The sequence below is a fragment of the Kitasatospora sp. A2-31 genome (assembly GCF_022288725.1).
Taxonomy (GTDB): Bacteria; Actinomycetota; Actinomycetes; order Streptomycetales; family Streptomycetaceae; genus Kitasatospora.
In genome coordinates this window covers 15,184-128,209 of the sequence record NZ_JAKNTA010000010.1, presented here as the reverse complement: position 1 = coordinate 128,209, position 113,026 = coordinate 15,184, and the positions used below count along the sequence as shown (strand labels likewise).

The following is a 113,026-nucleotide window of genomic DNA, read 5'->3' as shown; positions in this document are numbered from 1 at the left end:
CCAGGCCCTCACCGACCAGATCGCCAGGCTGCAGAAGCTGGTCGAGGTCGCCGAGCGGGCGATCGAAGTCCAGCGCACCGGCGTCGAACTGACTCCCGAGGAGCGGTTCGAGGTCTTCGGCGACGTGGTCTTCGACCTCAGCTACGCCACCGACGCCCACCTCAAGTGGGGCGAGCGGGAGGGCCACCAGCAGGCGCTCGCACGGGCCGCCGGCCACTCCAAGGAGGACTGGCGCCGGCTGATGGCCGAAGCCGCAATCTGGCGCCGGAGGCTGCTGGCGGCTTTCGCGGACGGTGCCGCCCCCGACAGCGAGCGGGTCCTCGACCTGGCGGAGGAGCACCGGCAGCACATCGCCCGCTGGTTCACCCCGTGTCCACCGGAGATGCACTGCCGGATCGCCGACGACTACGAGGCGGACGCCCGGGCCTTCGCCCTGGTCGTTCCGGTCGGCGACCAGCGCCCGGGACTGGCGGCCTACCTCCGTGCGGCCATCGGCGCCAACGCCCGCCGCAGCAGCGGTCCCGGCCGGCCGGGGCCCGACCGCACCGCCATCCACCCGGGGGCTCGCTCCACCCGTTCCGCATGTCCGGACGCCACCGCAGGAACCCCCGCCCACCCCGAGGACGACCAGTGAAGATCCTGATCGCGGCGGCCGGTTCGTACGGCGACGTCGCCCCCTACACCGGCCTCGGCGTCGGTCTGCGCGAGGCGGGCCACGACGTGGCCCTCGCTGCGCCGGAGGCCTTCGCCACACTCGTCGGCGACAGCGGCCTGGACTTCCGCCCGCTCCCCGCCGACCCGCGCGTCGACCCGCGCGCCGACCCGCGCGCCCACACGGAGGTCGACGCGCCCGGGGTGGCGGCTGGCGTCCGCGCTGCACCCACCCCGTCCGGCCCGGCGACCCGGCGCTCCTCCCTCCTCGCCAAAGCGGCGGCCTTCGTCGACCGCCTCGGCGACGGGCTCGCCGACGCGGCCGCCCCCGGTGCCGACCTGCTCCTCCTCTCCACCACCACCGCCCCGCTCGGTTGGCACCTCGCCGAGGCCATGAACGTCCCGAGCCTCGGTGTCTACCTGCAACCCACCCTGCCCACCGGGGAGTTCCCGCCGGTGGTCGGCAGCGCCAGGTCGCTCGGCCGCTGGGGGAACCGTGCGGCCGGCGCGCTCGGCCAGCGCGTCGTCGACCGACTGCACGCCGACGCGGCCCGCCGCCTGCGCGCCCGGCTCGGCCTGCCCGCCCTGACCCAGGGCGCCCAGCGCCGCCGCCGTGAGCGGGAGGACTGGCCGGTCCTGCACGGCTTCAGCACCGCCCTGCTGTCCCGACCGGCGGACTGGCGGCCTGGGCTGAGCGTGGTCGGCAACTGGTGGCCGCACGTGCCGTCCGCGGCGCGGCTCCCGGACGTCGTCGAGGACTTCCTCCGTGCCGGACCGCCGCCCGTGTTCATCGGCTTCGGCAGCATGGCAGCCGGCGCGGGGGAGCGGCTGGGTGAACTGGCCGTCCGCGCGCTGCACCGGGCCGGTGTGCGGGGCGTGCTCCAGTCCGGCTGGGCAAGGCTGTCGGCCGACGGCGACGACGTCCTGACGGTGGGCGAGCTACCGCACGCCCTGCTCCTGCCGCGCACCGCCGCCGCCGTCCACCACTGCGGTGCGGGCACGACCGCGGCCGCGCTGCGTGCGGGGGTTCCGGCGGTCCCGGTGCCCGTCATGGCGGACCAGCCGTTCTGGGCCTCCCGGCTCACCGCGCTCGGCGCCGCCACCGCACCGGTCCCCTTCGCCGAGCTGACCGCCGACCGGCTGGCGGCCGCCCTGCGCCGAGCAGTCCGGGACGATGCGCTCCGCACGCGGGCCCGTGCCACCGCTCGCGCGATGGCGGCCGAGGACGGCGCCGCACGCGTCGTGGAAGCGGTCGCCCGGATCGCCGACGGGCACCGGGCGATCCTTGATCAACTCGATTGACCCGGCGGACCACGGATGGGACGGTCGCCGCAGGCCACCCGGGCCGCCCGCGGGGGTCGCGAGCCCGGGCCGCCGTCACACGGGGCGGCGCATGAAGAGCCGTGGCCACCTGTCCAGGCCGTGGGCCGCTTCCCTGGCGCGGATGTCCAGTTGGCCCGGGCCGAGCAGGTCGTCGTCGAGCGGTCGGAACCCGCAGCGTACGTAGTAGGGGGCGTTCCACGGCACGTCCGTGAACGTGGTGAGGGTCAGCGCCGGGACGCCGTGGGCCGCCGCCCGTCCGGCGAGGTGGTCCAGCAGGGACCGTCCGATGCCGCGGCGTGCACTGTCAGGGTGCACCGAGACCTGCTCGACGTGCAGGTTGCCGTCGACGTGCTCGGCGACGAGATAGGCCACCGGAACGTCGGCCTCGTCGACGGCCACCCAGGCCAGCCCCGCCCGCTGGTACCGAGCGAGCTCGTCGAGCGGCAGCGGTTCGTCGTCCGCGATCTCGGGCATGCCGATGTCGCGGAAGCACCGCCCGGCCGCCCGCTCGACGTCCTGGAGCAGCGGCAGGTCCTCGGTGCGGACTTCTCGTATACGCATGACCCGATTGTCCAGGGCCGGTGCCCTGCGCGGGAGTCGATTTCGTCCCGGGGAGTCCCCCCTGACGGGTGACGCTTCCGGGTCCTCGGAAGCGTCACCCGAAAGGCGCCACCCTGAGATGGTGTCCCAGGCCCGCGGCCTGCCGGACGGAGTGTCACGGCCCGGTCCGCCTGCCACCGGGCGCCACCTGCCACCGGGCCCGGCCTGCCACCGGCCCACCTGCCGCCAGGGCCGACCTGCTACCAGGCCCCACCGGCCACCAGGCCGTCCAACTCGTCCCGGTCGACGTTGAGCGTCACCCCGCCGTATGTTTCGTCGGCGCCGCCCCGGTACTGATGGATGCGGCGGCCGGTCCACAGGTCGTCGGGCAGCCCGGCCTGCCCGGTGGTCGTGGGGTGGCCGTCCCAGCGGGCGTACCAGATCGCGTCGGGCAGGGGGGTACGGCCGGCCCGGGCGGCGGCGACCACGTCGGCGATGCCCGAGTTCAGGCTGGAGTAGAAGCCCGACCGGTATCCGGCCGCCTGGAGCGCCCGAGTCCAGCCGACGGTGAAGTCGACCACCGCCCGGCTGCACACCGCGTCGCCCGTCGGATAGGCCTCCATGTCGAGGTACACCGGGCTTCCCGGCCCCAGACCCAGCACCCGCAGCGCCGCCGCCGCCTCGGCGGCCTCCTCTGCGCCCTGCTCCTCGGCCCGGGCCGGGTCGATCCGCAGCGGCTTGTCATCCCGCTCGGCGCACGGTGCCTGCAGCCCGACGTGCGTGGGCACCAGCCGCCACCCCATCGCCCGGACCATGCCGACCCACTGCGGCGTCAACCGGGTCTGCGCGCAGGCGCGTTGGCTGCCACTGCTGTAGATGTTCACCGCACCGTACGGCGAGGCGACGCGCCAGGCGGACATGGCCTCCACCGGTGGGGCCGAGCAGGCGTCGAACCCGGCCCCGGTGAACCGGTACTCCGGTAGTCCGTCCACGGAATCGTCCGGCGGCGCGGCGAAGGGCGCGGCGAACGGCGCGGGACGGGCGACCGGAGGTACCGCCCGAACGGCCGTCGGATCCCACCCGCCGAGCTCGCTCCCGCGGGCGGTACCGGGGAGCATCACGAGCGCAACCGCGAGGAACGCGGTCCGAGAGAGAAGGTGCATCCCCCCGTCCTAGCCGCCCGCCCACGGGCCTCCCGTGCGATCGGGCCGACGCGCCGCGTCCGTTCACCCGGAATCACCACCCCTCCGGCTCCGGACTCTCGCCGCTCCACCGTGCTCCGGCCACCTCCCGTCACCCCGTCACCCCGTCACCCCGTCACCTCCCGTCACCCCCGCCACGTCGCTCCGGCAGCGGCACGGGCGAAGCGGACGGGGTGTGGCGGTCGCCGGTGGCCAGCCGGTGGAGCAGTCCGACAGTCTCCTCCTCGTGCGACGCGAAGACTCCGTGGTCGCTTCGCCAGGCGAGCGCCCGCGTTGCGCGAGCGGCGAACCGGCGTTGCAGGTCCGGGTGCACGGCGCGGTCCTCGGTGCAGACGACGTAGGTGCTGGGCCGCTGGTGCCAGGCGGCGCCGGTCGTCGGCTGGTGGCCGGGGGCCATCAGCTGGGGGACGAGCTCGGCGGCATGGCGGGCACGTTCCTCCTCGTCGAGTTGGGCATGGAACAGCCTTCCCGCCGCCTCCCGGTCGATCGTCGTGGTGCCGGCACGATCGCCGATCATGCTGGTTCCGAGCTCGGTGGGCGGCGCGCCGGCGAGAAGGCCCAGGGCGGTCTCGCCGCGGTCGGGCATCATCGCGGCGAGGTACACGAGGTGGTCGACCTTGTGCGGTGGCAGACCGGTGATGACGGCACCGCCGTAGGAATGACCGCACGCGACGGCGGGGCCACCCGCGTCGGTCAGCCGGTCCAGTGCGGTCTCGGCCGCGGCGACGTCGGCTGCCAGCGACCCGCGGTGCAGCTCGGCGACGGCCACGGCGACGCCACGTGCCCGCAACCCGGCCGCGACGCCGTCCCAGGCACGACCGGTGTGCCATGCGCCGTGGACCAGCAGCACCCCTCGGGGTGCACGTGAAGATGGGGAAGGGTTCACCAGGGCCTCTCGGTGTTCGGACGATCGCGGAACGGGGGCCTTCTCCGACACGCCCTCACAGCCCGCTCGACCATAAGAGCCACCGGCCGGGAAAAGGATTCGGCCTCCGCCGGGGCGGGTGCGGACCCTGCCCGGGGTGATCGACCGGAGTTGGGACCTGTGCCGGCCCGGGTCAGTATGGGAAGGAGGCCGTGCGCCCACTCGTCGGCCCGAACGAGGTTCGACACTGCGCTGTTCGGTCCGGTCGTCCCCCGGTGGACCGCGACGGGAAGGAGACGGTTTCCCTTGGTACGAACTCCGCTGCTGGCCGTACGCGGCATCTCCAAGCGGTTCGGCGCCGTCCAGGCGCTGAGCGACGTCGACCTCGCCATCGAGGAGGGGGAGGTGGTCGCGCTGGTCGGGGACAACGGCGCGGGCAAGTCCACCTTGGTCAAGGTCGTCTCCGGGGTGTCCGCGCCGGACAGCGGGGCGATCGAGTGGGAGGGGCGGAGCGTCGACTTCCGCAGGCCGCTCGACGCCCAGAACCTCGGCGTCGCCACCGTCCACCAGGACCTGTCACTCTGCGACAACCTCGACACGGTCGCCAACATCTTCCTCGGTCGTGAACTGCGCAGATTCGGCGTTCTCGACGAGATCGAGATGGAGAAGCGCTGCCGCAGACTGCTGAGCGCCCTGTCCCTCCGGATCCCCAGCCTGCGCGTCCCGGTCGGCTCGCTCTCCGGCGGCCAGCGTCAGAGCGTCGCCATCGCTCGCGCGATGATCGGCGAGCCCCGGATGGTCGTCCTGGACGAGCCCACCGCGGCCCTGGGGGTCGGTGCCACCGCAGTCGTCCTGGAACTGGTCGAGCGTCTGCGGGCGCAGAAGCTCGGCGTGCTGATCGTCAGCCACGACCTGGACAACGTGCGGGCGGTCGCCGACCGGGTGGCGGTGCTGCGCCTGGGCCGCAACGGGGGCTTCTTCGACACGAAGTACGCGACCCAGGAGCAGATCGTCTCGGCCATCACGGGCGACCACAGTACGGCCGTGACCCTGCAGCAGAGCCTGCTGCCGCACGGGCTGCCCGAGCAGGAAGCCCTCGACGTCGCCTACCGCTACCTGCCCGCGCAGTCGGGCGTCGGCGGGGACTGGTTCGACGTCATCCCTCTGTCGGGCACCCGCGTCGCACTGGTGGTGGGGGACATCGTCGGTCACGGTGTGCACGCGGCCGCCACCATGGGCCGGCTCAGGACGGCCGTGCACAACTTCTCCATGCTCGACCTGCCCCCCGACGATCTCCTGGCGCACCTCGACGAGCTGGTCAGCCGGATCGACAAGGACGACGTCACCACGCGTGACGACCCCGGGATCACCGGAGCCACCTGCCTGTACGCGATCTACGACCCGGTGTCGCAGTCCTGCGAGCTGGCTCGCGCCGGCCACCTCCCGCCCGTGCTCATCACGCCCGACGGCACCGCGGAGTACGTCGACCTGCCGGCCGGACCTCCCCTCGGCGTGGGCGGACTGCCCTTCGAGACCGCGCGGCTACGGGTGCCCGACGACGGCCGGCTGGTCCTGTACACCAACGGCCTCGTCGAGGACCGGCGCCGGGACATCGACAGCGGACTCGACGTCCTGCGCACGACCCTGGCCGGCGCCCGGCGCGCCCCGGAGGAGACCTGCGACGCGGTGCTCGAGGCGCTGCGGCCCGGGAGCTCCACGGATGACGCCGTCCTCCTCGTGGCGCGGACCCGTGCGCTGCCGGCCGACCGGATCGCCCGGTGGGACGTCCCGCCGGATCCGGCGGCAGTGGCCGGCATCCGGGCCGAGGCCGGTCGCCAACTGGAGGCGTGGGGGCTGGCGGAGCTGGAGTTCACCACCGAGCTGATCCTCAGCGAGCTGATCACCAACGCGATCCGCTACGGCACCGGGCCGGTCGGCGTCCGCCTCCTCCTGGGCCGCGCGCTGATCTGCGAGGTTTCGGACACCAGCAGTTCCGCCCCGCACCTGCGCTACGCCGCGGCCACGGACGAAGGCGGACGCGGACTCTTCCTCGTCGCCCAGTTGGCCGAGCGCTGGGGGACGCGCTACACGCCCGACTGCAAGATCATCTGGGCGGAACAGGTCGCCTCGGGTCGGTAGGCGGTGCGCAGCAGGGCGCTGCCCTCGGAGCTGGGGGTGGCGCCGGCCCGGACGTCGGCCCTGCCCGAAGGCTTCGGCCGGGGAGGCACCGCGCCCGGTGACCGGGGATTGCGCAGCGGCGTACGCCGTACGGGCGGCCTGTCGCCGACCCCGCACGTGCCGGATGCGCCGGTCCGCGGACGCGACGCATCCTGGGGGGCATGGACGTCGAACGGCGCTCGGCCGAGGCGAGGCCGTGGGGGCGCGTCCCGGCCCTGGTACTGGTACCGATCGGTCTCCTCGTGGTGCTCCTCGTGGTGATCGTCCGGTCGCCCGAAGCGGTTCGGCTCGGCCCGCTGCTCGTGGTCGCCCCCGCGCTGACCCCGTCGTTCGCCGGTCCGCGGGTGACGGCCGCCGTCGCGGTGCTCACGGTTGCCGTCGGCGTCCTCATCGCCGTCCTGCGCGGGGGCCTGACCACGGACAACCACCCGGCCCAGCTCGTCGCACTCGTCGCCCTGTCCCTGATGATCGTGGTCTTCGCAGTGGTCCGGGAGCGCCGCGAGCGGCAGCTCGCCCGTGCCCAGTCGGTGGCCGAGGCCGCCCAGCGCGCCCTGCTGCGCCCGATTCCCGAGCGGATCGGCCCGCTGCAGATCGCGACCGTGTACCTGGCCGCCGAGCAGGAGGCGCAGATCGGCGGTGACCTCTACACGGCGACCCGCACCGGCGACGGGGCTCGGATGATCGTCGGCGACGTCCGGGGCAAGGGCCTGGCCGCAGTCGGGGAGTCCGCCCTGCTGCTCAGCGCCTTCCGGCTGGTGGCCGCCGAGCACGCCACGCTGCCGGAGCTCGCCCGGACGCTGGACCACAACGTCAGCCGGTACCTGGTCGACTTCGCCCAGGCCGAACGCGAAGCCGCCGAGCACTTCGTCACCGCCCTGTTCCTCGACATCCCCGACGACGCCCCCGTGGCCCGGATGACCAACTGCGGACACCCGCCCCCGCTGCTCGTGCACCACGACCGCGTGATCGGCCTCGACGGCGCTGGTGCCGCGCCGCCGCTCGGCCTCGGTGCCCTGGGGGCTGCGGACTACCCGGACGAGACGTTCCCCTTCGAGATCGGGGACGTGCTCCTGCTCTACACCGACGGCGTGGTCGAGGCCCGGGACCGTTCCGGCGCGTTCTACCCGTTCGCGGAACGGGTCGCCCGCTGGGCCGGCAGCACGCCGGAGGCGCTGGTCAACCACATCCGCCGCGATCTGCTGGCGCACGCCGGGGGGCGGCTCGGCGACGACGCGGCCGTGGTCGCCGTCCGGCGTACGGACGGACGGTCCGGACACCGTCTGCACGCGGTGCTGTAGGCGGCCCACAGTCCCGCGCTCTCCCTCGCCCCCGCCCCTGTACTCGGGCTCGGGCGGCAGATCGGTCCACGGCCGGTGGCGCCGGGCACCGCTCGCGGGGTCCGGCCCCCGGGTCAGGCCGCCGCGGCCGGGGCCGTCGCGCCGGACCTGGCCGGCGTTGCTCCTCGTGACGACCGAGTGGTGGAGCGTGCCGCAGCCGAGTCCGTCTCCTGCCCGCGCAGGTACGCGACGAGCTCTCCGGCGGACGTCAGCACGGCGCCTCCGCGGTCGGTGAGCCGCTGCCGCTGGCTGCTGGCCGCCGGTCGCCGGTCGCCGGCCGAGCGGGCGAGCGCCTCGGGCCCGCCGGCGCCGCCGACCTGGTGCAGCACCGTGGCGATGTGGGCCGGGGCCCCGGCGCCCCGGCAGGTGGGCGAGCCGGGCGTCGCGGAGGTCGTCCGCGGTGGGAGGTGCGGGCGTGTGTTGTGCGGGTCGCGCGCCGGTCCGAGGAGCCCGGCGCGTTCCCACATCGGTCTCGGCCGCCGCGCGCAGGGACGGCGGCCTGCACTGCCTCCGGGCCAACCGGGCCGGCCCGGCGCCGGCTCAGCCGGCCGAAGGCCGGTAGACCGTCAGGGCGTTGGGCGCCTTGGCCAGTCGGAGGGCCCCTGCGGCCGGCACGCTCTCCCCGTCGACGGCGATCCGGTCGGCGTCGCCCAGGGAGTCGAGGTCGAGCGCGGTGAGCCGGGCCGCGTGGTAGACCCGTGAGCGCGCCATGGTGCCGGACAGGACGGCGGCCGCCAGCCGGGTACGGGCGAAGGGGCGGCTGCCGTCGACCACCCTGACGTCCAACAGCCCGTCGGCCAGGCCGGTCCGGCTGGTCGGGGCGAAGCCGGGCGGATCGTAGGCGCCGTTGCCCGCGAACAGCAGCCAGAGGCGCCGGTCGCGGCCGCCGGCCCGGACGGTGACCGGCTCGGCGGAGGCCAGCGACCGGCCGACCGCCACCGCCAGGGCCGGCCACTTGCCCAGGCGACCCTCCAACGACTCCCGCATCCGGACCAGTTCGGGGTAGACGCCGAGGCTGAAGGTGTTGAGGAAGACCCGGCGCGCGGTGCCGTCGGTGGCGAGTCCGAGATCCACCCCGCAGGCGGAGCCCGCCACCACGGCCGCCGCGGTGTCCGCGAGCGACTCGACGCCGAGGTCCAGCGCGAAGTGGTTGAGCGTGCCGCCCGGGAAGACCGCGAGCGGCAGCCCGCGCTCGGCGGCGAGGGAAGCGCCCAGGTTGACGCTGCCGTCGCCGCCGCAGACCCCGAGCGCCCCGCCGGCCCGGGCCGCCCGGTCGGCGGCCTCGGCCAGCATCGCGGGCAGGTCGTCCTCCGGGCCGCAGAGCAGCACGTCGGCGCGTGGCAGCAGGGCGCGCAGCTCGGCGACGGTCTCCTCCGGGCCGGCCGCGAGCAGCGCCCCGTTGCCGGAGCCGCTGTTCACCACCACCGAGAGGCCCGCGCCCTCCGGCAGCGCCGGAGCGGTGCGTGGCGGCGGTCCGGCCGGCGGCGGGGTGTCGTTCGCCCGGGGCCACCACCGCACGGTGACGGCGGCCGCCGCCGCGCCGAGCGTGAACCCGGCCAGCACGTCGCCGGGGAAGTGGGCGCCGGTGTAGACCCGGGAGGCGCCGACGGCCGCGGCCACCGGTGCCAGCGCGGCGCCGAGGAGCGGCGACTCGATGGCGACGCCGGTCACGAAGGCGGCCGCCGAGGCCGAGTGCCCCGAGGGGAAGGAGGTGGTCACCGGCTGGCGCAGCAGCCGCCGCACGGCGGGCACCAGATCGAGGCCGGGGCGCGGCCGCCGGCTCAGCTGCTTGGCGGCGATGTTGGCGGCTGCCGAGGCGAGCGCCAGTGATCCGAGGCCGCGCAGCGCCGCCCGCCGGCCGGTCCGGCCGCCGACGGCGCCGAGCACCGCGGCCGCTCCGAACCAGAGCTTCCCGTGGTCGGCGGCGTGGCTCAGGCCGCGCAGCCACGGTTGGGTGCCGCGCAGGCGTGAGAGCGCCACGCGGTCGAACAGGGCCCGGTCCACTGCGTCGAGTCGCCTCATCCCAGCGAGCCTAGGCGGCGGCGGGGGATCCCGCACGGAAACAGCGGAAGGTGCCGCGGGTGTGTCACACGCGGTGCCCGGCGGGGACGGCGGCCCGGGCACGGGCGTCTGCCATCCAGCGCCTGCGCCGCGTGCCCGGGATCCGGGTGGCCGGCTCGGCGAGGCCGGGATCATACCGACGTGCCGCGAACCTTCGAGGATCTGATCGTCCGGCACCTCGGACGGGAACGCTCCGGCGCGGGGGCCCTGCGCTCGAATCCGCTCGGCGAGGCGGCCGGGGCGTTGTCGACGATCCCCGCGGTGAGGCAGAAGGGCCCCGAGGACACGATGAAGACGTGCGCGGGAGCCGTCTCGGCGCTCGGGTGCGCCGCCCCGGGGCCCGTCCCGCACGCAGCGTGGTGCGGTCCGGTCCGAGGTTCCGAATCACCGGATCTTCCGGCGCCCGCCCCCGTCCTGTTCCGCCCGCCCCTGCCCAGCCGCCAAGCGGCGCCGGACCACCGTGAGGTCGAGCCAGGCGAGGCCGGCGAAACCCGCGCACAGCGCGCAGAAGAGGGCGTACGTTCCCCGGTTGGGCGCGGGGCCGGGACCGGCCAGGGCGGCGAGTACCGCGAAGGCCACCGCCCCGCAGACGAACAGCACCAGGAAGATCCGGGCCAGGAGCCTGCGCAGCTCCAGGTCCGACCGGGCGTTCACGGGCTCCGTACCCGGCCGCACCGACGGCTGCGCCCGCCACTCGGGCGTGGTCCTGCCCGGTCCCTGGGGTGTGTGCGGGAAGTCGTGCCGCTCACCCGCCCGACGACTCTCCCGCTGCGCACGCCTGTGCTGCTCTTCCATCACTGCCTCCCAAGGCTGCTCCGCCGCCCCGCGCCCCACGCGCCTACCCGCCACGAGCGGGGCAACCCCGCGCCGGCCCATGCTGTCTCGCCGGCGAAGGAGGAGAAGGCGGACTCGGAGGCGGAGGGGGCGAGCGGGTGCGGGAGTTCCGGTGCGCACGTCCGGAGTGTGGGGCCGGTCCGGGCGGGGCAGCCGCCTCGCCGGAAGACCCGAGGAAGGAGACGGTCATGCCCGATGCGCTCACCGTGGCCCGCGCCCAGGGACTGTTCAACCTGGTGGGCGGCCTGTGGCCGGTCCTGTCGCTGAGAACCTTCGAAGCGGTCTACGGTGCCAAGACGGACCGCTGGCTCCAGCGCACCAACGGCGCCTTGCTGGCTTCCACCGGCATCAGCCTGCTGCTCGCCGAACCCGGCAGCGCGGGAGTGCGGCACGCCCGCCGCGTCGGTCTCGGGAGCGCCCTCACTCTCCTGACCGCCGACGCGGTCTACGTGCCGCTGCGCCGGATTCCCGCCACCTACCTGCTCGACGCCGCCAAGGAGGCGGCGTGGGTGGCTGCCTGGTGGGCCGTCCGGAACCACGAGCCCGCTCACGAGTCCGCCACTCGACCTCGTCGACCGGTCCGGCGGGGTCGACGGCGGTGACCGACTGACGGCTCAGCGGGCGAGGGAGACGGCGAAGGGCTTGAACCCGTGCCGGCGCAGGAGATGGGGAACCACCAGGATCATGGCCTCGGTGGCGCGGGCTGTGGTGATGCCGCCGAGGTCCTCGATCCAGGCGGGGTGCCAGCCCAGGTCGCCGAGCAGGCCGGTGACGGTCTCCTTCGCGTTCCGGTCGTCGCCCGAGAGGTAGGCGGTCGGCGGGGTGGCCAGGGTCTCGGGAGCGGTCATGACCGTGAACAGCATGGTGTTGAGGGTCTTGACCACCCGGGTGTCGGGGAGGGCGGCCTGGAGTTGCTCCGCGAGGCTGCTGCCGGGGTAGTACAGGTCGCCGGGCAGGCCGTCACCGGCGTCTCGGGTGGCGTTGGAGACATCGACGAGGAGCTTTCCGGAGAGCTCGGTGCGCAGGCCGGCCAGGCGGTCCAGGGAGGTGTCGCCGGGCGTCGCGTTGATCACGACGTCCGCGGTGCGGGCGGCGGTGCGCTGGTCGGTGAAGGCGATCTGCGGGGCGATGCCGGCGGCACGCGCTGCGGTGTCCTCCGGGTCCCGGACACCGAGGGTGACACGGTGTCCGGCTGCGGAGAGCTTGGCGGCGAGGTTGGCGCCGACCCGGCCGGCGCCCAGGATGCCGATGCTGGTCATCAGGTGAATGCTCCTTGCGGTCTTCGGGATGGGTGGGAGCGGAGGTGCCCGGTCAGGCGATCGGCGACAGGACCTCGAGGGCGGCGGTGTGGATGCCGGGGGCGGCGGCCAGGAAATCGCGGCTGCCCGTGTGCCAGGGCTCGCCCGCCAGGTCGGTGACCGTACCTCCGGCCTCGGAGACCAGCAGCGCACCGGCCACCAGACCGGAGCGGACGTCGGAGAACTGCCAGAAGGCGTCCGTGCGTCCCGCGGCGACGTGGATGAGCTGCATGGTGGCGGGAACGGACACGCGCACGACGAGGCCGTTGACGAGCATGGCGGTGACGGAGTCGCCGATCCGCCGGAAGGTGCGCTCGTCCTCGCCGGGCCTGGCCTGGCCGGTGCCGACGAGCGCGGCGCCCAGATCGGTCTTGGCCGACACCGTCAGGGGCCGGTCGTTGAGGCGGGCACCGCCGCCGGCGACGGCGGTGTAGGTGTCGCCGGTCAGCGGCAGATGGACGACGGTGAGCACCGGCCGGTCGTCGCGGACCAGCGTCGCGGTCACGGCCCAGTCCGCCATGCCGTGAACGTGGTTGATGTTGCCCTCGGCGGGGTCGACGACCCACCACTCCCCGGGCGGGAGCGCACCGCCGGCGAGCTCGTCCTCGGCCCACTGGGATCCGGGCCGGGCCCGCAGCAGGGGCTCCCGGAGCACCGCCAGCACCGCGTCGTCGTTGGCGTGGATCTCCGCGACGACCTCGTCGAGGCTCACGCCCCGGGCGTGCGGGGTGTGGCGGTCGCGCAGCGTGAGACCGGCGGTCCTCACCGCGGCGGTCACCTCCGACAGGAGCGTCGTGTCGGCGGCGAAAGGCATGGCAGTGCTCATGGCGGGCTCCCTGGATTCGATGTGTGCCGGCGGCTCGTCTCGCGCCTGCACTTCGAAGGTAGGCGCCGCAATCGTTAACAACAAGTGCATGTCAGGCACTTGTAGAGTTACTGCCATGCAACTGGATCTCAACCTCCTCACCGCCCTGGACGCCCTGCTGGAGGAGGGCAGCGTCGCCGGCGCCGCGGCCCGCCTCCACGTCACCGCACCGGCGATGAGCCGCTCCCTGGGCCGCATCCGCAAAGCCACCGGCGACCAGATCCTGGTCCGCACCGGCCGCAGCATGGTCCCCACCACCCGCGCACTGGCCATGCGCGCCCAGGTCCACGCCCTCGTCCAGCAGGCCCACCACCTTCTCTCCGCGCAGCAGGAACTCGACCTGACGGCCCTCGACCGCGTGTTCACCGTGCGCTGGCACGACGCCCTGACCGCCGCCTGCGGCACCGCCCTGATCACCGCCGTCCACCGCCAGGCCCCCGGCGTCCGGCTGAGGCTGTCGGCCGAACCCGGAACGGACGACGCCGAGCTGCGCCGGGGTGAGGTCGACCTCGAATCGAGCTCCAGCGCCCCCACGCTCCCGGACATCCGACACCGCCTCGTCGGCAGGGACCGGCTGGTCGTCGCCGTCCGACCGGGCCACCCCCTCACCGAAGGCCCGCTGAGCACCGAGCGCTACGCAGCCGCCGAACACCTCACCGTGTCGCGACGCGCAAGCCTGCGGGACCCGATCGACGACGCCCTCACCACCCGCGGCCTCGAACGACGCGTCGTCGCCGCCGGTCCCACCGCCGCGTTCGCCCTGCAACTCGCCCGCGACACCGACCTGGTCGTCACCCTCCCCGACGCGGTCACCTGCGCAGCCCGGGAACACCTCGGTCTGGTCACACTGCCGCCGCCGCTCCCGCTGCCCGAGGTCCCCCTCTACCTGCTGTGGCACCAGCGCTACGACGACGACCGCGCCCACACCTGGCTGCGAGAGACGGCCACCGAAACCGTCCAGGCGCTGTTCGTCGCACCCCCGACCGCCCTTCACCGACCCGTCACCGGCCGGACCGGACAGTGACGGAGGCCGGCGGGAGGCCCTGCCGCGGCTGATCGTACGCAGTCGCGGGAGCAGGCTGGCCCGGACCGGTACGAGTGGCCGGGGGTGCGTGCAGGTCCGCGACGCAGGCGGGCGGCGCGCGGCTGCGCACGTGCCGCGGGGCGGGGCGGACGGTTCACAGGCTCGCACCTTCGCGCCGGTTCGTCCGGACCGGCCGGGGTAGCCGCTCGGTGTCCGGCCAGCAGGCAGCCATGGCCGACCGGGGAAACGCACCGACCGAACGATGACGGTCGAGTACCGCGGGCGTCCCAGAGGTTTCGCCGTCCGGCCACCGACGACCGCCGTGAAGTTCAGCAGACGCCCGAAGGAGTCACGGCATGACCACGGATCCGGCGCTCCCCGGCGCCACCGCGTCCCCACCGCCACCGCGGATCTTCCTGCGGCCGCTGGCCACCCCGCTGCCCCTCGGGTTCCTCGGCCTGGCCGTGGCCACCTTCGTCCTGTCCGGGCTGCAACTGGGCTGGGTACCGGTGGGCCAGGCGCATCAGGTGGCCCTCGTCATGGTGGCCTTCGCCTTCCCCGCCCAGCTGATCGCGGCCCTCTACGGATTCCTGTGCCGTGACGCCGCAGCCGCGACCGGGATGGGCGTGCTGGCGGGCACATGGCTGACCCTCGGCCTGATCACGCTCGGCAGCCCGCCGGGGGCGACGAGCGAGACCGCCGGGCTCCTGCTGCTCGCGGCGGGTCTGGTGCTGTTCGTCCCGGCGGTGGCCACCGTGCCCTCCAAGGGAGTCGCCGGCGTCGTCCTGTTCACCGCCGCGCTGCGCTTCCTGTTGACGGGTGCCTACCAGTACGGCGGCGGCAGCAGCTGGAAGACCGCCGCCGGTGTGACGGGCGCGGTCCTCGCGGCGTTCGCCCTGTATGCGGCGCTCGCCCTCGAACTGGAAGGCCAACGCCGACGTACCGTCCTGCCCACCCTCCGGCGGGGCGGGAGCACCGGGGCCGCCCCCGGCACGGCGGTGCAGGACGAGGCGCTCGGTCGCGAGCCGGGCGTCCGCGGAGAGCTGTAGCCACCGCCCGCCCGACCTGCATCGGGCCCTCCCGACGGCGGCATCGGGAGGACGGGGCCGGTGCTGCCCGGGCGAAGCGGGCCGCTCCAGGACGGGGCCCGGCCCCTCGGAGCCGCCCGCTCGGCACGGATCGGGGGTGGCGGTCGCGTGAGGTTCGTTCGGACGGAGTACCGCCCGCACCACCGTCGTCCCGGGTCGTTCCCCCCGGCGCCCCTCCGTTCGCGATCGTCCGGAGGCCCGTCTCGCAGCGGGGGGCAGCCGGGGCGGCCGGGCCGCGGACGCAGCGGGCGGTGCCCGTCACCGGGAGCCGGGCGACCGGCGGACCGAGTGGCGGGACCGACGGGGCTTGCGAAAGCTGGTCCGGGGGCAGCGGACCCGGATCCGCGACGATCGAAAGGACCGCCATGGGGAGCTTGCCGACCGACCACATGCATGCCGTCGTCACGGGAGGGGCGGGCTTCGTGGGCTCCCACCTGTGCACGGAACTCATCCGGCTCGGCCATACCGTCACCTGCGTCGACGACTTCTGCACCGGCTCGCCGGACAACGTGCGCCATCTCGTCGGCCGCCCCGGCTTCGAACTGCGCGAGGCGGACGTCACCGACCGGCTCGACGTCGACCGCCCCGTGGATCTCGTCCTCCACCTCGCCTCCCCGGCCTCGCCCGCCGACTACCTCCGGCTCCCCGTCCACACCCTCGACGCGGGCAGCCTGGGAACCCGCAACGCGCTGGCGCTGGCCCAGCGGCACGGCGCGAGGTTCCTGCTCACCTCGACCTCGGAGGTCTACGGCGATCCGCTGCAACACCCGCAGAGCGAGACCTACTGGGGCAACGTCAACCCGGTCGGTCCGCGGAGCGTCTACGACGAGGCGAAGCGGTTCGCCGAGGCGCTGACCACGGCCGAGGCCGCCGCCGAGGGGGTGAACACCGCGATCGTCCGCCTGTTCAACACCTACGGACCCCGCATGAGGTCCCACGACGGGCGGGCGGTGCCGACGTTCATCCGCCAGGCACTGGCCGGCGAGCCACTGACGGTGACCGGTGACGGCAGTCAGACGCGCTCCCTGACCTACATCAGCGACACCGTGAACGGCATCCTCGCCATGGCCTCCTCCGAGCTGGCCGGTCCGGTGAACCTCGGCAACGACACCGAGTTCACCATGCTGGAACTGGCCGGGCTCGTCATCGAGCTCACCGGATCCCCGTCGACGGTGGAGTTCGTCGCACGCCCCACCGACGACCCCGCGGTCAGGCGCCCGGACATCACCCTGGCCCGCGGAAAGCTCCGCTGGGAACCGACGGTGCCCGCCCGTGAGGGGCTCGCCCGCACCATCGAGTGGTTCCGCGAGCACCCCGAGGCCTGAGCAGCCCGTTCCGACCCGACCCACCCCGACGTGCGGGCCCGCCGCCGATCCGGAAGGCCGTCACCATGCGCATCCTCGGCATCAACGCCCTCTTCCACGACCCTGCCGCCGCCCTCGTCATCGACGGGCGGACGGTGGCCGCAGCGGAGGAGGAGCGTTTCAGCCGCCGTAAACACGGCAAGCGCCCGCTGCCGTTCTCCGCCTGGGAGCTGCCCGAACAGGCCGCTCGCTGGTGCCTGGACCACGCGGGCATCCGTCCCCAGGACCTCGACCTGGTGGGCTACTCGTTCGACCCGGCACTCGCCCGTCCCGCCGAGCAACTGGGACTCGACGACCCCTGGGACCACCTGCGCCTCACCTACGCCCGGGAGGCCCCGAACTTCCTCGCCGAGGTGCTGCCCGGGTTGGATCCCGCCAGGGTCCGGTTCGTCCCGCACCACGTCGCGCACGCCGCGTCCGCCGCCTTCGCGGCCGACGGGCAGAGCGACCCCTGCTCGGTGCTGGTGCTCGACGGCCGGGGCGAGGCGGCGTCACATCTGGCCGCCCGCCGGGTCGGTCCGCGGTTGGAGCAGCTCGCGGCCCAGGAACTCCCGCACTCCATGGGGCTGGTGTACGAGGAGCTGACCCAGCATCTCGGCTTCCTCCGGTCCTCGGACGAGTACAAGGTGATGGCGATGGCCTCGTACGGGTCGCCGACCTCGGTGGCGGAACTCCGCCGGTACGTCCACCCCACCGGCGACGGCGGGTTCCGCGCCGCCGGCGTGCCGTGGGCCGAGTTCGCACCGGCACTGGAGCCGGGCCGGGAGTGGACCCCGGCCCACGCTGACCTGGCGTGTTCGGCGCAGCGGGTGCTCGAGGAGGTACTGCTGGACCTGGTGCGCTGGCTGCACGGGCGCACCCACGACGGCCTGCTGACACTGGCCGGCGGAGTGGCGCTGAACTGCGTGGCCAACTCCCGCATCGCCGCCGAGGGCCCCTTCGACCGGGTCTGGGTGCAACCGGCCGCCGGAGATGCGGGCACCGCGCTGGGCGCCGCGCTGCACCTCGCGGCCTCCGCCGGCGAACAACCGGAACCGATGCCCGGCGCCGACCTCGGCCGAGGCTGGTCGGACGGGGAACTGGAGGCCTGGCTGCGCGGCGCGGCCGTCCCCTACGAACGGCCGGAGGACGTCGCCGCGGAGGTGGCCCGGGAGTTGGCCGCGGACGGCATCGTCGCGTGGTTCCAGGGCCGGTCCGAGTTCGGCCCGCGCGCGCTCGGCCACCGCTCCCTGCTCGCCCACCCGGGCCGGGCCCGGAACCTCGAACGGCTGAACGACGTCAAGGGACGGGAGCAGTTCCGCCCCGTGGCACCGATGGTCCTCGCCGACCGGGCACCGAAGATCTTCAGCGGCCGGCATCCGAGCCCCTACATGCTGTTCGTCCACGAGGTCGCACCCGAATGGCGCGACCGGATCCCCGCCGTGGTCCACGTGGACGGCACCGCCCGGATCCAGAGCGTCGATCCCGTGGACGACCCGCTGACCGCACGCATGCTGGAGCGGTTCGAACTGCTCACCGGCCTCCCCCTGGTCGTCAACACCAGCCTCAACACGGCGGGACGCCCGATGGTGGACGACGTCCGGGACGCCCTGGAGTGCTTCGGCTCGGCGCCGATCGACCTGCTCGCCCTCGGCCCGTTCGTCGTCCGCCGGGGCGACCTGTTCACCGGGGCGGGCCGCTCGGAGGCACGGGCATGACGAACGGTGCCGATCCCTCGTACGCGGTGGTCATCCCCACCCTCGGCCGCCCGAGTCTCTCCGTCACCCTCGCCGCACTCGCCGGCGCCCGGGGTCCGGCGCCGAAGCGGGTGGTCCTGGTGGACGACCGGCCGCCGACCGACCGCGGGCCGCTGGACGTCGAGATCCCGCCATCCCTCCGGGACCGGGTCTCGGTGGTGGAGAGCGGGGGGAGCGGCCCGGCGGCTGCCCGCAACACCGGCTGGCGGAGCGTCGGACAGGAGTGGATCGCCTTCCTGGACGACGACACGGTGCCCGGACCGTCCTGGCCGGCCGATCTGGCCGCCGACCTCGCGGCCTGCGGGCGGCAGACCGGTGGAAGCCAGGGCACCATCGTGGTGCCGCTGCCCACCGACCGGCGGCCGACCGACTGGGAACGGTCGACGGCCGGGCTGGAGCGATCGTTGTGGATCACCGCCGACATGGCGTACCGCCGCGTCGCCCTGGAGCAGGTCGGTGGCTTCGACGAGCGCTTCCGGCGGGCGTTCCGTGAGGACGCCGACCTCGCGCTGCGCGTCGTCGACGCCGGCTGGCACCTCAGCCAGGGCGCACGGACGACCCTGCACCCCGTCCGTCCGGCCGACCGCTGGGTCTCGCTGCGCCAGCAGGCCGGCAACGCGGACGACGTCCTGATGAACCGGCTGCACGGTCGTCGCTGGTGGCACCGGGCCGGGGCGGCGCGCGGTCGGCTGCCCCTGCACCTGGCCATCACCGGCTGCGCGGCCGGCGCAGCCGTCGCCGCACTGGCCCGTCGCCCCCGCGCCTGCCTGGTGCTGACGGGGCTCTGGCTGGCGGGCACCGGGGAGTTCGCGCTGGCGCGGATCGCGCCCGGGCCACGGATCGCGGAGGAAGTCACGACGATGCTGCTCACCAGCGCCGCGATCCCTCCCGCCGCCGGCTACCACTGGGCCGCGGGAATCCTGCGGCACCGCCGCGAGGCGCCCTGGCGGCCCGTGCCGGACGGCGCGCACCGGTCCGCGCACCCGACCGACGGCGGCCGAGCGGTTCCGGCCCACCACTGAGCCCCGCTGGGGCTTGCAGCCGAGGAGAGCACCCACCATGACGCTTCCCACCGACTCCACCGCACCGGCTGGGCCCGCGCCCGGCCGCCCGGCCGCGGACGGCCTGCTGCCGTGGATCCGCGCGACCGGGCCCGCGGGCCGGGCGGACCGCCCCGGAGCACCGCGGGCGGCCGTGCTCTTCGACCGCGACGGCACGCTCGTCCACGACGTGCCGTACAACGGCGATCCCGGGGCCGTGCGTCCGGTGGCCGGCGCGAGCGCCGCCGTCGCCGCCCTGCGGTCGGCCGGAGTCCGGGTGGGCGTCGTGACCAACCAGTCCGGGGTCGCGCGCGGACTGCTCACCCGCCGGCAGGTCGACGCGGTGAACCGGCGGATCGACGCACTCCTCGGGCCGCTCGACGTCTGGGCCGTCTGCCCGCACGGGCCGGAGGACGGCTGCCGCTGCCGCAAGCCCGCCCCCGGCCTGGTGCTGGCCGCCTGCCGGGCCCTCGGTGTGCCGCCCCGGCGGGCGGTCGTCATCGGGGACATCGGGTCCGACGGCGCCGCGGCCGAGGCTGCCGGGGCGTTCCCCGTCCTGGTGCCCAACCCGGTCACCCGGGCCGAGGAGACGGCGGCGGCGAGGACCGTCGCCAAGGACCTCGCCGAAGCCGTCCGGACGGCGCTGAGCCACCTCCTTCCCCCCGGGCGGGCGGCGTGACGAGGACCCTCGTGGTACGCCTCGACAGCACCGGCGACGTCCTGCTCGCCGGGCCCGCCGTGCGAGCCGTCGCAGCCTCCTCCGCGTACGTGGCCATGCTCTGCGGGCCCCAGGGCGCCGCGGCGGCCGAGATCCTGCCCGGTGTCGACCGGACCATCGTCTGGGAGGCTCCCTGGGTCGGCTTCGACCCGCCCCCGCTGGACCCCGACGACGTCCGGGCCGTCGTGGGGGACCTCGCCCGGCTGCGCTTCGACCGCGCCGTCGTCCTCACCTCGTTCCATCAGAGCCCGCTGCCCACGGCCCTGTTGCTCCGGCTGGCCGGCGTGGCCGCCATCGCCGCCGACTGCGAGGACTACCCGGGTTCGCTGGTCGATCTGCGCCACCGGCGCGCGCCCGGCCGGCACGAGGCCGAGGCCGCCCTCGACCTAACCCGAGCGGCGGGGTTCCCGCTCCCCCCGCACGACGACGGCCGACTGCGGGTGCTGCCACCGCCCGACCTGCGGCATCTGACCGGTCCGGACCCGTACGTGGTCGTCCATCCCGGCGCGGCCGTTCCCGCCCGCGCCACCGGTCCCGCGGTGCTCGCGGCCGCCGTGCGCGCCCTGGCCGGGTCCGGACGGCGGGTGGTGGTCACCGGCGGCCCGGCGGAGAAGGAGCTCACCGCCGAGGTCGCGGGGGCGCACGCCCTGGACCTCGGCGGCCGCACCGACCTCAGGGCCCTCTCGGCGGTCCTGGCCGCGGCCGACGCCGTGGTCGCGGGCAACACCGGTCCCGCCCATCTGGCCGCCGCCGTCGGCACCCCGGTCGTGAGTCTGTTCTCGCCGGTCGTGCCGGCCGAACGGTGGCGGCCGTTCGGCGTGCCGCACCTGCTGCTCGGCCGGCAGGACGCGCCGTGCGCCGCGAGCCGCGCCAGGGTCTGCCCGGTCGAGGGCCACCCCTGCCTGGACACCCTGACCGGTGCCCAGATCGCGGCGGCCGTGGACCGGTTGACGAGCGGAGTACCGGGCCCGGGCGGGCAGTTCCCGCCCGCCCGGCCGAGCACCAGGAAGGTGAGCTCATGAACATCCTGCTGTGGCACGTGCACGGCTCCTGGACGACCGCGTTCGTCCAGGGCTCCCACACCTACACGGTGCCCGTCCTGCCCGAGCGGGGCCCGGACGGACTCGGACGCGCCGTGACGTTCGACTGGCCGGCCGGAGTCGTCGAACGGACCCCGCAGGAGCTCCGGTCCGCCGAGATCGACCTGGTGGTGCTCCAGCGCCCGCACGAGGCCGAACTCGCCACCCGGTGGCTGGGCCGCCGGCCAGGACGGGACGTACCGGCGGTCTACCTGGAACACAACAGCCCGCACGGCGCCGTCCCCGACACCCGCCATCCGATGGCGGACCGCGACGACCTCGTCATCGTCCACGTCACCGACTTCAACCGACTGTTCTGGGACTGCGGGCACACCCGCACCCGGGTGATCGAGCACGGCATCGTCGACCCCGGCCACCAGTACACCGGAGCGCTGGCGAGATCGGCCGTGGTGGTCAACGAGCCGGTCCGCCGCGGACGCACGACCGGCACCGACCTGCTGCCGTTCTTCGCGCGGCAGGGCCCGCTGGACGTCTTCGGCATGGGGACGGCCGGGCTCGCCACCCACCTCGGCCTGACCGAGGACCGCTGCCGGGTCGCCGACCTTCCCCAGGCCCGGTTGCACGCCGAGATGGCTCGGCGCCGCCTCTACCTCCACCCCGTGCGCTGGACCTCGCTCGGTCTCTCCCTGCTGGAGGCCATGCACCTGGGCATGCCGGTGGTCGCCCTGGCCACCACCGAGGTGTCCCGGGCGGTGCCGCCCGGGACGGGCGTGGTCTCCACCAGCCCCACCGAGCTGGCCGACGCCGTCCGCCACTACCTCACCGACGCCGCGGCCGCCGCAGCCGACGGCATGCGCGCACGCCAGGCGGCACTCGGCCGCTACGGACTGAAACGGTTCCTCGACGACTGGGACCGCCTGATCGACGAGGTGACACGGTGACCGGACCCCTGGCCGTCTCCCTGGTCTCCGAACACGCCAGCCCGCTCGCGACGCTCGGCGGCGTGGACGCGGGAGGCCAGAACGTCCACGTCGCCGCCCTCGCCTGCGCCCTGGCCGACCTGGGCCACCAGGTGGTCGTCCACACCAGGCGCGACCACGCCGAATCGGCCGAGGAGGTCGTGATGCGCCCCGGCGTCACCGTCCACCACGTGCCGGCCGGACCGGCCCGACCCGTGCCCAAGGACCAACTCCTGCCGTTCATGGTCGAATTCGGCGAGCAGCTGGCTCGCTACTGGGACCGCCGCAGACCGGACGTGGTGCACTCGCACTTCTGGATGTCGGGGCTGGCCTCCCTGCGCGGAGCCCGGCACCTGGGCATACCGGTCGCCCACACGTATCACGCCCTCGGCACGGTCAAGCGCCGCCACCAAGGCTCCCAGGACACCAGCCCCGCGCAGCGGATCGCGCTGGAGACCCACCTCGGCCGCACCGCCGCACGCGTGATCGCCACCTGCAGCGACGAGGTGGGCGAACTCCTCGCGATGGGCGTCCCCGCGGACCGCATCCGGATCGTGCCGTGCGGTGTCGACCCGAAGCGGTTCAGCCCGCAGGGCGACGTGGCACCCCGGTCCGCGCGGCACCGGCTGCTCATGGTCGGGCGGCTCGTGGCGCGCAAGGGCGGTGCCACCGCGCTGGAGGCACTCGCCCGGCTGCCCGACACCGAACTGGTGATCGCCGGTGGCCCTCCGGCCGACCGGCTGGACACCGACCCGGAGTGCCGACGGTTGCGCGCACTGGCCGTCGACCACGGTGTGGCCGACCGGCTGGTCCTGCTGGGCGGCGTGCCCAGCACACGGATGCCGGCCCTCCTGCGCAGCGCCGACCTCGTCGTCTGCCCCGCGCACTACGAGCCGTTCGGCATCGTCCCGCTGGAGGCGATGGCGTGCGGGGTGCCGGTGGTCGCCACCGCGGTCGGCGGGCACCTCGACACGGTGGCCGACGGCCGGACGGGCCTGCTGGTGCCCGCCGGGTCCGGTGCGGCGCTGGCCGCCGCGGCCGCCAGGCTGCTCGGCGACCCGCGGCTGCGCCGTGGGTTCGGGGCGGCAGGGCGCCGTCGCGTCCTCGCCTTCTACGGCTGGGACCGGGTCGCGGCGAACACCGAGAGGATCTACCAGGAGACGGTGCGCCCCCTGCCCGCGGCCCTTCCGCCGCGGGCCCGTACCGGAGCACCGTCGGGAGGACTGTGATGAGCGCTCACTTCCACGAGTCGGCGCACGACGTCGCGGAGGCCGCGCGGCACTGCACGGCCCTGGAGGACGCGGTGCGGGCGCTGCGCGGCGGGCAACTGCCACTGCTCACCAGCTGGGGCCAGGCCCTGGCCGGCCTGCTGCCGGCCGGCGGGCGCCTGCTCGTCGCGGGCAACGGCGGAAGTGCCGCGCAGGCCCAGCACCTGACCGCCGAACTCGTCGGCCGCTACCGCGCCGAGCGGGCCCCCTTCTCCGCGCTCGCGCTGCACGCCGACACGTCCACGCTGACCGCGATCGGCAACGACTACGGCTTCGAGGAGGTCTACGCCCGCCAGGTGGCCGCGCACGGGCGGCCCGGCGACGTCCTGATCCTGATGTCGACCTCGGGACGGAGCGGCAACCTGCTCAGGGCCGCCGACGCCGGCCGGAGGGCGGGTCTCGGCGTATGGGCGATGACGGGCCGGGCCCCCAACCCGCTGGCGGGCCGGGCCGACGAGACCCTCGCCGTGGCCTCCGCGACGACCGCCACCGTCCAGGAGGTCCACCTGATGGCCCTTCACCTGATCTGCGAGGCGTTCGACGCGGCGCTGGCTCGCCGCACGGGAGGGCCCGCGCTGCCCGGGGACGTCCGGCCGGCGGGTGAGGTCGCGTGAACGGGCCGTTCGTGGTGGTCGGCGACAGCCTGCTCGACGTCGACGTCGACGGCGCGGCCACCCGGCTCGCGCCCGACGCGCCGGTCCCGGTCGTCGACGTCGAGTCGGAGCACAGCCGGCCGGGGGGCGCCGCGCTCGCCGCCGTCCTGGCGGCGCGCACCGGACGGGAGGTGGTCCTGCTCACGGCACTGGGCCGGGGCGAGGCCTCGGCCGAGCTGCGCCGCACCTTGGGGGGCCGCGTCGGGTTGGCCGAGATCCCGCTGGACGGTGACATCCCGGTCAAGACCCGGATCCGGGTGGACGAACGGCCGCTGATCCGGATCGACCGCGGCGGGGGGCGCCCCGGCAGCCCGGACGCCGCCGTCCGCCGGGTACTCGGTTCCGCCGGAGCCGTGCTGGTGGCCGACTACGGCCGGGGCGTGGCGGACGTGCTCGGGCCGCTGCTCACCGCGGCCACCCGACGCTGTCCGCTGGTGTGGGACCCGCACCCGCGCGGCGGTCCCCCCGTCCCGGGCGCACGGCTGGTGACGCCCAACGCGGCCGAGGCGCGGTCCATGGCAGCCGCCCTCGACGCAGGGTCAGGCTCGGGGGACCGCCTCGCCGACCACACCCGGCGGGCCGCGCTCCTGGCACGCCACTGGCAGGCCGCGGCGGTGGCGGTCACCCTCGGTGCGCGCGGCGCCCTGCTCAGCCGCGGCACCGACAGCCCGATCCTGCTTCCCGCGCCCTACCGGGCGAGCGGCGATCCGTGCGGCGCCGGCGACTGCTTCGCGGCGAACGCCGGCGTGGCCCTGGCCAGGGGAGCGATCACCGAGGAGGCGGTGCACAGCGGAGTGGTCGCCGCGGCCGAGTTCGTCGCCTCGGGCGGCGTCGGCGCGCTCCGCCCGCGGCAGCCGGCCGGCCGGTCCGCACAGCGGCTGCCGGCGAGTGCCACGGAACTGGCAGCCGCTGTCCGCGCCCGGGGCGGAACCGTGGTCGCCACCGGAGGCTGCTTCGACCTGTTGCACGCCGGGCACGTGGGCCTGCTGGAATCGGCGGCCCGGCTGGGCGACTGCCTCGTGGTCTGCCTGAACTCCGACGCCTCCGTCCGCCGCCTCAAAGGTGCCGGGCGGCCCCTCAACCCGGTCGAGGACCGGGCCAGCGTGCTGGCGGGGCTCGGGTGCGTCGACGCCGTAGCCGTCTTCGAGGAGGACACGCCGCACGCGGTCCTGCGCGCACTGCGCCCGCACGTCTGGGTGAAGGGGGGCGACTACACCGTGGACGGCCTGCCGGAGGCCGACGTCCTGGCCGAATGGGGCGGTCACGCCCTCGTCCTGCCCTATCTGAGCGGGAGGTCCACGACCGCCCTGGCGAACCGGGCCGCCGCCGCCGGCTCGGCCGGACCGAGATCCGCGGGGGCGAGCGCGTGAGCACCGCCGGGGCCCGGCCGCGGTTGCTCGTCCTGCGCGCGCTGGGCCTCGGCGACCTCCTCACCGGGATCCCGGCCCTGCGGGCCCTGCGCCGGCACCACCCCGGCCACGAGCTGGTCCTCGCGGCGCCCGGCCGGCTGGCCCCGGTGGTGGCGGCCACCGGCTGCGTCGACCGGTTGCTGGTCACCGATGCCACCGGGCGCCGGGTGCCGGGCGAACTGCACTGGACCGGGCCCGCGCCGGCGCTGGCCGTCGACCTGCACGGCTGCAGCGAGGAGAGCCTGCGGCCGCTCCGGGCCCTGGAGCCCCGGCGGCTCATCGGCTACGCGGCCCCGGAGGCCGGCGGCGCCAGGTGGCGCGCGAACGAACACGAACGGGACCGCTGGTGCCGTCTGCTGCGCTGCCACGGCATCCCCGCGGACCCGGCCGACCTGCTGATCCGACGCCCGGCGGTCCGTTCCCCCGCTCCCGGGGCCGTGGTGCTGCACCCGGGTGCGGACGCAGGGGCACGCCGCTGGCCGGCCGCCCGCTTCGCCACGGTGGCACGGGAACTGCGCCGCGCCGGCCGGCCGGTGGTCGTCACCGCCGGCGCGCGCGAGGCGGATCTCGCCCACGAGGTGGCCACCCTCGCCGGCCTGCCCCCCGGTTCGGTCATCGGCGGGGCCGCGGACGTACCGTTCGAGACCCTGGCGGCGCTGGTCGCCGAGGCGAGCGCCGTGGTCGCGGGGGACACCGGCCTCTCCCACCTCGCCACAGCCCTCGGCACCGCCTCGGTCACCCTCTTCGGCCCGGTCTCGCCCCGTCTCTGGGGACCGCCCGCCGACGGCCGCCACCGGATCCTGTGGCGGCCCGACCACCCCGGGGACGACCGGCCAGGCGACGCCCACGGCGAGGACCCCGACCCACGTCTGCTGCGGATCGGCCCGGACGACGTCCTGTCCGAACTCCGCGCCCTCCGCCTGCGCGAAGGGGGGAGGTGAGGGCGACCGATGGCGAGCCCGTCCGTGGCCTCCGCACCCCGGATCGGCGTCGTGGTGATCACGCGCAACCCGCCCCGGCTCGCGCTCCTGCCCGTCAGAGGAAGAGGATCTCGCGCGAGCCCAGCCGCGTGTCGCCCACCGAGGCCCCACCGTTTCGCCCGCCGGCCGGATCCGCGACCCGGCCGGCGCACAGGGCCCGGCGCTTGAGGCGCTCCGCCCCCGGGGACAGCGACACCCGCGAGGCGCGCTGCCAGGGCTCCCCGCACCCCTGGGAGGCCGCACAGTGGCCGGGCACCCAGTACTCCACCAGCGGCGGTCTCAAGCGCAGTGAACACGCCAGCAGGGCGGCCCACCGCGCCGCCCCGGCGGCGGTCCCCCGGTCCCCGCACCACGGCGCGGCACAGAGGTCGGCTCCGCTCACCAGCAACGAGAGATGGCGGACGGCCTCGTCACAGCCCGTCGCCTCCAACCACTCCAGCTCCGCCTGCGGAGCGCCCAGGAAGGCCAGCACCTCACGCGGCGGGGCCGCGTGCGGGGCCGGCCCGGCGTCGGGCACCACGACGCGCAGGCGGACCCCGGACGCCGCCAGCATCGCCATGCAACCGCCGAAGCCGACGACCGCGGCATCGAGGGGGGCGGCGACGACCACGGCGTCCCGCACTCCCTCGGGCACTCCGGCCACCGGCAGGCAGGCGGACAGTCCGTCCACTCGTCCAGCCTGTTCCATCGGCCGTCGTCCTTCCGGGAGAGGGGGAAGTCCGGGAGAGGGGAGAGGAGAACCGCGTCGGGAGCGCGCGGCGGCCTGGTCCGCCGAGGCCGGCCCGCGGTGGCCGGGTACGTCGACGCGGCCGGGGAGCACGCGGTGGCCGGGTACGTTGACGCGGACCGGGAGGCCGTCTGCTCCTACGACCAGCGTTCACGATTCCCTCGCGGACCGCACGCCGGGGCTGCCGCCCCGCCGGGGCGGGAGGGCCGACCGCGCCGGCCCGGTCGCGGAGCGTCACACCGCACCGGACGGAACTGCCGACCGGCACGGTGTGATGGACGCCACCGCGCGGACGAAGCCGCTGGTCAAGCCGGTGTGTCGACTCTCCCGCGCGGCGGTGTGACGCGATCGACGGTCCGGGATCCCGCCCCGAGCGGTCAGGATGGACGGCGCCGCTCCGTCGCTCCGGCGTCCGAGCCGCCCCGGCTCTCGTACGGCGACCACTCGCCCGGAGCCCTCCCCGTGCCCACACCGAATCCAGATGTGAGACGTGCTGCCCACCACCAAGGCGTCGCCGGCGACCCCGAACGTCCTGCTACCCGCCCAACGACGCGGCCCGGACCGTGCTGCTCCGAGTCGTGCCGTCCCCCCGACCGCCCCGGCCGGCTCCCGCGCCCCGTGGCGTTCCCTGCGCCACCGGAGCATGCGCTGGTGGTCGCTGGCGAACCTGGCCTCGAACGCCGGTGCCTGGATGCAGCTGACCGTGCAGAACCTCCTGGTCCTCCAGCTGACCGGCTCGGCCGCCGTCACCGGACTGTCGCTCGCCCTCCAGGTCGCCCCCGGCCTGCTGCTCGGACTCGTGGGCGGCGCCGCGGTCGACCGCTGGCCGCGCAAGCTCACGGCCACCGTCAGCCAGGCGGTGCTGGCCGGGATCGCCTTCGCCACCGCGGCCCTGGTGGCGCTCGGGGCACTCAGCGTCCCGGCCCTGATGGTGCTCGCCGTCCTCACCGGGCTCGTCGCCACGATCGAGGGGCCGGCCTGCGCTCTCCTGGGCAACGATCTCGTGCCGCCGGAGGACGTCCCGTCGGCGATCTCGGTCGGCTCGGTCGTGCACAGTGTCGGACGACTGGCGGGTACCGCATCGGCCGGCGTCGTCGTCGGCTTGTTCGGGATGGCGAGCGCGTACGTCGTCAACGGCATCTCCTTCGTCCTGGTGGCGGCGGTCATCCCGTTCCTGCGGCCGGCAGCGGGCGCGGTCGAGGCCGACGCACACCAGCCGCCGCCCGAGGGACGGGGTGTCCGGGACGGTGTCGCCTTCTTCTGCAGCCGGCGCCGCCTGGTGGCGCTGGCCTGCCTGACCGGCATGGGCTCGATGCTGGGCCGCAACTACGGCCTGACCCTCGCCGCGCTGGTCAGCGGTGCCCTGCACGGCGGAGCGCAGGAATACGGGGTGATCGCCACCGTCCTGGCCGGCGGCGGAATCACCGGGGCGGTGCTGGCCGGACGGCTGCGCAGCCCCTCCGTACGGCTGGTGGCCGCCCTGACGGCGGCCGGCGGCGTCCTCCAGTGCCTCGCCGCGCTCTCGCCCACGCTCCTGTTCCTCGCACTGCTGGTCGTCCCGATGGCCGTGCTGGAGTCGCTGAGCGACACCGCCGTCTCCACGATCCTGCAGACGGACCCACCGGCTCATCTGCGCGGACGGGTCCTGGGCGCCTGGCGCAGCGTCAGCACCGTCTGGGGCCTCGCCGGACCGCTCGTGCTCGGTGTGTCCATCCAGGCCCTGGGCGCACGGGGAGCACTGCTCTCCGGAGGGCTGCTGGTCGGTGGGGCGGTCGGTGGGGCCGCCGCGGTGCGGCGCCGGCCGGCCGGTCCCGCCGCGGCCGTGGAGCAGGTTGCCGTCGTGGTCTGAGGTCCGCGGTCTGAGGCCCGCCCGCCCGCTCACCGGTTCCCGGCGGCTCATCGCCGGACGAAGGCGAACCCCCGCTACGGACGCCCTGCGCCGGCCGACCGGCTGCCCAGGGCCTCCCGGTAGACGAGTTCGACGAGGGCGGCGGCCCGGCCGGGGGTGTGTCGGCCCGACGCCCGCGGCCCCCGCGGATCCGGCTGGTCCCCGTCTCGCGGGACCAGCCGGATCCGCTCCTCGGCGACGCCCATGGCCCGCAGGACGCCCAGCTCGTCGCGGCAGGTCGCGAGCACCCGGTCGGCCTGCCGCCCGACCGCGGTCTCGATGGCGATCCGGCCGGACGCGCTCACGCCTCGACCGTCGTCGTGGCCGCCCACCGCGCTGCCGCCGAGCGCGTGGAAGGTCTGCACCAACGGGATGCCCAGATAGTGGGCGCCGGGAAGACCGACGAGCCCCGAGGTCCAGAAATGCGCGTGCGCGATCGTCGGCGGGTGGTGGATCCAGTAGTCGGCGAGCCGCTCACCGAAGGCCGCCATGCGGCGCAGCACGTCCTCCTCGGAGGTGCCCCGGGCCGGGCCATCGCCCACGTGGTGCACCAGGACGCCCGGGCAGAGCGGAACGTGTTCGCCGGGGCGGGCGTCCGCCCGCCAGGTATGCACGGTGACCTGGTGGCCGCGGCGGGCGAGGGCCCGGGACAGGGCTGCGACGTGGGCGCCCCACGGGTCCGCGCCGCCGCCGGGCGGTGCGAGGGGGCTGACCCTTTCGGACACCAGTGCAATCCGCAGGGGTCCCATCAGTTCCTCACCTCCCGGATCAGTCTCGCCTCGCCTTGCGGAGCACGCGAGCCGGCCGGCCGTCCCTGATCCTCGAGGCCCGGGCCGGCGGGGCGGCGGCTCCGCCACCTGCGGGTGCGGTGATGGCCGCGGCGGTGATCCCAGGTGGGAACCCTCGGATCAGGCGCCCCGTCGAGCAGTACTTCTGTCGCCCTGTGACCCGTGTCACACCAGACTCCCGTCAGGAATCCGGGTGCTGTCCCGCTCAAGTCGCTGAAGCCAAGCGGCCAGAGTCGCCGAGGTCCCCGCGAAGCCTCTCCACCTGAGCGTCGAACGGTCCTGATGGTCGTACCGTCGGGCACCTCCGGTGTACGGGGCGCCGGAGGGCGACGCCGGGCCGCGACCTCGTCCCGTCACCCGATCGCGGCCCGCGGGTCCGCCCGGAGCGGGGTGCGGCCCCGGGCCCTGGCGGCGTGTGGCCCCCGGCCCCGGGCGACCCCGCGCGGCCCCGGCAGGCCCGCGCGCTTTCGGCCATCCGGATGCCGAGCGGCGCAAGACGCCGTCTTGCCGCGCTCGCCTGATCGCCGTTCCATGGCGCCATGGCCCGCAGCGAGCTCGTAGTGATGACCGACCACAGCTCCACCGAGGGCAGCCGGGACGTCCTCGCCACCGCCGTGCGGACGCTCACCGGCAGACCACCCGTGCTGGTCGACGCGCGGCACTTCATGACCGGCGGCACCGGCCGGATCACCCGAGCCGCCATCCCCGAGGTCGGCGCCCTGCGACTGGAGGTGCCCGCCGAGGGGATCGCCGTGACGGCGGAGGCCGTGCTCGTCTACGAAGTACCGCCGCACCGCCGCCGGGACTTCGAGGCGTTCCAGCGACTGCTGCGCGACCACGGTGCCCGCTCGCTCGGTACGGACGCGGAGGCCTGGCGGACGGCCACCGAGAAGGACCTCACCGTCGAGCGGTTCGTCCGCGACGGCATCCCGCACATGCCCACCCTCACGCTCTCCCGGCCGAGCCCCGAGGCCGCGGCCGAGGCCTTCGACCGCCTCGGCGGGGACGTCTGGGCCCGGCCGACCGTCGGAATGGGCGGCAGCGACGTCTTCCACATCACCACCGGCGCCCAACTGGCCGCCGCCGCCCGGCACTACGCCGAGGCGGGCACCGACTGGCTGATCGCCCGGGACGCCGCGAACTTCGCCCCCGACGGCCGGCGGCACCAGTACCGGGTGGTCGTCCTGGACGGGCGCGTCGTGCGCGCGGTCGAGCACGTGCAGGCGAACCCCGACGCCCCGTGCAACGAGTGCCGGGGCGCCGTCTCGACCCTGCTGGAGGAGGGGGAGCTGCCGGGCGGGCTGGCCGAGCTGGCCGTGGCGGCGACGAAGTCCCTGGGCCTCCCGCTGGCCGGCGTCGACCTCGCCGCGGAGAACGGCGGGGTGGTGTTCGAGGCCAACGTCCACCCGGTCTTCGGCTCGGTCGGCGGCCTGGAGACGGTGGCCGTCCCGTACGCCGCCGCGCACCTCGGTCCCTGGTAGGCCCGGTGGACGGAGGCGGTCGCTCCGGCCGCCCTCCGGTCGACGGATCCGCTGGTCACGGCCGCCACGGCAGGACCCCGGTCGGAACGACCCGTGCACGGGTACTAGACTCGGTGCGGTTGTGAAGGCACCTCGTTCGGTGAGGCGTCGCCACGGACACAGGCCACTGACCCCACGACGTCGAGAGACGCCCAGGTTCAGGACAGGTCTCCCCGGCCTAAGGGGTGACCCCAAGTGGCTGCACCCGTCGGGTGCTACGCCGTGGCGTGCCAAAGCTCTGACGAGATCAGGGGTGCCCGCCTGACTCCCGCGGACGTGCACGTCCGTGGCCGCTCGGTGCGGATCCTCCTGGTGCCCGGTTGCGGCGACCCGGTGTGCGGGCGCCCCGGCGGTGAGGAGGTGAGAGCTGTGGATTCCAGTAGTCCGGGCCGAAGTCGGCCCCGCCCCAGGACGTCCCCCTCATCTCCTGGCACCCGGCACCCCTCCTCTCGTACCGCTCCCACCCCCTGCCGCCGCACCGCCCGCCGCTGACCCCGGTGGGCGGGCGCCGTGCGGCCGGGCGCCGTGCGCGGTGGAGGCAGGCCGGGCGCCTCCCGCCCGCCCCGCCCCGGCGACCCCTGCCCGTCCCCGGGAGCGGCGGCCACCGAACCGTGGAGGTACCCCGCCATGTCCGACTGGCGTGTGCGCGCCGTGCGTGCGAGCAGGCTCCCGTTTTCCCGTCACGTCGCCACCACCCGGTCCGGCGAAACCGCGCCGGCGCCCGAGCACTCGATGGACCCGCGGCCCGACCAGCCCGTCGCCCCGGTCACGCTGGAGCGCTCGCTGGTGGACGCGGCCGTCTACCACGGAGGCCGCCGGGTCGAGACGCCGTCCAGCCTGTCGGACATCTACCGGGAGCTGCCCGGCAAGCCCGGCACGATGGCCTGGATCGGGCTGTTCCGGCCGGCCGAGGCCCAGCTCCTGGAGGCCGCCGAGCGGTTCAACCTGCACGAGCTGGCCGTCGAGGACGCCATCGTCGCGCACCAGCGGCCCAAGCTCGAGCGCTACGGCGACACCCTCTTCGTGGTCCTGCGAGCCGCCCGCTACCTGGACGACGTGGAGGAGGTCGACTTCGGCGAGATCCACCTCTTCGTCGGCCCGGACTTCGTCCTGACCGTGCGCCACTCGCAGGCGCCCGACCTCTCCGCCGTCCGCCGCCGCCTGGAGGCCGACCCGGAGCTGCTCGCCCTGGGCCCCGAGGCCGTGTTGTACGCGGTGCTGGACGCCGTGGTCGACGGCTACGCCCCGGTGATCGCGGGCCTGCAGCACGACATCGACGAGATCGAGACCGAGGTCTTCGGGGGTGACCCGCACGTCTCCCGGCGCATCTACGAACTCTCCCGCGAGGTCATCGAGTTCCAGCGGGCCACCCGGCCGCTGCTGGAGATCATGAAGAGCCTGGAGGCCGGCTTCGGCAAGTACGGCACCGATGACGAGCTCCAGCGCTACCTGCGCGACGTGGCGGACCACGCCACGTACGCCGCCGAGCGGGTCGACGGGTTCCGGCAGATGCTGCAGAACATCCTCACCGTCAACGCGACGCTGGTGTCACAGCGGCAGAACGAGGAGATGAAGCAGCTCGCGGAGGCCGGGCACGCGCAGAACGACGAGATCAAGAAGATCTCCTCCTGGGCGGCCATCCTCTTCGCGCCGACGCTGATCGGCACCGTGTACGGCATGAACTTCGACACCATGCCCGAGCTGCACTGGGCCTTCGGGTACCCGTTCGCGATCGGTCTGATGGCGCTCGTGTGCACCAGCCTCTACCTGATCTTCAAGCGGCGCGACTGGCTCTGAGGCCGCCGCGCCGCCCCGCGGCCCCTCCGCCCGTACATCACAACTCGGCTTCACCGGGCGTCCGTTGACTGGTGCACGCTTCGCCCGCCGGGGATGCTCGGTGGACCGGGGGACGCGAGGGGGCATCCGTGGGGCGGTATGACGTGTCGGGGGAACGGGCCGGAGGCAACCTGCGCCTTCTCCTGAGCCTGGTGGTGGCAGCGGCCGGATTCGGCGGAGTGCTCGGCCTGGGCGTCGCCATCTGGGCCGTCATCTTCACGGACTGGCTCGACACGGCGAAGGAGCTCTACCACCACTACTGCTTCGTGGTCTGGGGCGGTGGCTGCCGGAGACAGGCCCCCTGACCGGGGCACGTAGCCTTCCGGCGTCCCCCGTGGCGCGGTCGGTGTCCCCGGCAGGGAGTGCGCCATGAACACCGGGGCATTCCGGGGAGGCCCGGGAGTAGCCGGGCTTCGTCGTTCGCACAGGACGACCGAGTGGTCGTCGAGCCGTCACCGACCGGTCCCGACCAGGTCGCCCGACGCGGCTACGGCGCCCGGTGGCCGCCCCGGTCGGTGGTGAGCCGCCGGTGTTCGGCCTCCGGGTCGGCCTGCATCCGGTACGCGAAGTGCAGCCTGACCACGCCCCCGGCGTCCGCCAGTCCGGCGATCGGCCCCTGGCCCGCGGCCAGCGGCCTGGCGGCGGGCCACTGTTGGGCCACCACCGCGAGCGCGGTCCCGTCGGCGGTCTCGGCGATCCAGGTGGCCCGGCCACCCGCGATCGACGCGAGGTAGCCGGTGCCGCGGACCGCGTCGAGCACGTCCTGCACCGAGGCGTCGTCCGGCACCTCCCGCACGGCGGCATGCGGTGCCCACACGTCGTCGCCCATCGCGACGCTGTCCCTGGTCAGTTCGACTCGCATGACGGCAGCCTAGGACCGGACAGGGCCTGGACGGCCGACCGCCACCGCGTGCCGTACGACGGCGGGCAGGGCCCGCCCCGGCGTGCCGGGCCCGGCCGGATTGACAAAACGGCCTGTCACAGCAGCAGATAGGAGGCATGGCCAACGCCTCGCACGACGACCGCTCCCACCGGACCCACCGAGCCCGCCGCAAGGGCGCTGCCCCGGATCCCGCCGCTCCGGCCTCGGCCGAGGGGACGGAGCCCGGTGACACCGGAGCCCTCAGCGACGAGCTGGCCGGCGTACTGGAGGCCGTCGGCCCGCGGCTGCGTGCCCTGCGGCGGGAGCGCGGTGCCACCCTGGCCGGCGTGAGCGAGGCGACCGGGATCTCGCTCAGCACGCTCTCGCGCCTGGAGTCCGGTCTGCGCAGGCCCACCCTGGAGCTGCTGTTGCCGCTGGCCCGGGAGTACCGGGTGCCGCTGGACGAGTTGGTGGGCGCACCGGCCACCGGCGACCCGCGGGTCCACTCGCGTCCGTTCACCCGCGGCGGCCAGACCTTCGTGCCGCTCACCCGTCACTTCGGCGGGCTGCACGCCTACAAGCAGATCATGCCCCCGGGTTTCCGGGCCGGTCCCGAGCTGGAGCCGAAGGTCCACGAGGGGCACGAGTGGGTGTACGTCCTGGCGGGAAAGCTGCGGCTGCTGCTCGGCTCGCAGGACCTCGTCCTGACGGCCGGTGAGGCGGCCGAATTCGACACCCGGATCCCGCACGCGTTCGGCAACGCGGGCACGCAGGCCGTAGAGTTCCTCAGCCTGTTCGGGGCGCAGGGCGAGCGCATCCACGTCCGGGCGAAGCCGGGAACCTCCGTTCGTTAGCTGACAACGGGGGGTCCGCGTCGGGCCCCACCGGGCCGTTCGGAGGGGGCCGAGGAATGAGCGTCGACAACACCGGGGAGACCGGCGGAGCAGGGGAGGGCGGCCCGGCCGTGCCGGCGCCGGAGCAGGGCGGCCCGGCCGTCGCCGTCGCCGCGGCGGATCCGGGCACCGGCCGCCCGGAGTCACCCGCGGATCCGGGCACCGGCCGCCCGGAGTCACCCGCCGAGGCCTCGACCGACGGCGGCGACGGGGACGGCCGGCCCGCGCGGCGCAAGCGCCCGTTCTGGCAGGAGCTGCCGATCCTGGTGGTGGTCGCCCTGCTGCTCTCACTGGGCATCAAGACCTTCTTCGTCCAGGCCTTCTCGATCCCCTCGGGCTCGATGCAGCACACCCTGGAGAAGGGCGACCGGGTGCTGGTCGACAAGCTGACTCCGTGGTTCGGCGCCGGGCCTGAGCGCGGCGAGGTCGTCGTGTTCAAGGACCCGGGCGGCTGGCTGGAGGGTGCGCCCCACGCGACCGACGACTCCTTCCTCGGGAGCATCAGGAGGGCGCTGAGCGTGATCGGCCTGATGCCCTCCGACGATGAGAAGGACCTGATCAAGCGGGTGATCGCGGTCGGCGGCGACACCGTCGAGTGCAACAGCGGCAGCCCGGTGAAGGTGAACGGCGTGGCGCTCGACGAGCCGTACCTCTTCCCCGGGGCGACGCCGTGCGGGGATGCGCCGGTCGGCACGGTGAAGGTGCCCAAGGACCGGATCTGGGTGATGGGCGACCACCGCAACAACTCCCGCGACTCCCGGTACCACGTCAACGAGCCCGGCGGCGGCTTCGTCCCGGTGGACAACGTGATCGGCCGCGCCTTCGTCGTGGCCTGGCCGGTGACGCACTGGGACACGCTGCCGGTTCCGGACACCTTCGACCGGAAGGAGCTGGACCAGCGCGCGGGCGCCGGCGGAGCGGGGGCGCCGGGCGGGGCCGGTCCGCTGGAGGAGCTGCCCGCTCCGGAGGCCGCCGCGCTCGCGGTCGCCGTTCCGCTGGCCGTGTGGCAGCGCCGCCGCTCCCGGGCGGCGGGGCGGACGCGGCCGACCGAGTCGTCCTGACCCGGGTCCGACCGGGCCGACGCTGCTCCCCTGCCGGAGGACCGGTGGGGGAGCAGTCGTCTCCGCCCGCCGACCGTCCCGGAGCCCGGGAGCCCGGGAGCCCCCCGGAGCCCCGGAGCTCGGAGTGCGGTATCCCGGGCCCCGACCGGGCGTCACCGGTCATGTGCGGCAGGCCCCGGCGACAGGTGGGCGGGTTTCGCCGCGCCGTCCTCTACAGCGTTGTAGAGTCGGCGCGGTGTGCCGTACGTCCGGCTGCGCGGCCACCCGGACGGCGGAGCCGCGGCCGGATCCGGAACGGAGGCGGAACCGTGGTGGAGAGCGGACGCGGTGCCGGCGCCGCGGGCCCGGTGGGTGCGGTCACGGCGGACGTCGAGTGGGTGTACCAGCCGGTCGAGGTGCACTTCGCCGACGGCGACTGGGCGCTCGGGCGGATCAGCGCCTGGTGGCGGGACGCCACGGGCACGCGCTGGTGCCGTCTGCGGGTGGCCCGCAGCGGACGACCGGCCCGCTGGGAGCCGTTCGACGAGGCCCGGGTGGTGCTGCTCCCGGCCGGCGGCCTCTGACCCGGCCGCGGTCCCGCCCGCCGTCCGGCGCCCCGGCGCCCCGGCGCTCCGGTGCCCCGGCGGCGTGGACCCCGCGCCCCGGCTCCACCGGACCCGGCGTCCCTGGCTCCGGCGCGGCGCACCACGCCCGGCGCGGCCCCGAGGCCCCTGCCCGCGACCGCCCGCGCAGGCGCTCCCGGCGCCGCCGGGTGCGCGGTTGCGACAGGGTGCGCCGTGTACGAATATTCACGGCAGTGCGCACTGCGCGCGACGGCGCGGACACGGCGCCGTGCGCGGTCGCCGTCCCCGAGCTCGACGACGTGCGGGATCACCACGTCGCGCCCTCCGGCCGGCGGCCGGCGGAGCCGGCCCTCGTCAGGGCCGTCAGACCCGAAGCCACCGTCCCCAGGGAATCGCCATGCCGATGCTGTTGATCAAGGGCTCGTTCCACGTCTCCGCCGCCGCCAGGCCGGACGGCGACACCGTCGCGTTCATCCCGGACTACGTCGGCGAGTGGAAGCTCGTCGAGGGCGGCCGCCCGCTCCGCCCCAAGGCCGACGGCCACATCAACGTCCGGCTGGAGGCCATCGACACGCTGGAGACCCACTACCCCGGCGCCAACGACCACGACGAGCGCCAGCCCCCTGCCTTCGCCCGTGCCGCCGCCGACGAGTTGCTCTCCTGGCTCGGCTTCCGGGACATCGTGCGCCACGAGGACGAGACCGTCAGCGTCACGCCCGACCACGTGCCCGGCTACATCCTCACCCGGGGCGGCGACAGCAAGGGCCGCTGCGTGGCGCTGGTCGGCCGCGGCGCGCCGCCCGGCCCCAGCGGGTACGAGCTCAACGTCGACAAGGAGCTGCTGGCGGAGACCGCCAACCACCACCTCCTGCAGAAGGGGCTCGCCTACGCGACCTTCTACGCCGGTTTCCCGTCCGACCTGCGCCGTGCCCTGATCGACCTGGTCCACCAGGTGCAGGCCGCCGCCCCGCCCGCGAACGGCCTCTGGGCACTGGACGCGACCGTCAACGGCGCGAAGATCACCAGCATGGACTCGATCACCAAGGACGTGGTGATCCTCCCCAAGCTGTTCCGCAGGCTCAAGGACTACTTCGACCTGGGCAGCAACGCGTTGGACCACTTCCCCGCCTTCCTCGCCGGCGCCGACGACGTCTTCAAGATCGACGGAGCCGGCCCGGAGATCCGCGGCCTGCACCACATCCTGGAGATCACGGACGGTCAGACCCTGCGGCTCCTCCACCCGGCGGAGGATCTGGTGTTCATCGAGGAGTGACCGCGCGTCGCGTCCGTCGGGGACCAGAAAGCGGCTGGGAGGGGGGAGGCGGTCCGGTCCGTGGGGCGGCGCTTCAGTCCACCTGATCCTGATTGGCCCTGGTCGACGCTCCCGCGGCAGCCGAGGATGAACGGCATGGACGACTTCGACCGCGACCCCCCCGCCCCTGCCCCCGCCCCTGCCCCTGCCCCCGTCCCCACGCCAGGCCCCGTCCCCGCGCCGGCCACCGCCTCCGGCCCGGCCACCGCCTCCGGTCTTGACGCCCGTCCGGGCCCCGACGGCACGCTGCGCCGCGAGAGCCGGGCCGTCCACCCGCTCGTCGTCGAGGTGGCCGGAAGCCGCCCGCTCGGGGTGCCGTTGCACCAGGGCCACCTGTTCGCCTTCGAGGACTCCGCCTCCCTGGTGGACGCGTTCGGCGGCCCGGACGGGGCCTTCCTCTACAACCGGCACGGCAACCCGACCGTCCGCTCGCTGGAGAACGCCGTCGCCGGGCTGGAGGGCGGGGCGGGCGCCCTCGCGACCGCCTCCGGCATGGCCGCGATCAACACCGTCCTGCTCGCCCTGCTGCGCTCCGGCGATCACGTGATCGCCCAACAGAGCCTCTACGGCGGCACGTTCGCGATGCTCGCGGACCTGTCCGACCGCTGGGGCGTGCAGGTCACGCACGTCCGCGGCGACGACCCGGCCGAGGTCCGGGCCGCACTGCGCCCGAACACCCGGCTGCTGCACCTCGAGACCGTCTCCAACCCGACCACCCGGGTCACCGACCTGCCGGCCCTGCTTGCCGTGGCCCGGGAGGCCGGGGTGGTCGGCGTCGTGGACAACACCTTCGCCTCCCCGCTGCTCTGCCGGCCGATCGAGCACGGCGCCGACGTCGTCGTCCACTCCGCCACCAAGTACCTCGGCGGGCACGGTGACGTCCTGGCGGGCGTCGCCGTCTTCGCCGACTCCGAACTGCACCGGAGGGTCTGGCACCACGCCGTCGAGCTGGGCGCCTCGGCCGATCCGCACGCGGCCTGGCTGACCCTGCGCGGCCTGCAGACGCTGCCGCTGCGGATGCGCCGTCACTGCGACTCGGCGCTGGACCTGGCCCACCGGCTGGTCGCCCACCCCGCGGTCTCCGCCGTCCACTACCCGGGCCTGCCCGGGCACCCGGACCACGAACTGGCCCGCCGGCTTCTGCCCGAGGGCCAGGGCGGGGTGCTCTCCTTCGACCTGGCCGGCGGCCGACAGGCGGCCCGCACCTTCACCGAGTCGGTCCGGCTCGCGGCGCTCGCGCCCTCCCTCGGCAGCGTGCAGACCCTGGTCCTGCACCCGGCCAGCACCTCGCACCGCCAGCTCGACGACGCCGCGCTGGCCGCCGCAGGCATCAGCCCCGGCACCGTCCGCGTGGCGGTGGGCGTCGAACACCCGGAGGACCTCTGGTCGGACCTGGCGCAGGCGCTCGCCAGGGTCTGACTCACCGTCAACCCCCGGGCGGCCGGGCCGATGCGGCGGCCGGCGGAGCCGCCGGCCACGGGCCTGTGCGCCTCGCCCGGTGCGCGTCGCGCCCAGCGCCTCGCCCGGGCAGTTCGTACGGGGGCCTCCCCTGGCCGGTCCCGACCGGCCAGGGGCGGTACGCGGTGGCACCGGTCGGGACGGGGCCGGTCGGGACGGTACCGGACGGCGCTACGCCACGTCCGTGTCCACGTCCCCGGCCCGGCTCTCGGCCTCCCACTGCGGGTGCTCGCTCCGCGCCCAGGCGCGGCCCACCGTCCCCGTGCGCATGCCGCGCCGGGCCTCGGGATCGCGCACCGCCATCAGGACGTGTCCGGCGGTCACCACGAGGACGGCCGCCGCGAGCCAGTCGTGGACGAAGGTCGCGCCGGTCCGCCACGAGGGCGGACTCAGGTGAGTGAGCCACATCAGCAGGCCCGTGCCGATGGCCACCGGCATCGCCCCGAGGGTCCACTGCGCGTACAGCTTCTGCCCGGCGTTGAACTTCCCCGCCGGGCGGTCGGGCGTCCTCGTGCGGACCGCGCGCAGCCACGCGCGGTCCGCCGCGGTGAAGCGGCTCAGCCGGGACACGTCCGCCCGTACCGCCCGGAAGGCGAGGCCGAGCAGCAGCGGCACCGGCAGCGCGAGGCCGCACCACACGTGCACCGTGACGACCAGGCGCCGGCGCCCGACCAGTTCGGCCAACGGCGGCAGGTAGAGGCAGGCGGCGGTGGCCAGGCAGGTCAGCATCAGGGCGGCGGTGGCCCGGTGCACCCGGCGTTCGGCCCGGGTGAAGCGGAGCAGGCGGTCAGACGGTCGGGGCATCGTCACGTCCGTTCGACCGGCCCACCCAGGCGTCGACGTCATAGCCGTACTGCTCCCAGTAGCCCGGCTGCACCCCGTCGGTGACCGTGATCGAGGACAGCCACTTGGCCGACTTGTAGAAGTACATGGGGGCGACGTAGAGCCGTACCGGTCCGCCGTGGGAGTGGGAGATCGGCTGGTCCTGGAGCCTCAGCGCGACCAGGACGTCCTCGCGACGGGCCTGCTCCAGGGTGAGGCTCTCGGTGTACGCGCCGTCGAAGCAGCCGAAGCGCACCGCTCCGGCGCCGGGCCGCACGCCTGCGGCGTCCAGCAGGTGCGCCAGCGGCACGCCCTCGAACGGTGTGGCCGGCACCCGCCAGCCCGTCACGCACTGCACGTCCCGGACGAGTCGGCGCTGCGGCATCGCCCGGAGGTCGTCGAGGCGGTGGTTCGCCGGGCGCTCCACCAGTCCGTCGATGGTGAGGGTGTAGTCGTCGGGGCCCCTGTGCGGTACCGACGAGGCGACGGAGTAGTACCGGAACCCGCCGCCGGCCGGCAGCAAGCCGGTGAGGCCGGTCGGATCCTTGCCGGCCACGGCGTCCTGGGCCCGCTGGAGGTACGGGCCGGCCGCGACGCCCGCGACGCCGAGCCCGAGCATGCCGAGCACCACCCGGCGGCCGACCGGTGTGCCCTCGGGGTGTTTCGCAGTTCTGTCCACGGCTCGATTCGACCAGGACCGACCGGACCGCGGCCAGGGCCGGGGCGGTGCCGTCAGTCTTTCGTCATCTTCGGTCGCGCACCGCACCGTCCCGGGAGCGGTGTGTCATCTCCGGGCCGCCCGCCTCGGCTCTGGCCGGCGCGGCGCCGCTCGGCTCGTTCCGGCTCGGCTCGGCTCGGCGGCCGGACCGAGCCGAGCCGAGCCCGGCCGAGCCCGGCCGAGCCCGGCCGAGCCCGGCCGAGCCCGGCCGAGCCCGGCCGAGCCCGGCCGAGCCCGGCCGAGCCCGGCCGAGCCCGGCCGGGCCAGGCGGGCGTCGGCCGAGGAGAGCCGGTCAGACCGCGGCGAGATCGGCCGCTCCGAAGGTGACGGAGAACCGCTGGCACCAGATGACGGTGCTGTGGAAGGCGGTGACGTCGGTGCCGGCGGGGACGGCGTAGTTCTGGTTGCCGTGGTTGCCCTTGAGCTTGCCGAGTTCGAGAGGCTTGTCGCCGAGGTCGTCCCGGCGGGACCGGTCGGCGGGCAGCGTCGAGAGGTAGACCCGGACGTCGGGTCCCTCCGAGGTGTCGAGGCCTTCCAGCCGCAGCACGGCGGAGCCGTCTGCGAGGCGGACGAGACGCGCGGTGCCGGTGGTGGTGTGCTCGCCGGACCGGAAGCCGCCGCGCGCGAGGTCGACGGGCCCCGCCGGGGCGGGCGTGGCCGCGGCGGCGGTGGCGGAGCCCGGCGCGGCGCTGGCCGGGGGTGCCGGGGCGGTGGACATGGCGGCCGCGGGGGCGGGAAGCGCTTCATCCACGGTGGTGTTCGTGAAGGCCTTCCAGGGTTGGAAGACGTAGAGGCCGAGTCCGGCACCGAGCAGGACGAGTACGGCCGCGGCTGCGAGCGCGGGGCGGAGGATCCGGCCGGAGCGGCGAGGGGTGTCGGACATCATGGGCTCCCGTGGGCAGTGGTGGCGCGTGTGTGGAAGCCAGAACTATCGCGGCGCGGCGACCGCTGACCAGGGAGATCGGCCCCTGGTCACAGACCCGTAAGGGTTCGGCCCCGCCTGCACGCGGCTGCACGCGCCTGCACGCCCTGCCCTGCCCGTTCCCCAGCACCGGATCGCCGGGCCCGCTGTCGCCGACGGTGCAGCAGCGGGCCCGGTGCTCTCCGGTCGAGGAACTCGGCCGCTCAGCGGCTCAGTTGACGTACACCGCGGGGCTTCCGGGCTGCGAGGTGTCGGTGACGGGGCCGTAGGTGGCGGAGAAGTAGCCGTCACCGGGGCAGAGGGCGGAGCCGCCGCTCTTGGCGAAGTGCTCGTTGCGGAAGGTCAGGCTGTGGGCGGCGTTGTCCGCGTTGCCGGTGAACTGGCCGCTGAGCTGGTAGGTGCACGTGATGGTGCCGAACCAGCTGTTGAGCACGGCGGTCGCCTGGATCGGCCCGGCGGCCCCACCGGTGAGGGTGACCGGGAGGCCGGCCGCGTCGTCGACGGCGACACCGTAGGGGAGGTTGCCGACGGTCAGGCTCCGGACGGAGGTGACCCCGGTGACGTTGCTGGTGCACGTCCCGAAGGTCAGCCCGGTGAGCGACTCGGTGGCGACGCCGGGCGCCGCGGGGTTGCTCACCGCCTTGGCCGAGAGCTGCGAGACGGCGCAGGTGACGCCGGTCGTACTGGTCGCGGTCGAGTAGAAGGTGGCGCGGGTGCCGGTGGCCAGCGGCGCGGCGAGCGAGTCGCCTGCGGCGACCGCGGTTCCGCCCGCGCTTCCGGTGGTCAGTACCGGGCCGGCGGCGGCGGGGCCGGCCGTCGCGGACGCGGGAACCGCGCCCACGGCGAGCGCGGCGACCGCGGCGGTGAGGGCAAGGTGGCGGCGAAGGCGCATGGGGGAAGCCTCTTCCTCGGTGAGGGGGGAACGAGAAGACGACCGTTCGCTGCTCCCGGTGGTGGGGGATCGGGGAGCTGACTACGTTGTAGAGCCGTGTCCATGCACCGTCAAGATTGTGCGCGGAACTTCCACCCCGGGCCCGCGCCGCTCCGCTCCGCTCCCTGAATGACGCACCATGCGCGCAGAGGTGACTTGACGTCAGATCCGCACCCGGGCATCGGCGATCGCCGGTCTGTGCGACCTTGCCGCCGGGGATCCGCGGCGCGATCGCCTCGCCGCCCGGCTGCCGCACGAATCCGGCCGATTCCCGAGCGATAGCGGTGGGCTCACACGAAAGGAGCGCGCCGGGCAGGGAACAGCCCGGCGCGCCCACGGATTTCGGCCCCGGGCCGCCTCAGTTGCCGCTGAAGACGATCAAGGACAGTGTCGCCCCGCCGATGGGCTTGGTGCACCCGTACCGGTTGAAGGGGTACTGGCGTCCCAACGTGTCCTGCACGTATCCCACATAGCTGCCCGAGCACGCATTCACGGCACCCTGGATGTTCATGGCGCCCACGTAGCCGCTGGCCTTGTTGCCGTCCCAGACGTAGCAGTAGGCGCCGCTCTTTCCGTTGACGACGTAGTTGACCTTGACGACGCTCGACAGGCTGCAGCTGGAGTTCACGACAAGGGCGTCGGCCGGGGTCGCGGCGATGAAGCCGGTGGCGGCGAGGCCGGCGGCTATTGCTCCGGTTGTCAGCTTGCGGACGAGTTGCATACGGACTCCTCGGCTCCGCTACCCGCTCCCTGCGGGCAGGCCCTGAACAGCTAACCACTCTCCTGTGCATGACAACAGGGGACATGCCGGGAACACGTCAAGGCTTCGGAGATCCACCGGCCGCCCGGCCGGGCCGCATCGAACTGGTGCTGCCCCCCCGCGCGATCTGCTGCCCCTGCTGGTCGGTCCGTCGTCCCAGCTGCCAAACCCCCGCGGGCGGGTGGGGGCGGAAAACCCGGTGCGGACGGGGTCGGTCGGGCCGCACACTGGCCGGGCATCCCCCTGAACCGAAGGAGCCCCACTTGCAGGGTGCCGTCACCGTGTCGCCGTCCCAGGCACCGGAGTTGTTGCTGGGTCTGGCCACCGTCCGCCCGGTCTTCCTGTGGGGAGCGCCCGGCATCGGGAAGTCCTCGCTGGTACGGGAGTTCGCCGACTCCCTGGGCCTGGAGTGCGTCAGCCTGATCGGCACCCAGCTGGCGCCGGAGGACCTGGTCGGCGTTCCGCAGATCACCGCGGACGGCCGCTCCCGGTTCTGTCCGCCGGAGACGATCGCCCGTGACGAGCCGTACTGCCTGTTCCTGGACGAGCTCAACGCGGCGACACCGGACGTGCAGAAGGCCTTCTACTCGCTGATCCTGGACCGCCGGATCGGCTCGTACGAGTTGCCGCCCGGCTCGATCGTGATCGGTGCCGGCAACCGGGCGACCGACGGCGCGCTGGCCCGCCCGATGGCGTCCGCGCTGGTCAACCGGCTGGTCCACGTCCATCTGCGGGCCAGCGCCGCCGACTGGCTGGCCTGGGCGGCCGGCAGCGGCATCCATCCCTGGGTGCTGGACCACCTCACCGACCGGCCGGACCACCTGTGGTCGGCGCCGCCGAAGTCGGAGGAGCCGTTCTCCACCCCGCGTGCCTGGCACATGCTCTCCGACGCCTTGCACTCCTTCGGCCCGACGCTGGAAGAGGAGACCCTCAAGGTGCTGGCGCACGGGCTGCTCACCCCGCAGCACGCGGTGGCGTTCTGCGGTTACGCCAAGATCGTCCGCAACGCCTACGGGCTGGACGCGATCATCAAGGGCGACGCCCGCTGGCCGAACCGCCTGGAGGACCGCGACCTGCTCTACTACCTGGCGGACGCCTTCCGCGGCCGCCTGGTCAAGGAGCTGCCGGCCCGCAAGGAGCACGTCTCGCCGCAGCTGAAGCAGACCGCGTTCCGGGCGAAGTCGCTGCTGGTGCAACTCGCCGAGATCTCGGTCGAGGTGGCGCAGACGGTGATCGCGGACGGCCCGGACGGCAACCCGGTGCTGCCTGCCTGGTTTCTGATCGAGGCGGCGCGGGACATGCCCCGGCTGGTCGAGGCCCGCCGGTGAAACCTGCCCCGGCCCGCCCCGACCCGGCCCGCCCCGACCCGGCCGCCGAGGCGTACGCGGACGGCCTGGCGATGCTGCGCGGCAACCACGCCCTCGCCTCGATCGACGCCCGGTTCTGCCGCGACCCCGACTGCGCCCTGACGCCCGAGGACGGCTGGGCAGTGGTCGACTCGGCCGGCTACGTGCACGTCAACGTCCGCCGCCGGGCCGAACCCGCCGAGTGGGCCTGGGTGTTGGCGCACTGCCTGTTGCACCTGGGCTTCGGCCACGTGCCCGCCGCCGGTACCCCGCGCAAGGCCGGCGACGCGTACGAGCTGGCCGCCCGTTGCGCGGTGGTCAACCGCTTCCTGTCCTCCTTCTCGATCGGTCGGGCACCCTTCGCCCTGCCGCCGGCGGTGAGCGGCGACGAGGAGGAGCTGGCCGCCCGCTGGCGCCGGGACGGTCTGCCCCGGATCCCCGGTGCCGCCGGGCGCGGCGGCGACCAGGCGCTGGTCTCCCACCACCCGCACTGGGCGCCGGAGGACTGGACGGTCGGCTTCGCCGCCGCGCTCACCCGCACCATGTCCGCCGCGATGGACGTGGCCGGCGGGCGCCGCGAGGAGGTGACCGGTGACCGGCTCCCGGAACGGCCGTGGACCCGTGCGCTCAACTGGTTCATCTCCTCCTACCCGCTGCTCGGCGGCATCGCGGCCGGCATGACGCTGGTCGCCGACGCCGAACTCGCCCGTGCCCAGGGCATCTCGGTCGCCGCGGTCAACGCCGGGTCCGGAGAGATCTACCTCAACCCGCTGCGCCGTCACAGCGACGAGGAGTGGCGATTCATCCTCGGCCACGAGATGCTGCACGCCGCGCTCAAGCACTCCGAACGGTGCGGCGCCCGCGACCCGTACCTGTTCAACGTGGCCGCCGACTACGTGATCAACGGCTGGCTGGTCGAGATGGGCATCGGCGAGATGCCCGAAGGATTGCTGCACGACCCGCAGTTGAAGGGCCTGTCGGCGGAGGAGGTCTACGACCGGATCGTCCGCGACCGGCGCCGGCTGCGCCGGCTGGCCACTCTGGCCGGGAAGGGCCGGCCGGACGTCCTGGGGGAACCGCTCGGGGCGCCGCGCGACTACGTCGACCTGGACGACTTCTACCGGCGCGGACTGCAACAGGGCTTCGAGCTGCACCAGCGCGAACGAGGTCTGCTGCCGGCCGGGTTGGTGGAGGAGATCCGGGCGCTGGCCCATCCGCCACTGCCCTGGGACGCTCAACTGGCCCGCTGGTTCGACGAGTTCGTCCCCTCGCCGATGGCCGTGCGGAGCTATGCCCGGCCGTCCCGGCGGCAGGCCTCCACCCCGGACATCCCGCGCGCCGGACGGCACTTCCCGCCCGAGGAGGTGGCCCGCTGTACCTTCGGTGTCGTCCTCGACACCTCGGGCTCGATGAGCCGCACCCTGCTGGGCAAGGCGCTCGGCGCGATCGCCTCGTACGCCGCCGCCCGGGACGTCCCGGCGGCCCGGGTCGTGTACTGCGACGCCGCGCCGCACGACGCGGGGTTCCTGCCGGTGGACGACATCGCCGGACGGGTCCGGGTACGCGGGCGCGGCGGCACCGTGCTGCAGCCCGGCGTCGACCTGCTGGAGCGGGCCGAGGACTTCCCGCCCGGCGCTCCGGTCCTGGTGATCACGGACGGGGAGTGCGACGTGCTGCGGGTGCGGCGGGAGCACGCGTACCTCGTCCCGCACGGCGCCGGGCTGCCGTTCACGCCGCGCGGGCCGGTGTTCCGGATGCGCTGACCCGACCGGCCGGGGCGGGTTCGACCGGACGGCGCCGGCCGGGGGGTGCCGGCCGGCGGGTGCGGCGTGCGGGGGTCAGACGGCGGACGCCGCGGCGGCGGCGAGGTCGAGGTGAGCCTGGACATAGGGCACGGCCAGGCCCTCCAGCGCCCCGCTCGCGCCGAACGCCGGGTGGACGTTGATCTCGAAGACCCCCCCGCCGCTCTCGGCGGCCAGGTCGAGGCCGGCGTACGGGAGGCCGACGGCCTCCGCGGCTGCGGCGGCCAACGCGTGGAGGTGGCCGGGGAGGGCGTCGGGGGGCAGCGGGGTGGAGGTGGCGCCCTGGGCGACGTTGCACGGCGCGTCGGAGTCCGGCTGGACGTGCTCGGCCACCAAGATCACCCGTCCCTGCAGCACCACGACCCGGTACTGGTGGCGCAGGCCGTCGGGGTTGTAGTTGCGGGCGTCGCTGGTCAGCAGCCAGCGCTGCCCCGCGGCCGCGTAGCGTCGCGCCGCCTGCCGGAGCACGGCCTCGTCGGTGACGTGGAAGACGTCCTGGCCGCCCATCCCCGACACGGGGCGCGCCCACACGTCGCCGCCCAGTTCGGTGAAGGCGTCCAGCACCGCCGCCTCCCCGGCGTCGGGCGGGAGGCAGAGCGACGGCATCTGCGCGACGCCGGCCGCCGCGAACGCCTTCACCATCGCCTCCTTGTCGCTGGCGGTCCGCCAGGCGCCGGCGCCGGTGCCGAGGCACGGCACTCCGGAGCGGGCCAGCACGTCCTGGAGCGGCTCCAACGCGGGACGACCGGCCGGCGGTATCTCGTAGACGACGACGGCGGCCGGGTCCACCACCCGCACGCCGTCGGCTTCGAGGACCAGCCGGTCCGCCACGATCTCCGCCCGGCCGGGCCCGGACGCGGTGAAGTCCCGCGCGTCCAGGCATATCGGATCGGACCCGGTCAGGCGGAGCACGGCCTGGGCCAGCGCCGCCCGGCTCCCCTCGGTCTCGCCCTGATCGGTCATCAGTACTACTGCATCCGTGAACACGGGCACATCAAACCGGCTCGACCCGCGATTGATCAAAACGCCCGATCAGCACCCCCGATCCGCGCCTCCGATCGGCACCCCCGATCCGCGCTCCCGACCAACGCGCCCCCGACCAACGCGCCCCCGGTTCCCGCGGGGCCGGGCGGGGCCGGGTACCGGCCGTGACGGGACCGGGCGGATGGCGGGCGCCGGGCGGACCGGGGCTCCGAGGGCCGCGGGGCCGGTCCCGCGGCGGCGCAGGCCGATGGCGCAGACGGGCGGAGGGACGGACGGGCCGGGCAGGCGGGCCGGGCAGGCGGACCTCCGTCCGCCGGGGCGGTACCGGGCGCGGGGCCGAACAGGTGCTCGCGTACCCTGTCGCCTTGCCATCGGGCCTGGTGGCGCACGGGGAGCGACTCGGACAGGAGCACAGGGTGAGTTCGGCTGACACGGGGGCGATACCTTCGGCGCGCGGCGGGAGATTCCGCGCGTGGCTGCTCGAAGGCCTCTCCGACATGGCGAAGCAGCATCCGGGCCCGCACGCCCAGACGCCGGTCGAGCACAAGGGCGCCCGGTGGTGGCGGGTGATGTGCCTGACCGGTCTGGACTACTTCTCCACGCTCGGCTACCAGCCGGGCATCGCCGCCCTGGCGGCCGGTCTGCTCTCCCCGATCGCGACCATCGTGCTGGTGATCGTCACCCTGGCGGGCGCACTGCCGGTCTACCGGCGGGTGGCCAAGGAGAGCCCGCACGGCGAGGGCTCGATCGCCATGCTGGAGCGGCTGCTGTCGTTCTGGCAGGGCAAGCTCTTCGTCCTCGCGCTGCTGGGCTTCGCGGCGACCGACTTCATGATCACCATCACCCTCTCGGCCGCCGACGCCACCGCGCACCTGGTGGAGAACCCGCACCTGAGCAGCGCACTGTCGGGCAAGCAGGTGTTGATCACGCTGCTGCTGGTCGCCCTGCTCGGCGGCGTGTTCCTCAAGGGCTTCAGCGAGGCGATGGGTCTGGCGGTGGCGCTCGTCGGCGTCTATCTCGCGCTGAACGTCGTCGTGGTGGTGAACGGCCTCTGGCACGTCCTGCAGGCCCCGCACGTCGTGACCGACTGGTCGGACGCGCTGACCGCCGAGCACGGCAACGTCTTCGTGATGATCGGCGTCGCCCTGGTGGTGTTCCCCAAGCTGGCCCTGGGCCTCTCCGGCTTCGAGACCGGCGTCGCCGTGATGCCGCACGTGGAGGGCGACCCGGACGACACCGAGGAGAAGCCCACCGGCCGCATCCGCGGAACGCGGAAGCTGCTCACCACGGCCGCGCTGATCATGAGCGCGTTCCTGATCACCACCAGCTTCATCACCACCCTGCTGATCCCCAAGGAGGCGTTCGAGCCCGGTGGGGAGGCGAACGGGCGGGCGCTCGCGTACCTGGCCCACGAGAACCTGGGCAGCGCCTTCGGCAGCGTCTACGACCTCTCGACCATCCTGATCCTCTGGTTCGCCGGCGCCTCGGCGATGGCCGGCATGCTCAACCTGCTGCCCCGCTACCTGCCCCGCTACGGCATGGCGCCGCACTGGGCGCGGGCCGTGCGGCCGATGGTGATCGTGCTGACCCTGATCGGCTTCCTGGTCACCTGGATCTTCGACGCCGACGTGGACGCCCAGGGCGGCGCGTACGCCACCGGCGTGCTGGTCCTGATCAGCTCCGCCGCCATCGCGGTGACCATCGCCGCCCACAAGGCCCGCCAGCGCAACTGGACCGTCGGCTTCGCCCTGATCGCCGCGGTGTTCCTCTACACCACCGCGATCAACATCGCCGAACGCCCAGACGGCGTGAAGATCGGCGCCTGCTTCATCGCCGGCATCATCCTCGTCTCGCTGCTCTCCCGGCTGCGCCGGGCCTTCGAACTGCGGGTCACCGACGTCACCTTCGACGAGGCGGCCGAGCGCTTCATCCGCGACTACACGCACCGGCCGTTGCGCCTGATCGCCAACGAGCCGAGCAGCCGCGACCTCGCGGAGTACCAGGAGAAGAAGCGCCAGATCCGCGCTGACAACGACATCCCGGCCGAGGACGACCTGGTCTTCGTCGAGGTGACGGTCCGCGACCCGTCCGAGTTCGAGGCGGCGCTGACGGTTCGCGGCGAGGTGCTGCACGGCCGCTACCGCGTGCTGTCCCTGGAGCACTCCAGCGTGCCGAACGCCCTCGGCGCCCTGCTCCTGTCGATCCGTGACCGTACCGGGGAACAGCCGCACATCTACTTCGAGTGGACCGAGGGCAACCCGTTCGCCCAGTTCTTCCGGTTCTTCCTGCTCGGGCAGGGCGAGGTCGCCCCGGTCACCCGCGAGGTGCTGCGGGAGGCCGAGCCCGACCGCTCGCGCCGCCCCCGCGTCCACGTGGGGTAGGACGCCGCTCCCGGGGATCGGCCCGGGGCGGACCGGCGGTCGTCGCCGGTCCGCCCCGGGCGCCGGTGTGAGGCGCCTACCGCGTGCTGCCGACCCGGCACCGTGATCCCCCTTCGGCCCGACGCCGCCTTGCGGGTGATCTCTGCGCCCCGACCGGCCGGTCGAGGGGGTGACCCGCGCCCCGCCGGGTGCAGACTTCGCTCCGAATCCTGTCTGGTTCGTGCAAGATCTGAACTGGGGGGCGAGTCATACCAAGGTTCGTGAAGCACCTCTCCGTGCAGGCGTGGGGATGCCTGGCGATTCTCGCCGCACTTCTGTCCGTCTCCGCGCGCCCGGCCGCGGCGGCCGACGAGGACCGGTGCGAGGTCCAGCAGCTGGCAGCGGCCCGGGTCACGGCTTCCATCGCCCTGGACCACCGGGATCTCACCTACGTACGGGCCCGCTCGGTGATGACGATCGAGGTCCCCCAGGAGTGGAAGTACGCCGCCGACCTGAAGCTGAGCGTGGCATCGGACGAGTACCGCCGGGCCATGCGGTGCCTCGTCCGGCAGCAGGGGGAGTTCTCCACGACGCGCTACGACGAGTGGATTCCGCGGCACCCCAGGGTGACGGCAGCCGGAAACACCACCACCGTCCACTACGAAGCGTTCTCGTGGCTCGACCGAGGCGACTTCTACTACGTCGGCCCCTGGAGGATCGAGACGCAGGGGGCACACTGGGGAGTGACCCTCGAACGGCCCAGCGCCCTCCAGGCGGCGTGGTGGAAGCGCGTCGAGGTCGACCCCAACGGAATCGACGTGACGCGGCTGCGCGTCGCCCCGTCCGAGAGCGACTCCGAAACCCTCGCGTGGGTCACTCCGTCGGGGTCGCCGGCTCCCGCGGTGGAGGTGTACCTGCTTCCACCGTGGCAGCAGGCGCTGGCGGCGCGTGCGAACGACTCGCCGTGGCGGGAGCTCAGCAGCTTCGGTGGTCTCGCCTGGTGGTTGGGCGTTTCACTGCTCGCCGTCGTCCTGGCACGACGGGCGTTCCTCGCGTCCGGCGCGGTGGCGGGGAGATCCGCCAGCCTCACGCTCATGCACTGGGGCGGCGTCAGCGCGGCTACCGCCGTCCTGCTGGTCGGGGTGTCGGGGCTGACGCTGGGGGAGCCGGGTGACGGTAGGGACGATTCCCTCCTCTGTCTCGCAGTGGGGTGGCTGCTGGTACTCCTCGCCAGGCCCACCGCTGCGACACTGCTGGCCGTCTCGGTGGCCGGCGTCGAGGCGTTCCTGGTGGTCCGTGCACCGCAGCTCTTCGGGCTGCCGCCGGAGCTCTTCTCCGGATCCGCCGCGATCGACGGCCGCGCTCTCCTGACCATCACGCTCGTGGGGACGGTCGTACTCTGGATCTGGCTGGTGGGGATCGCGGCCTGGGCCTCACGGATGTTCCGCAGCGGGTCCGTGGACGGGGGGCCGTCCCGCCGTCGCGGTGGACCTTCGGACTCCTGCCCGTGTCCGTAGCCGTCATCGGCTGCTACGTGTGGGCGACCGAACGGGACTGGCAGCGCGCGTCCTGGCTGCACGAGAGACTGAGCCCGACCTACGGCCCCGACCACCTCGGGGCCCTGGGGCGGGATCTCGACTGGCTGCCCCGCGAGGTCCCGACGTGGGCGTACTTCCACTGGTCGTGGGTGCTGACGGGACTTGCCGTCGCAGCCGTCCTGAGGGCCTGTCCGAGTGCGTCCTCGACCTGGTTGGAGCCGGGGCGCCGCGACAAGCTCCTGATCGCGCTCTTCTTCGCGGCCGTGGTCGCCCTCGAGCTGGGGTGGTATGCGGCGAACAGCCTTCTCGAACCGCTGTGGCTCCTGTTCAACATCGCTGTCATCCTGCTCCTGCTCAAGGCGGGGAAGCGGTATTCGGTGCTTCGCCAGCGCCTACTGGGCGATCGGCCCGGTCCGATCCGGTGTTGCCTCGGTCCGGACGACCGGGACGGACTCGTGACCCGCGCCCGGTGCTATCGGGAACTGCATTCCCAGCTGCGCCATGCGGACCAGAGCAAGTCGGACGAATCCGGGAAGAGCAGGAGCGACCTCGAACGCGAGTTGCTGGATCTGCAGCGATGGCCTGCCGACCCGACCGACGACTCCGCCCGCACGTCGTTTCCTCCCCAGGTGACGCCCGTGGACGTCGCACTGAGTCTCGGCCCGCGCGACAACTGGTGGGACAACGGCCGCCGTGCAGCCATCCTGGCGAGCGTGGTGGGGATTCCCGCGAGCGGAATCATGGTGTGGGAGGACTACGTCAAGGGGAGCGCGTGGACGACGACCCTCTACACCTACCTCGGTCTGCCGAGTCTCGTGGTCTCGTTCCTCGCCTGGCAGGTGACCTGGGCCGGTGCGGGGTTCACCCTGGGCGTTCTCTGGCGCTCGCTGCCCGGACGCCGTGGACCGGCGAGGGCGCTCGGCCTGGGAACCGCGTTCGCGCTGCCCGTCGCGATCGACATCCTGGTCCGACACCTGCTCGACCAGCCGCCCGGGAACACCGCCGTGGCGGCGTCGCTGATGCTCCTCGTGCTGACGCTGACCAGCCTGCAGATGGACATCGACACGTTTCACAGCGAGCGGCAGTACTGGCCGACCCGGGTGGGCCTGCTGTTCTCCCTCTACCAGATGCGCGCCTTCTCGGTCCAGGTCGCCTACCTGGTGGCACAGATCGTCGCCATGCTGACGATCTGGCAGTTCTTCAGCAGCGGCGCCGGCCACCCTCCCAAGAGCTCGGACAACCCCTGACCCCGCGCCCGCCCCGGAGCGACGAAGCGTCTCGGCTGCGACCCTTTGCCCTTTCTTGGGTTGACGATCAGTCACACACCTACTTCACTCATTAACTATGGAAGTAGATAAACCAGAGCAGGAATCCTGCCCCATCGAGTTCCGTCTGGATCCGGCCTCCGGTGTTCCGACCTACCTGCAACTGGTGCAGCAGGTCGAACAGGCTCTCCGGCTCGCGTGGTTGAAGGAAGGGGACCAGCTGCCCCGGGTGCGCGAGGTGGTCGCGGGGCTGGCGATCAACCCCAACACCGTGCTCAAGGCGTACCGCGAGCTCGAACACCGAGGGATCGCCGTCGGCCGGCGTGGTCAGGGCACGTTCGTTCGCGGTCTGCCCGCGGGCGTCGTGCCACTGCGCGAACGGGCCGCGCTGCGAAGCGGATTGCTCGACTGGATGCGCACCGCGCGGGGGGCCGGGCTGGACGAGGAGGGGATGGCCGCGGTGTTCGAGGACGCACTGCGCGACCTGCGGAGCGGGGACGACGGGGTGGTGGCGTGAGGGCGCCGGACACGGTGATCGACTGTGGCGGGCTGGGCAAGCGCTACCGTCGCTCATGGGCGCTGCGGGACTGCCATCTGGCCGTCCCGTCCGGGCGCGTGGTGGCGCTGGTGGGCCCGAACGGCGCCGGCAAGTCGACGCTGCTCAACCTGGCCGCCGGGCTGACCGCCCCGTCCGAGGGGAGACTGAGGGTGCTGGGCGGTGAACTTCCCGGATCTCCTGGGGCGTTGGACCGGATCGGCTTCGTCGCGCAGAATGCTGCGCTCTACCCCGGCCTCACCGTAAGTGAGTTGCTGCGGATCGGCCGTGGCTTGAACCGCCGCTGGGACGAGGCCCGTGCCCGTACCCATCTGGACGGCCTCGGCATCCCGCTGGACAGCCGCTACGGCCGCCTCTCCGGCGGTCAGCAGGCCCAGGTCTCGCTCTCCCTGGCTCTCGCCAAGCGTCCGGAACTCCTGCTGCTGGACGAACCGTTGGCCGCTCTCGACCCGCTGGCCCGGCACGACTTCATGGCCGTGCTGCTGACCGCCGTCGCCGAGGACGGCCTGTCGGTGCTGTTCTCCTCGCACGCCGTCGCCGAGCTGGAGCAGACCTGCGACTACCTGGTGGTGCTGGTCGGCGGCCGGGTCCAGGTCAGCGGCGAGGTGGACGACCTGCTGGCCGGCCACCGGATGCTCACCGGCCCCACCGCCGAGGCCGACGCGGTCGCCGCCGCACTCCCGGTCGTCCGCGACCGGCGGGCCGGCGTCCAGTCGCACCTGTTGGTGCGCACCGGCGGCGCGGACGCCCCGGTCGGCGGCAGCTGGCGCCAGCAGCGTGTCGGTCTGGAGGAGCTGGTGCTCTCCTACCTGCGCGAACCCGCCGCATCCGCACTCCCCGGCCCCAGCGGGGCCGTCCGTCGATCCGAGAGGGTGCTGCAGTCGTGAGCGCTGTTGCCGCCGCTTCCTCCCCTTCCTCCGCCGCGTACCGGGCGGGCGTCCTTCAGGCGTCCTGGCTGCGCCACCGCTCCGCCCTACTGACCCTGCTGGGGGTGCTCACCGGTACGGCCGTGCTGCTGGTGGCCACCGGGTGGTACGTCCGCACGGGCTTCGAGGACTCCGGAGCCGCGAGCTGCGACCCGGGTGCCGAGGCCTGCGCCCGGGCCTGGAAGGCCTTCCTGCGCGAGTACGGTACGCCGATCCGGGTGGGTGCGGCGCTGCTGCCACTCCTTGGTGGCGCGCTCGGCGCCTTCACCGGCGGGCCCCTGCTGGCGCGCGACTTCGAGCACGGCACGTTCCGGTTCGCCTGGACCCAGGGGGCCGGCCGGGCCCGCTGGACGGCGGCCGGACTGGCTCTGGGCGGTGGGCTGCTGGGGATCGGGGCGGCGTTGCTCGGTCTGCTGCTGGCCTGGTGGAGCGAGCCTGCCGAGCGGCAGTGGGGCCGGTTCAGCCCGGCCGTCTTCGCGCAGAGCGCGCCCTCACTGGTCGGCCGGTCGCTGCTCGCGTTCGGGGTCGCGGCGCTGGCGGGCGCCGTGCTGCGACGGACGGTGGTCTCGGTCGGGGTCGGCCTGGTGGTCTCGCTGGTGGCCTCCTACGCCGGGGAGGCGCTGCGGTTCCACTACCTGCCTCCGGTGGAGGGGGTCGCGCACTCCTTGCTGGAGCCGGCCGCGGACCAGCGCTGGATCGGGAGCGCGTGGTTCGCCGACCCGTCCGGCCGCCGCCTCACGGATGACGAGTTCTACCGACTCGGCCACGGGTTCGATGAGCTGGAGCGGTTGGTTCGGGACGGCGGCTACTCGGTGCACCAGGTGTACCAGCCGGGCGAGCGCTACTGGCCGTTCCAGCTTGTCGAGTCGGGCTGGATGGCAGCGGTGGGGATCGCCTCCTGCGCCGGGGCGGTCTGGTGGATACGCCGCCGGGCGGCCTGAGGCCCATCCGGAGGCCCGCTGGTCGGCACCCCGTCGGAGCGGTGGCACCGACGTCGGCCCCGGGCGATCCGTCCCGGGGCCGGGCGGTCAGCGGAGGGCGCCTCGTAGGGGTGCGCCCTCCGGGCGGGGGCGTGGGCGGGCGGCGAGGACGGCGATGTCGTCCTCGGCGCCCGGCGCGGACGGGCCCGTCGGGGCGAGGGCGTGCAGGACGGCGTCGAGCAGATCGTCCAGCTCGCCCTCCGCGGGGAGCCGGAGCGCCGCGAGGCGTTCGAGGGAGACGTCGATGTCCTCGTCGCGCCGCTCCACCAGCCCGTCGGTGTACATCAGGAGCGTCTCACCGACGTGCAGGTCGACGGCCGTCTGCTCGTAGCCGCCGAGCCCGGTGCCGAGCGGCGGACCGGTGGGGATCCGCAGCAGTTCGGTGGGCCGTCCGGTGGCGATCAGGGCGGCCGGCAGGTGGCCGGCGCTGGAGAGCGGGCGCGGGCGCGGGCACGGGTACGAATGGGTGGGGCGGTCGTGGGCGGGTTCAGCCCCTGGCGGCCGGTCCCTCCTGGGGGCGAGGCTGCTTGAGCTTGGCCCAGACGGTCTCCAGGGCGGCGATGTCGGCCTCGTCGAGCCGGTCGTCGAACACCTCGGCGAGGGCGGCGCGCCGGGTGGCGTCGGCCTCGGCGAAAGCCCGGCGGCCGTCCGCGGTGAGGGCGATCCGCACCGAGCGGGCGTCGACGGGGGAGGGGGCGCGCTCGACCAGGCCGCGGGCCCGGAGAGCGTCGACCACCCGGGAGACCTGGCTGCGGCTGAGCAGCGTCTTGGCGCCGAGGTCGGAGGCGGCCACCGGTTCGTCCTGGCCGTTCAACCAGAGCATCACCTCGAACCAGGACAGCGGGAGGTCGTGCGCCCTGGTGAGGGCCTGGTCGACCAGGGCGCTGAGCGTGGTGCCCGCCCAGACCAGGCCGTAGAACGCGTGGTCGCGGGTGCTCAGCTCGCCCAGGGTGAGATCGGTGCGCGCCATGCCGAGCACTCTACCTGTTTGCGTGTGCGTGCACGCATTGCCTATGGTGTGTGTGCACGCACATGGTGTGTGTGCACACACGCAACCCCTCGCATCCCTCGGGAGCCCCCATGGCCACCACCCGTGTCGTCCTGATCACCGGCACCTCCTCCGGCATCGGCCTCGCGGCCGCCGTGGCCGCCGCCCGCGCCGGCCACCACGTCATCGCCACCATGCGCGACACCGGCCGAGCCGGCGCCCTGCGCGCGGCGGCCGCCGAGGCCGGCGTCGCCGAGCGGGTGGAGGTCGCCCGGCTGGACGTCACCGACGCCGCCTCCGTCGCCGAGTGCCTGGACGCGGTGGTGGCCCGCTACGGCCGGCTCGACGCCGTCGTCAACAACGCCGGCGCCGGCTACGTCGGCACCGTCGAGCAGGACGGCCTCGACCCGGTCCGCGCCACGATGGAGGTCAACTTCTTCGGCGTGGTCGACGTGACCCGGGCGGCGCTGCCCCACCTGCGGGCGAGCGGCGGCCGGCTGATCACCGTCACCAGCGTCGGCGGCGTCATCGGCCAGCCCTTCAACGAGGCCTACTGCGCGGCCAAGTTCGCCGTCGAGGGATTCATGGAGTCGCTCGCCCCGGTCGCCGCGAGCGTCGGCGTCCACGTCGCCGTCGTCGAACCGGGCGCGGTGTCCAGCGAGTTCATCGGCAACCAGGGCATCGACCTGCCTGCGCTGCTCGAAGCGGCCGGCCCGTACGCCCCCGCCCTCAAGGCCTACGTCGACCGCACCCTGGCCGCCTTCGGTCAGGCGCAGACCCCGCAGGAGGCCGCCGAGCCGATCGTCGAGGCCCTCACCACCGAGCGCCCGCCGTTCCGCGTCCAGACCTCCGACCGCGCCCGCGCCTTCGTCGGCACCAAGCTCGCCGACCTCGACGGCTCGGCCGTCCAGCACCTCACCGGCTCCTGGGTTGCCTGACGGCTGACGGCTGACGGCTGACGGCGGCGGGCCGGTCACCCCGGGCCATCGCACCCGCCTGCCAGGTTGACAAGCGGTCATACTGGGCGGTGCCCAGGGCGGGCGCCGACGGGGGCGCCCCGCACAGCGCCCGAGACCGGAGGACACCCGATGAGCCGCCACCTGCCGACCGCAGTTCCGCCGGGCGCGTCACCGGCGCAGCCGTGGAACCGGCAGCGGCTGCGCAGCAACAACGAGTGGTTGCTGCTCGAACTGCTGCGCACCGGCGGTCCGTCCTCGCGCGCCCAGCTCGCCCGGGACACCGGGCTCTCCAAGCCCACCGTCTCCGCCGCGCTGGCCGCACTGGAGCAGGCCGGGCTGGTCCGCGAGGCGGGCCGGTTCGTCCCCGAGCGCGGGCGCACGGCCGTGCTCTACGAGCCGGATCCGGCCGCCGGCCACGTGCTCGGGGTCGACATCGGCCGGGCCCGGCTGCGGGTGGCGGTCGCCGACCTCACCGGGCGGATCGTCGCCCGCCGGGACGTCCCCAACAAGGGCCGCTCGGCCAACGCCGTCGCCGACGCCGTGGTCGCCGCCGCCCGGGAGACCACCGCCGAAGCGGGCCTGGCCGCCCGTGAGATCGTCCACGCCGTAATCGGCACCCCCGGGGTCTGGGACGAGCAGCGGCGCGGCGTCCGCTACGCCACCAACCTGCCGGGCTGGGGCAGACGCGGGCTGTTCGACCGGATCGCGGCCGGTCTGGAGACGGAGATCACCGTCGGCAACGACGCCAACCTCGCCGCGCACGGCGAGTTCACCCTGGGCGCCGGCCGGGGCAGCCGGATGTTCGCCTACCTGCTGGTCGGCACCGGCCTCGGCGTCGGCGTGGTCAAGGACGGCGAACTGCTCTCCGGCGCCCACGGCGCGGCGGGCGAGGTCGGCCTCGTCCCGCTGCCCGCCCGGCCGGACGGCGAACCGGGCGGCACCCTCGAACAGACGGCCGCGGCCGACGCGGTGGTCCGCACCGCGCTGGAACTCGGGATGGGCGGCCCGCTGACGGCCAAGCAGGTCTTCGATGCCGCCCGCGGCGGCGACCCGCGCGCCGCCGGGGCCGTGCAGCGGGCCGCCGAACAGCTCGCCTACGCGGTCGCGGTCCTGTCGGCCGTCCTGGACCCGGACCTGGTCGTCCTCGGCGGCGGCATCGGCAACAGCGCGGACCTCCTGCTGGAGCCGCTGGAGCGGGCCCTGCACCGCCTCACCCCGCTGCGGCCCAGGCTGGCCCCGAGCGAGTTGGGCGAGGAGGTCGTCCTGCTCGGCGCCGTCGCGACCGCGCTGGACATCGCCCGCCCCGAGGTCTTCGAACGGCGCAGCGCCCTGGCGAACTGAGCCGTCCCCGGGAACCGGGCGGACCGGGCGGACCGGGCGGACCGGGCGGCCCCGGTGGACCGAGCGCGGCTGCCCCTCCCCGGGCCGGGGGAGGGGCAGCCGCGCTGTGCTGCGCCGGGGTGGTGCTCCGCCGCCGCTACGGGCAGCTGATGAGGGTGTCGCCGGCGGTGGAGGTGCAGCTGTCGAAGCCGGGGCCGCCGATCAGGGTGTCGGCGCCGCCGGTGCCGGCGAGGGTGTCCGCGTTGGCGGTGCGATGATCGTGCAACCGTGGGCGTTGTTCACGGTGGTGGTCGCCGTGGCGGTGTTGTCGGCCGGGACGGGGTCGGCCTGGGCGTCGCCGACGGTCGCGGTGTCCGAGACGGTGCAGCCCGCACCGGGTGCTGCCGGCGCGGGGGCGGCGCGTCGAGCCGCGGGTGGCGAAGTTGTCACCGCCTGACGACAGATCAGTCTTCTGTGCGAGTGCCGGAATTCAGCCCGGGGCGGCTGACATGGGGTGCGGCGGCGGATTCACCGGTAGCTGTCGCACCCGGGGTGGGGTCCGTTGACGCCCCGGGGGAGTGGAGGAGTCGTGCCGGATGGGAAGATTGGGAAACTTTCCTAACGAAAGTCATTGACCGTGCGGCCCGTGGCCCCGATTCTGTAGGCGTCCGGGGTGGCCGCCGCCGTCCACCGCGGTACCGTCCCGTCTCCCCTGATCCGCCGTCACCGCGTGGCGGATCGGCGAAAGTGAGTTGACATGCGCACGTCTGTCGTAGCCCGCCTCGCCACCCCGCTGCTGGCCGCAGTCCTCGGTCCGGCCGCCCTGCTGGCCGCACCGGTCCAGGCGGCGGCCCTCCCCGCCCCCGCCGCCGCGGCCGCCGTGCCCGGGATGGCCGCCGCGCCCTACGAGTACCTCGGCTGGGGCAACCCGCAGAAGCCCACCGACGTGATGAAGGCGACCGGGGTGAAGTGGTTCACCCTCGCGTTCATCCTCTCCGACGGCGGCTGCAACCCGAAGTGGGACGGCAGCCGGCCGCTGACCGGCGGCTCCGACGCGGCCGCCATCGCGTCGATCCGGGCCGCCGGCGGGGACGTCATGGTGTCCGTCGGCGGCTGGAGCGGCAACAAGCTCGGTGAGAAGTGCTCCAGCGCGAGCGCGCTGGCCGGCGCCTACCAGAAGGTGATCGACGCCTACAAGCTCAGGGCGCTGGACATCGACATCGAGAACACCGAGTTCGCCGACGCGACGGTCCGCCAGCGGGTGGTCGACGCCCTGAAGATCGTCAAGAGCAGGAACCCGGGCATCGTCACCTACGTCACCCTGGGCACCACCCCGACCGGCCCGGACGCCAACGGCAAGGACCTGATCAAGCGCGGCGCCGCGGCCGGTCTGGCGAACGACGGCTGGGTGGTCATGCCGTTCGACTTCGGCGGTCACAGCGGGAGCATGGGCCAGGCCACGGTCAGCGCCCTCAACGGCCTGAAGGCCGCGGTGAAGAGCGCCTACGGCTACAGCGACGACGCCGCCTACCGGCACATCGGCGTCTCCTCCATGAACGGCAGGACGGACGAGGCCGGCGAGACGGTCACCACGGCCGACTTCCGCACCATCCTCGGCTACGCGCAGCAGCACCACCTGGCCCGGTTCGCGTTCTGGGCGGTCAACCGCGACCGCGCCTGCGGCTCCGGCACGGACGCGGATGCCTGCAGCGGCGTCGCGCAGTCCCCGTACGAGTTCACCAAGATCGTGGCGCAGTACCAGGGCTGAGTGCGCGCGTCGGCGGGGCGGCCGGTGCGTCGGCGGGGCGGCCGGTGCGGCGCGGGGGGTGCGTCCGCGCCTACGCCGGCCGCCCCTCGACCGCCGGCTGTCCGTCGATCGCCGCCTCCCGGTCGATCTCGTCCTCCCGGACGAGCCAGAGCGCGAGCGCCGCGCCGACCAGGCTCACCAGGCCGCCGAGCAGCAGCACGACGTTGAGACCGTCCAGGAACCCGGCCCGGGCGGCGGCCTGCGCGGCGTCCCGGGCGGGTTCGGGCAGGGCGGCGAGCGCCTGCGGCAGGCTGCCCGAGGAGGTGGCCTCGATCAGCTCCCGCGGACGGGCGCCCTCGGCGAGCGGCGTACCCGCCGTCAGCTCGCGGACCCTGTCGGCGCCCCGGCCGACGAAGATCGCCCCCCAGACGGCGATGCCGACCGCGATCCCGACCTGCCGGAAGGTGTCGTTGATGCCGGCCGCCATGCCGCTGTTCTCCTTGGGCACCACGCTCACCGCGACGTCGGCGATCACCGGGTTGATCAGGCCGACGCCCGCGCCGGCGACCAGGAAGCCCGCCAGCAGGCCGGTCCACGAGTCGTCGGGTTGGATGTCGCCCATCAGCAGCATGCCCGCGCCGACGGCGACGAGACCTGCGCAGAGCATCAGCCGGGCCTGCACCCGGGAGAGCATGAGGCCGGCGACGGGCGCCACGACGAAGCTCAGCGCCGTGATCGGCAGGTACCGCACACCGGCCGCGAACGGCGAGAGCCCCAGGTAGTTCTGCAGGTAGAGCGTCAGATAGAGGAAGAGCGCGAAGAGCGAACTGGAGACGGCGAACGCGGCCAGCTGCACCCCGGTGAAAGCGTGCCGGCGGAACAGCCCGAGCGGCAGCATCGGCTCGGGGACGCGGCGTTCGACCACCACGAAGACGCCCAGCAGAACGACCGCGCCCACGAACAGCGAGACGATCAGGGCGCTGCCCCAGCCCTCGGCGTTGCCGCGCACCAGGGCCAGTACGAGCAGGAAGAGTGCGCAGCTGAAGGAGGCGACCCCGGCCCAGTCGATCCGGGTGGCGGCGGGATCGCGGCTCTCGTTCACCCTGAGGGCGGTGACGACCAGCGCCGCCGCGCCGATCGGCAGGTTGAGGTAGAAGATCCACTCCCAGCCGAGCGAGTCGGTGAGCGCCCCGCCGACCAGCGGGCCCACCGCCACGGCCACGCCGATCGTCGCCCCGTAGATGCCCATCGCGGTGCCGCGCTCGCGCCCGGGCGGGAACTCCTGCGCGACCAGGGCGAGGGAGACGGCGAACATCACCGCGCCGCCGACGCCCTGGATCGCGCGGGAGACGTTGAGGAACACCGGGTTCGGCGCCAGTGCGCAGAGCAGCGACGCGCCGGAGAAGATGACCAGGCCGGCGGCGAAGGACCGGCGCCGGCCGAGCCGGTCGGCCAGCGAACCGGCCGTCAGCACCAGGGCGGCGAGGGAGAGCGCGTAGGCGTCGAACACCCACTGGAGGTCGGTGAAGCTCGCGCCGAGGTCCTCCCGGATCGACGGCAGGGCGACGTTGACCACGGTGATGTCGAGCAGCAGCATGAAGGTCGCGACCGAGACGGCGATGAGTGTCCACCACTTGCGTTGCACGGCAGCGGGTCTCCTTCGGCGGTGGGGCGCCCGGCCCGGCGGCCGGAGGTCGGCCGCGACGTCACCGACCGTACGCAACGCCGGGTGCGGAGCGGGGCGGACCCGGCCGGACGCGCCGCGGGAGGCCCTGTCCGGCGGACGCCGCGCCGCCTCGGGCCGACCGACCCGTAGCCCCGCCGGACCGGGCGATCGGCTGGGACGCCGTCGCCCGGTCGACGAGGTCCACCCGCCGCTCAGGCGTCCACGGGTCGCCAGGCGGGCCCGTCCGCGTCCTGCTGTACGCGTCCGAACACCACGTCGGCGAAGTGGACGCCGAAGCCGATCGTGTCGGGCTCCGCCAGCTCGGCGACGAGGCGGCGGCGGTGGTCGGCGGTCCGGGCCCGGTCGTGGTCGAAGGCCGCGGACCACGCGGGGTGGTCGATCTGGAGGGGCGAGTGCACGGCGTCGCCGAAGGCGATCAGGCGGCGTCCACCCCCGGTGATGACGTACTCGGCGTGCCCTACGGTGTGGCCGGGGGTGATCCGCACGCGCACGCCGGGGAAGATCTCCTGCCCGTCGGCGATCGTACGAACGCGCGGGGCGAGGGCGGCGACCTGCTCGGTCATGCCCTGCTCCTCCAGGATGTCCCGCCGCTCCCACTCCGACTCGGAGATCAGGTACTCGGCGCGGGTGAACACGGGCCGGTCACCGCCGGGTGCGGGATGGCAGGCCCAGCCAAGGTGATCGACGTGGAGGTGGGTGAAGGCCACCGCCTCGATGTCCTCGGGGCTCCGGCCGAGCTCGGCCAGGCTGTGCGGGAGCGCACCGCCGTGGATCACACCGACCGGGCCTTCCGGCATCTCCAGCGTCTGCGGGCCGAAGCCCGCGTCGATCAGCAGCGCCCGGTCGCCGTGCTCCACCAGCAGGCTGCCGATGCTTCCCACGAGGTGGCCGGTGGCGTCCAGGTACTCCGGGTGCGCCGCCCAGACCTCCTCGCTGGTGTCCTGGAGCAGGTCGAGCGGCCGGAGCCGCACGTCGCCGTCCGGTACGTACGACACCTTGGTGTCGCCCAGCCGTATCGAGCGGATTCCCGCAGGTCGGCGCAGTCGCTCGTTCTGGTTCACCGTCACGTCGGTCATGAGTCCTCTCCCCTTGTGCGCCGCCGGCGGCACGGCGCCGCGCTCTTCACGGCCACGGCGGCCACCATAATCATCAAGCTTGAATCATTCAAGCTAGAAATATGCTGGCTTGATGGAGTTGCTAGACTGGCGGCATGCCGACGTCCCCGGAGTCACAGGCCATCGCCGAGCGACAGCTGTGCGGGCTGGTGAACGGGCTGGCCCAGCGGATCGCCGAGCACGTCCGGGAGCGTGCCGCCACCCTGGGCCTCACCTCGGCCCAGGCGACCGCACTGCGGGAGATGAGCGGGCCGATGACCATGCGGGAGCTCGCCGAGCGGATGTGCTGCGAGCCCTCCAACGCCACCTTCGTGGTCGACAGGCTGGAGAAGCAGCGCCTGGTCGAGCGCCGTCCGCACCCCACCGACCGGCGCGCCAAGCACCTCGTCCTCACGGCCGAGGGCGCCGCACTGCGGGAACGTCTTCTCGGACTCCTCGCCCTGGACTCCCCGCTGTCCACCCTCACCGCCGAGGACCAGCGCGTCCTGCACGGGCTCCTGGAGCAGGTCGTCACGGGTTCGTGAGGCTCCGGCGCCCGGGGTTCAGCGGCCGGGGCGGGCGGCCCGGCCGGTGACGGTCCGGGCGGCGGCCAGTGACTCCCAGAACAGCTGCTCGTACGCCTGCAGGAGGGTGCCGTACTCGCGGGCGGTGGCGAAGTCGTTGCCGCCCGGGGATTCCGGGGCGAGGGCGTCCGCGGCCTGCTCCTCCAGGGCGTCGGCCGGCCGGGCGAAGAAGTCGAAGAAGGCGCAGGCCTCGTCGGAGAAGCCGTAGTGGCGGCGGAGCCCGTCGGCGACGGCGGCGCAGTAGCCGCCCCAGGCGGTGAAGTTGGCGACCATCGCGACCACGACGGCGGCCGGTCGGCCGTTGAGCGCGAGCCAGGCCAGGTAGGCGGGGTAGGCCTGGCAGCCGGGCAGTGGTGGACGGGCGGCGGTCTCGTCCGGGCCCAGCCCGCAGGCGGCGGCGAGCGCCGGCAGGGTGCGCAGGGCCGCGCTCTCGCCGTCGGCGAGGCCGGCGAACCAGGCGCCGAGCGGCCGGTCGGCGCACCGGGTGGCGAGTAGCAGCAGGCTGCGGCGGTCGGAGACGATGATCCGCTGCTGCTGGGCGGCGAGTTCGGCGAGCGCGCCGAGCGGGGCCTCGCCCGAGGCGACGGCCCGGACCAGCGCCGGCTGGTCGCCGTTCGGAGCCAACTCGCTTCGGAGTGCGTGGAGTCGTGCGGCGATGTGCTGGTCCACCGTGCGCCTGTCCTTGCCGTTGCCGTGTTCCGCCCCCGGCTGTCATTCCTACCCCGGTTCGCCGACGGCGCGGCGCCGACCCGCCGTCCGGGCGGCGGCGGGTCGGCGGGGTCGGCAGCCCGGCGTACCGGCGGGGGCCTGCTCAGGGCCTCCGGCCCGGGATCGACGCCCGTGCCGAGTGCCGAGCCGGCCGGCCGACGCGCCACCCCGGCCGCGAACCGAAACCCGTTGGTGGGTGCGGATCGGCGGCCCGTAGACTCCGGTGCTCGTGACCGAGACGAACGCCGATTCGACCACCGTTCCCCCCGCGGAGACCGCGGAGACCGCGGCAGGCGCAGCGACGTGGCCGTCTCCGGCCAACGCGGCCGCCGCTGCGGCCGTGGCCGCCGTGGCCGCCGACGCCGAGCTGGTCGGCGCCGCCGTGACCGCCGCCGGCCGTGGACTGGTCGACCGCGAGACGGTGGCCGAGGTGGTCACGCTCTGCGCGGTCGCCGGGGAGCACCTGCTGGTCGTGGGCGCGCCCGGCACCGCCAAGTCCGAGGCCGTGCGCCGGATCGCCGGTCAGCTCGGCGGGCGGTACTTCGAGTACCTGCTCGGCCGCTTCACCGAGCCGAACGAGCTCTTCGGCCCCGTGGACCTGCGCGGTCTGCGCGAGGGCCGGGTCGAGTTCGAGACCGCCGGGATGCTGCCCGAGGCGGAGATCGCCTTCCTCGACGAGGTGTTCCTCGGCTCCACCGCAGTGCTCAACACCCTGCTCGGACTGCTGAACGAACGGGTCTTCCGCCGCGGCCGCACCGTCCTCGACAGCCCGCTGCGGGTCTGCGTGGGAGCCGCCAACCGGTTGCCGGAGGACCCGGCCCTGGCCGCCTTCGCCGACCGCTTCCTGGCCCGGGTCTTCGTCGAGCCGGTGGCCGACGCCCGGCTGGAGGAACTGCTGGAGGCCGGCCGCCGTCCGGCGGCCGCCCCGGCCGCTCCGGGCGGCCTGCTCGGTGCGGTCGACCGGCTCGCCACCGCCGCCCGCACCTGCGACCTCGACGACGTCACCCCGCTGCTCGGCACCGCGTTGCGCCGCCTGCGCAGCGCCGGCGTGCCGCTCAGCGACCGGCGGGCGGTGCGCTCCCAGCGCCTGGTCGCGGCCGCCGCCGTGCTGGACGGCCGGACCGCCGCCTCCGCGCGCGACCTGTGGGTGCTGCCGCTGATCGCGCCCACCGCCGACACCCAGGCGCTGGCCCGCGACACCCTGGCCGACCTGGTGGAGAAGGCCGCCAACCGCAGTCTGGCGCACGCCGCCGAGGAGCTTTCCCGCAGCACGGCCGCGCGTGCCGAGCGGCTGGCCCGGGCCGGCAGTGCGCTGCTCGCCGAGCACCGCGGCCTCCCCGCCGGGCGTGACTCCCGGCTGCGGCTGGAGGCGGCGCTGCGGGAGATCGACGCCGGCTTCGACCCGGCGGACCTCCCCGCCGCCCTGGCGGGGATACGCGCCGACCTGGTCGCGGCGGTCACGCCCTCGTGACCACCGCTCAGCCGCCGCGCCCGGCCGGCCCGTACGACTCCGGGCCCGGCCCCGGCACCCGGCCGCCGGCGTTCGCGCTCCGCTGGGAACGCCGGGAGCCCCCGCTGCCCGCGGCCGCCGTCCTCGCGCTCGGTGACGCCGTGCCCGCCCTGGCCGCCGCCGCCCGGGAGCGGCTGCGCGCCGGCGCCCGGCTCGGCGTGCTCGTCGACGACGACCCGAGCCTGCCCGCCGCCGACCGTGCCCTGCTGGTCCTCGGCCCGGAGGCCGACCTCCCGTGGGCCGACGGTGCCCGCTACCTCGGCCGCGACGCCGGACTGCTGGTCCCCACCACCGCCCGTCCCGGGCCGGCCGCCGTGCTCTGGCGCCGGGCCCTGGGGGCGGCGGAGGGGCGGCTCTGCGCCCTCGTCCCCGGCCGGGCCCTCGTCGCCGACCCGCCCCCGCCGCTCACCTCGCCGGACGCGCTCGACGCCCTGGCCGGCCCCGCCGCGTCCGCGGCCGGGAGCGCGTCCGGCCCGGCGGCGACTGCGGCTCGGGCCGCCGCACCGCGGAGCGTCCGCCGATGACGAGCAGCCGCCTGCCCGCCGCCCTCGCGCCGTGGGCCGCCGCCCTGTCCGCGGTCAGCCCCGAACTGGCCGTGGCCCTCGGCCCGTTGCTGCTGCGCCTGGACCGCCTCGTCGGCGACCACGAGTCGGTCGTCGACACGATCGGCGAGCCGGACGGCGTCGGCGGCCTGGCCCGCACCGGCCGGCCGGACCAGCTCCTGCCCTCCGAGTGGCTGCTCGCCGACGAGTTCCCGGACGAGTTCCTCCGCCGCCTCGCCGACGGCGAACTGCTCCACCTGGCAACCGAGTTCCGAAGCCCGGCAGGCCGCGGCCGGATCGCCGCCCTGGTCGACGCCGGCCCCACCCAGGCCGGCGCCGGGCGCCTGGTCCAGCTCGCCGCGCTCCTCGTCCTGCACCGCCGCGCCGCCGCGCGCGGCACCGAACTGGTCGTCGGCGTCCTCGGCGACCCCTCCGGCCGCTGGCTGACCGGCGGGCTCGCCGAGCTGCTGCCGACCTGGCTCGCCGCCCGCCGGTCGGCCGACCCGACCCCCGAGGACGTGCAACGGGCCCGGGCCGCGCTGGACGACGCCGACCAGGCCTGGCTGCTCACCTCGCCGCGGCTCGCCGACCGGCTCCCCGCCCACCCCCGGACACTGACCGCCGAACCCGCCCGGTGGACCGCTGACGGCGCCGACCGCGTCCTCGTTCGGCTCGCCGGCGGTACGGCCGAACTCCCCCTGCCCGCGGGGGACATCGCCGTCCGCGCACTGCGCGGCGCGGAGTTCCGGCGACCCGGGCCCGCCGCCGGGCGGCGCGGCCGCCCTCGGGCGGCGGCTGACCGAGCACTGCCCGCCTTCCCCAACGGCGCCCGCACCCTGATCGCCCGCGGCGCGGAGCCCAGCACCCTGCTCGCCGTCAACCTGCCGCACGCGGACGGCCGCCGGACGGTCGGCGTCCGCGCGCGCCGCCACGACCTGGCCGGGCCGGTGCTCGCCGCCGGGCGCATCGCCCGGCGCCTGGTCGCCCTCCAGGTCCGGGGCGACCGGCTGGTCCCGCACGTCGTCGGCCGACCCTTCGGCGAGCCCGGCGGCTACACCGTCGACCTCGCCGACCTCGACACCGACCCCGACGCGGTGGCGGAGCACTTCGCCCGTCCGGTCCTGCCGCTGCTGCGCGAGGGCGACGACCTGCTGCTGCCGCTGTCCGGCCGCTGGTGGCGGATCGCACCGGACGGCACCGCCACCCCCGACGGCGAGGCCGGCCGGGGCACCCATGACCGGGAGCAGTTCAACCCGTTCCGCGAACCGCGGCTGTTCACCATGCTCATGCCGCTTCCCCAGGCCGTCGGCTCGCGCCACTTCCTGCACGGCAATGGCGCGCAGGCCTGGTCGGACGACGGGCGGTCGTGGCACGTGATGGACCAGCTGGGGGAGGAGTCCAGGATCTCCTTCCAGGAGCAGGCCGACGTGATCGGCCTGGTGAGCGGGCGTCAGCCCGCCCTCATCACCTGCAGCCGGGACGGGCGGACGGTGCGCAGCGTCCGCGCCGACGGCGTCCGGACGCTGAGCCGCTTCTCCGGCGGCCTGGGACCGGTCGCCGTGCACCCCAGCGAGCCGCTGATCGCCGTGGAGAAGGAGGCCGGCCTGATCCTGATCGGCGACGCCAACACCGGCCGGATCGACTTCCAGTTCTGGAGCGCGGAATGAGCGCCACCCCGGGCGCGGAGTTCCGCGCCACCGTCACCGCCGCCGGCTTCGTCCTCGACACGCCGGTGATCGGCACGGCCGAGGCCGCCGAGCGCGTCCTCGCCGACTGGCAGGAGGGTGCCGCGCTGCACGCGCTGCCGGACGGCCGCTGGCTGCTCACCCTCGTCGACCCGGTCGAGGCCCGCGCCGACCGGGCACCCGGCCTGCCCGTGGTGCGGACGGACGGCGGTGCCCTGGCCGCCGTGGGCGCCGACCCGGCGGCCGCCGCCGCGGGCCGACTCGCCGTCTCCGCAGGTGGGGTGACGGTCGTGCACCGGCTGTCCGCCCTGGCCGAGCTGGACCCCTCCGGTTGGCTCGATCCCGCGGGCCTCACCCTCCACCGCCCCCGGCCGGTCGGCCCTGCCGAACCGGAGGCCGTGCCCGTCCGGGAGGACCTGCCGCAGCGACCCCGGCCGGACCTGCGGGCGGCGGCCGGCATCGGGCCGCGGAGCGAACGCGCCCGGTGGCTCACCGAGGGCGAGGGGAACGACGGCCGCCGGCCGGGCGGACTCCGCCGGCGGTTCGCCGTGCGGCTCGGGCAGCCGTCGTGGGCCGGACGGCGGCTCCACCGGCCCTCCCCGGGCGGGCGAGCCCGCCGGACGCGGCCCGCCGGACCGATCCGTCTCGTCGCCAGGGTGCTGCTCGGTGCTGTGGTGGTCCCCGGACTGCTCATCGTCCTCTACCGCCGGCTGACCGGGGAGGACAGCCCGTACCCGGGACTCGGGTTGGTCGTGCTCGCGATGGTCCTGGCCGGCGCCTCCGGCGGCCGCCGCACCGCCGGTGCGGGGACCGCGGCCGGCGACGCTTCGGCGACCGGGCCCGCGGCGGCTGCCGGTTCGGCGGCTACCGGGTCCGCCTCGGCGGCCACCGGGTCCACGGCGGCCGGGGCCGCCCGGCGCCGCCGTCCCCGGGGCCCGCTGCTCCGCGGGCTGCTGGCCCGCCTGGCGCTGCGCAGCCCGGCCGGCGCGCTGATCCGCGACCGCCACGCCCGCTACCTGCGCGAGCTGACCCGGGCGTTCGAGCAGCGCCGGTGGGAGGCGGCCCTGCGGGACGCGGTCCGGCTGGCCGGAGACGGGCAGGCCGAGCACCGGCCGTGGCTCGCGCTCGGCCTGCCCCGCCGCCACACCGGCGCCCTCCGCCCCACTCCGCGGGTCGGCACCGCCGGCGGTGCCTCACCGCTCTCCGGGCCCACCGTCCACCAGCACCTCGCCGCTCTCTACCGGCGCGCCGCCGAGGAGTTGGAGCACGCCGGCCGGATCGACGAGGCGGCGTACGTCCTCGCCGACCTGCTGAACGCCCCGGCCGAGGCGGTCGCCCTGCTGGACCGGCACGGCCGCAGCGGCCAGGCCGCCGAGCTGGCCGAGGGCCGCGACCTCGCCGCCGACCTCGTGATCCGGCTCTGGTGGCGGGCCGGCGAGCGCGAGCGGGCCCTGCGCATCGCCCACCGCCGGGCCGCCTTCGCCGCGGCCGTCGGGCGCCTCGCCGCCGACGACCCGGCCGCCGCCCGCGAGCTGCGCCGGGCCTGGGCCGCCCACTGCCGGGAGGCCGGCGACCACCTGGGCGCCGTCGAGGCCCTCTGGCCGGAGGAGGCCCTGCGCCCCGCGGCCGCCGCCGACCTGCGCGATGCGGTCGCCCTCGGTGGGCCGACCCGCGGCCGCGCCCTGCCGTACCTGCTCGCGCTGGGCGCGGGGGAGGCCACCCGGGCCCTCGCCGTCGCCGTCCTCGACGGCAACGGGGACGGCGTCGCCACCGGCCGCTCGGCGCTGGCGGCCGCACTGGCGCAGCTGCCGGCCGCCGATCCGGCCGCGGACCGCGAACTCGCCACCGCCGCGGCCCGCGCGGTCGTCCGCGACGGCGGTTTCGGCGGCACCCTCGGCGAGCCCGACGTGCAGGCCCGGTACCAGCGGCTGCTGAAGCGGGCCGATCCGCTGGTCGCCGCCGACCTGGCGAAGCCGCGTCCGGCCGCCCGCCCGGCGACCGGCCCCACCGTCCACGCCCATGTCGCGGCGGACCGGCCCGGGACGCTGCCGGTGCTGGACGCCGTCCTGCTCGGCTCCGGCGCCGTCCTGGTCGCCTGCGGGCAGGCCGGTGTCCGGCTGCTCGCCCCCGACGGCCGCACCAAGGCCCGCTGGGACGTGCCCGCCGACCAGCTGGTGCCGGCCGACCACGGCGGCGCCGTGCTCCTGGTGGCCGGCTACGGCCAGGTCCGGGAGATCTCCCGGCTCAACCTCGCCACCCGGTCCGTCCGCCCCTGGACGACGCTGCGCGCGCGGCAGATCGTGCGTTCCTTCGACGGCCGCCACCTGATCACGGTGGACCAGGACGGCATCGCGGTGCTGGACACGCTCGCACCCCGGCCGACCGTGGTCTGGCGCGAACTCGGCGACGGTGAGCGGCAGGTGGGCGGGCTCGCCCGCACCGCCACCGGGTGCGCGGGCGTGGTGCTCTCGCCGGTGCGCGACGGCTCCGCGCTCGTCGAGCTCTGGCGCTGGGACCTGCCGGGCTGGGAGCTGCGCTCGCGGCTGCGACTGGACGGAATTCCCGGCCGGTCGGCGGCGCTGGCGTGCGGCGGCCTGCTCACCGTGCACCCGGTCGCGGGCGAGGGGCCGCCGGCCGGTGCGGGGCCGTCCCCGGGCGCCGGGGCGTCACCGGACGGTCGGCCGCAGGGCCGCACCGAGCTGCGCTGGACCGCCGAGCACCCGGTCACCCGGCCCGTCCCGGTCGTCGACGGCTTCGCGCCAGACGGCCCGACCTCCGACGGCGACCATTGGGCGCTCGCCGTGCCGGGCCCCGACGGCAGCGGCGTGCTGGTCCACACCGGCAGCGGGCCGGGTACCGAGCCCACCGCCACCGTGTTCGTCCCGAACGCCCACCCGCCGGCGCTCGGCCTCCGCCGCCACGGCGACGCCGTCACCCACTGGCACCGCTCCGGTCGCGTCCTCGCCACCACCCCGGACGGTGCGACCCTCCTGGCCAACCTGCGCGTCACGGCCGACTGACGGCGGCCGGTCGACGGCGGCGGCGACGTCCCCGCCCAGCCGGGGCGGAGCCGGGACGGGCGCGCCGTGGTCGCGTGCCGCCGCGGGCCGGGAGAGCCGGCCCCGGCGGCGCTACGACGAGGTCAGCACCAGGCGGCGCCGTCGTGACTGGCGGTGAGTTCGAGGGTGTGCTCGCCCTCCGGCACGGGCTGCAGGGCGCCGCCGGCGGCGTGCGCGTCGGCGAAGGACAGCGAGAGGTGGACGGTCAGGCCGTCCCGGGTGCGGGTGAAGCACAGCGACCTGCTCGCCGGGGATTCGGGCTCCTCCGGCAGCCAGCCGCTCCCGGCCGCGGTGGACCGGACGGAGGCGATGACGTCCTCCCGGGAGCCCGGGTGGTCGAAGTCCCGGCCCGCGTAGGCGAAACCGTCGTCTTCGTCGCACCCGGAGTAGAGGTCGCCGGTCCGGGTGGTCCCGGGCCGCGCCTCGTTCAGGATCGGGTCCGCGGCCAGGTCGTCGGCGAGGCGGGCATCCCGCAGCGTGCACCCGGTGAACGCGCCGGTCGTCACCCACGCCCCGCCGAACACCGCGGCCGCCACGACCAGCCACACCAGCGCCGCGGTAGGGCGGCTGTGTTTCGTCATGGCCGCGGAGTCTAGGAGCCGCCCGGGAAATGATCAACGTCGTGCGTCCTGGTGCAGGTGGTGCGGTCCTGGTGCCGGTGGTCGGGGAGTGGAGGTCCCGGGCGGCCGGCGGTCCGCCCACGGTCCGTCGTGGCGGTTGCCGGTGGAGACGGCGGTCGCGGACGGCCGGTGCCGGTCAGCCGATGAGGCCCAGGCGATCGCCGCCCCGGTCGTGCAGCCGTCGGAGGAAGCCCAGCACGCCGGCGGAGCCGCCGGCCCAGGTGGCGCTCGGCCGGGTCAGACCGGTGTCGGGGAACACCGGGCGGGAGGCGGTGCCGCCGCTGCGGCTCAGGATGATCGCGGCGACGGTCTCGGCGGCGTCCCAGAACTCCTCGGAACCGGACGCCCCGGCCACGTCCACCATCAGCTCGCCGACGCCGGACAGGCCGCAGCACTGGGTGACCAGCGGCATCCGCGGCGCCAGCGCGGCGCAGGTGCGGGCCGCCTCCCGGGCGAGGGCGAGGTACTCCGGTTCGCCGAGGCGGTCGGCTGCCCGGACGAGCACCGCCCCGATCCCGGCCAGGCCCCGGCACCACGAGCCGTAGCGGCGGGTCGCTCCCGGGCGGGTCGCGGCCGCGACGATGCCCGGGGTGAGGGCGGCGAGGCCGGCGCAGGCGCGTTCGGCCCTGGTGACGGCGGCGGGGTCGCCGGTCGTGGCCGCGTACTCCACCAGGAAGTACGCGACACCCGCGTCGCCGTGGGCGAGGCCTTCGCTCAGCGCGGCGTTGCCGGTCCTGTCGGCGGCGGGCGTCAGGCGGGCGGCGCCGGACGCCAGCATCCGGTCGCACGCGGCGGCGACGGCGAGGTGCCGGTCGGCGCGCGGGCCGTCGCCGTGGGCGGCGGCGCGCCGGGCGAGCAGCAGGCGGCCGATGCCGATACCGGCGACGCCCTCGATCAGGTCTGCTTCCGGTGGCCCGCCGCCGGGCCCGCGGGTGGGCAGCGCCGGGTGATCTCCCGGGGCCGCGTCGGCGGGCCCCGGTGCCGCGCCGGCCTCGGCGAGGAAGAGCTCGACGCCGGTGCGGCCGGAGTAGAAGCCCGGCGAGAGGGTCCTGGACTGGCCCGCGGTCCACCGCGCCAGGGCGTCCACGGCTTCGCGCACCCCGCTCCGGTGGAGGTGGTGGAGGAGTTCCAGGCCGAGCCCGGAGCTTCCGCCGTAGACGTCGACCGGCGTCGGGACGGCCGCGCGGGCGGTGAGCCCGCGGTCGGCGATCCGGCGGGCCTCGTCGACGCAGAACGCGGCCGTGTGCTCGATGACCTCGTCGAGCAGGCCGCCGTCGAACCGGACCCGGTCGGGCCCCCGCGACGCCAGGGATGCGCGGGTCGTTCCGGCCGTCCCGGCTTCAACAGCCGCTCCGGCCGCTCCGGCCGTCCCGGCTTCAGCGGCCGCTCCGGTGCGGAGCCGGTCGGCGCCCGCGGTCCGCACGGCCGGATCGAGGCTCGTCAACTCGCCGATGACGGCCCGGATCCACCGGTGTTCGTCGCCGGGCAGGGCCCAGGACAGACCGGCGAGGGTGCGGTCCCGGTTGACGGCGGTGTCGGTGTCGACGATCACCGGATCCATGCCGGTGGCGGCGAAGCAGAGGGTCATGCCGAGGGCGTAGTAGTCGTCGGCGGGCTCGGCCGGTCCGGTGCGGCGGCGGACCGGGTCGCTGTAGCCGGGGGTGGAGCCGTCCGGGCCGCTGCCGTCCAGCGCGCTGATCCCGTAGTCGATCACGTGGCACCGGTCGGCGGCGTCGAGCACGACGTTGTCGGGCTTGAGGTCACGGAAGACCACGCCCCGGCGGTGGATGCCGTCCAGGACGCGGAGCAGCTGCGCGGCCAGATCGGTGAGCGTGCGCGTCCGCCGGGCGCCGCCGCCCTGGTAGGGGCCGTTCTCCTGGACCTCCCGCCGCAGGTCCCGGTCGCCGCAGCTGGTGATCACCAGGTACTCGTCCGAGCGGTGCCGGAAGTAGTCGAGTGCACGGGGCACACCGGGGACGGTGTCGAGCGCGGCGAGGACCTTCCGCTCGTTGCGCAGCCGGTCCCGGGTGTCGGCGCCGGACTCGTCCTCCGCCACGAAGGCCCGCGCCTGCTTGACGACCACCGCCAGCCCGGTGGTCCGGTCGACCGCGCGGTAGACGTTGCCCTGCGGCTTGCGGGCGATGCCGCCGGTGACCCGGTAGCGGCCGCCGCCGAGTCCGGCGGGACCCTGCGGAGGACGGGCGGCGTTCCCCGGCCGGTTCCGGAAGGGGTCCTCGGCCCAGGGCGGGCACCGGTACGAACCGCCGGCCAGGCCGTCGAAGGCCCGGCCGTCCGGGCCCACCATGACCGACTCCAGCCGCCCGCTGCGGCCGGTCCGGTAGTCGCCGGTGAAGGGCCCGTAGCGGTAGTAGACGGGGGCGTGCGGGTCGACCCGGCGGTCGCTGACGATCGGCGGACCCTCCCGGTCGCGCAGCACGGCGACGAGTTCGTCGGCCAGGGCGACGACGGTACCGGGTGCCGGGTACAGCGTGACGGCCTTTCCGACGACAGCCGCACTCGACGCACCGGAGTTGATCTCGCGCAGGGTCTCCGGACTCCGGGCCCACTTCGCGTGGCACACGTGGCGCGACAGCACCGGCAGGACGAGGGCGATCACGGCGTCGAGTTCGCCGGGCCGGGCCGAGACGTGGAGCTTCCAGCCGTGGTCCATCGCCGGCATCCGCGGATCGTTCAGGTACGACCAGGTCTCGTCGGACCATCCGCTGCGGCCGGCGATGGACTCGGTCACCGTCAGGAGTTGAAGTCGCAGGCGTAGTGGGTGGTCGCGGTCACCCACGGGTCCGCCAGACAGGCCGTCGCGTCGTGGTCGCCGCGGTCGTCGTCCTCGAACACGATGGCCTCGTCGTCGATCGCGAGCGGGCCAGCGTCGCGGACCTCTTCGAGCAGGGCTGCGGGCATGTGACGCCTCCAGGTCTTGTCGTGCGTCCGGCGACGGCGCGGGTTGCGGCCGTCGCGGAACCACCGGGCCCGACGGGGCCGGAGTCCTGACCATGACGGTAGGTAGGAATGATTGGTCTGACAAGAGGTCAGTACTCATAAACTTCACCCCGTTTGCACATCTGTGGAGAAATGATGTGCACAGCTGGGGAGTGCACCCCCGGCCTGCGGCGGTGACGACCGGCAGCGGCGCCGAGGTGCGCCTCGCGGCGGCCGGCCGCCGGCGTAGGCCTGCGCCCGGTCCGGCGCCGGGTGGTCCGGGGGCGCCCGGCACCGGCGCGGCAGGGCCCGCCCCCTGACCGGACCGTGAACCCGACCTTGCTTCCAGGTGAATGAAGGCCGGTTGGACCATCCGTGGCCGCTGCGCCGGACCGCCGTCGGCGTGGTCCCGGTCCGGTCCGCGGCATGTCGCAGGGCGGTAGCGCCGTGCCGCGGCCGATATTGGCCGGGTCACCCGCTGATCGTCGTCCAGGAGACCCCGATGCCTGCCCAGGCTGCCTCGCCCCGCCACCGGACCCCGGTCCGTGCCGCCACCGTGGCTGTCCTCGTGCTGGCGGGGTCGGGCTGCGGGTCCGGCGCCGAGACCGCGACCGAACCGGCCCCCCTCCAGCGGACCCGCCGCCATCGCCTGCGACGGGTCCGGGCAGCTGCTGGGCGCGGGCTCGACCGCACAGGCCAATGCCATGGACATCTGGAAGAACGCCTTCAGCGCCGCCTGTCCGGCGATCACCGTCAACTACGGCGGTGGCGGTTCCGGCGCCGGTGTGCAGCAGTTCATCCAGGGCAAGGTGGCGTTCGCCGGATCCGACTCGGCGCTGAAGCCGGAGGAGGTCGACGCCACCAAGGCGGTCTGCACCGGCGGCCAGGGCATCGACCTGCCGATGGTGGCGGGCCTGGTCTCGATCGTCTTCAACGTGGAGGGCGTCGACAGGCTCGTCCTCGACGGTCCCACCATCGCCAAGATCTTCGACTCGCAGATCACGAAGTGGAACGACCCGGCGATCGCCGCCCTGAACCCGGGTGCCAAGCTGCCGGACGCCGAGATCCAGGCACTGCACCGCTCGGACGACTCCGGCACCACCGCCAACCTCACCGCCTACCTCGCCGCCACGTCAGGCGGCGCCTGGCCGTACCCGCCGAGCAAGACCTGGGCCGGCAAGGGCGGCCAGTCGGCCAACGGCAGCGCCGGCGTGGCCGCCCAGGTCAAGCAGGTCGACAACTCCATCGGCTACGTCGAGCTCTCGTTCGCGCAGACCAACAACCTCAAGAGCGCCGCCGTCGCCACCGGCGCCTCCCAGCCGGTCGACGCCACCGCCGCCAACGCCGCCAACACCTTCGCGAAGGCCCAGGTCGTCGGCACCGGAAGCGACCTCACCCTGAACCTCGACTACGCGACCAAGGAGGAGGGCGCCTACCCGATCGTCCTGGTCACCTACGAGATCGTCTGCGACAAGGGCAACAAGCCCGCCAGTCTGCCCGCGCTCAAGTCCTTCCTGACCTACACCATCAGCGACGAGGCCCAGCAGGCCATCGGCCAGAAGGGCTACGTCCCCCTGCCCGCCGAGATCACCGGCAAGGTCAAGACCGTGATCCCGCAGCTCTCCTGACGCATCCGCCGGCCCCGTTCCCGCCGCGGGGCGGGAGCAGGCCCCGACCGCGGCGGGCCGCTGCGCCGGTCACGGCCGCCCGGCGCCCGGGACGCCCACCTCGACGGCGAGGACGCGACCGCTCCCGGGGCGAACGGGTTCCGCTCCGGGGCCGAGCCACTCGGCGGCCGCGACGAACAGGGTGCGGCCGTCCGGGCCGCCGAGCGTGCAGGAGAACCCGCCCCGGTCCAGCTCCACGGTCTCCAGCACCTCGCCGCCCCGCCGGACGCGCACGCAGCGCCTGCCCGGCACCGTGGCGTACCAGACCGCGCCCTCGGCGTCGATGCAGATCCCGTCGGGCGCGTCGGCGCCGAGCTCCGCCCACGGCCGGCCCTCGGACAGGCTCCCGTCCGGCCCGATGTCGAACGCGACGAGACGCCCGGCGTACGAGTCGGCGACGACGAGGGTCGAGTCGTCGGGCGTGACGGCCATGCCGTTGGGGAAGAGGAGGCCACCGGCGACGTCACGGGCCGTCCCGTCCGGCGTGACGAGGGTGACGTGGCCGGGCACGGGCTGCTCGCCGGCGAGCATGTCGAACCCGATGCGGTTGACGTAGGTGTTGCCGCGGCCGTCGATGACGACGTCGTTCCACCAGTGACCGAGCGCGCCGAGTTCCGCCCGGACGGTGAGCGTCCCGTCCGGCTCGCGGCGCAGCAGCCGTGACCGGGCGGAGTCCACGATGGTCATCCGGCCGTCGGGGGACCAGGCCGTGCACAGGGGGAGCGACGCCACCGACGCGACGACCTCCACCGTGCCGTCGAGGCCCACCGCACACACCTCACCGGCGGTCCAGTCGGACACGTAGAGGCGGCCCTGGTGCCATCGAGGCGACTCGACCAGTCCCATGCCCGTGGCGAGGGTCCTGATGCGTGACACGGGATTCCCCTTCCGTTGACCCCCCACGCCTCCCGGCGAAGGGGGGCGACCGGCCCGGGCCGCCGACCCGGGCTCCCGACGCGCCGGGCTCAGCCCTCGACCGGAGTGAGAACGACGAAGTCCGCGTTCGACCGGTCGAGACAGACGGCCAGCCGGCCGACGCCCTCCACGTCCGCCGGCCCCATCTGCACGCTGCCGCCGTTCTCGCTCACCCTCGCGACCGCGGCGTCGCAGTCGGCGACGGCGAAGACCGGGTGCCAGTACGGCCGTCCGCCGGTGAGGGCGAGGTGTTCCTCGGGGAGTTCCATGAGCCCGCCCTGCATGCGCTCCTCGGGCAGCCCGGCGGGGGTGATGAGGGTGTACGAGCCCCCGCCGCCCGGCAGCTCCATGTCGCTGAAGCGCCAGTCGAAGACACCGCCGTAGAAGGCCTTGGCGGCCGCCGCGTCGCTCGTGTACAGCTCGGTCCAGGACAGCGATCCGGGCTCGTCCACCAGGTCGACGCCCTTGCTCGTGCCCGGCTGCCAGACGGCGAACTGGCCGCCCAGCGGGTCGCTGTACTGCGCCATCCGGCCCCAGCCGTCGAGGTCCGTCGGCGCCACCCGCACCGTGCCGCCGGCGCTCTCCACGGCCCGCGTCGTGGCGTCCGCGTCGGCGACGCTGTAGTAGATCATCCAGGCCGAGCGCGCGCCTTCCTCGGTGAGCTTGCCGAGGCCGGCGACGATCTTGCCGTCCTTGCGGAACATGCCCCCCTCCATCTCCTCCCCCTCGCCCATGGATTCGTACTCCCAGCCGAGCACGGCGCTGTAGAAGGCCGCGGCGGCGGAGACGTCGGGGGCGCCGAGGTCGAGCCAGCAGGGGGAACCGGGGACGAACTCCGTGGTGATCACGGCGGTGACTTCCTTCCGTAGAGACTGCGTGAACCCAGCGTGACACCGGGGGTGCGGGATCGCTCGCCGGCGGGTACTGCTCGGCCTGCACGGCCAGGTCGCCCTCGCTGACCGTGACGCCCCCGGGTCCCCACGGATCGAATTGCGGCCGTCTCGAAGTCCCCGGCGAATCAGGCGGGGTGCGGTGAAGCCTTGGCGGTACGGTGCGCGGCGCGTTTGCCGAGCAGGCCGGCGAGCAGCATGACGAGGACGCCGAGTCCGGCGCCGCACAGCGTCCACAGCACCCGGTAGCCCTCGGCGGCGTAGTCGGAGGGTTGTGGGAGGTCCAGCAGGATGAGGACGGCCGCGGCGATGGCTGCGCAGTAGTAGGCGTAGTTCCAGAAGCGGATGGCCGCGCCGTGCATGAACAGGATGAGCGCGACCACTTCGAGTCCCCGGGTGACCGCGAACAGTCTGAGTCCGTGTTCACTGGTGGGGATCAGCAGAACCAGCGCGGCCGTGACGGCGCCGATCAGGGCGCCGGCGAGGCGCTGGGCGGCGACGACGGTGCTCTGTTCCAGGCTGGGCTTCATGGCGACCATGGCCGCGATCGGCATCCACAGGCCGTGGTCCAGGTTGAGTCCGAACGCGAGGGCGACGGTGGCGAACATGACCAGGGCGCGGATCACCGCGAACATGATCATCGGCGCGGTCAGTTTCCGCCGCGTGGTGTCGCCGGGGAGCTCCGCGACCGGCTGGGGCCGGTCCCGGCGCCCGTGGATCAGCCATCCGATGAACGTGATCAGGATCCACAGCGCCGACCCTCCGGCCCACGCGACCGCCTGGGCCCAGATGTAGCTGGTGATGTGGGCGGAGTGGTGGAAGCTGTAGCCGAGGGCGAGGGCGATGATGAACCAGATGTTGAGGAGCAGGGCGTTCACGAATCTTCGGACGCCGAACGCGGCCATCAGGCCGGCCGCCAGGGTGACCACGAAGGCCGTCAGCGCCATCCAGCCCCAGGCCTGTCCGCCGATGCCGAATCCCAGCGCGGTCACGCCCGCGCCGATCAGGCCGAAGAGGGCCAGGTGCCAGGCACGCCTCCCGTGGCCGCCGCCCGGGTCCTCCAGTGCCGCGAACAGGAGCCCGAAGAGTGCGCTGAGCAGGTACTGCTCGTACCCGATCGCCCAGAAGACGACGAGCGGCACCAGTGCGACGTCCAGGAACATCACGGCCCGCGGCCAGTTGATCCCCGCGGGGTCGAGCGCGAAGACCTTCGCCGGCCAGCTGGTGGTCCTCCCCCCGTGAACAGGGTGTGATGGTTGTCCGCTGGTACTGGTCACGGTCGCCCTCGCTCGCCCGGAGTCGTCGAGTGTGCTGCTCTACAGGTCCATGAGCCGGCGGACCTCGTCGTCCGTCAGGTGGTCGGAAGGAGGCGAGGTTTCGTGCGGCACTGCCGTCCACCAGCAGCTCGTTGCGCTCTTTCGGGCCCTGGAACGGACAGTACGGACCCTGGGGGGTGTTCGGCACGCGGACTTGCTCCATCCCGGGAACGACCACGACCCCGACGTGTCCCGGCCGGGTGACCCGTTGGTCGTCACCCTTCCCGGCTCCCGTCCTGGGAAAGCCCTCGGCCCGGCGTGCCCGGCCGGCGCGTCCACCGGTGCGCGGGCCAACGGCCCGCCCCGGGGTGCGGGACCCCGGGGCGGGCCGACGCCCACGACAGCCGACGGCCCCTACAGCGCCTGACGGGCCGCCAGTGCCCTGGCGAGCACCTTCGCGCGGAACGGGTTGCGCTCCTCCAGGGCCTGTGCCACGGCGACCGCCTCGTCCAGCAGTGATGCCCGGGCCTGGGGCAGGTCGCGCAGCGCGGGCGAGCCGGCCGCCTCCACCAGCACGTACGCCAGCTTGGAGCCGTACACCTCCGGCGCGACGGAGGTCATCAGCCGGTACACGCCCAGTGCGTCCGGGCCGCGGAGGACCCGCCGGTCGGTAGTCGTCAGCAGCATCCGGGCCCGCAGCACCGCATCCTGGTCCACCATCTGTTCCCCCTCGCTCGGCCACTCGTCCTCCCGGCCGCCGGGGCAGCACGACGTGCGTCCCGGCACCCGGGACGGGCGCCGGCACGGGGCCGGGGGAGTGGATGCCGACGAGTCTGCGGGGTCGACGCGGTGCCGGACAAGGCCGGTCGGGCGTGTGCTGAGTCCTACCGGAGACACTCCTGACCTGGCATGATGTGGTCTGACACGCTGCCGCGGCCCTCCCCGGCGGCGCCGGGATCCCGCCGAAGGCGTCGGCCCCCGCCACCGCTGACGCCGCGCCGGGGGCGACCGGCTAGCCTGACGGCATGTTCGTACTGGAGCTGACGTACACCGCGCCCCTGGAGCGCATCGACGCCGTGTTGCCGGAGCACGTGACCTGGCTGAAGGGGCATTACGAGGCCGGGACGTTCCTCGCCTCGGGGCGCAAGGTGCCGCGGGACGGCGGGATGATCCTGGCCGTCGCCGAGGACCGCGCGACGATCGAGGCGATCACCGGCAGCGACCCCTTCACCCTGGCCGGGCTGGCCGAGTACCGGGTGACGGAGTTCGTCGCGACCACCACCGCCCCGGCTCTGGACGCCTACCGCGAGCAGCTGCCCGCCTGACCGTCGCGGCCGGGGGAAGCGGATCCTGCCCGACCGGCTCCTGCCCCTGCCCACCCCCGCTCCGTTCCGTCACCGCCCGGTTCCGTGCCCGGTACGGGGCGGGGGCATGTTCTGGTTACGATCGGTGAGCACGGGGCAGGACGCGCCGGGCCGCGCGACCGCGGCCGGCGCACGGACAGGGAACAGGTGGGAGACACCCATGGCACACGCACGGGCCGGCCAGCCGGCACAGCCGGACGACCTGGTCGACGTGGCGCGGCTGGTGACGGCGTACTACGCGCTGCACCCGGACCCGGAGGAGCCGGGCCAGCGGGTGGCGTTCGGCACTTCGGGGCACCGCGGCTCCTCGCTGGACGCGGCGTTCAACGAGGACCACATCGCCGCGACCACCCAGGCGATCTGCGAGTACCGGGCCGAACAGGGCATCACCGGCCCGCTGTTCCTCGGCGCGGACACCCACGCGCTCTCCGAGCCCGCCCAGGTGACCGCGGTGGAGGTGCTGGCCGCCAACGGCGTCGACGTCCTCCTGGACAGCTCCGACGGCTACACGCCGACCCCGGCCGTCTCGCACGCGATCCTCGCGCACAACCGCCGCCGCCCGCAGGCCCTCGCCGACGGCATCGTGGTGACGCCCTCGCACAACCCGCCGCGCGACGGCGGTTTCAAGTACAACCCGCCGAGCGGCGGGCCGGCCGGCTCCGAGGCCACCGGCTGGATCCAGGACCGCGCCAACGCGCTGATCCGCGACGGCCTGCGGGGCGTCAAGCGGGTGCCGTACGCGCGGGCACTGGCCGCCGCCACCACCGGCCGCCACGACTTCCTCACCACCTACACCGACGACCTGGTCTCGGTGCTGGACCTGGACGCGGTCCGCGCGGCCGGCCTGCGGATCGGTGCGGACCCGCTGGGCGGCGCCTCCGTCGCCTACTGGGCGCGGATCGCCGAGACGCACCGCCTCGACCTGACCGTGGTCAACCCGGTCACCGACCCGACCTGGCGGTTCATGACGCTGGACTGGGACGGCAAGATCCGGATGGACTGCTCCTCGCCCGCCGCGATGGCCTCGCTGATCGGCCGCCGGAACGAGTACGCGATCGCCACCGGCAACGACGCCGACGCCGACCGGCACGGCATCGTGACCCCGGACGGCGGGCTCATGAACCCCAACCACTACCTGGCCGTCGCCGTCGACTACCTCTACCGCCACCGCGCCGACTGGCCGGCCGACGCGGCGGTGGGCAAGACCCTGGTGTCCTCCTCGATGCTGGACCGCGTCGCGGCCGACCTCGAGCGCGAGCTGGTCGAGGTCCCGGTCGGCTTCAAGTGGTTCGTGGACGGGCTCCTGGAGGGCTCGATCGCCTTCGGCGGCGAGGAGTCGGCCGGGGCGTCCTTCCTGCGCCGTGACGGCGGCGTCTGGACCACCGACAAGGACGGCATCCTGCTCGCCCTGCTGGCCTCGGAGATCACCGCCGTGACCGGCCGCACGCCGAGCGAGTACTACCGCGACCTCACCGAGAAGTTCGGCGCCCCCTCCTACGCGCGGGTGGACGCCCCGGCCGACCGGGAGCAGAAGGCGCTGCTGGCGCGGCTCTCCCCGCAGCAGGTGAAGGCCGGCGAGCTGGCCGGGGAGCCGATCACCGCCGTCCTCACCGAGGCGCCCGGCAACGGAGCGGCCATCGGCGGCATCAAGGTGTGCACCGAGAGCGCCTGGTTCGCCGCCCGCCCGTCCGGCACCGAGGACGTGTACAAGATCTACGCGGAGTCCTTCCAGGGCGACGAGCACCTCGTCCGGGTCCAGGCAGAGGCCCGCGAGCTGGTGAGCGAGGTCCTGGCCGGCCCGGCGAGCTGACCCCGCACCGCGCGGGCTCCCTGCACCCGCGCGACCCTGCTGCGCCCGGGCCCGTGCACCCCTGGGCGCCCGCGCCTCGTGCCGCGTCCCCGTCCGGTATCTCCGGGCGGGGACGCTTCGTTCCGGCCACCGACCGTTCCGACGCGGCGTCAGGACGGGAGGGCCGGTGAGCTGCGCCGATGCGTCCCAGCCGGTCGGCGGGGGCCGAACGGCGGGTCTGTTTCAAGCCGGGTGACTCATTGTCATGGGCAGATTAGACATCAAGTTACTTTCCGGTAATCTCGGGTCGTCCCACGGGTGAACCATGATCCACCCGCAGCGGTGAACCATGATCCACCGCAGCTCCCCCGCAGCTTCCTGAAGGAACCACACACGTGTCCCTGTCCTGGTCCCGCCGGTCCGGCCGCCTCGTGCGGGCGGCCCTGGCCGCCGCCGCAGCCACCACCCTGCTCGCCGTCGTCCCGCCCCTGCCGGCTCACGCCGACACCGCGTCCGGCACCGCGGGGGACGCCGCCGACACCGCCCATCTCGACGCGGTCGAGCGCGCTCTGCGCGAGGTGGCGCCGGGCCTGGAAGGCACGGTCTGGCAGCGGACCGCGGGCAACAGCCTGCACGCCGACGCCGGGAACCCGGCCGGCTGGCTGCTGCAGACCCCGGGCTGCTGGGGCGACGCCGCCTGCACCGACCGCCCCGGCACCCGCGCCCTGCTGGACCGGATGCGGGCCGACGTCTCCGCCGCCACGCGAACGGTCGACGTCTCCACCCTGGCGCCGTTCCCCAACGGCGGCTTCCAGGACGCCCTCGTCGACGGGCTCAAGGCCTCCGTCGCCGCGGGCAACCGGCTCCAGGTCCGCATCCTGGTCGGTGCCGCGCCGGTCTACAACGTCAACGTCCTGCCGTCCCGCTACCGCGACGAGCTGGTCGCCAAGCTCGGCCCCGCCGCCGGCTCGGTCACCCTCACCGTGGCCTCCATGACCACCTCGCGCACCGCGCTCTCCTGGAACCACTCCAAGCTGCTGGTGGTCGACGGCCGCAGCGTGGTCGCCGGCGGCATCAACGGCTGGAAGGACGACTACCTCGACACCGCCCACCCGGTCTCGGACGTCGACCTCGCCCTGACCGGCCCCGCCGCCACGTCCGCCGCCCGTTACCTGGACACCCTGTGGGAGTGGACCTGCGGCCGCACCGGCGTGTTCGACAACGCCTGGTTCGCCTCCAGCAACGGCGGCTCCTGCCGCCCGTCGCTGGAGCGGGACCTCAACCCCGCGGCGCCCGCCACCGGCACCGTGCCCGTGATCGCGGTGGGCGGCCTCGGCGTCGGCATCAAGACCGACGACCCGTCCTCGGCGTACCGTCAGGGACCGGTCCCCGGCGTCTCCGACACCAAGTGCGGGCCGCTCGCCCTGCACGACAACACCAACGCCGACCGCGACTACGAGACGGTGAACCCGGAGGAGAACGCCCTGCGCGCGCTCGTCTCCAGCGCCACCAGCCACGTCGAGATCTCGCAGCAGGACATGAACGGCACCTGCCCGCCGCTGCCCCGCTACGACGCCCGGCTCTACGAGCTGCTGGCCGCCAAGCTCGCGGCCGGCGTCAAGGTGCGGATCGTGGTGAGCGACCCGGCCAACCGCGGCGCGGTCGGCAGCGGCGGCTACTCGCAGATCAAGTCCCTGTCCGAGATCAGCGACGTCCTCAAGTCCCGGCTGACCGCCCTCACCGGCGACCCGGCCAAGGCCGGCGCCGCGCTCTGCGGCAACCTGCAGCTCGCCTCCTTCCGCGTCGCCGACGCCCCCACCTGGGCGGACGGCCACCCGTACCAGCTGCACCACAAGCTGGTCGCGGTGGACGGCTCGACGTTCTACATCGGTTCCAAGAACCTCTACCCGGCCTGGCTGCAGGACTTCGGCTACGTCGTCGAGGACAAGCCGGCCGCGGCCCAGCTCGACCGCGACCTGCTCGCCCCGCAGTGGCGCTACTCCCGCGCCGCCGCGACCGTCGACTGGACGACGGGCCTCTGCAGGGCCTGACGCCCCGGCGTGACCCGTCGCGCGCCCCGGACCACCGCGTGGTCCGGGGCGCGCGGCCGTCCTACCGGTGGGTGCGTCGCAGGTCAGGATCGGTCGTCGAGCAGACCCGCGTCGCGGGTCCGTTCCCGGGAGCGGCACGGGAGGTGACGGCTCAGCGCGTCACCGCAGTTGGCGGCGGCGAGTCGGCGGAGCACCTCGGCGATCCGGGTGGTGAGGGGCCGGGCCCAGGAGCGCAGGGCGGCCTCGGCGCGGGCGTCGGCACGGACGACGGCGGCGGCGAGGCCGCGGCCGGCGCGGAGCAGCGCGGCGGCCACGCGGACGGCGCTCCGGCAGGCGATCTGCAGGGGACGGGCGAAGCGGTTCACGCGCATGCAACGTGTCGGTGACCAGGGTGGTTGTGGTCGGAGCCGGACCCGCGGACGCACGGGCCGCAGCGCGCGCCCCTCGCCCGCGCCGTGCACCTCGGTGCACCCCGAGCCCCCGCACACCGCGCGCCCGGCCCCGCACGACGCTCCACCGACCACTGGATGAGTACGCGCAGTGGTCCCCCTCCGGCCAGCCGCTGCCGCAACCGGGAGCAGGCCGCGCGAGGGGCAACCGCGCGTGTACGGGTCCCATGACGCCATGGGCTCCGTCACATTCTCGGCGGTCGCCATCCCGCTCACCTCGATACTTTCCTGTAGGTGGTTACCTCACCAGCAAGTGGCTACTTACCGATAGAGAGTGACCAGGTCAATCTGGGTTCGTCACGCCGCGAGGCGCTCACCCCTCGTTCCATGACCGTGTACGACCCTGCCATCACCCGGAAAGTTGCCGACCATGTCCTCCCGCACAGTTCCCCCGCACACCGCGTCCACCCGCGCCGCGTCCGCCCGTACAACCGTCCGCGTCATCGGGCGGCGCGCGCTCGTCGCCCTTACCGCCACCTCCGCGGCCCTGACCGCGTTCACGCTTCCCGCGACCGCCGCCACCCCCGGTGGCCCCGCCCACGCCTCCCAGGGCGGGAACGGCGACCAGGCGATCACCCTCGACGGCAGCCGCGCGTTCCCCGAAAGCGTGGCGGCCGACCGCCACTTCGTCTACGCCAGCAGCATCGGCGACGGCACCGTCTACCGGGGACGCACCGGGGCGACCACGCTCGAACCCTTCCTGCCGGCCGGCCAGGACGGCCGCACCCAGGCCACCGGCATCAAGATCACCGGCAACCGCCTGCTGGTCGCCGGCGCGTTCACCGGGCGCTTCTTCGTCTACAGCACTTCCGGGAGGCTCGTCGCGGCCTACACCGTCCCTGATACCGGCGAGCAGACCCTCGTCAACGACGCGGCCGTGGCCCCCAACGGGGACGTCTACATCACCGACTCGCTGCGCGCCGTGGTCTACCGGATTCCGGCCGCCGAGGTGGACGGCCCCGCCACCGGCGCCCACCGGACCCTGCAGGTGGCCTACCACCTGCCGGACTACGTGGCCGGCCAGTCCAACGGCAACGGCATCACCACCGCCCCCGACGGCACGTCGCTGATCATCGGCTACTGGTACAGCGGCGCCCTCTACCGGCTCGACCTCACCACCGGCGATGTCCGCAGGATCGACGCACCGCCGCTGCCCAGCGCCGACGGCATCGTCCGGCGGGGAAACACCCTGTACGTCGCGCGTTCGGTGAACAACGTGGTCACCGAACTGCGACTGTCCGCCGGGAGCACCCGGGCAGTCGTCGTCTCCGAACGCACCTTCCCAGGCGCCGACACCACCACCGGCGTCGCCGTGAGCGGGGGCCGGCTGCTGGTGACCAACTCCCAGATGGACACCTACCTCTACGGCGGACCGCTGACCAGCCCGGCCTTCACCATCGAGAGCCTGCCGCTGCGCTGAGGCCCGGTCGGGGACGCCCGACGCGCGGCGCGGGCCCTGACGCGGACAGGTGCCGGGGTCCGCGCCGAAGGCCAGGGGGCCATACGAAGGTCATGCTGATCTGCTCACGGCAGTACGTTCCAGAGCTGCGACTGAACGTCACTGATGCCCATGATCACCCGAACTTGCTCGGACAGTGAGCGTTTTCAGGGCGGGCACCGATCGGGTGACGGCGGGGTGCTCCGGCGTGAGGGCAGAACGAACGAGGCTCCCGGGCGGTTGAGCGAGATGTCTCACGTCTCAAGCAACCGGCCAGGGAGCCTCGTTGGTCACCTACCCTGCCGCACTGGACCTGCCCCGCACCCGGCTCAGCTTCCGGGGAGGATGCGGCGCGTTTCGTAGGCCCACATCGCGATCTCGACCCGGTTGCGGGCGCCGAGTTTGGCCATCAGGCTGGCCAGATGCGTCTTCACCGTGCTGAGGCTGATGTGCAGTGCATCGGCGATCTCGGTGTTGGTCAGCCCGCGAGCGACGGCGAGGAGCACCTGCTCCTCGCGGGCGGTGACGGGGGAGACCGGCTGGGCCGGGGGCCGGCCGGCGGGCAGGTCCGCGAATGCCCGGAGCAGACGGACGGTGACGCTGGGCGCGATGAGCGCCTCACCGCCGGACGCCGACCGTACGGCCTGGGCCAGGAGGTCCGGTCCCGTGTCCTTGAGGAGGAATCCGCGGGCGCCAGCACGCAGCGCGCCGTAGACGTACTCGTCGAGGTCGAACGTGGTGATGACGACCACGGCCAGCGGGTCGGCGACGCCCGGGCCGGCGATCAGCCGGGTGGCCTCCAGCCCGTCGAGTACGGGCATCCGGATGTCGAACAGGCAGACCTCGGGGCGTAGTTCGCGGGCCAGACGGACCGCCTCCCGCCCGTCGGCGGCCTCGCCGACCACCTCGATGCCGGGCTGGGCATTCAGCATGATCCGCAACCCGGTGCGGATGATCGTCTGGTCGTCAGCGACGAGGACGCGAATGGACACCGCTCTCGTTCCTCGCTCTCGGCAGTTCGGCGTCGACATACCACCCCCGGTCGTTACCCGGGCCGGCTCGAAGTGTGCCGCCGAGCAGCGTCGCGCGCTCGCGCAATCCGGTGAGTCCGTATCCGTCGCGACCCCGGCCGGTGCGCCGGCCGTTGTCGCGCACGCTCACCCGTACCGTGTGCCGTTGCTCGGAGACCCGGACGACGACCTCGGTCGCGTCGACCGCGTGGCGCAGCGCGTTGGTCACCGACTCCTGCACGATCCGGTAGACGGCAGCGTCCACGGCCGGGGGCAGCGCGGCCAGCTCGCCGTCGAGCCCCAGGTCGACCTTGAGGCGACCACCCGGGGTGCGCACCAGGCGCTCCAGGTCCGCGACGCCGGCAGGCGGCGCCAGTTCGGCGCCGACCCCGCGGTCGCGCAGCGCGGCGACCATGGCGCGCATCTCCTCCAGCGTGCGCGCCCCTTCCTCCTCGACCCCCTCCAGCGCCTCGACGGCGGCGGACGGGTCGGTGCCCGCGAGCACCCGGCCCGCCTGGGCGATGATCACCATGGCGGACACGTGGTGGGCCACCGTGTCGTGCAGTTCCCGGGCGAGCTGCTCGCGCTCGCGGGAGCGCACCTGCTCCAACTGCCGCTCGCGAGCGGTCCCCCGGAACCGCACGGCAGCCCCGAGCACGCCGGGCAGCAGCAGGAAGACGTAGCCCCCGACCTTGTCGACGACCGGGGTGTCGTCCGTGACGACACACAGCGCGCCGACCACGAGGATCAGCGCGCCGCCCAGCACGATCTCCCGTCCCGATCCCCACCGGGGCAGCGCGTACACCAGCACGAGCACGACCGCGCCGGTGTACAGGCCGACGGGCTCGTGCCGTGCGGCGACGAGCGAGGCCACCGGAAGCAGGACCACCGAGCCGAACGCCAGCGTCACCGTCGCCAGCGGGCGGGTCCGGCGCCACAGGGGCAGCAGGCACAGCCAGACGGCGTACACCACCGCCACCGGCCGCCACACGACGTCCTCCCGCAGGGTGGCCTCCAGCGCCACAGCGGCGAGGCACGCGGCGAGCAGCGCCCAGTCCCGCCGCACCCGGGCGGGCGCGCCGGGCGGCCGGGGTTCGGTCCACAGGGTTCGCAGGTCGTCTCGGAGCACGGTTCTCAGCCTACGGACCGCTGCTTGCCGCGCATCGGCCGAAAGGACGGGTCGTCAGTCCGCCCCGGGGCCGACGGATCCGCGGCCCGCGGGCCGATGCCGCGGAGCGCCGTGGCGACGAGCCTCGACATCGGCGGCCGTACAAGGACGGCCGGCGAGGTGGTTGGAGGACCCGATGCTCTCGAAAGCCCTGTTGCGCCTGGGCGCAAGCGCCGCCCGCCATCCCTGGCGGGTGATCGCGGCATGGCTGGTCGCCGCCACGCTCGTCGTCCTCGCCGCCGTCGCCTTCGGCGGGCGGAATGCGGATTCGATGACCGCTCCGGGACTGGACTCCCAGCGGGCCGCGGAACTGATCGAGCGGGCCGGCACCGGCCAGGAGGGGATGACCGCCCACGTGGTCGTCACCCCCCTCGACGGCGCCGCGACGTTCTTCGACCACGACAGCGCGCGCACCGCTCTCGCACGGCTGCAGACCGAGGTGCAGCGGCTGCCGCACGTGCTCGGCACGAGCGACCCGGCGGGGGCACTCGACGCGGCCCGGGACACCACCGTGCGCGGCGGCCTCGTCTCGGCCGACGGGCGGATCGCGCTCGTCCGCGTGCAGTACCCCGACCAGAGCCGGCTGTCGGCCGAAGACCTCCATGCCCTCGTCGATCTCGGCGACCGGCTGCGCGCCGAACTGCCCCTGCGCATCGAGATGGGCGGGACCCTCTTCTACGCCTTCGCCGACCCCGACGGCGGCGTGAGCGAGCTGATCGGCCTTCTCGCCGCGGCCGCGATCCTGTTCCTGGCGTTCGGTTCGCTCGTCGCCGCCGCGCTGCCGATCGGCATGGCGGTCTTCGGGCTGACCGTCGGGGTCGCCACGATGACGGTACTGGCGGGAGTGACGGACGTCCCCACCTTCGCACCGGTCCTGGGCAGCATGGTCGGGCTCGGAGTGGGCATCGACTACGCGCTGTTCGTGCTCGCCAGGCACCGGGAGTACCTCGCCCGCGGGCTCGATCCGCACGAGGCGGCCGGACGGGCGGTGGTCACGGCGGGGCGGCCCGTGGTCTTCGCCGGCGGCACCGTCGTCGTGTCGATCCTCGGCATGGCGGTCGCGAACGTGCCGTTCATGACGGTGGGCGGCCTTGCCGTCTCGATCGTCGTCCTGACCATGGTGCTGGCGTCGGGGACGCTGTTGCCGGCCTTCCTCGGCGTGGCCGGCCCGCGTCTGGGCCGGGCCAGTCGGATCGGCGGGGCACTTCGGGCGTGGCGGCCGGGCCGATCCGGCCGGCGGCAGGACACGGAGGCGGGCGCCGCCCCCGCCGCCGGGTGGCGGCGCTGGATCGGGCACGTCAGCCGGCACCCGGTGCCGTACGCGCTCGGCGCGGCGGGGCTGCTGCTGACGGCGACGCTGCCCGTGCTCGGCCTGCGCGTCGGCCTGCCCGACGACGGGTCGCTGCCGCGGAGCCGTACCGAGCGCCGCGCGTACGACCTCGTCGCCGAGGGGTTCGGCCCGGGTACCAACGGTCCCCTCGTCATCGCCGCGGACCCCGCCGGTGATCCGGAAGTGCTGGACCGTCTCGTCGGGGCGGTCGTGGCGGATTCGGGCATCGCCTCCGTCGCGCCGACGCACATCGACCGGGCCACCGGCATCGCGACCCTGGTGGTGTTCCCGACCAGCGGTCCGCAGGAGAAGAGCACGGCCGACACCGTCGCCCGGCTGCGCACCGAGGTGCTGCCCACGGCGATCGGGCACGGCCCGGCGAGGGCCCACGTCGGCGGCGCCGCCGCGAGCCTGTCCGATGTCGGCCGACGCACCAGCCAACGCCTGCCGGTGTTCGTCGCCGCCGTGCTGGCGATGTCGTTCCTGCTGCTGATGCTGGTCTTCCGTTCGGTCCTCGTACCGCTCAAGGCGGTATTGCTGAACCTGCTGAGCATCGGCGCGGCCTACGGCGTCATGGTCGCGGTCTTCCAGTGGGGCTGGGGAGGCGCACTCATCGGGCTGGAAGCGACGGTTCCGATCGTGTCGTTCATCCCGATGTTCCTCTTCGCCATCCTGTTCGGCCTGTCGATGGACTACGAGGTGTTCCTCCTCTCCCGCGTCCGCGAGGAGTACCTGCGCACCGGCGACAACGGCACGGCGATCGTCGAGGGTGTCTCGGGCACCGCCCGGATCATCACCTCGGCCGCCCTCATCATGGTGGCGGTCTTCCTGTCCTTCGCCGTCGCCGAGGACCCGTCCGCCAAGATGTTCGGGCTCGGCCTGGCCACCGCGATCTTCGTCGACGCCACGGTCGTACGCATGGTGCTGGTGCCGGCGACCATGACACTCCTCGGCCGGGCCAACTGGTGGCTGCCGAGGTGGCTGGACCGGATACTTCCCCGAGGCCCGGTCGGCATCGACGCCGCCGACGACACTGACGTGGAATCCACGGGCGAGGCCCCTCGTCCACGGCTGGTTGACCGTTGACTCGACCCCTTGGCCGCCCTCGGGGTCCGGCACCTCAGCGCGCCACCTACGGCGCATGTCGAGTCGTGATCACCGGGTGGCTGGTAGACCCGCGCCCGATGACGGCGATCCGTACCTCCTCAACTTCGGCCACGGGTACGGCTTCGGCTTCGTCAGGCCCGATCACCGCGGAGGCCGCTTCTTCTGGGAGTGCTGACGAGCGCCCACCGGCGGCCAGGGCGGCCAGGGCGGTCAGGGCGGTCAGGGCGGTCAGGGCGGCACGGTCCGGCACGGTCCGGCACGCCGGGTGTGTCGCGGTGCTCAGCCGGTGGCGAGGGTGGTCGCCTCCTCCCGGATCAGGTCGCGCAGGGCGGCCAGGCGGGGTCGGTGGTCGTCCAGTCGCCACTGCATCTCCAGCGGCAGGGCGGCCGGTCCGGCGAGCGGGACGGTGACCACGTCCTCGGTGAGGTGGCCGGCCAGTGAGGCGGGGACGAGGGAGAAGGCGCGGCTCTGCGAGAGCAGGTAGAGCCGGGAGCCGACGATCCTGGGCGGGCTGACCAGGACCGGCGGCTCCACGCCGTGGTCGGTGCAGAGGCCGAGGACGTGGTCGTAGTAGCGCGGGTGCTGCTCGCGCGGCCACAGCAGCAGCGGGAGGTCGCCGAGGTCGGGCAGGCGGACGGCGGCGCGCCCGGCGAGGGCGTGGCCGCGGCTCAGCGCCACCCGGACGGGTTCGTCGAGGAGCTTCTCGCGCCGGTAGCCGGGCGTCTCGTCGAGGAACCGGCCGAGGCCGATGTCGGCGTGTTCGGCAGCCAGGGTGGCGGAGACCTGGCCGGTGTCGACGGCGAGCTCGACGGTCTCCAGTGCCGGCAGCTCCCGTTCGGCGCGGCTGACCACGGCCGGCAGCAGACGGTTCATCACGCTGGGGGAGGCGACGATCCGGGCGAGACCGAGCCGCGACTGCTCGTGCAGCCGGACCCGGGCGAGCAGCGTTCCGGCCCGGTCGAGCAGCCCGGCGGCCTCGGCGGCCATCACCTCGCCCGCCGACGTCAGCGCCACCGCCCGTCGGCTCCGGTCGAAGAGTTCGACCCCGACGGTCCGCTCCAGCCGGGCCACCTCCTGGCTGACCGTCGGCTGTGAGATGTGCAGCCGCTCGGCGGCCCGGCCGAAGTGCAGGGTGTCGGCGACGGCGAGGAAGACTTCGAGCTGACGCAAGGTGAATCCCATAGGCGGAAGGCTATGGGAAGGACCAGGACTCATTCTGGATACCGATGCGAACGATCCCTAGGCTGAGCCGCGGTTGCCACACCGTGGTGGCATCGCAGAGAGAGTTCGTGCCATGACCGGACTGCCCATCCGTATCTCCGACGAAGTCACCCAGGCCGTTGCCGACGGGCGCCCCGTCGTCGCCCTGGAGTCGACCATCTTCACCCACGGCCTGCCGCGCCCCCGCAACCTGACGGTCGCGCTGGAGGCGGAGGAGCGGCTGCGGGCCGCGGGCGTGGTGCCGGCGACCATCGGCGTGTACGCGGGTGTGCCGACGGTCGGCCTCGCCACCGAGCAGATCAAGGAACTGTCGGAGTCGGACGACCTCGACAAGGCGAGCCTGCGCGACCTGCCGGTGGTCGCCGCGCTGGGCCGGCACGGCGGGACGACGGTGGCGGCCACCGCGTTCCTCGCCCACCGGGCCGGGATCCGGGTCTTCTCCACCGGCGGGCTCGGCGGCGTGCACTTCGGCGCGTCCGAGACCTTCGACGAGTCGGCCGACCTGACGACGCTCGCCGCCACGCCGGTCACCGTGGTCAGCGCGGGAGTGAAGTCGATCCTCGACATCCGGGCCACCCTGGAGCGGTTCGAGACGCTGAACATCCCGGTCGTGGGCTACCGGACCCGCAAGTACCCCGGCTTCTACGTCACCGACTCCGGCCACGAGATCAACTTCAAGGTGGACACGCCCGAGGAGGCCGCCCGGGTGATCGCCGCCCGGGACGGCCTGGAGCTGCCGCAGGCGGTGCTGATCGCCAACCCGGTCGACCCGGCCAAGCAGCTGCCGCCGGAGGAGCTTGACGAACTGCTCGGTCGGGCCTGGGCCGAGGCCGAGCGCCGGGGCATCACCGGCAACGCCTCGACGCCGTTCCTGCTCGACTTCATCCAGCGCGACACCCGTGGCCGCAGCCTGGACGTGAACGTCGAGGTCTACCGCGGCAACGTGCGGCTCGGCGGCGAGATCGCCACCGCGCTGGCGGCCCTGCGCGACGAGGCCTGAACCCGTGCTCGGGGTACTCGGCGACCTGGTCGAGGACGTCGTCGTCTGGGTCGACGGCCCGCTGCGGCACGGCACCGACTCCAGCGCCCGGGTGTTCCGGCGCCGCGGCGGCAGCGCGGCCAACGTCGCCGCCTCTTTCGCGGCCGCCGGCCAGGGGCCCGTGCGCTTCATCGGCTGCGTCGGGAACGACCCGGCCGGGGACGGCGTCGTCGCCGAACTGGCCGGCCACGGCGTGGACGTCCGGGCGGCCCGCCGGGGCGAGACCGGCAGCATCGTGGTGCTCATCGACGAGGCCGGCGAGCGGACCATGCTCCCGGACCGGGGCGCCGCCCTGCTGCTCGACGACGTCCCGGACGCCTGGCTGGCCGGGCTGACCCACCTGCACGTCCCCGCCTACTCCTTCGACGGGGAGCCGATCGGCTCCGCCGCGCTGGACGCCGTCCGGCGGGTGCGCCGGGCGGGCGGCACCGTCTCGCTGGACGCCTCCTCGACCGGCATGCTGGCCGCGTTCGGCCGCGAGCGCTTCCTCGCCCTCACCGCCGAGCTGGCGCCCGACCTGCTGTTCGCCAATCGGGAGGAGTCCGCGTTCCTCGGGCTGCTCGTCGACGGCCGTCCCGGCCCGGAGCGCGCCCGGCTGGCCGCCACCACGGTGGTCACCAAGTCCGGCGCGGAGGCGACCACCGTCGACGCCCCCGGCCGGGACGCGTTCGCGGTGCCCGTCCCGCCGGTCGGCGAGGTGCGCGACCTGACCGGCGCCGGCGACGCCTTCGCCGCCGGCTTCCTGGCCGGCTACCTGGCCGACCGGGACCTGCGGGCCGCCGCCGAGCGCGGCCACGCCTGCGCGGCGAAGGTCCTGGCGTCGCCGGGTGCCTCCTTCACCGGCGACTGAGCGGACCGGGGGACGCGCCACGGCGCCACCACGGCACCCCGCCGGCCCGAGGGACCGGCGGGAGTGTCCGCCGGACCGCCGTCAGCCCCGTGCCCGGGCCGGCGCACGGGGGCTGACGCGTGGCGGCCTGACCTGCGGGGCGGGACGCACGGGCGCCTGCCGCGCGGGGCGCTCGTCGCGGCGGGGCGCTCGTCGTGGCGGGGGCGCTGACACGCCCTCGGACGGCGCAGCGTCCGCGAACGGGCGGGCTGCTTCGGATAGGAATCGCTCGTCCGATCCCGATCCCGAACCCGATCCGGAGGTCCCCGAGATGAACCCCGTCCTGTCGAACGCGAGGAAGTGCGCCGCTCGTGCGGCCTGTTCCGTGCTGCTGCTGGCGGCGCCCGTGGTGCTGCTCGCCCAGCCGGCCGCCGCCGAGGGGCCGAAGACTCCCCAGGAGGCGGCCGTCTGCCGGGGTGTGCTGACCACCCTGCTCGGCGGGGCGCCGTTCGGCGCGGGCGGCGTCAACGCGCTCTGCGCCGTCCAGCCGGGACCGGCCGACGGCTCCTGACCGTTCCCGAACGTTCCTTACGCTTCCGGGTCGTTCGCGCCGGGAGCGCCGCGCGGGCGGACCGGCGGACCGGCGGACCAGCCGGCCCCGCCCGCCCGGACGAGTGCTCGGAGGACCGCTCGGAGGACATCTCGGACGGCAGCTCCGCTGTGGCGGGGAGGATGTGCGGCGTCAGGCCGTGGGGAGGTCCGGAGACGACGTCTGACTGCCTCCCGGGCCGTCCGGTGCTGCCCGGTCGCGGCTACGGCTGCGGACCGCCGGGCGGTCGTGGCCGGAGCTCGTCCTCCGCGGCGAGCTCGGGCTCCAGTCCCTCCGGGAGCCCCGCCGTCCGGAGTCCGCTCTCCCGCCGCCAGGCCTCGAACGCCCAGGCAGTCGAGGCGACCAGCGCGAGCCCGAGCAGCCAGCCGCCGAGGACGTCGCTGGCCCAGTGCACGCCGAGCGCGATCCGGGTCAGGCCTGTCCCGAGCACCGTCACGGCGGCGAGCGTCCAGGCCGCTGGGCGGGCCCGTCGGGGCACGACCGGGAGCAGCACGAGCAGCAGGATCGCGCAGGAGGCCATCGCGGTCATGGCGTGCCCCGACGGGAACGAGAAGCCGGGCGCGTGTGCGACCGGCTCCGGGAGCCGGGGCCGGACGCGGGCCACCGAGACCTTGACCAGCAGGCCGGTCAGGCCGGCGGCTGTCTCGGTGAGCCCCGCCCACAGGGCCAGCCGCCAGGCCCGGCGCACCAGCAGCCAGCCGACGGTGGCCGCCACCAGCAGGCGCATCGTGACCGGGTCCCAGATCCGGTTGCTCAGGACCCGGGTGGTCTCCAGCAGGAGCGGGTGGTGCCGGACGGCCTCGTTCAGCCGCGCCGCGGCGTCGGCGTCCAGCTCCCGCAGCGGCCCCCAGCCGGCCTCGATCAGGACCAGCAGGACGGCGGTCGGCACCGCCGCCACGGCGAACGCCAGGACGGCCGCGACCAAGCGCTCGCCGAAACGCCGGTCGGCCCGGCGCCGGGTGAACCGCCGTCGGATGAACCGGCGCCGGGAGAGCCGGCGCAGCGCGGGGAGCGGGGTGCGGGCGGGGCTCGGGTGCGGCCTCCGGTCAGCTGTCATCGCCCCTCGCCCGCCCATGACCTGCGGCATCATCCTCGGGATCCGGCAGCACGGGTTCGTCGATGCCGGCCCGGTCGGCCTCCAGCTGCGCGGCGAAGGCGATCCCGAGGAACAGCGCGATCGCCGTCAGGTAGGCCCACATCAGGAGCGAGATGATCACGCTGAGCGGTCCGTAGACCGCGTCGATCGAGTTGCTCAGCCGCAGGTACAGGCCGAACAGAGCGGTCAGCCCCACCCACAGCACCAGGTACACGGCGGCGCCGAAGGCCAGCCAGGTGTAACCGGGCTGTTCGCGGCGCGGTGCCCGGTGGAAGATGACGCTCGCGGACAGCAGGGCGAGCACGATGCCGACCGGCCATCGCAGGACCGCCCAGACGAGGGCCTCCCGGTGGGCCCCCGGTCCGCCCGCCTCGACGACCGCGGCCGCGATCTCCCGGCCCGCCACCAGCAGGATGAAGCCGAGGCCGAGCGGCAGGCCGGCCAGCACGGCCATCAGCAGTCCGCGGCCGTACTTGCGGTGGAAGGGCCGGTCGCGTTCGATGCCGTAGATCCGGTTCGCTCCGCGCTCGATCTGGCACATCGCGGTGGCGACGTTGACGAGGGAGAACAGGGCGCCGCCCCACAGGGCGACGCTCCCGCCGTCCCCCGCGCGTTCGCGGCTGCGCCGCAGGACCTGGTCGACCAGGTCCGAGCTCGGGCCCGCGGTGAGCCGGGTGATGGTCAGCTCGGTGACCCGGCCGAGCCACTGGGTGTGCAGGACGGAGGAGAGGCCGACCACGGCGATGGCGAACGGCACCAGGGCGAGCACCGTCTGGAAGGCGAGGGCCCGGGCGTGGCTGAAGCCGTCGGCGAAGCGGAACCGGATGAAGGCATCCCTGAGCAGCTGCCACCGGCCGTACTCGCGCAGGGCCGTGACGGCTTCGTCGGCGGAGAGCTCCTCGGGCTCGCGGCCGCGGCGGTTGATGCGGGTTGCGGTACCCATCAGGCGCTCCGTTCGGCCGGGACGGGCTTCGTCCCGGCCCGCCGGGGGTCGTCGCCCTCGGGTGCGGCGACCGGGGGCCCGTCCAGCGGGGGCTCGTCCAGCGGGGATTCGCCGCACGGGGATTCGCCCTCCGGGGACCGGTCGACCGGGGACCCGTCACCCGACGGTGTGTGGACCAGTAGGGCGGCGGGCCGGACGGCCAGGCGCAGGGTGCGGCCCGGTGGCAGCGACTCCCCGTCGAGCTCGCGGGGCTGGTCGCCGTCGGCGGTGAGGTGGATCCGCCGGGCCTGGAAGTGTTCGAACGGCGCGGCCCCGCCCCCCGGGGCGACCCTCCCTGTGAGCAGCCGCGCCGCCGCTGCGGACCAGCCGGCGAGGCCACGCGGGTGGAGGAGCACGAGGTCGAGCAGGCCGTCGTCCGGCCGGGCGCCGGGCAGCAGTCGGATCCCGCCCTGGAGTGCGCCGACGTTGCCGATTAGGGCCATCGCGGCCCGCCGGTGGATGGGGCGGCCGTCGTCCAGGGTGATGGTGAGCCGCATCCGGCGGTCGCCGAGGTGGCGGACCAGCGGGGGCAGGTAGGCGGGCCAGCCGAGGCGGTCCTTCGCGCTGCGGCTGGTGTCGGCCATCGTCGCGGCGTCGAGGCCGATGCCGGCCATGGCGCTGACCACCGTCGCGGGGATGCCGTCCCCGTCGGCCAGGGCCAGGTCGATCCGGCGGGGGCCGCCGTCGAGGGCGTCCGCCAGCGCCCGCGCCGGGTCCGAGGGCAGGCCCAGGTTGCGCGCGAGCAGGTTGCCGGTGCCGCAGGGGGCGATCGCCAGGGCGACGCCCGTCCCGGCGAGGGCGTGCGAGCAGGCCGTCACCGTGCCGTCTCCACCGCAGGCCACCACCAGGTCGGCCCCGGCGGTCACGGCGTCCGCCGCGGCGCCCCGGCCGGGGTCGTCCACGCTGGTGGCGGTTCTGGTCGGTGCCGCCCAGCCGCGCTCGGCGAGGACGCGGTCGATCCGCCCGAGGGTGTCGTCGTCCACCAGTACGGGGTTGTAGACCACGACCGCCCGGCCGACGGACGCGCGGTCGGACCCGACGGGCGCGCGGTCGGCCCCGGCACTCGGCGTGCTCCGCCCGCGGTCGGCGAGGAAGGCCCGCCACATGATCCAGAGCGTGGTACCACCGTTCGCCAGCCCGGCCAGGACGTCGGTCGGGTGGTGCATGCCGCGGTACAGCCGGCTGAACGCGACCAGGACCGGCAACAGCGCCGCCAGGACGCAGAGCAGCGGCCGCAGCCGTCCCCGCACGCGCAACGCCGCGAGGACGGCCAGCCCGCCGTACAGCGCGACCGCCGCGCCGACGTGGCCGGACGGGAAGCTGGAAGTCGGCGGCGCGGTGTCGAGGGGCGGCGCAGTCGGGCGGGGCCGGTCGACGCACAGGGTGACCAGCAGGAAGACGGCGGACTGGGCGGCGACCGCGCCACCGAGGAAGGCCGCCTCCCGCCACCGCCGGCGGGACCCGACCAGCAGCGCCAGCACCGCGACGCCCGCCACGGCCACCACGACCCCGGTGCTGGCGAGGATCGAGAGCCACGCGGTGACGTTGTCGAGGGCGGGCTCGCGGCCCGCCGCGAGCCGGTCGGTGAGGCCGTTCTCCCCCGGCCGCCAGAGGTGCAGCGGCGGATGGGTGAGCGTGAGGCCGACCAGGACCATGAGCACCGTCTGGGTCACCAGTGCCGGCGCGATCGTTCGGAGCGGATGCCATACCCCTGTAGTCACGAGCCCCGTCTGCCCGGACACCGCCGTTTCATGGCAGGGCCGCCGATTTCGTCATGAGCAGTGGAAGATCGCACAACGCGGCCGGAGACGGTCGCAGCGGATTCGGCCCTTCCGCATCTGACCCGGCGACAAGGTCCGCACACCCGGCAGCGTGTGGCGTTCCGGGCCTGATCCGGGACGTCAGGGGCAGGCCTCGCAGCCGTGGGCCCTGGTGCCAGGCCGTCGTCGGACGGCCCGGCGCCAGGGCAGAGCGGTACCCTCGCGGGCTGGCATCCCGCTCCACGACCCCGCGTGACGCGGACGGTCTGCCTTCTCCAGGGGGTGATCAGGACGCCGTCGTCGGCGCCGAGGTGTTCGGCGACGCAGGCCTGCAGGTCGTGGCGGATCTCGTCGGCGTCCCATCTCCCGTAGATCGTGATCACGGATGGGAAGGTCAGGCCCGGGACGCTCCGAGGAACCGCAGCACGGCCAGGACGCGGCGGTGGTCCGCGTCGACCACGGGCAGGTCGAGCTTGGCGAAGATGTTGTTGATGTGCTTCGCCACGGCGCTCTCGCTGACCACCAGCGCCTGCGCGATGCCGGCATTGGAGCGGCCCTCGGCCATCAGGCCGAGCACCTCCCGTTCGCGGGGGGTCAGCCGCGCGAGCGGATCGCTGTCGCGCCGCAGCAGCAACTGGGCGACGACCTGCGGATCCAGGGCCGTGCCCCCGTCCGCCACCCGCCGGACCGCCGCCACGAAGTCGGCGACATCGGCGACCCGCTGCTTGAGCAGGTAGCCCACACCGCTGGTGTTCGCAGACAGCAGGTCAGCCGCGTACCGCTCCTCCACGTACTGCGAGAGCAGCACCACCGGCGTCCCCGGCCAGCGCCGACGGATCTCCATCGCCGCCCGCACCCCCTCGTCGGTGAAGCCGGGCGGCATCCGGACGTCGATCAAGGCAAGGTCGGGCCGGTGCTCCGCCACCGCCGCCAACAGCCCCTCCGCATCACCGGCTTCCGCGGCGACATGGAACCCGCCCATCTCCAGCACCTTGATCAGGCCGACCCGCAACAACACCGAATCCTCGGCGATCACCGCGCGCACGGCAGCTCCGCGGTGACGGTGGTGGGCCCGCCGACGGGACTGCTGACGTGGAAGGCCCCGTCGAGGGAGCCGACCCGCTTGGCCAGTCCGGCCAGCCCCGTGCCGGCGTCGGCGTCGGCACCGCCCAGCCCGTCGTCGGTAACACGCACTCGCAGCACCTCGCCTACCTGGCGGACCGTCACCTCTGCACGCATCGCGTGGGCGTGCTTCGTCGCATTGGTCAGAGCCTCCGAGATCACGAAATACGCGACCGACTCCACGCTGGGCGCCAGTCGCTCCTCCAGATCGACCCGCAGCCGCACCGGCAGGGGGGCGCGGGCAGCCAGCCCGGACAACGCCGCGTCCAGACCCCGGTCTTCGAGCACGGCAGGGTGCAGCCCCCGCACCAGGTCGTTGAGTTCGGCTATCGCCTCCTTCGCCTCCAGGTGCGCTCTCGCGATCACCTCGCGGGCGTCAGGCAGGTCCGGGCGGGTGGCAACGGCCAGACCCAGGTTGACCGCGAGAGACACCAACCGCTGCTGGGTGCCGTCGTGCAGGTCGCGCTCGATCCGGCGGCGCTCCGCGTCGACGGCCTCGATCAAGTCGGTCCGGCTCACGGCCAGCTGATCGACCCGCTCCTGGAGCCGCTGCGCCCGGCTGGGCCCGAGCAGGCCCAACGCCAGCCGCGCCTCGGCCCGGGCCACGGCCCGCGCGGTCCAGGGCAGGGCGCACAGCAGGAGGAGTCCAGCCGCCGTGTATGCCGGCAGCTGGGTCAGGTAGCCGAACCAGTCCTGGCGGATTCCGGTGGGCAGCGCCCATGACCAGGCGTAGGCGATGACGCCCGCCAGGCACGCCGCTGCCACCGCGAGCACCAACAGCTCAAGCAGCGCGAGCAGCGGGCCCAGCACGAGGTGGTAACCGATCTTGCGCCAAGGCCGCGTCGCCGCGAGCCACCGGGCGGTCGAGGCCCACGTCCGTTGCTCCGGCGCGGTGGGGGTGAGCCGGGGGACGTCCACGCCGATGAGCACCCGGTAGCGGGCCCGCTGAACGGCCGTCAGCACCGGACTGCCGAGCAGGACCAGGAAGGCCGACACGGAAACCGTGAGGAGCCAGTTCCCCGTCCTGGCGGTAGTCGCCGCCGCCCAGGCCCACACGGGCACCAGCGCCAGGTGCGGCAGCACACCGGCGGCCAGAAAGCCGGTGTCCCGCCGTGCCCGAAGGGCCGACCGTCTCAGCCCCGCTGGAATCGTCATGGCACCACGCTAGGGCACCGCAAGACGACGGTGCCATGAAACCTGTACCCGATCTCATGGTGAACCTAGTACCAGCTGTAGGCCTTGATCCTGCCCTGGCTTTGTTCATGAGTTTCGACAACAGATGTTCACGACTTCGGGAGGCAGCTCGAGGGTTCCCTGTTCGATGTTCACGAGAAGCGACAGCGCGTCCTGGGGCAGACGGTCAGGACGCGAAGAACTTCACCAGGGCCGGGGCCAGGACGTCGGCTGCGACCTCATGAGTCTGGTCCGGGAGGCTCCGGTACTCGGCGCTGGGAACTGCGGCGGCCACCGCGCGGGCCGGGGCGCGCAGCAGTTCGGGGCTCGCGCCGCCGTCGAGGACGAGGACGGGCACGGTGATCTTGGCCAGCGCGCCGGCCGGGACGCTCGCGCCGACTCCGGCGTCGAGGACCGCGGCGTCATAGGCCAGAGTGGGCGCCACCTCCTCGAACGCGGGCCACACCGGCGAGCTGCGCAGCTGCTCGACCGTCGGCCCCGGCGCGCCGACGAAGGCCATGAACCGGCTGACCGCTTCGCCGCGGCGCTCCTCGGCGAGGTCCGCGGCCAGGCCGGTCGCGTAGTCGGTGAAGCGTGCGCGTTGCGCGTCCTCGGTGCTGAACGGCGGCTCGTACACGCCGACGTGGGTGATCCCGATGTCCCGGGTGGCGGCGTGTAGAGCCAGTGCAGCGCCGGAGGAGATGCCGACGACCGCCGCCCGCCCGCCAGCGGCGGCGATCACGGCGGCCAGGTCCTCGACCTCCCGTTCTACGGCGTAGGGCGCGGTGTCGCCGCTGGCGCCGCGGCCGCGGCGGTCGTAGGTGTAGACGGTGTGGTGCGCGGCAAGCTGCTCGGCGACCGCCTGGGAGGGCCCGAAGGCCCGGTGGCACAGGGCGCCGTCCACGAAGACGACGGCCGGCCCGCTTCCGGTGACGGTGTGGGCGATGGGTGGTGCCGTCGGCGGAGACGATGCTGGTCATGGGGAGGAGTCCTTCTCGGGTGGGTCAGCGGGTGGTGTTCTCGGCGAGGGCATAAACAACCCGGGCGTTGGCGTGGCCGTGGCCCAGGCCGTGCACGGTCTTCAGCCAGGCGACGAGCTCCATGTGCCCGGTCAGCGGTGAAGAGCGGATCAGGTCCTGCCAGTGGCTGATCGGTCGGCCGTACTTCTGCTCGATGGAGGGGAAGTAGGTGGCGGGGCCCTTGGCGGGGCTGGTCATCCGGAGCTCCTGGTCGTTGAGAGGGGGTCGGGTCAGTTGTCGGCCGGGCCGTAGACGGTGTGCAGCACACCGGTGGTGAAGGCGGTGCTGTCCAGGAGCTTGAGCCGGACCGGGTCGGCGGTCTCGTCGAACAGGCGCAGGCCCTTGCCGATCGCGATCGGGTGGACGAACAGGTGCAGTTCGTCGATCAGTGCGGCGGCCAGCAGGGCGCGCACCACCGAGATCGAGCCCGAGATCCCGATCGGGCCGCCGTTCTCCTGCTTCAGCTCGGTGACGGTCTCGACCAGGTCGCCCTTGAGCTGCTCTGAGTTGCGCCAGGTGAACTTCAGCTCCGAGCGGGAGACGACGATCTTGCGGGCGTCGCCGAGCGCCTTGGCCATCGGTGCGTCCTCGCCGCCCGCGGTCTCCCTCTCCGGCCAGGCGCCGGCGAAGGTCTCGTAGGTGACGCGGCCGAACAGCACGGTGTCGGCCGCGCCGAGCTGCGCGGTCACGGCCGCGCCCATCTCGTCGTTGAAGTAGGGGAAGTGCCACTCGTGCGGGCTCTCCACGACGCCGTCGGCGGCGATGAACAGTCCGGCGGTGATCTTCCTCATGGGGCGCTCCCTGTGCTGCTCGGGTGTCGGTCGCTCTCACCCGGTCAGACGGGGCACTGCCCGCGGACTCATCGGTCGCGGCGAAAATCTTTGAAGATCTTCTTCCGGCGGCCGTGGCTGCCGATGAGTCGCGCACCGTCAGGCAGCCCCAGTAGGTGTGAAGACGCTGCTGTTCCCCGTGCCTCCGGTCCTTCCGGGCGAAGGCCCGGCCCTGCCCGAGCACCTGCCCGAGCACCTGCCCGAGCACGTGGCCGGGCTGCTCGCCGAGCAGTCCGATATCCGGCTCGTGGTCTGCGAGGTCGCATCCCTGACGGCACCCGGTCGCGCCGACCTCGACCGGCTGGCCCGCCTGAGCCTGGTCGCCCGGCGGGCCGTCGCCGATCTCCTCCTACGCGGGGCCGGTCAGCGCCTGCGGCTGCTGCTGGTGCTGACCGGCCCGGCCGAGGCGCTGCGGTGCGAGGACCCCTCAGACACCAGCGGAGGCGCCGGTGGCCGGCAGCCGCATCGGTAGGCCCCACAGCGGGAACAACCGCTCGGTGTCCATGTGGTTGGTCATGGCGGCGATCCGCCCGTCGGTGATCTCCAGCACCGTGATGCCCCACGGCGTCCAGCCGTTCTTGTCCTCGGCCGGCCGGTATTGCGCGAAGGCAGGTGAGCCGTTCGCCTCGACCGCCAGCAGCCGCGACCCGCGGCAGCCGCAGCCTGCGCCGAGCCACCACTCGCCCAGCTCGACCGCGCCGCGCACCCACATCTGGTAGGGCGGCATGTTGAGCACGGCGTCCTCGTGCAGGAGCTTCTTCAATCCCTCGATGTCTAATGCCTCGAACGCCTGGACGTACCGAGCCAGCAGGGCCTGCTGCGTCTCGTCCAGCGGCTGGTACGTGTCGCTCACCGGGATCCCGCCGCCCTCGGCCAGCGTGGCGCGCGCCCGCTGCAGCGCGCTGTTCACCGAGGCGACCGTCGTGTCGAGCAGCTCGGCGGTCTCCGCCGCCGACCACGCCAGCACCTCCCGCAGCACCAGGACCGCCCGCTGTCGCGCCGGAAGCTTCTGCAGCGCCGTGACGAACGCCAGCCGAATGGTCTCCCGGCCCACGGCCAGTTCGGCCGGATCGCCGCCCAACACCCGCCGGTCGGGGACCGGTCCCACCCAGATGTTCTCCTCCAGCTGCGTCAGGTCCGGCGCGGACGCCGCGACCGGCGATGTCAGATCCATCGGCCGGGCCCGCCGCTGCGCCGCCGGCGCCATGTCCAGGCACACGTTCGTCGCGATCCGGTACAGCCACGTCCGCAATGCCGAACGCCCTTCGAACCCCGAGTACTTCGACCACGCGCGGACCAGCGTCTCCTGCACACCGCATCCTCCGCTTCGAACGCGGAACCGAGCATCCGGTAGCAGTACGCCATCAGCTCCCTCCGGAACGGTTCGAGCTGCTCGACGACGTCATCACGATCCTTGGTCACAGACACGGGCCCCACCCTAGCCGCCAGACCCCAACCAAGATCATCACTCGTGCCCCAGGAGCCGCTCACCGGCCTGTCAGGTGCTGTCCAAACCCGCGAGGATTTCGAGTCGGCGCGGACGGCGAGCGACTCCCGAACTCATGGATGAGTGCTGTCCGTCTTCATGCACAGAGTCACTGTCCTGTGGGCGGCCACCATCTCCGGTCGGTAGACAGGCTTCTGCTGAGGACTCGGCTCATCGGCAGCGAGAGCTCAACGGTCCGGCCGGCGCCTCGCCCGTACCTTCAAGGAGGGGCGGTCCTGACCGTCGAAGGTCTGCTGGCCCCTCGGGAACAGCCGAGCGGGGGAACGCGGGCCACCCGAGCCGACCACCGTCTTGTCCGCGGACCACATACGTCCCTTCCCTGGTACGCCGGAGCCCGGCGCCGACACCGCTCCGGGCCGCCACAAGATCGCGAATCCGGACTGAGAGGTGTCAGGAGCGGTCGAACAGAGTGACCACGCTCTGCGGTGCTTCCTGGCCGAAGAAGACCTCCAGGTTCTGCGCCGAGCGGCTGGCGGCGTCGCCACTACGCAGGAACAGCCGCTCTTCGTAGGCGGTGAGCGCGACCTCGAGGTCGGGGTGCTCAACCAGCTTGCTCGCCAGGTCCGCGCCGTCGTACATGGCGAGGTTCGCACCCTCGCCGGCGAAGGGCGACATCAGATGTGCGGCGTCGCCCACGAGCGTCACGCCGGGCACCCTGTCCCATGTGAGCCCGACGGGCAGGGCGTGGATGGGTCGGAGCCTCGGCTCCACGTCGCTCTGTGTCACCAATGCGGTGAGCAGCGGCGACCAGCCATGGAACTCGTCGGCAAGTCGGCGGAGGCTGGCGGACGGGTCGCCGAAGTCGATCGACCTCATCCTCTCCTCGGGCTTGTTCAGCGCCGCGTATCCGCGAACGCGCCCGTCGGCGTAGCGATGCGCGATGATGCCTCGGCCCGGCGCGACCGCCATCAGCGTGCCGCTGCCGATCGCGGCCACGCTCGCCCCGCAGTCCCGGCCGCCCGAGGCGAGGGCGATCTCGATGAAGAGGGTTCCGCTGTAGACGGGCTCGGCGGGGGTGAGCAGCGGACGCACCTTCGACCAGGCCCCGTCCGCGCCGACGACGATGTCGGCGCGCGCGGCGGAACCCTCCGCGAAGGTGAGGTCGTAGCCGCCCTCCACACGGTGCCGGATCGAGGCGAGCTTGTGACCCCACCTGATCGTCCCGGGCGCCAGCGAGCGGATGAGCAGGTGCCGCAGTTCGCCACGATCCACCTCCGGACGGGCCGAACCGGGGTCCGCCGGCATGTCGAACAGGACGGTGCCGTGGCGGTCCATCACGCGCTTGGCATCCTCGCCCGGGCGGACCAGAGTGAGGAACTCGTCGTACAGACCGGCTGCACGAAGCGCCACCTGTCCGGTTGCCACCTGGATGTCGAGCAGGCCGCCTTGCTCACGGGCCTTCGCTGAAGCCTCACCCTCGTAGATCGTCGCGGCGACGCCGTGAGCCTGAAGCACCCGCGCGAGCGTCAGCCCGCCCAGTCCTGCTCCGATAATGGCGATGGTCTTCTGCATGCTGCGCTCCCTGGTTGCGCCGACACGCGCCGGCGATGGTCAGCGCCAAAAGCGGACAGGGTGCCCGATCTCGGCAAGGAGACGCTCACCGATCAGAACCATCTGCATCGATGTACGAGCGATGTCCGGCGGGTGGACCGCGGAACACCGTTTTTCGCGACCTCGTGACTATAGCTCGGCATCCGCCTCGCGGTGACCGAAGAGGACCGCTCACACGGCGACGCACCGCGTCGGCCAACGCTCCTCCTCGACAACCTCCGCTCCGCACCGAATCAGTGAGAGCCCGCCTCGTGCGGAGTGCTTCCGTGTGACCCTGGTCGCGCGTGGTCGAGGCGATCAGTACAGGGCATCCCCCATGGGGGAGCCCTCGCCCGTGACGTAGGCGCGGATCGTGGCCAGGTACTGGGCACGGCCGACGCGCCCGTCACGGTCGTCGTCCAGGGCGTCGAAGGCCGCGTCGGCGTTGTCGGCCCGGTTGCCCAGTGCCTGGCGCAGCAGCGTGAACTGCGTCCGGTCCAGGGCCCCGTCCCGGTCGGCGTCGGCGAGGTCGAACAGTGCGCCCAGGGCGTACTGGCAGACGGTGTCGAACTTCTCGGCGTCCACCCAGGCGGCGTACTCGTCGTAGGTCATCACGCCGTCGCCGTTGGAGTCCATCGCGGCCCAGGCCGTTCGCCCGTGGCCCGGGCGGCGATGACCAGGGGGTCGTCGTCGCCGCGACCGGTTGCCCGCTGGACCCGGTCGATCCGGACGAAGTAGTCGTGGCGGGAGGCCACGCCGTCTCCGTCCGTGTCCAGCATCGCGTAAACGCGGGACTTCGGGGATCCGTGGCGGGTCGAGGCCGTCCGCGGCTCAGTCCGGGGCAGGGGCATGTCGGGTCTTCCTTCGCGTGAGGGGTGGCTACCGGCGGCTGGGAGGTTCAGTGAGTGAGGCGGAGCACGACGGTCGAGTCGACGGCGCTCTCGCCGACCGGGGTGCCGCATCCGGTGCCGGTACTGGTGCCCACCGCGTTGATGGTGTCGTCGGCGAAGCGCGCGCTGTCGGCGGTGACGGCACCGGTGATGACCAGCGAGGCGGTGCCGTTCACCTTCACCACGTCGATCCTGTCGAACCTGAAGGTGGAGGCGGTCTGGTCGGCCCAGTGGACGGTCGTGGTCGCGGTGTCCCCGTGTTCGTCCCCGGTGCACTCGGTGGCCGGCATGGCGACGGTCCGTTCGAAGGTTCCGGTCGCCAGGGGCGCTCCGGCGGCGTCCACGCACGACAGGGTGCCGGTCATGGCGAGCGTGTCGGGCACGGGGACGTCGACACCTCCCGGGGCGACGGCGGTGGCGAAGACGCCGTGGCCGTTCAGCACACAGGTGGCGTCGGTCGTGGCCTCGGCCGTGCCGACAGGAGCCGAGGCTCCGGCGAGCAGCGGGACCGCGGCCACGGCCAACAGGAAGGGCGCGATGCGGCGCCTGGAGCAGCGGAGAATGGTCATGCCGTACACGTACCAGCCTGCGGCGCCGGCGGCCGTGACCTACGGCCCTTCGTAGCGTGCCGCTGCGCTACCTTGACGACCTGCCAGGCGCATGGCGGCCCATGCGGACTCCGACCCGGGCCGACTGCGGCCAGGTCCCGAAGAGTCGCGCGCCTGCGAGCCTACGCCGACGGCCGTGAGATCGCCGCCTCGCATGCGGTCGACCTCGGTGTCCGCACTGCCATCAGGGCTATGGCCGCCGATGAGCGGCTCGCCTCAGCCGACCTCGAAGCGGGGCCCTTCGGGTGTTCCTTCCCCGGCGGCTGACCGCGCCCGCGGGGGACAGCCGCGGGGTAGGTGGTCACGGACGTGCCGATCGGGTCCTCCCCGCACCCGCGGGGGTCAGCCGCGGTGGATCCGACGACGCCCTGCAAGGGGAGGGTCCTCCCGCACCCGCGGGGGACAGCCGCCGGTTGGCCGACCGCCGCTCTGCCTCCCACTCCGCTGTCCCGAACCCTCGCCCTCGCCACCGGCGTCTGGCACAACTGGACCACCGGTGCGGAGAATGTCGAAGTCATTTACCTAGCCACTACCGGCCTAATCCGGGCCCACCTGGCTTAAGAAGCGATTCCCAAAGCGGACGTAGCTTCAAGTCTTCGCTGTTCAGGCATGTGGTCGTCGCCGGGTAGGCAGGCTGGATCCGCTGTGTTCACGCTCGCTGTGTGCGGAGGTGGCGGATGCCGTCGGTGCTGGGGCTGCTGGAGGAACGCGAACGGGCCGCGCTGGCCCGAGTGGAGGAGTTGCGCGCCGAGCTGGAGCGGGTCCGGGCGGCGGTGCTGGAGGCAGAGGAGGCCGTGCGGCGCGCGGCCGTCGCCCGCGAGGAGGTCGTCGATGCCCTGGCCGCCGCGTCGGGCGTGCCGGACACCGCGGTGGCGGGGGCTGCGGGTGGTGTTGCGGCCAGGGTCGAAATCCCGCCGTGGCGTCAGGGGTTGGATCTTGCGGTGCTGCCGGGTGACTGCGCGGCGATCGTGGCACTGGTCCAGGACGACGCAGCCGGTGGCGGGGGCGGCGTGCGGGCCCGGCAGATGCGCGATCATCTGGGCTGGCAGGCCAGTGACGCGCGCGAACAGGCCGCTCGGTTCCGTGCCAAGCGGCTGGTGGAGCGCGGGTGGTTGTGCGAGGACGGGCCGGGGTTGTTCAAGCCGCGGCCGGGGCGGGCCGGCTGAGGCGGCGAGCGTGGAGGGCGTGCGGTCGAAGATGAAGCGGCTGGCGGACCGGGGCTGGGCCGACGAGCCGTCCCCGGGCCGGTTCACGCTCGCCGCCGGGCCAGCCTGCGGGTCATGAGCATCGTCATCGACCACAGCACCATCTGCTCGTGGACGGCGGGCAGCGTCTCGTAGTCGCGCACCAGCCGGCGCGAGCGCATCAGCCAGCTCAGCGTTCTCTCCACCACCCAGCGCCTGGGCAGCACCACGAAGCCGGACACGTCGTCGTTCCGCTTGACGATCTTCAGAGTGAGCCGCAGTGCCTGCTTCGCCCATGCGACCAGGCGGCCCGCGTAACCGCCGTCGGCCCACACCAGGATGATCTTCCGGTAGCGGGCCCGGAGCTGCTGCAGCAGCGGCATCGCGGCGTCTCGGTCCGTCACGTTCGCGGCGGTGACCAACACGGCCAGCAGCAGCCCGAGGCAGTCGACCACGACGTGGCGCTTGCGACCGGGGACCTTCTTCGCGCCGTCGTATCCGCGTGAGGACGCCGGCACCGTGGCCGCCGCGCGCAGGGACTGCGCGTCGACCACCGCGGCGGTCGGCTCCGGGTCGCGGCCGGCGTCCTCGCGGACCAGGCCCCGCAGTCGGTCGTGCAACTCGGCCAGCAGGCCCCGCGCACGCCACCGCCGACAGAAGGCGTAGACCCGGTCCCACGCGGGGAAGTCCGCCGGCATCGCCCGCCACTTGATCCCGTTGTCGACCAGGTAGCGCACCGCGTCCAGCAGCTGCCGGTGACAGTAACCCTCCGGCTGCCCGCCCCGCCCCTCCAACCACGCCGGGACCGGCATCGCGTCCCGCACCACAGCCCACTCCGCGTCCGTCATGTCCGAGTCGTAGCGGCGCGCACGGTCCGGCCGGTCACCCGCGTTCCCGAACCGGTGAGCGAGACAATCACACGACCGGGTAACCGAGTTGGACGACACGGGCATGGAAACGCAAGACTGCGACACAGGGCCTCCCGGCCAGCTCGTTTGGACTTCGACAATCCCGAGCTGGACAGGAGGCCCTGCCTTCATGCGCGCCCCGAGGAAAGATCACTCAGCCGTGTGGCCGCACTCGAACCGATGTCCACCATGATCGGTACGACAACGGCTTCTCACGCTCGCTGTGTGCGGAGGTGGCGGATGCCGTCGGTGCTGGGGCTGCTGGAGGAACGCGAACGGGCCGCGCTGGCCCGAGTGGAGGAGTTGCGCGCCGAGCTGGAGCGGGTCCGGGCGGCGGTGCTGGAGGCAGAGGAGGCCGTGCGGCGCGCGGCCGTCGCCCGCGAGGAGGTCGTCGATGCCCTGGCCGCCGCGTCGGGCGTGCCGGACACCGCGGTGGCGGGGGCTGCGGGTGGTGTTGCGGCCAGGGTCGAAATCCCGCCGTGGCGTCAGGGGTTGGATCTTGCGGTGCTGCCGGGTGACTGCGCGGCGATCGTGGCACTGGTCCAGGACGACGCAGCCGGTGGCGGGGGCGGCGTGCGGGCCCGGCAGATGCGCGATCATCTGGGCTGGCAGGCCAGTGACGCGCGCGAACAGGCCGCTCGGTTCCGTGCCAAGCGGCTGGTGGAGCGCGGGTGGTTGTGCGAGGACGGGCCGGGGTTGTTCAAGCCGCGGCCGGGGCGGGCCGGCTGAGGCGGCGGGCAGCGGGGGCACCCCGGCGGGCCAGTCGCCGGGTGGCGGGGATGCTCGCCGCCCACCAGAGCATGGCTTCGGCGCTGTCGGTGCGGGTCTCGTAGTCCCGGGCCAGACGTCGGGCCCGGATCAGGTGAGAGAAGCTGCGTTCGACCACCCAGCGGCGCGGCAGCACGGTGAACCCGGATGCGTCGTCGGGGCGCTTGACGATGGTCAGGGCGAGGGAGAGGACGGCGCGGGCAAAGTCGACGAGCCAGCCGGTGTAGCCGCCGTCGGCCCAGACCAGGGTGATGGCGCGATGCCGGGCGCGCACGCGCTCCAGCAGGTCGCGGCCGGCGTCGCGGTCGCTGACCGAGGCCGCGGTGACGATCACGACCAGCAGCAGGCCGAGAGTGTCGACGGCGATGTGTCGTTTGCGGCCGTTGATTCTCTTTCCGGCGTCGTAGCCGCGGGAGGCGGTGGGAACGGTGGCGTCGCCCTTCACCGACTGGGAGTCGATGATTGCGGCGGTGGGCTCGTCCTTCCTGCCGGCCAGCTCGCGCAGGCGGGCGCGCAGCCGGCCGTACAGTTCCTTGATCAGGTCGTTGTCGCGCCAGCGGCGGAAGAACCGGTACGCGGCCCGCCACCTGGGGAAGTCGGCCGGCAGGCTCGCCCAGCGCACGCCCTCGGCCACCAGGTAGCGCACGGCGTCGATCATTTGACGGTGGCAGTACCCTTCCGGGCGCCCGCCGCGTCCGTTCATCCAGGCCGGGACCGGCAGCAGCGGCCGGACCAGGGCCCATTCTGCGTCGGTCAGGTCGGAGGGGTAGCGGCGGGTGCGGTCCGGATGGTCGGCGGCGTTGCCGAACTGGTGGGCGAGGCAGTCGCACGGCGACACGCCGAAGGTAGACGCGGACGGGGCGGGCACGCCACAGTGGGACACCAGGGCCTCCTGATGCTCAGTTGACTAGACATCACCGAGCTGTGCAGGAGGCCCTTTCCCTATGTCTCAATCAGCGCCCGATCACCCGAACGAGGTCGACACGCGCGACAGTTCGATCAGCAGGCGTGTCATCCGCTTTGGGAATCGCTTCTAAGAAGCGATTCCCAAAGCGGACGTAGCTTCAAGTCTTCGCTGTTCAGGCATGTGGTCGTCGCCGGGTAGGCAGGCTGGATCCGCTGTGTTCAGAAGCCGTTGTTGTACCGAACTTGATCGGCGTGTTTCCGCAGCTCAGGCATGACGCCGGTGTTGGCGAGGCAGGCTCGGGTGGTCGGGTTGTCTCGTCGGTGGAGGTGCCGGGATGGCGTCGGTCGTGGGTCTGCTGGAAGAGCGGGAGCTGGCCGCGCGAGAGCGTGTGGAGGGGCTCCGGGAGGAGGCGGATCGGGTGCTGGCCGCGCTCGCGGAGGCGGAGACGGACTGGCAGGAGTGGCTGATCGCGCGTCAGCGGGTCGGCGAAGTCCTGGCCGCGCCGCAGCCCCGGGAAGCCGGCCCGGCGGCCGGTCCGGAACCGGTCAGGGAGCCCTTGGCGCCGGAGCCGGTGATCGTCCCGGACGCGCCCGCCGAGGTGCCGACGCCGCGAGCGGCTCGCTCGGGTTCGATCGTGCCGGTGTGGCGGCCCGTGCTGTCGACGGACGCGCTGGCCGCGGACTACCAGCAGATCTTGTCCCTGCTGGCCGAACGCCGCGCGGACGGGGAAGACGTGATGACGTGCCAGGAGATCACCGCCGCCTTGGGGCTGGCGGCGGTCCCGGCGAGCGTGGAGGGCGTGCGGTCGAAGATGAAGCGGCTGGCGGACCGGGGCTGGGCCGACGAGCCGTCCCCGGGCCGGTTCACGCTCGCCGCCGGGCCAGCCTGCGGGTCATGAGCATCGTCATCGACCACAGCACCATCTGCTCGTGGACGGCGGGCAGCGTCTCGTAGTCGCGCACCAGCCGGCGCGAGCGCATCAGCCAGCTCAGCGTTCTCTCCACCACCCAGCGCCTGGGCAGCACCACGAAGCCGGACACGTCGTCGTTCCGCTTGACGATCTTCAGAGTGAGCCGCAGTGCCTGCTTCGCCCATGCGACCAGGCGGCCCGCGTAACCGCCGTCGGCCCACACCAGGATGATCTTCCGGTAGCGGGCCCGGAGCTGCTGCAGCAGCGGCATCGCGGCGTCTCGGTCCGTCACGTTCGCGGCGGTGACCAACACGGCCAGCAGCAGCCCGAGGCAGTCGACCACGACGTGGCGCTTGCGACCGGGGACCTTCTTCGCGCCGTCGTATCCGCGTGAGGACGCCGGCACCGTGGCCGCCGCGCGCAGGGACTGCGCGTCGACCACCGCGGCGGTCGGCTCCGGGTCGCGGCCGGCGTCCTCGCGGACCAGGCCCCGCAGTCGGTCGTGCAACTCGGCCAGCAGGCCCCGCGCACGCCACCGCCGACAGAAGGCGTAGACCCGGTCCCACGCGGGGAAGTCCGCCGGCATCGCCCGCCACTTGATCCCGTTGTCGACCAGGTAGCGCACCGCGTCCAGCAGCTGCCGGTGACAGTACCCCTCCGGCTGCCCGCCCCGCCCCTCCAACCACGCCGGGACCGGCATCGCGTCCCGCACCACAGCCCACTCCGCGTCCGTCATGTCCGAGTCGTAGCGGCGCGCACGGTCCGGCCGGTCACCCGCGTTCCCGAACCGGTGAGCGAGACAATCACACGACCGGGTAACCGAGTTGGACGACACGGGCATGGAAACGCAAGACTGCGACACAGGGCCTCCCGGCCAGCTCGTTTGGACTTCGACAATCCCGAGCTGGACAGGAGGCCCTGCCTTCATGCGCGCCCCGAGGAAAGATCACTCAGCCGTGTGGCCGCACTCGAACCGATGTCCACCATGATCGGTACGACAACGGCTTC

General features: G+C 74.1%; 100 protein-coding genes, 3 pseudogenes and 1 riboswitch (1 of these 104 cut by a window edge). Of the genes and pseudogenes, 54 read left to right on the top strand and 49 right to left on the bottom strand.

The window, feature by feature from the left end:
- Together MCM47_RS26390 and MCM47_RS26385 are read left to right on the top strand one after the other, a co-directional pair.
- Positions 1–634, top strand: the 3' portion of a protein-coding gene (locus tag MCM47_RS26390; RefSeq protein WP_238864196.1) for a MerR family transcriptional regulator. Its footprint begins 251 nt before the window's first position; only the last 634 of its 885 coding nucleotides appear in the window; its start codon lies off the left edge, out of view; the stop codon is at positions 632–634.
- Positions 631–1,953, top strand: a complete 1,323-nt coding sequence (locus tag MCM47_RS26385) for a glycosyltransferase (RefSeq protein ID WP_238864195.1) — start codon at positions 631–633, stop codon at positions 1,951–1,953. The genes MCM47_RS26390 and MCM47_RS26385 overlap by 4 nt, the downstream gene beginning before the upstream one ends.
- A 75-nt stretch (positions 1,954–2,028) precedes the next feature.
- On the opposite strand, the gene MCM47_RS26380 is transcribed toward MCM47_RS26385, so the two are convergent.
- The 3 genes from MCM47_RS26380 to MCM47_RS26370 all read right to left on the bottom strand — a co-directional run bounded on the left by MCM47_RS26380 (position 2,029) and on the right by MCM47_RS26370 (position 4,566).
- Positions 2,029–2,535, bottom strand: a complete 507-nt coding sequence (locus tag MCM47_RS26380; protein WP_238864194.1) for a GNAT family N-acetyltransferase — start codon at positions 2,533–2,535, stop codon at positions 2,029–2,031.
- Between the two features lie 239 nt (positions 2,536–2,774).
- Positions 2,775–3,506: a DUF1906 domain-containing protein gene (locus MCM47_RS26375; protein ID WP_238864193.1), complete on the bottom strand. Its 732-nt coding sequence runs from the start codon at positions 3,504–3,506 to the stop codon at positions 2,775–2,777.
- Between the two features lie 325 nt (positions 3,507–3,831).
- Complete coding sequence (locus MCM47_RS26370) at positions 3,832–4,566, bottom strand: alpha/beta hydrolase (protein WP_238864192.1); 735 nt, start codon at positions 4,564–4,566, stop codon at positions 3,832–3,834.
- Between the two features lie 213 nt (positions 4,567–4,779).
- Between MCM47_RS26370 and MCM47_RS44090 the strand changes: the two genes are divergently transcribed.
- Together MCM47_RS44090 and MCM47_RS26355 are read left to right on the top strand one after the other, a co-directional pair.
- Positions 4,780–6,720: a SpoIIE family protein phosphatase gene (locus MCM47_RS44090; protein ID WP_374209209.1), complete on the top strand. Its 1,941-nt coding sequence runs from the start codon at positions 4,780–4,782 to the stop codon at positions 6,718–6,720.
- Between the two features lie 200 nt (positions 6,721–6,920).
- Entirely contained in the window at positions 6,921–8,057 is a 1,137-nt protein-coding gene (locus tag MCM47_RS26355) for a PP2C family protein-serine/threonine phosphatase (protein ID WP_238864191.1), read from the top strand.
- Positions 8,058–8,170: 113 nt separating this feature from the next.
- Here the strand turns inward: MCM47_RS26355 and MCM47_RS26350 are convergent, their stop codons facing one another.
- From MCM47_RS26350 to MCM47_RS26340, 3 genes are all read right to left on the bottom strand, one after another.
- The gene (locus tag MCM47_RS26350) at positions 8,171–8,425 is read right to left on the bottom strand and encodes a hypothetical protein (protein WP_238864190.1); all 255 of its coding nucleotides are present in this window, start codon (positions 8,423–8,425) and stop codon (positions 8,171–8,173) included.
- Positions 8,426–8,636: 211 nt separating this feature from the next.
- The gene (locus MCM47_RS26345; protein WP_238864189.1) at positions 8,637–10,118 is read right to left on the bottom strand and encodes a bifunctional phosphatase PAP2/diacylglycerol kinase family protein; all 1,482 of its coding nucleotides are present in this window, start codon (positions 10,116–10,118) and stop codon (positions 8,637–8,639) included.
- Positions 10,119–10,541: 423 nt separating this feature from the next.
- Entirely contained in the window at positions 10,542–10,811 is a 270-nt protein-coding gene (locus MCM47_RS26340; RefSeq protein ID WP_238864188.1) for a hypothetical protein, read from the bottom strand.
- A 368-nt stretch (positions 10,812–11,179) separates the two neighbouring features.
- On the opposite strand from MCM47_RS26340, the gene MCM47_RS26335 reads away from it, so the two are divergent.
- A complete protein-coding gene (locus MCM47_RS26335) occupies positions 11,180–11,593 on the top strand; it encodes a hypothetical protein (protein WP_238864187.1) in 414 nt (137 codons plus the stop codon).
- A gap of 12 nt (positions 11,594–11,605) precedes the next feature.
- Here MCM47_RS26335 and MCM47_RS26330 read toward each other — a convergent pair whose 3' ends face one another.
- Together MCM47_RS26330 and MCM47_RS26325 are read right to left on the bottom strand one after the other, a co-directional pair.
- The gene (locus tag MCM47_RS26330; RefSeq protein WP_238864186.1) at positions 11,606–12,250 is read right to left on the bottom strand and encodes an NADPH-dependent F420 reductase; all 645 of its coding nucleotides are present in this window, start codon (positions 12,248–12,250) and stop codon (positions 11,606–11,608) included.
- 52 nt (positions 12,251–12,302) lie between these two features.
- Entirely contained in the window at positions 12,303–13,115 is an 813-nt protein-coding gene (locus tag MCM47_RS26325; RefSeq protein WP_238864185.1) for an inositol monophosphatase, read from the bottom strand.
- Positions 13,116–13,230: 115 nt separating this feature from the next.
- On the opposite strand from MCM47_RS26325, the gene MCM47_RS26320 reads away from it, so the two are divergent.
- The 12 genes from MCM47_RS26320 to MCM47_RS26265 all read left to right on the top strand — a co-directional run bounded on the left by MCM47_RS26320 (position 13,231) and on the right by MCM47_RS26265 (position 26,394).
- Positions 13,231–14,178, top strand: a complete 948-nt coding sequence (locus MCM47_RS26320) for a LysR family transcriptional regulator (protein ID WP_238864184.1) — start codon at positions 13,231–13,233, stop codon at positions 14,176–14,178.
- 356 nt (positions 14,179–14,534) lie between these two features.
- A complete protein-coding gene (locus tag MCM47_RS26315; protein WP_238864183.1) occupies positions 14,535–15,227 on the top strand; it encodes a GPR1/FUN34/YaaH family transporter in 693 nt (230 codons plus the stop codon).
- Positions 15,228–15,631: 404 nt separating this feature from the next.
- On the top strand, positions 15,632–16,591 hold the full coding sequence (locus MCM47_RS26310) for an NAD-dependent epimerase/dehydratase family protein (RefSeq protein ID WP_238864182.1): 960 nt from the start codon (positions 15,632–15,634) through the stop codon (positions 16,589–16,591).
- Positions 16,592–16,656: 65 nt separating this feature from the next.
- Positions 16,657–18,327, top strand: coding sequence for a carbamoyltransferase C-terminal domain-containing protein (locus MCM47_RS26305; protein WP_238864181.1), 1,671 nt, complete (start codon positions 16,657–16,659; stop codon positions 18,325–18,327).
- The gene (locus MCM47_RS26300) at positions 18,324–19,388 is read left to right on the top strand and encodes a glycosyltransferase family 2 protein (protein WP_238864180.1); all 1,065 of its coding nucleotides are present in this window, start codon (positions 18,324–18,326) and stop codon (positions 19,386–19,388) included. Before MCM47_RS26305 ends, MCM47_RS26300 begins: the two co-directional genes overlap by 4 nt.
- A gap of 37 nt (positions 19,389–19,425) precedes the next feature.
- Positions 19,426–20,085 (top strand): HAD-IIIA family hydrolase, encoded by a 660-nt coding sequence (locus MCM47_RS26295; protein WP_238864179.1) that lies wholly within the window; start codon positions 19,426–19,428, stop codon positions 20,083–20,085.
- Positions 20,082–21,146, top strand: coding sequence for a glycosyltransferase family 9 protein (locus MCM47_RS26290; RefSeq protein WP_238864178.1), 1,065 nt, complete (start codon positions 20,082–20,084; stop codon positions 21,144–21,146). The genes MCM47_RS26295 and MCM47_RS26290 overlap by 4 nt, the downstream gene beginning before the upstream one ends.
- Positions 21,143–22,105, top strand: coding sequence for a glycosyltransferase (locus tag MCM47_RS26285; protein ID WP_238864177.1), 963 nt, complete (start codon positions 21,143–21,145; stop codon positions 22,103–22,105). The genes MCM47_RS26290 and MCM47_RS26285 overlap by 4 nt, the downstream gene beginning before the upstream one ends.
- The gene (locus tag MCM47_RS26280; RefSeq protein ID WP_238864176.1) at positions 22,102–23,352 is read left to right on the top strand and encodes a glycosyltransferase; all 1,251 of its coding nucleotides are present in this window, start codon (positions 22,102–22,104) and stop codon (positions 23,350–23,352) included. The genes MCM47_RS26285 and MCM47_RS26280 overlap by 4 nt, the downstream gene beginning before the upstream one ends.
- On the top strand, positions 23,352–24,005 hold the full coding sequence (locus MCM47_RS26275) for an SIS domain-containing protein (protein ID WP_238864175.1): 654 nt from the start codon (positions 23,352–23,354) through the stop codon (positions 24,003–24,005). The genes MCM47_RS26280 and MCM47_RS26275 overlap by 1 nt, the downstream gene beginning before the upstream one ends.
- Positions 24,002–25,414 carry a D-glycero-beta-D-manno-heptose 1-phosphate adenylyltransferase gene (gene rfaE2 / locus MCM47_RS26270; protein ID WP_238864174.1) on the top strand — a complete coding sequence of 471 codons (1,413 nt, stop codon included), beginning with the start codon at positions 24,002–24,004 and terminating at the stop codon, positions 25,412–25,414. Before MCM47_RS26275 ends, rfaE2 begins: the two co-directional genes overlap by 4 nt.
- Positions 25,411–26,394, top strand: a complete 984-nt coding sequence (locus MCM47_RS26265) for a glycosyltransferase family 9 protein (protein WP_308222459.1) — start codon at positions 25,411–25,413, stop codon at positions 26,392–26,394. The genes rfaE2 and MCM47_RS26265 overlap by 4 nt, the downstream gene beginning before the upstream one ends.
- A gap of 94 nt (positions 26,395–26,488) precedes the next feature.
- Here the strand turns inward: MCM47_RS26265 and MCM47_RS26260 are convergent, their stop codons facing one another.
- On the bottom strand, positions 26,489–27,121 hold the full coding sequence (locus MCM47_RS26260) for a hypothetical protein (RefSeq protein WP_238864173.1): 633 nt from the start codon (positions 27,119–27,121) through the stop codon (positions 26,489–26,491).
- Positions 27,122–27,650: 529 nt separating this feature from the next.
- On the opposite strand from MCM47_RS26260, the gene MCM47_RS26255 reads away from it, so the two are divergent.
- A complete protein-coding gene (locus tag MCM47_RS26255) occupies positions 27,651–29,009 on the top strand; it encodes an MFS transporter (protein WP_238864172.1) in 1,359 nt (452 codons plus the stop codon).
- 74 nt (positions 29,010–29,083) lie between these two features.
- Here MCM47_RS26255 and MCM47_RS26250 read toward each other — a convergent pair whose 3' ends face one another.
- On the bottom strand, positions 29,084–29,773 hold the full coding sequence (locus tag MCM47_RS26250) for a glycosyltransferase (protein ID WP_238864171.1): 690 nt from the start codon (positions 29,771–29,773) through the stop codon (positions 29,084–29,086).
- A 602-nt stretch (positions 29,774–30,375) separates the two neighbouring features.
- On the opposite strand from MCM47_RS26250, the gene MCM47_RS26245 reads away from it, so the two are divergent.
- The 3 genes from MCM47_RS26245 (at position 30,376) to MCM47_RS26235 (ending at position 33,497) form a co-directional block, all read left to right on the top strand.
- On the top strand, positions 30,376–31,317 hold the full coding sequence (locus tag MCM47_RS26245) for a RimK family alpha-L-glutamate ligase (RefSeq protein WP_238864170.1): 942 nt from the start codon (positions 30,376–30,378) through the stop codon (positions 31,315–31,317).
- Between the two features lie 124 nt (positions 31,318–31,441).
- Positions 31,442–31,616, top strand: a riboswitch (M-box (ykoK) riboswitch).
- A 367-nt stretch (positions 31,617–31,983) separates the two neighbouring features.
- On the top strand, positions 31,984–33,153 hold the full coding sequence (locus tag MCM47_RS26240) for a magnesium and cobalt transport protein CorA (RefSeq protein WP_238864169.1): 1,170 nt from the start codon (positions 31,984–31,986) through the stop codon (positions 33,151–33,153).
- A 128-nt stretch (positions 33,154–33,281) separates the two neighbouring features.
- Positions 33,282–33,497 (top strand): hypothetical protein, encoded by a 216-nt coding sequence (locus MCM47_RS26235; RefSeq protein ID WP_238864168.1) that lies wholly within the window; start codon positions 33,282–33,284, stop codon positions 33,495–33,497.
- 182 nt (positions 33,498–33,679) lie between these two features.
- Here the strand turns inward: MCM47_RS26235 and MCM47_RS26230 are convergent, their stop codons facing one another.
- On the bottom strand, positions 33,680–34,054 hold the full coding sequence (locus MCM47_RS26230; RefSeq protein ID WP_238864167.1) for a hypothetical protein: 375 nt from the start codon (positions 34,052–34,054) through the stop codon (positions 33,680–33,682).
- 137 nt (positions 34,055–34,191) lie between these two features.
- Here MCM47_RS26230 and MCM47_RS26225 point away from each other — a divergent pair, with 137 nt between their 5' ends.
- The 5 genes from MCM47_RS26225 (at position 34,192) to MCM47_RS26205 (ending at position 39,302) form a co-directional block, all read left to right on the top strand.
- Complete coding sequence (locus MCM47_RS26225; RefSeq protein ID WP_238864166.1) at positions 34,192–34,908, top strand: helix-turn-helix domain-containing protein; 717 nt, start codon at positions 34,192–34,194, stop codon at positions 34,906–34,908.
- 56 nt (positions 34,909–34,964) lie between these two features.
- Positions 34,965–36,008 carry a signal peptidase I gene (gene lepB, locus MCM47_RS26220; protein WP_238864165.1) on the top strand — a complete coding sequence of 348 codons (1,044 nt, stop codon included), beginning with the start codon at positions 34,965–34,967 and terminating at the stop codon, positions 36,006–36,008.
- 308 nt (positions 36,009–36,316) lie between these two features.
- Positions 36,317–36,571, top strand: a complete 255-nt coding sequence (locus tag MCM47_RS26215; RefSeq protein WP_238864164.1) for a hypothetical protein — start codon at positions 36,317–36,319, stop codon at positions 36,569–36,571.
- 397 nt (positions 36,572–36,968) lie between these two features.
- The gene (locus tag MCM47_RS26210; protein WP_238864163.1) at positions 36,969–37,844 is read left to right on the top strand and encodes a nuclease; all 876 of its coding nucleotides are present in this window, start codon (positions 36,969–36,971) and stop codon (positions 37,842–37,844) included.
- 135 nt (positions 37,845–37,979) lie between these two features.
- The gene (locus MCM47_RS26205) at positions 37,980–39,302 is read left to right on the top strand and encodes a PLP-dependent aspartate aminotransferase family protein (RefSeq protein WP_238864162.1); all 1,323 of its coding nucleotides are present in this window, start codon (positions 37,980–37,982) and stop codon (positions 39,300–39,302) included.
- A gap of 210 nt (positions 39,303–39,512) precedes the next feature.
- On the opposite strand, the gene MCM47_RS26200 is transcribed toward MCM47_RS26205, so the two are convergent.
- The 5 genes from MCM47_RS26200 to MCM47_RS26175 form a co-directional block, all read right to left on the bottom strand.
- Positions 39,513–40,187, bottom strand: a complete 675-nt coding sequence (locus MCM47_RS26200) for a cytochrome b/b6 domain-containing protein (protein WP_374209208.1) — start codon at positions 40,185–40,187, stop codon at positions 39,513–39,515.
- On the bottom strand, positions 40,129–40,782 hold the full coding sequence (locus MCM47_RS26195) for a molybdopterin-dependent oxidoreductase (protein ID WP_238864382.1): 654 nt from the start codon (positions 40,780–40,782) through the stop codon (positions 40,129–40,131). Before MCM47_RS26195 ends, MCM47_RS26200 begins: the two co-directional genes overlap by 59 nt.
- 391 nt (positions 40,783–41,173) lie before the next feature.
- Positions 41,174–41,764: a DM13 domain-containing protein gene (locus tag MCM47_RS26185; protein ID WP_238864160.1), complete on the bottom strand. Its 591-nt coding sequence runs from the start codon at positions 41,762–41,764 to the stop codon at positions 41,174–41,176.
- A gap of 250 nt (positions 41,765–42,014) precedes the next feature.
- The gene (locus MCM47_RS26180; RefSeq protein WP_238864159.1) at positions 42,015–42,695 is read right to left on the bottom strand and encodes a Tat pathway signal sequence domain protein; all 681 of its coding nucleotides are present in this window, start codon (positions 42,693–42,695) and stop codon (positions 42,015–42,017) included.
- Between the two features lie 397 nt (positions 42,696–43,092).
- Entirely contained in the window at positions 43,093–43,455 is a 363-nt protein-coding gene (locus tag MCM47_RS26175; RefSeq protein WP_238864158.1) for a hypothetical protein, read from the bottom strand.
- 302 nt (positions 43,456–43,757) lie between these two features.
- Between MCM47_RS26175 and MCM47_RS26170 the strand changes: the two genes are divergently transcribed.
- Together MCM47_RS26170 and MCM47_RS26165 are read left to right on the top strand one after the other, a co-directional pair.
- Positions 43,758–44,822, top strand: coding sequence for an ATP-binding protein (locus MCM47_RS26170; protein WP_238864157.1), 1,065 nt, complete (start codon positions 43,758–43,760; stop codon positions 44,820–44,822).
- Positions 44,819–46,603, top strand: a complete 1,785-nt coding sequence (locus MCM47_RS26165) for a hypothetical protein (RefSeq protein WP_238864156.1) — start codon at positions 44,819–44,821, stop codon at positions 46,601–46,603. Before MCM47_RS26170 ends, MCM47_RS26165 begins: the two co-directional genes overlap by 4 nt.
- A 75-nt stretch (positions 46,604–46,678) precedes the next feature.
- Here MCM47_RS26165 and MCM47_RS26160 read toward each other — a convergent pair whose 3' ends face one another.
- On the bottom strand, positions 46,679–47,605 hold the full coding sequence (locus MCM47_RS26160; protein WP_238864155.1) for a RimK family alpha-L-glutamate ligase: 927 nt from the start codon (positions 47,603–47,605) through the stop codon (positions 46,679–46,681).
- A 518-nt stretch (positions 47,606–48,123) separates the two neighbouring features.
- Here MCM47_RS26160 and MCM47_RS26155 point away from each other — a divergent pair.
- The 5 genes and pseudogenes from MCM47_RS26155 (at position 48,124) to MCM47_RS26130 (ending at position 55,212) form a co-directional block, all read left to right on the top strand.
- Complete coding sequence (locus MCM47_RS26155; RefSeq protein WP_238864154.1) at positions 48,124–50,007, top strand: amino acid transporter; 1,884 nt, start codon at positions 48,124–48,126, stop codon at positions 50,005–50,007.
- A gap of 260 nt (positions 50,008–50,267) precedes the next feature.
- A pseudogene (locus MCM47_RS44085) lies at positions 50,268–52,771 on the top strand (DUF6185 family protein).
- Between the two features lie 97 nt (positions 52,772–52,868).
- Entirely contained in the window at positions 52,869–53,306 is a 438-nt protein-coding gene (locus tag MCM47_RS26140) for a GntR family transcriptional regulator (RefSeq protein ID WP_238864151.1), read from the top strand.
- A complete protein-coding gene (locus tag MCM47_RS26135) occupies positions 53,303–54,232 on the top strand; it encodes an ATP-binding cassette domain-containing protein (protein WP_238864150.1) in 930 nt (309 codons plus the stop codon). The genes MCM47_RS26140 and MCM47_RS26135 overlap by 4 nt, the downstream gene beginning before the upstream one ends.
- Complete coding sequence (locus tag MCM47_RS26130) at positions 54,229–55,212, top strand: hypothetical protein (protein WP_238864149.1); 984 nt, start codon at positions 54,229–54,231, stop codon at positions 55,210–55,212. The genes MCM47_RS26135 and MCM47_RS26130 overlap by 4 nt, the downstream gene beginning before the upstream one ends.
- 87 nt (positions 55,213–55,299) lie before the next feature.
- Here the strand turns inward: MCM47_RS26130 and MCM47_RS26125 are convergent.
- Positions 55,300–55,674, bottom strand: a pseudogene (locus tag MCM47_RS26125) (SpoIIE family protein phosphatase); the annotation flags it as partial.
- A gap of 64 nt (positions 55,675–55,738) precedes the next feature.
- Positions 55,739–56,221, bottom strand: coding sequence for a MarR family winged helix-turn-helix transcriptional regulator (locus MCM47_RS26120; RefSeq protein WP_238864148.1), 483 nt, complete (start codon positions 56,219–56,221; stop codon positions 55,739–55,741).
- Between the two features lie 110 nt (positions 56,222–56,331).
- On the opposite strand from MCM47_RS26120, the gene MCM47_RS26115 reads away from it, so the two are divergent.
- Positions 56,332–57,177, top strand: a complete 846-nt coding sequence (locus tag MCM47_RS26115) for an SDR family oxidoreductase (RefSeq protein ID WP_238864147.1) — start codon at positions 56,332–56,334, stop codon at positions 57,175–57,177.
- A gap of 150 nt (positions 57,178–57,327) precedes the next feature.
- Positions 57,328–58,539, top strand: a complete 1,212-nt coding sequence (locus MCM47_RS26110; RefSeq protein ID WP_238864146.1) for an ROK family transcriptional regulator — start codon at positions 57,328–57,330, stop codon at positions 58,537–58,539.
- 136 nt (positions 58,540–58,675) lie between these two features.
- Here MCM47_RS26110 and MCM47_RS41885 read toward each other — a convergent pair whose 3' ends face one another.
- Complete coding sequence (locus MCM47_RS41885) at positions 58,676–58,804, bottom strand: hypothetical protein (RefSeq protein WP_255752816.1); 129 nt, start codon at positions 58,802–58,804, stop codon at positions 58,676–58,678.
- Positions 58,805–59,275: 471 nt separating this feature from the next.
- On the opposite strand from MCM47_RS41885, the gene MCM47_RS26105 reads away from it, so the two are divergent.
- Complete coding sequence (locus tag MCM47_RS26105) at positions 59,276–60,286, top strand: chitinase (protein ID WP_238864145.1); 1,011 nt, start codon at positions 59,276–59,278, stop codon at positions 60,284–60,286.
- A 70-nt stretch (positions 60,287–60,356) separates the two neighbouring features.
- On the opposite strand, the gene MCM47_RS26100 is transcribed toward MCM47_RS26105, so the two are convergent.
- Positions 60,357–61,910: an MFS transporter gene (locus MCM47_RS26100; protein ID WP_238864144.1), complete on the bottom strand. Its 1,554-nt coding sequence runs from the start codon at positions 61,908–61,910 to the stop codon at positions 60,357–60,359.
- A gap of 233 nt (positions 61,911–62,143) precedes the next feature.
- A complete protein-coding gene (locus MCM47_RS26095) occupies positions 62,144–63,028 on the bottom strand; it encodes an MBL fold metallo-hydrolase (RefSeq protein WP_238864143.1) in 885 nt (294 codons plus the stop codon).
- A gap of 134 nt (positions 63,029–63,162) precedes the next feature.
- Here MCM47_RS26095 and MCM47_RS26090 point away from each other — a divergent pair, with 134 nt between their 5' ends.
- The gene (locus MCM47_RS26090) at positions 63,163–63,591 is read left to right on the top strand and encodes a MarR family winged helix-turn-helix transcriptional regulator (RefSeq protein WP_238864142.1); all 429 of its coding nucleotides are present in this window, start codon (positions 63,163–63,165) and stop codon (positions 63,589–63,591) included.
- Positions 63,592–63,609: 18 nt separating this feature from the next.
- Here the strand turns inward: MCM47_RS26090 and MCM47_RS26085 are convergent, their stop codons facing one another.
- Positions 63,610–64,299, bottom strand: a complete 690-nt coding sequence (locus tag MCM47_RS26085; protein ID WP_238864141.1) for a transcriptional regulator — start codon at positions 64,297–64,299, stop codon at positions 63,610–63,612.
- A 268-nt stretch (positions 64,300–64,567) separates the two neighbouring features.
- Between MCM47_RS26085 and MCM47_RS26080 the strand changes: the two genes are divergently transcribed.
- Genes MCM47_RS26080 through MCM47_RS26065 form a run of 4 tightly spaced genes read left to right on the top strand, consistent with a single transcriptional unit; the run spans position 64,568 to position 71,095 of the window.
- Positions 64,568–65,809, top strand: coding sequence for an AAA family ATPase (locus tag MCM47_RS26080; protein WP_238864140.1), 1,242 nt, complete (start codon positions 64,568–64,570; stop codon positions 65,807–65,809).
- The gene (locus MCM47_RS26075; RefSeq protein WP_238864139.1) at positions 65,806–66,372 is read left to right on the top strand and encodes a hypothetical protein; all 567 of its coding nucleotides are present in this window, start codon (positions 65,806–65,808) and stop codon (positions 66,370–66,372) included. Before MCM47_RS26080 ends, MCM47_RS26075 begins: the two co-directional genes overlap by 4 nt.
- Positions 66,369–68,057 (top strand): hypothetical protein, encoded by a 1,689-nt coding sequence (locus tag MCM47_RS26070; protein WP_238864138.1) that lies wholly within the window; start codon positions 66,369–66,371, stop codon positions 68,055–68,057. Before MCM47_RS26075 ends, MCM47_RS26070 begins: the two co-directional genes overlap by 4 nt.
- Complete coding sequence (locus MCM47_RS26065) at positions 68,054–71,095, top strand: bpX6 domain-containing protein (RefSeq protein WP_238864137.1); 3,042 nt, start codon at positions 68,054–68,056, stop codon at positions 71,093–71,095. Before MCM47_RS26070 ends, MCM47_RS26065 begins: the two co-directional genes overlap by 4 nt.
- Before the next feature lie 122 nt (positions 71,096–71,217).
- Here MCM47_RS26065 and MCM47_RS26060 read toward each other — a convergent pair whose 3' ends face one another.
- The 3 genes from MCM47_RS26060 to MCM47_RS26050 all read right to left on the bottom strand — a co-directional run bounded on the left by MCM47_RS26060 (position 71,218) and on the right by MCM47_RS26050 (position 74,673).
- Positions 71,218–71,715, bottom strand: a complete 498-nt coding sequence (locus MCM47_RS26060; RefSeq protein ID WP_238864136.1) for a hypothetical protein — start codon at positions 71,713–71,715, stop codon at positions 71,218–71,220.
- 175 nt (positions 71,716–71,890) lie between these two features.
- The gene (lanL, locus tag MCM47_RS26055; protein WP_238864135.1) at positions 71,891–74,503 is read right to left on the bottom strand and encodes a class IV lanthionine synthetase LanL; all 2,613 of its coding nucleotides are present in this window, start codon (positions 74,501–74,503) and stop codon (positions 71,891–71,893) included.
- A 2-nt stretch (positions 74,504–74,505) separates the two neighbouring features.
- The gene (locus MCM47_RS26050; RefSeq protein ID WP_238864134.1) at positions 74,506–74,673 is read right to left on the bottom strand and encodes an SflA family class IV lanthipeptide; all 168 of its coding nucleotides are present in this window, start codon (positions 74,671–74,673) and stop codon (positions 74,506–74,508) included.
- 722 nt (positions 74,674–75,395) lie between these two features.
- On the opposite strand from MCM47_RS26050, the gene pstS reads away from it, so the two are divergent.
- A complete protein-coding gene (pstS, locus tag MCM47_RS26045; RefSeq protein ID WP_238864133.1) occupies positions 75,396–76,319 on the top strand; it encodes a phosphate ABC transporter substrate-binding protein PstS in 924 nt (307 codons plus the stop codon).
- Positions 76,320–76,388: 69 nt separating this feature from the next.
- On the opposite strand, the gene MCM47_RS26040 is transcribed toward pstS, so the two are convergent.
- The 4 genes from MCM47_RS26040 to MCM47_RS26025 form a co-directional block, all read right to left on the bottom strand.
- A complete protein-coding gene (locus tag MCM47_RS26040; protein WP_238864132.1) occupies positions 76,389–77,234 on the bottom strand; it encodes an SMP-30/gluconolactonase/LRE family protein in 846 nt (281 codons plus the stop codon).
- 89 nt (positions 77,235–77,323) lie between these two features.
- Positions 77,324–78,121, bottom strand: a complete 798-nt coding sequence (locus MCM47_RS26035) for a VOC family protein (RefSeq protein WP_238864131.1) — start codon at positions 78,119–78,121, stop codon at positions 77,324–77,326.
- A 170-nt stretch (positions 78,122–78,291) separates the two neighbouring features.
- Positions 78,292–79,440, bottom strand: coding sequence for an FUSC family protein (locus MCM47_RS43400; RefSeq protein WP_238864130.1), 1,149 nt, complete (start codon positions 79,438–79,440; stop codon positions 78,292–78,294).
- Between the two features lie 393 nt (positions 79,441–79,833).
- Positions 79,834–80,139 (bottom strand): hypothetical protein, encoded by a 306-nt coding sequence (locus tag MCM47_RS26025; RefSeq protein ID WP_238864129.1) that lies wholly within the window; start codon positions 80,137–80,139, stop codon positions 79,834–79,836.
- Between the two features lie 305 nt (positions 80,140–80,444).
- On the opposite strand from MCM47_RS26025, the gene MCM47_RS26020 reads away from it, so the two are divergent.
- From MCM47_RS26020 to MCM47_RS26010, 3 genes are all read left to right on the top strand, one after another.
- The gene (locus MCM47_RS26020) at positions 80,445–80,744 is read left to right on the top strand and encodes a YciI family protein (protein WP_238864128.1); all 300 of its coding nucleotides are present in this window, start codon (positions 80,445–80,447) and stop codon (positions 80,742–80,744) included.
- 199 nt (positions 80,745–80,943) lie between these two features.
- Positions 80,944–82,593: a phosphoglucomutase (alpha-D-glucose-1,6-bisphosphate-dependent) gene (pgm, locus tag MCM47_RS26015; protein WP_238864127.1), complete on the top strand. Its 1,650-nt coding sequence runs from the start codon at positions 80,944–80,946 to the stop codon at positions 82,591–82,593.
- Positions 82,594–82,967: 374 nt separating this feature from the next.
- A complete protein-coding gene (locus MCM47_RS26010; RefSeq protein ID WP_238864126.1) occupies positions 82,968–84,623 on the top strand; it encodes a phospholipase D-like domain-containing protein in 1,656 nt (551 codons plus the stop codon).
- 83 nt (positions 84,624–84,706) lie between these two features.
- Here MCM47_RS26010 and MCM47_RS26005 read toward each other — a convergent pair whose 3' ends face one another.
- Positions 84,707–84,994, bottom strand: coding sequence for a hypothetical protein (locus MCM47_RS26005; protein WP_238864125.1), 288 nt, complete (start codon positions 84,992–84,994; stop codon positions 84,707–84,709).
- Between the two features lie 448 nt (positions 84,995–85,442).
- Between MCM47_RS26005 and MCM47_RS26000 the strand changes: the two genes are divergently transcribed.
- Positions 85,443–86,492 carry a hypothetical protein gene (locus MCM47_RS26000; protein ID WP_238864124.1) on the top strand — a complete coding sequence of 350 codons (1,050 nt, stop codon included), beginning with the start codon at positions 85,443–85,445 and terminating at the stop codon, positions 86,490–86,492.
- 347 nt (positions 86,493–86,839) lie between these two features.
- On the opposite strand, the gene MCM47_RS25995 is transcribed toward MCM47_RS26000, so the two are convergent.
- A complete protein-coding gene (locus MCM47_RS25995) occupies positions 86,840–87,502 on the bottom strand; it encodes a response regulator transcription factor (RefSeq protein WP_238864123.1) in 663 nt (220 codons plus the stop codon).
- Positions 87,477–88,649 carry a sensor histidine kinase gene (locus MCM47_RS25990; RefSeq protein ID WP_238864122.1) on the bottom strand — a complete coding sequence of 391 codons (1,173 nt, stop codon included), beginning with the start codon at positions 88,647–88,649 and terminating at the stop codon, positions 87,477–87,479. Before MCM47_RS25990 ends, MCM47_RS25995 begins: the two co-directional genes overlap by 26 nt.
- A gap of 175 nt (positions 88,650–88,824) precedes the next feature.
- On the opposite strand from MCM47_RS25990, the gene MCM47_RS25985 reads away from it, so the two are divergent.
- The gene (locus MCM47_RS25985; protein WP_238864121.1) at positions 88,825–91,104 is read left to right on the top strand and encodes an MMPL family transporter; all 2,280 of its coding nucleotides are present in this window, start codon (positions 88,825–88,827) and stop codon (positions 91,102–91,104) included.
- A gap of 300 nt (positions 91,105–91,404) precedes the next feature.
- On the opposite strand, the gene MCM47_RS25980 is transcribed toward MCM47_RS25985, so the two are convergent.
- Positions 91,405–92,307, bottom strand: coding sequence for a LysR family transcriptional regulator (locus tag MCM47_RS25980; RefSeq protein ID WP_238864120.1), 903 nt, complete (start codon positions 92,305–92,307; stop codon positions 91,405–91,407).
- A 112-nt stretch (positions 92,308–92,419) separates the two neighbouring features.
- Between MCM47_RS25980 and MCM47_RS25975 the strand changes: the two genes are divergently transcribed.
- From MCM47_RS25975 to MCM47_RS25965, 3 genes are all read left to right on the top strand, one after another.
- Positions 92,420–93,346, top strand: coding sequence for a pseudouridine-5'-phosphate glycosidase (locus tag MCM47_RS25975; protein ID WP_238864119.1), 927 nt, complete (start codon positions 92,420–92,422; stop codon positions 93,344–93,346).
- A gap of 4 nt (positions 93,347–93,350) precedes the next feature.
- Positions 93,351–94,235, top strand: a complete 885-nt coding sequence (locus MCM47_RS25970; RefSeq protein WP_238864118.1) for a PfkB family carbohydrate kinase — start codon at positions 93,351–93,353, stop codon at positions 94,233–94,235.
- Between the two features lie 310 nt (positions 94,236–94,545).
- Entirely contained in the window at positions 94,546–94,785 is a 240-nt protein-coding gene (locus MCM47_RS25965) for a hypothetical protein (RefSeq protein WP_238864117.1), read from the top strand.
- Between the two features lie 241 nt (positions 94,786–95,026).
- Here MCM47_RS25965 and MCM47_RS25960 read toward each other — a convergent pair whose 3' ends face one another.
- From MCM47_RS25960 to MCM47_RS25925, 8 genes are all read right to left on the bottom strand, one after another.
- A complete protein-coding gene (locus MCM47_RS25960) occupies positions 95,027–95,881 on the bottom strand; it encodes a phosphatase PAP2 family protein (RefSeq protein ID WP_238864116.1) in 855 nt (284 codons plus the stop codon).
- Positions 95,871–96,863: a YihY/virulence factor BrkB family protein gene (locus MCM47_RS25955; RefSeq protein WP_238864115.1), complete on the bottom strand. Its 993-nt coding sequence runs from the start codon at positions 96,861–96,863 to the stop codon at positions 95,871–95,873. Before MCM47_RS25955 ends, MCM47_RS25960 begins: the two co-directional genes overlap by 11 nt.
- The gene (locus MCM47_RS25950) at positions 96,863–98,575 is read right to left on the bottom strand and encodes a diacylglycerol kinase family protein (RefSeq protein WP_238864114.1); all 1,713 of its coding nucleotides are present in this window, start codon (positions 98,573–98,575) and stop codon (positions 96,863–96,865) included. The genes MCM47_RS25955 and MCM47_RS25950 overlap by 1 nt, the downstream gene beginning before the upstream one ends.
- A gap of 481 nt (positions 98,576–99,056) precedes the next feature.
- Complete coding sequence (locus MCM47_RS25945; RefSeq protein ID WP_238864113.1) at positions 99,057–99,707, bottom strand: response regulator transcription factor; 651 nt, start codon at positions 99,705–99,707, stop codon at positions 99,057–99,059.
- Complete coding sequence (locus MCM47_RS25940) at positions 99,695–100,939, bottom strand: sensor histidine kinase (protein WP_238864112.1); 1,245 nt, start codon at positions 100,937–100,939, stop codon at positions 99,695–99,697. Before MCM47_RS25940 ends, MCM47_RS25945 begins: the two co-directional genes overlap by 13 nt.
- Positions 100,940–101,144: 205 nt before the next feature.
- Positions 101,145–101,861 (bottom strand): alpha/beta fold hydrolase, encoded by a 717-nt coding sequence (locus tag MCM47_RS25935; RefSeq protein ID WP_238864111.1) that lies wholly within the window; start codon positions 101,859–101,861, stop codon positions 101,145–101,147.
- Between the two features lie 100 nt (positions 101,862–101,961).
- Positions 101,962–102,174, bottom strand: coding sequence for a DUF4287 domain-containing protein (locus MCM47_RS25930; RefSeq protein ID WP_238864110.1), 213 nt, complete (start codon positions 102,172–102,174; stop codon positions 101,962–101,964).
- 32 nt (positions 102,175–102,206) lie between these two features.
- A complete protein-coding gene (locus tag MCM47_RS25925) occupies positions 102,207–102,767 on the bottom strand; it encodes a dihydrofolate reductase family protein (RefSeq protein ID WP_238864109.1) in 561 nt (186 codons plus the stop codon).
- Positions 102,768–102,945: 178 nt separating this feature from the next.
- Here MCM47_RS25925 and MCM47_RS25920 point away from each other — a divergent pair, with 178 nt between their 5' ends.
- On the top strand, positions 102,946–103,278 hold the full coding sequence (locus MCM47_RS25920) for a hypothetical protein (RefSeq protein WP_238864108.1): 333 nt from the start codon (positions 102,946–102,948) through the stop codon (positions 103,276–103,278).
- Here MCM47_RS25920 and MCM47_RS25915 read toward each other — a convergent pair.
- From MCM47_RS25915 to MCM47_RS25900, 4 genes and pseudogenes are all read right to left on the bottom strand, one after another.
- Positions 103,234–104,234 (bottom strand): annotated as a pseudogene (locus MCM47_RS25915) (sigma-70 family RNA polymerase sigma factor). The gene MCM47_RS25920 and the pseudogene MCM47_RS25915 overlap by 45 nt on opposite strands.
- 469 nt (positions 104,235–104,703) lie before the next feature.
- The gene (locus MCM47_RS25910; protein WP_238864107.1) at positions 104,704–105,825 is read right to left on the bottom strand and encodes an NAD(P)/FAD-dependent oxidoreductase; all 1,122 of its coding nucleotides are present in this window, start codon (positions 105,823–105,825) and stop codon (positions 104,704–104,706) included.
- Positions 105,826–106,161: 336 nt separating this feature from the next.
- On the bottom strand, positions 106,162–106,479 hold the full coding sequence (locus tag MCM47_RS25905; protein WP_238864106.1) for a hypothetical protein: 318 nt from the start codon (positions 106,477–106,479) through the stop codon (positions 106,162–106,164).
- Between the two features lie 262 nt (positions 106,480–106,741).
- Positions 106,742–107,302, bottom strand: a complete 561-nt coding sequence (locus tag MCM47_RS25900) for a hypothetical protein (protein ID WP_238864105.1) — start codon at positions 107,300–107,302, stop codon at positions 106,742–106,744.
- Positions 107,303–108,018: 716 nt separating this feature from the next.
- Between MCM47_RS25900 and MCM47_RS25895 the strand changes: the two genes are divergently transcribed.
- Positions 108,019–108,507, top strand: a complete 489-nt coding sequence (locus tag MCM47_RS25895; RefSeq protein WP_238864104.1) for a hypothetical protein — start codon at positions 108,019–108,021, stop codon at positions 108,505–108,507.
- 83 nt (positions 108,508–108,590) lie between these two features.
- On the opposite strand, the gene MCM47_RS25890 is transcribed toward MCM47_RS25895, so the two are convergent.
- A complete protein-coding gene (locus tag MCM47_RS25890) occupies positions 108,591–109,373 on the bottom strand; it encodes an IS5 family transposase (protein ID WP_305067983.1) in 783 nt (260 codons plus the stop codon).
- 300 nt (positions 109,374–109,673) lie between these two features.
- On the opposite strand from MCM47_RS25890, the gene MCM47_RS25885 reads away from it, so the two are divergent.
- Positions 109,674–110,162: a hypothetical protein gene (locus MCM47_RS25885; RefSeq protein ID WP_238864104.1), complete on the top strand. Its 489-nt coding sequence runs from the start codon at positions 109,674–109,676 to the stop codon at positions 110,160–110,162.
- Here the strand turns inward: MCM47_RS25885 and MCM47_RS25880 are convergent.
- Positions 110,134–111,084, bottom strand: coding sequence for an IS5 family transposase (locus tag MCM47_RS25880; RefSeq protein WP_238864103.1), 951 nt, complete (start codon positions 111,082–111,084; stop codon positions 110,134–110,136). The two genes, MCM47_RS25885 and MCM47_RS25880, sit on opposite strands and share 29 nt — an antisense overlap.
- 358 nt (positions 111,085–111,442) lie before the next feature.
- Between MCM47_RS25880 and MCM47_RS25875 the strand changes: the two genes are divergently transcribed.
- A complete protein-coding gene (locus tag MCM47_RS25875; protein WP_238862180.1) occupies positions 111,443–112,006 on the top strand; it encodes a hypothetical protein in 564 nt (187 codons plus the stop codon).
- Here MCM47_RS25875 and MCM47_RS25870 read toward each other — a convergent pair.
- Positions 111,972–112,754 (bottom strand): IS5 family transposase, encoded by a 783-nt coding sequence (locus MCM47_RS25870; protein ID WP_305067983.1) that lies wholly within the window; start codon positions 112,752–112,754, stop codon positions 111,972–111,974. The two genes, MCM47_RS25875 and MCM47_RS25870, sit on opposite strands and share 35 nt — an antisense overlap.
- Positions 112,755–113,026: the final 272 nt, after the last annotated feature.

Bases quoted from the DNA above. Each gene is read 5' to 3' on its own strand.
- MCM47_RS26000 (WP_238864124.1), top strand. From the start codon at position 85,443: ATGTCCTCCCGCACAGTTCCCCCGCACACCGCGTCCACCCGCGCCGCG.
- MCM47_RS26320 (WP_238864184.1), top strand. From the start codon at position 13,231: ATGCAACTGGATCTCAACCTCCTCACCGCCCTGGACGCCCTGCTGGAG.
- MCM47_RS26090 (WP_238864142.1), top strand. From the start codon at position 63,163: ATGCCGACGTCCCCGGAGTCACAGGCCATCGCCGAGCGACAGCTGTGC.
- MCM47_RS26315 (WP_238864183.1), top strand. From the start codon at position 14,535: ATGACCACGGATCCGGCGCTCCCCGGCGCCACCGCGTCCCCACCGCCA.
- MCM47_RS26050 (WP_238864134.1), bottom strand. From the start codon at position 74,673: ATGCCCGCAGCCCTGCTCGAAGAGGTCCGCGACGCTGGCCCGCTCGCG.
- MCM47_RS26310 (WP_238864182.1), top strand. From the start codon at position 15,632: ATGGGGAGCTTGCCGACCGACCACATGCATGCCGTCGTCACGGGAGGG.
- MCM47_RS44090 (WP_374209209.1), top strand. From the start codon at position 4,780: ATGGGAAGGAGGCCGTGCGCCCACTCGTCGGCCCGAACGAGGTTCGAC.
- MCM47_RS26285 (WP_238864177.1), top strand. From the start codon at position 21,143: ATGAACATCCTGCTGTGGCACGTGCACGGCTCCTGGACGACCGCGTTC.
- MCM47_RS25965 (WP_238864117.1), top strand. From the start codon at position 94,546: ATGAACCCCGTCCTGTCGAACGCGAGGAAGTGCGCCGCTCGTGCGGCC.
- MCM47_RS26175 (WP_238864158.1), bottom strand. From the start codon at position 43,455: ATGCAACTCGTCCGCAAGCTGACAACCGGAGCAATAGCCGCCGGCCTC.
- MCM47_RS26180 (WP_238864159.1), bottom strand. From the start codon at position 42,695: ATGCGCCTTCGCCGCCACCTTGCCCTCACCGCCGCGGTCGCCGCGCTC.
- MCM47_RS26060 (WP_238864136.1), bottom strand. From the start codon at position 71,715: ATGACGAAACACAGCCGCCCTACCGCGGCGCTGGTGTGGCTGGTCGTG.
- MCM47_RS26065 (WP_238864137.1), top strand. From the start codon at position 68,054: ATGAGCGCCACCCCGGGCGCGGAGTTCCGCGCCACCGTCACCGCCGCC.
- MCM47_RS26005 (WP_238864125.1), bottom strand. From the start codon at position 84,994: ATGCGCGTGAACCGCTTCGCCCGTCCCCTGCAGATCGCCTGCCGGAGC.
- MCM47_RS26155 (WP_238864154.1), top strand. From the start codon at position 48,124: ATGGCGAAGCAGCATCCGGGCCCGCACGCCCAGACGCCGGTCGAGCAC.
- MCM47_RS26110 (WP_238864146.1), top strand. From the start codon at position 57,328: ATGAGCCGCCACCTGCCGACCGCAGTTCCGCCGGGCGCGTCACCGGCG.
- MCM47_RS26225 (WP_238864166.1), top strand. From the start codon at position 34,192: ATGGCCAACGCCTCGCACGACGACCGCTCCCACCGGACCCACCGAGCC.
- MCM47_RS26120 (WP_238864148.1), bottom strand. From the start codon at position 56,221: ATGGCGCGCACCGATCTCACCCTGGGCGAGCTGAGCACCCGCGACCAC.
- MCM47_RS26335 (WP_238864187.1), top strand. From the start codon at position 11,180: ATGCCCGATGCGCTCACCGTGGCCCGCGCCCAGGGACTGTTCAACCTG.
- MCM47_RS26295 (WP_238864179.1), top strand. From the start codon at position 19,426: ATGACGCTTCCCACCGACTCCACCGCACCGGCTGGGCCCGCGCCCGGC.
- MCM47_RS26210 (WP_238864163.1), top strand. From the start codon at position 36,969: ATGCCGATGCTGTTGATCAAGGGCTCGTTCCACGTCTCCGCCGCCGCC.
- MCM47_RS26020 (WP_238864128.1), top strand. From the start codon at position 80,445: ATGTTCGTACTGGAGCTGACGTACACCGCGCCCCTGGAGCGCATCGAC.
- MCM47_RS26160 (WP_238864155.1), bottom strand. From the start codon at position 47,605: ATGACCGATCAGGGCGAGACCGAGGGGAGCCGGGCGGCGCTGGCCCAG.
- MCM47_RS26115 (WP_238864147.1), top strand. From the start codon at position 56,332: ATGGCCACCACCCGTGTCGTCCTGATCACCGGCACCTCCTCCGGCATC.
- MCM47_RS26355 (WP_238864191.1), top strand. From the start codon at position 6,921: ATGGACGTCGAACGGCGCTCGGCCGAGGCGAGGCCGTGGGGGCGCGTC.
- pstS (WP_238864133.1), top strand. From the start codon at position 75,396: ATGGACATCTGGAAGAACGCCTTCAGCGCCGCCTGTCCGGCGATCACC.
- MCM47_RS26325 (WP_238864185.1), bottom strand. From the start codon at position 13,115: ATGAGCACTGCCATGCCTTTCGCCGCCGACACGACGCTCCTGTCGGAG.
- MCM47_RS26025 (WP_238864129.1), bottom strand. From the start codon at position 80,139: ATGGTGGACCAGGATGCGGTGCTGCGGGCCCGGATGCTGCTGACGACT.
- MCM47_RS25900 (WP_238864105.1), bottom strand. From the start codon at position 107,302: ATGACCATTCTCCGCTGCTCCAGGCGCCGCATCGCGCCCTTCCTGTTG.
- MCM47_RS25875 (WP_238862180.1), top strand. From the start codon at position 111,443: ATGGCGTCGGTCGTGGGTCTGCTGGAAGAGCGGGAGCTGGCCGCGCGA.
- lepB (WP_238864165.1), top strand. From the start codon at position 34,965: ATGAGCGTCGACAACACCGGGGAGACCGGCGGAGCAGGGGAGGGCGGC.
- MCM47_RS26330 (WP_238864186.1), bottom strand. From the start codon at position 12,250: ATGACCAGCATCGGCATCCTGGGCGCCGGCCGGGTCGGCGCCAACCTC.
- MCM47_RS25985 (WP_238864121.1), top strand. From the start codon at position 88,825: ATGCTCTCGAAAGCCCTGTTGCGCCTGGGCGCAAGCGCCGCCCGCCAT.
- MCM47_RS26185 (WP_238864160.1), bottom strand. From the start codon at position 41,764: ATGTCCGACACCCCTCGCCGCTCCGGCCGGATCCTCCGCCCCGCGCTC.
- MCM47_RS25885 (WP_238864104.1), top strand. From the start codon at position 109,674: ATGCCGTCGGTGCTGGGGCTGCTGGAGGAACGCGAACGGGCCGCGCTG.
- MCM47_RS25975 (WP_238864119.1), top strand. From the start codon at position 92,420: ATGACCGGACTGCCCATCCGTATCTCCGACGAAGTCACCCAGGCCGTT.
- MCM47_RS26205 (WP_238864162.1), top strand. From the start codon at position 37,980: ATGGACGACTTCGACCGCGACCCCCCCGCCCCTGCCCCCGCCCCTGCC.
- MCM47_RS26200 (WP_374209208.1), bottom strand. From the start codon at position 40,187: ATGACGTCGACGCCTGGGTGGGCCGGTCGAACGGACGTGACGATGCCC.
- MCM47_RS25870 (WP_305067983.1), bottom strand. From the start codon at position 112,754: ATGACGGACGCGGAGTGGGCTGTGGTGCGGGACGCGATGCCGGTCCCG.
- MCM47_RS25925 (WP_238864109.1), bottom strand. From the start codon at position 102,767: ATGAGGAAGATCACCGCCGGACTGTTCATCGCCGCCGACGGCGTCGTG.
- MCM47_RS26260 (WP_238864173.1), bottom strand. From the start codon at position 27,121: ATGGAACAGGCTGGACGAGTGGACGGACTGTCCGCCTGCCTGCCGGTG.
- MCM47_RS26240 (WP_238864169.1), top strand. From the start codon at position 31,984: ATGTCCGACTGGCGTGTGCGCGCCGTGCGTGCGAGCAGGCTCCCGTTT.
- MCM47_RS25910 (WP_238864107.1), bottom strand. From the start codon at position 105,825: ATGCAGAAGACCATCGCCATTATCGGAGCAGGACTGGGCGGGCTGACG.
- MCM47_RS26105 (WP_238864145.1), top strand. From the start codon at position 59,276: ATGCGCACGTCTGTCGTAGCCCGCCTCGCCACCCCGCTGCTGGCCGCA.
- MCM47_RS25895 (WP_238864104.1), top strand. From the start codon at position 108,019: ATGCCGTCGGTGCTGGGGCTGCTGGAGGAACGCGAACGGGCCGCGCTG.
- MCM47_RS25960 (WP_238864116.1), bottom strand. From the start codon at position 95,881: ATGACAGCTGACCGGAGGCCGCACCCGAGCCCCGCCCGCACCCCGCTC.
- MCM47_RS26305 (WP_238864181.1), top strand. From the start codon at position 16,657: ATGCGCATCCTCGGCATCAACGCCCTCTTCCACGACCCTGCCGCCGCC.
- MCM47_RS26245 (WP_238864170.1), top strand. From the start codon at position 30,376: ATGGCCCGCAGCGAGCTCGTAGTGATGACCGACCACAGCTCCACCGAG.
- MCM47_RS26275 (WP_238864175.1), top strand. From the start codon at position 23,352: ATGAGCGCTCACTTCCACGAGTCGGCGCACGACGTCGCGGAGGCCGCG.
- MCM47_RS26300 (WP_238864180.1), top strand. From the start codon at position 18,324: ATGACGAACGGTGCCGATCCCTCGTACGCGGTGGTCATCCCCACCCTC.
- MCM47_RS26140 (WP_238864151.1), top strand. From the start codon at position 52,869: ATGGAAGTAGATAAACCAGAGCAGGAATCCTGCCCCATCGAGTTCCGT.
- MCM47_RS26070 (WP_238864138.1), top strand. From the start codon at position 66,369: ATGACGAGCAGCCGCCTGCCCGCCGCCCTCGCGCCGTGGGCCGCCGCC.
- MCM47_RS25905 (WP_238864106.1), bottom strand. From the start codon at position 106,479: ATGGACTCCAACGGCGACGGCGTGATGACCTACGACGAGTACGCCGCC.
- MCM47_RS26380 (WP_238864194.1), bottom strand. From the start codon at position 2,535: ATGCGTATACGAGAAGTCCGCACCGAGGACCTGCCGCTGCTCCAGGAC.
- MCM47_RS25955 (WP_238864115.1), bottom strand. From the start codon at position 96,863: ATGGGTACCGCAACCCGCATCAACCGCCGCGGCCGCGAGCCCGAGGAG.
- MCM47_RS25940 (WP_238864112.1), bottom strand. From the start codon at position 100,939: ATGACGATTCCAGCGGGGCTGAGACGGTCGGCCCTTCGGGCACGGCGG.
- MCM47_RS25890 (WP_305067983.1), bottom strand. From the start codon at position 109,373: ATGACGGACGCGGAGTGGGCTGTGGTGCGGGACGCGATGCCGGTCCCG.
- pgm (WP_238864127.1), top strand. From the start codon at position 80,944: ATGGCACACGCACGGGCCGGCCAGCCGGCACAGCCGGACGACCTGGTC.
- MCM47_RS26230 (WP_238864167.1), bottom strand. From the start codon at position 34,054: ATGCGAGTCGAACTGACCAGGGACAGCGTCGCGATGGGCGACGACGTG.
- MCM47_RS26095 (WP_238864143.1), bottom strand. From the start codon at position 63,028: ATGACCGACGTGACGGTGAACCAGAACGAGCGACTGCGCCGACCTGCG.
- MCM47_RS25980 (WP_238864120.1), bottom strand. From the start codon at position 92,307: ATGGGATTCACCTTGCGTCAGCTCGAAGTCTTCCTCGCCGTCGCCGAC.
- MCM47_RS26345 (WP_238864189.1), bottom strand. From the start codon at position 10,118: ATGAGGCGACTCGACGCAGTGGACCGGGCCCTGTTCGACCGCGTGGCG.
- MCM47_RS25930 (WP_238864110.1), bottom strand. From the start codon at position 102,174: ATGACCAGCCCCGCCAAGGGCCCCGCCACCTACTTCCCCTCCATCGAG.
- MCM47_RS26195 (WP_238864382.1), bottom strand. From the start codon at position 40,782: ATGCTCGGGCTCGGCGTCGCGGGCGTCGCGGCCGGCCCGTACCTCCAG.